102 protein-coding genes and 3 rRNA genes (1 of these 105 only partly in view) are annotated in these 115,343 nt (G+C 37.6%); 71 read left to right on the forward strand and 34 right to left on the reverse strand.

The window, feature by feature from the left end:
• Nucleotides 1-939: the 3' portion of a PLP-dependent aminotransferase family protein gene (locus tag MHH70_RS11320; RefSeq protein ID WP_342471533.1), read on the forward strand. The gene continues 456 nt to the left of window position 1, outside the view; the window shows 939 of its 1,395 coding nt (coding positions 457-1,395); its start codon lies beyond the left edge, outside the window; its stop codon occupies nt 937-939.
• A gap of 107 nt (nt 940-1,046) precedes the next feature.
• On the opposite strand, the gene asnB is transcribed toward MHH70_RS11320, so the two are convergent.
• The 3 genes from asnB to guaB form a co-directional block, all read right to left on the reverse strand.
• Nucleotides 1,047-2,858 (reverse strand): asparagine synthase (glutamine-hydrolyzing), encoded by a 1,812-nt coding sequence (gene asnB / locus MHH70_RS11325; protein WP_342471534.1) that lies wholly within the window; start codon nt 2,856-2,858, stop codon nt 1,047-1,049.
• 304 nt (nt 2,859-3,162) lie between these two features.
• Nucleotides 3,163-4,467 carry a D-alanyl-D-alanine carboxypeptidase family protein gene (locus MHH70_RS11330; RefSeq protein ID WP_201261980.1) on the reverse strand — a complete coding sequence of 435 codons (1,305 nt, stop codon included), beginning with the start codon at nt 4,465-4,467 and terminating at the stop codon, nt 3,163-3,165.
• Between the two features lie 430 nt (nt 4,468-4,897).
• Nucleotides 4,898-6,364 carry an IMP dehydrogenase gene (gene guaB, locus MHH70_RS11335; RefSeq protein ID WP_342471535.1) on the reverse strand — a complete coding sequence of 489 codons (1,467 nt, stop codon included), beginning with the start codon at nt 6,362-6,364 and terminating at the stop codon, nt 4,898-4,900.
• Between the two features lie 271 nt (nt 6,365-6,635).
• On the opposite strand from guaB, the gene MHH70_RS11340 reads away from it, so the two are divergent.
• Nucleotides 6,636-7,070 (forward strand): ASCH domain-containing protein, encoded by a 435-nt coding sequence (locus tag MHH70_RS11340; protein WP_342471536.1) that lies wholly within the window; start codon nt 6,636-6,638, stop codon nt 7,068-7,070.
• Between the two features lie 901 nt (nt 7,071-7,971).
• Here the strand turns inward: MHH70_RS11340 and rrf are convergent.
• From rrf to dnaA, 10 genes are all read right to left on the reverse strand, one after another.
• A 5S ribosomal RNA gene (rrf, locus tag MHH70_RS11345) occupies nt 7,972-8,087 on the reverse strand.
• 120 nt (nt 8,088-8,207) lie between these two features.
• Nucleotides 8,208-11,135, reverse strand: a 23S ribosomal RNA gene (locus MHH70_RS11350).
• Nucleotides 11,136-11,439: 304 nt separating this feature from the next.
• Nucleotides 11,440-12,994: ribosomal RNA gene (locus tag MHH70_RS11355) — 16S ribosomal RNA — on the reverse strand.
• The 16S, 23S and 5S rRNA genes sit together here, the layout of an rRNA operon.
• A 538-nt stretch (nt 12,995-13,532) precedes the next feature.
• Nucleotides 13,533-14,627, reverse strand: a complete 1,095-nt coding sequence (locus MHH70_RS11360; RefSeq protein WP_066168480.1) for an HD-GYP domain-containing protein — start codon at nt 14,625-14,627, stop codon at nt 13,533-13,535.
• Between the two features lie 146 nt (nt 14,628-14,773).
• Entirely contained in the window at nt 14,774-17,248 is a 2,475-nt protein-coding gene (gene gyrA / locus MHH70_RS11365; protein WP_107943575.1) for a DNA gyrase subunit A, read from the reverse strand.
• Nucleotides 17,249-17,272: 24 nt separating this feature from the next.
• A complete protein-coding gene (gene gyrB, locus MHH70_RS11370; RefSeq protein ID WP_235616090.1) occupies nt 17,273-19,198 on the reverse strand; it encodes a DNA topoisomerase (ATP-hydrolyzing) subunit B in 1,926 nt (641 codons plus the stop codon).
• A 57-nt stretch (nt 19,199-19,255) separates the two neighbouring features.
• Nucleotides 19,256-20,368: a DNA replication/repair protein RecF gene (gene recF / locus MHH70_RS11375; protein ID WP_107943573.1), complete on the reverse strand. Its 1,113-nt coding sequence runs from the start codon at nt 20,366-20,368 to the stop codon at nt 19,256-19,258.
• Nucleotides 20,365-20,592 (reverse strand): S4 domain-containing protein YaaA, encoded by a 228-nt coding sequence (gene yaaA, locus MHH70_RS11380; protein ID WP_066168491.1) that lies wholly within the window; start codon nt 20,590-20,592, stop codon nt 20,365-20,367. The genes recF and yaaA overlap by 4 nt, the downstream gene beginning before the upstream one ends.
• 354 nt (nt 20,593-20,946) lie before the next feature.
• Nucleotides 20,947-22,083 (reverse strand): DNA polymerase III subunit beta, encoded by a 1,137-nt coding sequence (gene dnaN, locus MHH70_RS11385; protein WP_066168493.1) that lies wholly within the window; start codon nt 22,081-22,083, stop codon nt 20,947-20,949.
• A gap of 189 nt (nt 22,084-22,272) precedes the next feature.
• A complete protein-coding gene (gene dnaA / locus MHH70_RS11390) occupies nt 22,273-23,616 on the reverse strand; it encodes a chromosomal replication initiator protein DnaA (RefSeq protein ID WP_066168495.1) in 1,344 nt (447 codons plus the stop codon).
• A gap of 767 nt (nt 23,617-24,383) precedes the next feature.
• On the opposite strand from dnaA, the gene rpmH reads away from it, so the two are divergent.
• From rpmH to MHH70_RS11415, 5 genes are all read left to right on the forward strand, one after another.
• Nucleotides 24,384-24,518 (forward strand): 50S ribosomal protein L34, encoded by a 135-nt coding sequence (gene rpmH, locus MHH70_RS11395; RefSeq protein ID WP_004233310.1) that lies wholly within the window; start codon nt 24,384-24,386, stop codon nt 24,516-24,518.
• Nucleotides 24,519-24,591: 73 nt separating this feature from the next.
• Nucleotides 24,592-24,930, forward strand: coding sequence for a ribonuclease P protein component (rnpA, locus tag MHH70_RS11400; protein ID WP_066168499.1), 339 nt, complete (start codon nt 24,592-24,594; stop codon nt 24,928-24,930).
• Nucleotides 24,931-25,033: 103 nt separating this feature from the next.
• A complete protein-coding gene (yidC, locus tag MHH70_RS11405) occupies nt 25,034-25,801 on the forward strand; it encodes a membrane protein insertase YidC (protein ID WP_066168502.1) in 768 nt (255 codons plus the stop codon).
• On the forward strand, nt 25,798-26,565 hold the full coding sequence (gene jag, locus MHH70_RS11410) for an RNA-binding cell elongation regulator Jag/EloR (protein WP_342471537.1): 768 nt from the start codon (nt 25,798-25,800) through the stop codon (nt 26,563-26,565). Before yidC ends, jag begins: the two co-directional genes overlap by 4 nt.
• A gap of 300 nt (nt 26,566-26,865) precedes the next feature.
• Complete coding sequence (locus tag MHH70_RS11415) at nt 26,866-27,291, forward strand: hypothetical protein (protein WP_342471538.1); 426 nt, start codon at nt 26,866-26,868, stop codon at nt 27,289-27,291.
• 410 nt (nt 27,292-27,701) lie between these two features.
• Here the strand turns inward: MHH70_RS11415 and MHH70_RS11420 are convergent, their stop codons facing one another.
• The gene (locus tag MHH70_RS11420) at nt 27,702-28,241 is read right to left on the reverse strand and encodes a GNAT family N-acetyltransferase (protein ID WP_066169055.1); all 540 of its coding nucleotides are present in this window, start codon (nt 28,239-28,241) and stop codon (nt 27,702-27,704) included.
• Nucleotides 28,242-28,638: 397 nt separating this feature from the next.
• On the opposite strand from MHH70_RS11420, the gene mnmE reads away from it, so the two are divergent.
• The 7 genes from mnmE to MHH70_RS11455 all read left to right on the forward strand — a co-directional run bounded on the left by mnmE (nt 28,639) and on the right by MHH70_RS11455 (nt 36,653).
• Nucleotides 28,639-30,024 (forward strand): tRNA uridine-5-carboxymethylaminomethyl(34) synthesis GTPase MnmE, encoded by a 1,386-nt coding sequence (gene mnmE, locus MHH70_RS11425; RefSeq protein ID WP_066168510.1) that lies wholly within the window; start codon nt 28,639-28,641, stop codon nt 30,022-30,024.
• 21 nt (nt 30,025-30,045) lie between these two features.
• Nucleotides 30,046-31,941: a tRNA uridine-5-carboxymethylaminomethyl(34) synthesis enzyme MnmG gene (mnmG, locus tag MHH70_RS11430; RefSeq protein WP_107943569.1), complete on the forward strand. Its 1,896-nt coding sequence runs from the start codon at nt 30,046-30,048 to the stop codon at nt 31,939-31,941.
• A 177-nt stretch (nt 31,942-32,118) separates the two neighbouring features.
• A complete protein-coding gene (gene rsmG / locus MHH70_RS11435) occupies nt 32,119-32,835 on the forward strand; it encodes a 16S rRNA (guanine(527)-N(7))-methyltransferase RsmG (RefSeq protein WP_107943568.1) in 717 nt (238 codons plus the stop codon).
• Nucleotides 32,836-33,083: 248 nt separating this feature from the next.
• Nucleotides 33,084-33,965 carry a nucleoid occlusion protein gene (gene noc / locus MHH70_RS11440; RefSeq protein ID WP_066168518.1) on the forward strand — a complete coding sequence of 294 codons (882 nt, stop codon included), beginning with the start codon at nt 33,084-33,086 and terminating at the stop codon, nt 33,963-33,965.
• Nucleotides 33,966-34,332: 367 nt separating this feature from the next.
• On the forward strand, nt 34,333-35,094 hold the full coding sequence (locus MHH70_RS11445; RefSeq protein ID WP_066168520.1) for an AAA family ATPase: 762 nt from the start codon (nt 34,333-34,335) through the stop codon (nt 35,092-35,094).
• A complete protein-coding gene (locus tag MHH70_RS11450) occupies nt 35,087-35,935 on the forward strand; it encodes a ParB/RepB/Spo0J family partition protein (protein WP_066168522.1) in 849 nt (282 codons plus the stop codon). The genes MHH70_RS11445 and MHH70_RS11450 overlap by 8 nt, the downstream gene beginning before the upstream one ends.
• A gap of 13 nt (nt 35,936-35,948) precedes the next feature.
• On the forward strand, nt 35,949-36,653 hold the full coding sequence (locus MHH70_RS11455; protein WP_342471539.1) for a DUF554 domain-containing protein: 705 nt from the start codon (nt 35,949-35,951) through the stop codon (nt 36,651-36,653).
• On the opposite strand, the gene yyaC is transcribed toward MHH70_RS11455, so the two are convergent.
• Nucleotides 36,570-37,181, reverse strand: a complete 612-nt coding sequence (gene yyaC, locus MHH70_RS11460; protein WP_082799071.1) for a spore protease YyaC — start codon at nt 37,179-37,181, stop codon at nt 36,570-36,572. The genes MHH70_RS11455 and yyaC overlap by 84 nt on opposite strands.
• A gap of 90 nt (nt 37,182-37,271) precedes the next feature.
• Here yyaC and MHH70_RS11465 point away from each other — a divergent pair, with 90 nt between their 5' ends.
• From MHH70_RS11465 to ychF, 3 genes are all read left to right on the forward strand, one after another.
• Complete coding sequence (locus MHH70_RS11465) at nt 37,272-38,192, forward strand: mechanosensitive ion channel family protein (RefSeq protein ID WP_107943567.1); 921 nt, start codon at nt 37,272-37,274, stop codon at nt 38,190-38,192.
• Nucleotides 38,193-38,194: 2 nt separating this feature from the next.
• Nucleotides 38,195-38,395 carry a DUF951 domain-containing protein gene (locus MHH70_RS11470; RefSeq protein WP_066168531.1) on the forward strand — a complete coding sequence of 67 codons (201 nt, stop codon included), beginning with the start codon at nt 38,195-38,197 and terminating at the stop codon, nt 38,393-38,395.
• Between the two features lie 91 nt (nt 38,396-38,486).
• Nucleotides 38,487-39,587 (forward strand): redox-regulated ATPase YchF, encoded by a 1,101-nt coding sequence (ychF, locus tag MHH70_RS11475; RefSeq protein ID WP_107943566.1) that lies wholly within the window; start codon nt 38,487-38,489, stop codon nt 39,585-39,587.
• 413 nt (nt 39,588-40,000) lie between these two features.
• On the opposite strand, the gene MHH70_RS11480 is transcribed toward ychF, so the two are convergent.
• From MHH70_RS11480 to MHH70_RS11490, 3 genes are read right to left on the reverse strand one after another with little or no spacing between them, the layout of a single operon-like run.
• Nucleotides 40,001-40,225: a hypothetical protein gene (locus MHH70_RS11480; protein WP_107943565.1), complete on the reverse strand. Its 225-nt coding sequence runs from the start codon at nt 40,223-40,225 to the stop codon at nt 40,001-40,003.
• 13 nt (nt 40,226-40,238) lie between these two features.
• Nucleotides 40,239-40,778, reverse strand: coding sequence for a DUF3267 domain-containing protein (locus tag MHH70_RS11485; protein WP_342471540.1), 540 nt, complete (start codon nt 40,776-40,778; stop codon nt 40,239-40,241).
• A gap of 33 nt (nt 40,779-40,811) precedes the next feature.
• On the reverse strand, nt 40,812-41,294 hold the full coding sequence (locus tag MHH70_RS11490; RefSeq protein ID WP_066168541.1) for a hypothetical protein: 483 nt from the start codon (nt 41,292-41,294) through the stop codon (nt 40,812-40,814).
• 101 nt (nt 41,295-41,395) lie between these two features.
• Between MHH70_RS11490 and MHH70_RS11495 the strand changes: the two genes are divergently transcribed.
• The 5 genes from MHH70_RS11495 (at nt 41,396) to rpsR (ending at nt 44,275) form a co-directional block, all read left to right on the forward strand.
• Entirely contained in the window at nt 41,396-41,623 is a 228-nt protein-coding gene (locus tag MHH70_RS11495; protein ID WP_342471541.1) for a hypothetical protein, read from the forward strand.
• Between the two features lie 132 nt (nt 41,624-41,755).
• Nucleotides 41,756-42,388, forward strand: a complete 633-nt coding sequence (locus MHH70_RS11500; RefSeq protein ID WP_342471542.1) for a hypothetical protein — start codon at nt 41,756-41,758, stop codon at nt 42,386-42,388.
• Nucleotides 42,389-43,107: 719 nt separating this feature from the next.
• Nucleotides 43,108-43,398 carry a 30S ribosomal protein S6 gene (rpsF, locus tag MHH70_RS11505; RefSeq protein WP_066168544.1) on the forward strand — a complete coding sequence of 97 codons (291 nt, stop codon included), beginning with the start codon at nt 43,108-43,110 and terminating at the stop codon, nt 43,396-43,398.
• Nucleotides 43,399-43,435: 37 nt separating this feature from the next.
• Nucleotides 43,436-43,990, forward strand: coding sequence for a single-stranded DNA-binding protein (gene ssb, locus MHH70_RS11510; RefSeq protein WP_066168546.1), 555 nt, complete (start codon nt 43,436-43,438; stop codon nt 43,988-43,990).
• Nucleotides 43,991-44,035: 45 nt separating this feature from the next.
• A complete protein-coding gene (gene rpsR / locus MHH70_RS11515) occupies nt 44,036-44,275 on the forward strand; it encodes a 30S ribosomal protein S18 (RefSeq protein WP_066168550.1) in 240 nt (79 codons plus the stop codon).
• A 208-nt stretch (nt 44,276-44,483) separates the two neighbouring features.
• On the opposite strand, the gene MHH70_RS11520 is transcribed toward rpsR, so the two are convergent.
• The 5 genes from MHH70_RS11520 to MHH70_RS11540 form a co-directional block, all read right to left on the reverse strand.
• Nucleotides 44,484-46,430, reverse strand: a complete 1,947-nt coding sequence (locus tag MHH70_RS11520; RefSeq protein WP_342471543.1) for a DNA-binding protein — start codon at nt 46,428-46,430, stop codon at nt 44,484-44,486.
• 59 nt (nt 46,431-46,489) lie between these two features.
• Nucleotides 46,490-47,296, reverse strand: a complete 807-nt coding sequence (phnE, locus tag MHH70_RS11525) for a phosphonate ABC transporter, permease protein PhnE (protein ID WP_107943561.1) — start codon at nt 47,294-47,296, stop codon at nt 46,490-46,492.
• Between the two features lie 12 nt (nt 47,297-47,308).
• Nucleotides 47,309-48,094, reverse strand: a complete 786-nt coding sequence (phnE, locus tag MHH70_RS11530) for a phosphonate ABC transporter, permease protein PhnE (RefSeq protein WP_342473197.1) — start codon at nt 48,092-48,094, stop codon at nt 47,309-47,311.
• A gap of 20 nt (nt 48,095-48,114) precedes the next feature.
• Nucleotides 48,115-48,876 carry a phosphonate ABC transporter ATP-binding protein gene (gene phnC, locus MHH70_RS11535; protein ID WP_107943560.1) on the reverse strand — a complete coding sequence of 254 codons (762 nt, stop codon included), beginning with the start codon at nt 48,874-48,876 and terminating at the stop codon, nt 48,115-48,117.
• Between the two features lie 246 nt (nt 48,877-49,122).
• Nucleotides 49,123-50,217: a PhnD/SsuA/transferrin family substrate-binding protein gene (locus tag MHH70_RS11540; RefSeq protein ID WP_342471544.1), complete on the reverse strand. Its 1,095-nt coding sequence runs from the start codon at nt 50,215-50,217 to the stop codon at nt 49,123-49,125.
• Between the two features lie 141 nt (nt 50,218-50,358).
• Between MHH70_RS11540 and MHH70_RS11545 the strand changes: the two genes are divergently transcribed.
• The 14 genes from MHH70_RS11545 to rlmH all read left to right on the forward strand — a co-directional run bounded on the left by MHH70_RS11545 (nt 50,359) and on the right by rlmH (nt 68,325).
• Complete coding sequence (locus MHH70_RS11545; protein ID WP_342471545.1) at nt 50,359-51,906, forward strand: bifunctional UDP-sugar hydrolase/5'-nucleotidase; 1,548 nt, start codon at nt 50,359-50,361, stop codon at nt 51,904-51,906.
• Nucleotides 51,907-52,682: 776 nt separating this feature from the next.
• The gene (locus tag MHH70_RS11550; protein WP_342471546.1) at nt 52,683-53,627 is read left to right on the forward strand and encodes a DUF2232 domain-containing protein; all 945 of its coding nucleotides are present in this window, start codon (nt 52,683-52,685) and stop codon (nt 53,625-53,627) included.
• Nucleotides 53,628-53,640: 13 nt separating this feature from the next.
• Complete coding sequence (locus MHH70_RS11555; protein WP_066168561.1) at nt 53,641-55,611, forward strand: DHH family phosphoesterase; 1,971 nt, start codon at nt 53,641-53,643, stop codon at nt 55,609-55,611.
• On the forward strand, nt 55,611-56,057 hold the full coding sequence (rplI, locus tag MHH70_RS11560; protein WP_107943556.1) for a 50S ribosomal protein L9: 447 nt from the start codon (nt 55,611-55,613) through the stop codon (nt 56,055-56,057). Before MHH70_RS11555 ends, rplI begins: the two co-directional genes overlap by 1 nt.
• A gap of 13 nt (nt 56,058-56,070) precedes the next feature.
• Entirely contained in the window at nt 56,071-57,429 is a 1,359-nt protein-coding gene (dnaB, locus tag MHH70_RS11565) for a replicative DNA helicase (RefSeq protein WP_107943555.1), read from the forward strand.
• A 1,017-nt stretch (nt 57,430-58,446) separates the two neighbouring features.
• Nucleotides 58,447-59,919, forward strand: a complete 1,473-nt coding sequence (locus tag MHH70_RS11570) for a M23 family metallopeptidase (RefSeq protein WP_107943554.1) — start codon at nt 58,447-58,449, stop codon at nt 59,917-59,919.
• 408 nt (nt 59,920-60,327) lie between these two features.
• Nucleotides 60,328-61,038: a response regulator YycF gene (gene yycF / locus MHH70_RS11575; protein ID WP_342471547.1), complete on the forward strand. Its 711-nt coding sequence runs from the start codon at nt 60,328-60,330 to the stop codon at nt 61,036-61,038.
• A 5-nt stretch (nt 61,039-61,043) separates the two neighbouring features.
• Nucleotides 61,044-62,894, forward strand: a complete 1,851-nt coding sequence (gene walK, locus MHH70_RS11580) for a cell wall metabolism sensor histidine kinase WalK (RefSeq protein ID WP_066168574.1) — start codon at nt 61,044-61,046, stop codon at nt 62,892-62,894.
• On the forward strand, nt 62,891-64,222 hold the full coding sequence (gene yycH / locus MHH70_RS11585) for a two-component system activity regulator YycH (RefSeq protein WP_066168577.1): 1,332 nt from the start codon (nt 62,891-62,893) through the stop codon (nt 64,220-64,222). Before walK ends, yycH begins: the two co-directional genes overlap by 4 nt.
• On the forward strand, nt 64,209-65,021 hold the full coding sequence (yycI, locus tag MHH70_RS11590; RefSeq protein WP_066168580.1) for a two-component system regulatory protein YycI: 813 nt from the start codon (nt 64,209-64,211) through the stop codon (nt 65,019-65,021). The genes yycH and yycI overlap by 14 nt, the downstream gene beginning before the upstream one ends.
• Before the next feature lie 12 nt (nt 65,022-65,033).
• Nucleotides 65,034-65,822, forward strand: coding sequence for an MBL fold metallo-hydrolase (locus MHH70_RS11595; RefSeq protein ID WP_066168582.1), 789 nt, complete (start codon nt 65,034-65,036; stop codon nt 65,820-65,822).
• Between the two features lie 341 nt (nt 65,823-66,163).
• Nucleotides 66,164-67,435 (forward strand): trypsin-like peptidase domain-containing protein, encoded by a 1,272-nt coding sequence (locus MHH70_RS11600; RefSeq protein WP_107943551.1) that lies wholly within the window; start codon nt 66,164-66,166, stop codon nt 67,433-67,435.
• Nucleotides 67,436-67,590: 155 nt separating this feature from the next.
• Nucleotides 67,591-67,755, forward strand: a complete 165-nt coding sequence (locus tag MHH70_RS11605) for a CxxH/CxxC protein (protein WP_107943550.1) — start codon at nt 67,591-67,593, stop codon at nt 67,753-67,755.
• A 90-nt stretch (nt 67,756-67,845) separates the two neighbouring features.
• Nucleotides 67,846-68,325: a 23S rRNA (pseudouridine(1915)-N(3))-methyltransferase RlmH gene (gene rlmH / locus MHH70_RS11610; RefSeq protein WP_066168588.1), complete on the forward strand. Its 480-nt coding sequence runs from the start codon at nt 67,846-67,848 to the stop codon at nt 68,323-68,325.
• A gap of 261 nt (nt 68,326-68,586) precedes the next feature.
• Here rlmH and MHH70_RS11615 read toward each other — a convergent pair whose 3' ends face one another.
• Nucleotides 68,587-69,294, reverse strand: a complete 708-nt coding sequence (locus MHH70_RS11615; protein ID WP_342471548.1) for a class I SAM-dependent methyltransferase — start codon at nt 69,292-69,294, stop codon at nt 68,587-68,589.
• Between the two features lie 204 nt (nt 69,295-69,498).
• Here MHH70_RS11615 and MHH70_RS11620 point away from each other — a divergent pair, with 204 nt between their 5' ends.
• Together MHH70_RS11620 and MHH70_RS11625 are read left to right on the forward strand one after the other, a co-directional pair.
• On the forward strand, nt 69,499-69,654 hold the full coding sequence (locus tag MHH70_RS11620) for a hypothetical protein (RefSeq protein ID WP_342471549.1): 156 nt from the start codon (nt 69,499-69,501) through the stop codon (nt 69,652-69,654).
• A gap of 35 nt (nt 69,655-69,689) precedes the next feature.
• Complete coding sequence (locus MHH70_RS11625; RefSeq protein WP_342471550.1) at nt 69,690-69,959, forward strand: hypothetical protein; 270 nt, start codon at nt 69,690-69,692, stop codon at nt 69,957-69,959.
• Nucleotides 69,960-70,081: 122 nt separating this feature from the next.
• Here the strand turns inward: MHH70_RS11625 and MHH70_RS11630 are convergent, their stop codons facing one another.
• A complete protein-coding gene (locus MHH70_RS11630; RefSeq protein WP_342473236.1) occupies nt 70,082-70,228 on the reverse strand; it encodes a hypothetical protein in 147 nt (48 codons plus the stop codon).
• Nucleotides 70,229-70,394: 166 nt separating this feature from the next.
• Between MHH70_RS11630 and MHH70_RS11635 the strand changes: the two genes are divergently transcribed.
• The 5 genes from MHH70_RS11635 (at nt 70,395) to MHH70_RS11655 (ending at nt 75,748) form a co-directional block, all read left to right on the forward strand.
• The gene (locus tag MHH70_RS11635; RefSeq protein WP_107943534.1) at nt 70,395-70,874 is read left to right on the forward strand and encodes an RNA polymerase sigma factor; all 480 of its coding nucleotides are present in this window, start codon (nt 70,395-70,397) and stop codon (nt 70,872-70,874) included.
• A complete protein-coding gene (locus tag MHH70_RS11640; protein ID WP_235616086.1) occupies nt 70,874-71,389 on the forward strand; it encodes a hypothetical protein in 516 nt (171 codons plus the stop codon). The genes MHH70_RS11635 and MHH70_RS11640 overlap by 1 nt, the downstream gene beginning before the upstream one ends.
• Nucleotides 71,390-71,590: 201 nt before the next feature.
• Nucleotides 71,591-73,684 (forward strand): MMPL family transporter, encoded by a 2,094-nt coding sequence (locus MHH70_RS11645; RefSeq protein WP_342471551.1) that lies wholly within the window; start codon nt 71,591-71,593, stop codon nt 73,682-73,684.
• A 22-nt stretch (nt 73,685-73,706) separates the two neighbouring features.
• Entirely contained in the window at nt 73,707-74,378 is a 672-nt protein-coding gene (locus MHH70_RS11650) for a response regulator transcription factor (protein ID WP_342471552.1), read from the forward strand.
• Nucleotides 74,375-75,748, forward strand: a complete 1,374-nt coding sequence (locus MHH70_RS11655; protein WP_107943530.1) for a HAMP domain-containing sensor histidine kinase — start codon at nt 74,375-74,377, stop codon at nt 75,746-75,748. The genes MHH70_RS11650 and MHH70_RS11655 overlap by 4 nt, the downstream gene beginning before the upstream one ends.
• A 158-nt stretch (nt 75,749-75,906) precedes the next feature.
• Here the strand turns inward: MHH70_RS11655 and MHH70_RS11660 are convergent, their stop codons facing one another.
• A complete protein-coding gene (locus tag MHH70_RS11660) occupies nt 75,907-76,386 on the reverse strand; it encodes a GyrI-like domain-containing protein (protein ID WP_066168609.1) in 480 nt (159 codons plus the stop codon).
• Between the two features lie 109 nt (nt 76,387-76,495).
• On the opposite strand from MHH70_RS11660, the gene MHH70_RS11665 reads away from it, so the two are divergent.
• The 4 genes from MHH70_RS11665 to MHH70_RS11680 all read left to right on the forward strand — a co-directional run bounded on the left by MHH70_RS11665 (nt 76,496) and on the right by MHH70_RS11680 (nt 79,666).
• Nucleotides 76,496-77,482, forward strand: coding sequence for an HTH domain-containing protein (locus MHH70_RS11665; RefSeq protein ID WP_107943528.1), 987 nt, complete (start codon nt 76,496-76,498; stop codon nt 77,480-77,482).
• Nucleotides 77,483-77,747: 265 nt separating this feature from the next.
• Entirely contained in the window at nt 77,748-78,320 is a 573-nt protein-coding gene (locus tag MHH70_RS11670) for an Ada metal-binding domain-containing protein (RefSeq protein ID WP_066168615.1), read from the forward strand.
• Complete coding sequence (locus MHH70_RS11675) at nt 78,307-79,203, forward strand: DNA-3-methyladenine glycosylase (protein ID WP_342471553.1); 897 nt, start codon at nt 78,307-78,309, stop codon at nt 79,201-79,203. The genes MHH70_RS11670 and MHH70_RS11675 overlap by 14 nt, the downstream gene beginning before the upstream one ends.
• Nucleotides 79,187-79,666: a methylated-DNA--[protein]-cysteine S-methyltransferase gene (locus MHH70_RS11680; RefSeq protein WP_066168622.1), complete on the forward strand. Its 480-nt coding sequence runs from the start codon at nt 79,187-79,189 to the stop codon at nt 79,664-79,666. The genes MHH70_RS11675 and MHH70_RS11680 overlap by 17 nt, the downstream gene beginning before the upstream one ends.
• A gap of 429 nt (nt 79,667-80,095) precedes the next feature.
• Here MHH70_RS11680 and MHH70_RS11685 read toward each other — a convergent pair whose 3' ends face one another.
• Together MHH70_RS11685 and MHH70_RS11690 are read right to left on the reverse strand one after the other, a co-directional pair.
• Nucleotides 80,096-81,067: a tRNA-dihydrouridine synthase gene (locus MHH70_RS11685; protein WP_066168625.1), complete on the reverse strand. Its 972-nt coding sequence runs from the start codon at nt 81,065-81,067 to the stop codon at nt 80,096-80,098.
• Nucleotides 81,068-81,661: 594 nt separating this feature from the next.
• On the reverse strand, nt 81,662-82,396 hold the full coding sequence (locus MHH70_RS11690; protein WP_066168627.1) for a glucose 1-dehydrogenase: 735 nt from the start codon (nt 82,394-82,396) through the stop codon (nt 81,662-81,664).
• Between the two features lie 233 nt (nt 82,397-82,629).
• Between MHH70_RS11690 and MHH70_RS11695 the strand changes: the two genes are divergently transcribed.
• Complete coding sequence (locus tag MHH70_RS11695) at nt 82,630-83,223, forward strand: TetR/AcrR family transcriptional regulator (RefSeq protein WP_342471554.1); 594 nt, start codon at nt 82,630-82,632, stop codon at nt 83,221-83,223.
• 93 nt (nt 83,224-83,316) lie between these two features.
• Here MHH70_RS11695 and MHH70_RS11700 read toward each other — a convergent pair whose 3' ends face one another.
• Nucleotides 83,317-84,552: a helix-turn-helix transcriptional regulator gene (locus tag MHH70_RS11700; RefSeq protein WP_342471555.1), complete on the reverse strand. Its 1,236-nt coding sequence runs from the start codon at nt 84,550-84,552 to the stop codon at nt 83,317-83,319.
• Between the two features lie 95 nt (nt 84,553-84,647).
• Between MHH70_RS11700 and MHH70_RS11705 the strand changes: the two genes are divergently transcribed.
• The gene (locus MHH70_RS11705; protein ID WP_342471556.1) at nt 84,648-85,973 is read left to right on the forward strand and encodes an amidohydrolase family protein; all 1,326 of its coding nucleotides are present in this window, start codon (nt 84,648-84,650) and stop codon (nt 85,971-85,973) included.
• A gap of 147 nt (nt 85,974-86,120) precedes the next feature.
• Nucleotides 86,121-86,858, forward strand: coding sequence for a class I SAM-dependent methyltransferase (locus MHH70_RS11710; protein WP_107943524.1), 738 nt, complete (start codon nt 86,121-86,123; stop codon nt 86,856-86,858).
• A gap of 80 nt (nt 86,859-86,938) precedes the next feature.
• Here MHH70_RS11710 and MHH70_RS11715 read toward each other — a convergent pair whose 3' ends face one another.
• Nucleotides 86,939-87,805 carry a sugar phosphate isomerase/epimerase gene (locus MHH70_RS11715; RefSeq protein WP_342471557.1) on the reverse strand — a complete coding sequence of 289 codons (867 nt, stop codon included), beginning with the start codon at nt 87,803-87,805 and terminating at the stop codon, nt 86,939-86,941.
• A 620-nt stretch (nt 87,806-88,425) separates the two neighbouring features.
• Between MHH70_RS11715 and MHH70_RS11720 the strand changes: the two genes are divergently transcribed.
• The 17 genes from MHH70_RS11720 (at nt 88,426) to MHH70_RS11800 (ending at nt 107,076) form a co-directional block, all read left to right on the forward strand.
• On the forward strand, nt 88,426-89,166 hold the full coding sequence (locus MHH70_RS11720; RefSeq protein WP_066168634.1) for a GntR family transcriptional regulator: 741 nt from the start codon (nt 88,426-88,428) through the stop codon (nt 89,164-89,166).
• 19 nt (nt 89,167-89,185) lie between these two features.
• Nucleotides 89,186-90,712 carry a xylulokinase gene (xylB, locus tag MHH70_RS11725; RefSeq protein ID WP_066168636.1) on the forward strand — a complete coding sequence of 509 codons (1,527 nt, stop codon included), beginning with the start codon at nt 89,186-89,188 and terminating at the stop codon, nt 90,710-90,712.
• Nucleotides 90,713-91,152: 440 nt separating this feature from the next.
• Nucleotides 91,153-92,652 (forward strand): FGGY-family carbohydrate kinase, encoded by a 1,500-nt coding sequence (locus MHH70_RS11730; protein WP_342471559.1) that lies wholly within the window; start codon nt 91,153-91,155, stop codon nt 92,650-92,652.
• 262 nt (nt 92,653-92,914) lie between these two features.
• Complete coding sequence (locus tag MHH70_RS11735) at nt 92,915-93,853, forward strand: 1-phosphofructokinase family hexose kinase (protein WP_342471560.1); 939 nt, start codon at nt 92,915-92,917, stop codon at nt 93,851-93,853.
• A 2-nt stretch (nt 93,854-93,855) separates the two neighbouring features.
• Nucleotides 93,856-94,632: a glucose 1-dehydrogenase gene (locus MHH70_RS11740; protein WP_342471561.1), complete on the forward strand. Its 777-nt coding sequence runs from the start codon at nt 93,856-93,858 to the stop codon at nt 94,630-94,632.
• Between the two features lie 148 nt (nt 94,633-94,780).
• Nucleotides 94,781-95,848, forward strand: a complete 1,068-nt coding sequence (locus tag MHH70_RS11745) for a substrate-binding domain-containing protein (RefSeq protein WP_066168645.1) — start codon at nt 94,781-94,783, stop codon at nt 95,846-95,848.
• Between the two features lie 317 nt (nt 95,849-96,165).
• A complete protein-coding gene (locus MHH70_RS11750) occupies nt 96,166-97,686 on the forward strand; it encodes a sugar ABC transporter ATP-binding protein (RefSeq protein WP_342471562.1) in 1,521 nt (506 codons plus the stop codon).
• Nucleotides 97,687-98,649, forward strand: a complete 963-nt coding sequence (locus tag MHH70_RS11755) for an ABC transporter permease (protein WP_342471563.1) — start codon at nt 97,687-97,689, stop codon at nt 98,647-98,649.
• Between the two features lie 20 nt (nt 98,650-98,669).
• Nucleotides 98,670-99,710 (forward strand): zinc-binding dehydrogenase, encoded by a 1,041-nt coding sequence (locus MHH70_RS11760; protein WP_342471564.1) that lies wholly within the window; start codon nt 98,670-98,672, stop codon nt 99,708-99,710.
• A gap of 13 nt (nt 99,711-99,723) precedes the next feature.
• A complete protein-coding gene (locus MHH70_RS11765) occupies nt 99,724-100,749 on the forward strand; it encodes an alcohol dehydrogenase catalytic domain-containing protein (protein ID WP_342471565.1) in 1,026 nt (341 codons plus the stop codon).
• Between the two features lie 36 nt (nt 100,750-100,785).
• Nucleotides 100,786-101,730 carry a phosphoglycerate dehydrogenase gene (locus MHH70_RS11770; protein WP_342471566.1) on the forward strand — a complete coding sequence of 315 codons (945 nt, stop codon included), beginning with the start codon at nt 100,786-100,788 and terminating at the stop codon, nt 101,728-101,730.
• Between the two features lie 8 nt (nt 101,731-101,738).
• Nucleotides 101,739-102,695, forward strand: a complete 957-nt coding sequence (locus MHH70_RS11775) for a hypothetical protein (protein ID WP_342471567.1) — start codon at nt 101,739-101,741, stop codon at nt 102,693-102,695.
• Between the two features lie 19 nt (nt 102,696-102,714).
• Nucleotides 102,715-103,659 (forward strand): shikimate dehydrogenase, encoded by a 945-nt coding sequence (locus tag MHH70_RS11780; protein WP_066168653.1) that lies wholly within the window; start codon nt 102,715-102,717, stop codon nt 103,657-103,659.
• Nucleotides 103,660-103,676: 17 nt separating this feature from the next.
• Entirely contained in the window at nt 103,677-104,252 is a 576-nt protein-coding gene (locus tag MHH70_RS11785) for a glucose-6-phosphate isomerase (RefSeq protein ID WP_342471568.1), read from the forward strand.
• An 11-nt stretch (nt 104,253-104,263) separates the two neighbouring features.
• Complete coding sequence (locus tag MHH70_RS11790; protein ID WP_342471569.1) at nt 104,264-104,911, forward strand: bifunctional 2-keto-4-hydroxyglutarate aldolase/2-keto-3-deoxy-6-phosphogluconate aldolase; 648 nt, start codon at nt 104,264-104,266, stop codon at nt 104,909-104,911.
• Between the two features lie 273 nt (nt 104,912-105,184).
• Nucleotides 105,185-105,808 (forward strand): HAD family hydrolase, encoded by a 624-nt coding sequence (locus MHH70_RS11795; protein ID WP_342471570.1) that lies wholly within the window; start codon nt 105,185-105,187, stop codon nt 105,806-105,808.
• Between the two features lie 491 nt (nt 105,809-106,299).
• Nucleotides 106,300-107,076: a DeoR/GlpR family DNA-binding transcription regulator gene (locus MHH70_RS11800; protein ID WP_342471571.1), complete on the forward strand. Its 777-nt coding sequence runs from the start codon at nt 106,300-106,302 to the stop codon at nt 107,074-107,076.
• A gap of 304 nt (nt 107,077-107,380) precedes the next feature.
• On the opposite strand, the gene MHH70_RS11805 is transcribed toward MHH70_RS11800, so the two are convergent.
• Nucleotides 107,381-108,373 (reverse strand): tagatose 1,6-diphosphate aldolase, encoded by a 993-nt coding sequence (locus MHH70_RS11805; protein WP_342471572.1) that lies wholly within the window; start codon nt 108,371-108,373, stop codon nt 107,381-107,383.
• Nucleotides 108,374-108,585: 212 nt separating this feature from the next.
• On the opposite strand from MHH70_RS11805, the gene MHH70_RS11810 reads away from it, so the two are divergent.
• Complete coding sequence (locus MHH70_RS11810; protein WP_342471573.1) at nt 108,586-109,317, forward strand: DeoR/GlpR family DNA-binding transcription regulator; 732 nt, start codon at nt 108,586-108,588, stop codon at nt 109,315-109,317.
• 33 nt (nt 109,318-109,350) lie between these two features.
• Nucleotides 109,351-110,391, forward strand: coding sequence for a galactitol-1-phosphate 5-dehydrogenase (locus tag MHH70_RS11815; protein WP_066168667.1), 1,041 nt, complete (start codon nt 109,351-109,353; stop codon nt 110,389-110,391).
• A 169-nt stretch (nt 110,392-110,560) separates the two neighbouring features.
• Here the strand turns inward: MHH70_RS11815 and MHH70_RS11820 are convergent, their stop codons facing one another.
• Nucleotides 110,561-111,250 (reverse strand): HAD family hydrolase, encoded by a 690-nt coding sequence (locus tag MHH70_RS11820; protein WP_342471574.1) that lies wholly within the window; start codon nt 111,248-111,250, stop codon nt 110,561-110,563.
• A gap of 189 nt (nt 111,251-111,439) precedes the next feature.
• On the opposite strand from MHH70_RS11820, the gene MHH70_RS11825 reads away from it, so the two are divergent.
• Nucleotides 111,440-112,093 carry a peptidylprolyl isomerase gene (locus MHH70_RS11825; RefSeq protein WP_342471575.1) on the forward strand — a complete coding sequence of 218 codons (654 nt, stop codon included), beginning with the start codon at nt 111,440-111,442 and terminating at the stop codon, nt 112,091-112,093.
• 78 nt (nt 112,094-112,171) lie between these two features.
• Here MHH70_RS11825 and MHH70_RS11830 read toward each other — a convergent pair whose 3' ends face one another.
• Nucleotides 112,172-112,489 carry an antibiotic biosynthesis monooxygenase gene (locus MHH70_RS11830; protein WP_342471576.1) on the reverse strand — a complete coding sequence of 106 codons (318 nt, stop codon included), beginning with the start codon at nt 112,487-112,489 and terminating at the stop codon, nt 112,172-112,174.
• A gap of 295 nt (nt 112,490-112,784) precedes the next feature.
• On the opposite strand from MHH70_RS11830, the gene MHH70_RS11835 reads away from it, so the two are divergent.
• The gene (locus tag MHH70_RS11835) at nt 112,785-113,699 is read left to right on the forward strand and encodes a ferrochelatase (RefSeq protein WP_342471577.1); all 915 of its coding nucleotides are present in this window, start codon (nt 112,785-112,787) and stop codon (nt 113,697-113,699) included.
• Between the two features lie 366 nt (nt 113,700-114,065).
• Here MHH70_RS11835 and MHH70_RS11840 read toward each other — a convergent pair whose 3' ends face one another.
• Nucleotides 114,066-115,076 carry a putative sulfate exporter family transporter gene (locus MHH70_RS11840; RefSeq protein WP_342471578.1) on the reverse strand — a complete coding sequence of 337 codons (1,011 nt, stop codon included), beginning with the start codon at nt 115,074-115,076 and terminating at the stop codon, nt 114,066-114,068.
• Nucleotides 115,077-115,343: the final 267 nt, after the last annotated feature.

Below are 115,343 nucleotides of genomic sequence, written 5' to 3' on the forward strand. Positions count from 1 at the left end.
CAAATCGCCAGCTATTTATATCAATCGCGTGGCATCAATTGCACAGCAGAGCAAATCGTTATTGGCTCTGGTACAGAGCAGCTCATGCCCTTTATTTTACGCTTATTCGATGATACAAATATTGCGTTAGAAAACCCCGGCTATTCGGCAATTCCTCGCAATCATTTAGAGCATGTGGCGATTCCTGTTGATGTCGATGCAGATGGCTTGCTCGTTGACCAGCTAGAAAAAACAGAGGCGAATTTAGTATATATTACGCCCTCACATCAATTCCCAACAGGCGCTGTTTTATCTGCTGCGCGCCGGGCTCAATTATTAAAATGGGCTGCCCAAAAAGAATCACGATATATTATTGAAGATGATTATGATAGCGAATTTCGTTATATTGGAAAACCAATCCCTGCACTTCATAGTCTGGACCAAAATGATAAAGTTATTTATATGAGTACATTTACAAAATCGTTGATGCCTTCGTTACGTGTTGCATATTTTGTGCTTCCACCAACTTTACTGTCTCGTTATAATGAAGTATTCGGCTATTATTCTGCGACTGTTCCACGCTTTGATCAGCATATTTTAGCCCACTTTATGAAGGATGGGCATTTTTCAAAGCATCTCAATCGCATGCGTAAAATTTATCGTAAAAAGCACGATAAGCTATTATCCATACTCACGAGGCATTATCCAGCAATTAAAGTATCAGGAGATGTCGCTGGCATGCACGTATTAATACAAGTTCCACACGAAAAACAGGAACATGAATTACAACAAATTGCTATCGAAAATGATATCTCCATATTACCTATTTCGAATTATTTATTAACTCCAATACAGCTCAAGCGCCCAACATTTCTATTAGGTTTCGGCGGCATCCCAATCGATAAAATCGAGCCCCATCTTGACGCACTTATGGCAGTATGGAGCATTGACAAACATTAATACAAAAATGAATGTAAGGAAATAAAGATTGTCCTAATAGATAATTATCATTTTACGTACTAAAGTACAATCAATACTTTAATAAAAGCATGGAGCATTAGTAAACACTAATGCTCCACCAGCTCAATAGCATATTCCTCAAACCACATATCTATCTGAATTAAAAATGCTAGCAGCTGTGGTCCTGCCATTAGCTGGCCAAACCAAGGCACTCGGAAAGATGAACCTCCCGATTGCATCAGCTCATTGATTTTTTCATGATTGAACAGCTCGTATAAAATTGAATTTTCATTTTCTAGTCGCTGCTGCAATATTTTCTGAACCCCATTTGTATATTTAGGGTGGTAGGTTTTAGGATATGGATTCTTTTTCCGATATACTACTTCTTTAGGTAAAATGCCCTCAAAGGATTTTCTTAATATACCTTTTTCCAAGCCGCCAATTGTTTTCATTTCCCAGGGAATATTCCAAGCATATTCAACAAGGCGATGGTCTGCAAAAGGGACGCGAACTTCTAAGCCTGCTGCCATCGTCATACGATCTTTACGCTCCAATAAGGTTTGCATAAAGTATTGGCGATTCAAATAAAAGAGCTGCTGTCTCTTATCATTTGTAGGTATCTGTGTAATTTCATCTTGATAAGCTTGCTGTAAATAATCCTTTAATGGTAGTCTTTGCTGCCAGCTACCTTGAAGTAATTGCGCTCGTTCGTCGATAGAGCGAATCCAAGGAAAGAATGGTGTTTCATTATAAAACCAAGGGTAGCCACCAAATAATTCATCTGCGCATTCACCCGATAAGGCAACAGTGAAATTTTTCTTAATTTCTTGGCCAAATAATATAAGGGAACTATCAATATCCACCATACTCGGATAATCCTTCCCCCGTAGTGCCTGTTTTAAATACGCAACGAGCTGCTCCTGCTCTATAATAATTTCATGATGCACTGTATTAAATTGCTTGCTCATTATGTCTATCCAATAACCATCCCGTGTCGTTTGAAAATCATTTTTTTTAAAAAATTGGGCATTATCTTCATAATCTATTGAATAAGTGTGAAGCTTTTCACCATGCTCTTTTAATGTGTTCGCGGCAATTGCAGTAATAATGCTTGAATCAAGCCCTCCAGATAGTAATGTACAAAGCGGCACATCGCTAACTAATTGACGTTGAATTGCATCGATTGTCAATTCTCGTACATGCTCAATCGTTTGCTCTAATGAATCTTTATGCTCCTTGCTCTCCACATCCCAATAACACCAAGTCGTCATCTTATTTTGATTGAATTGTAAAGCGTGTGCAGGTGGTAATTCAAAAATATTTTTGAAAACTGTTGTGCCTGGTTTTCTAGAAGGGCCGATGCTTAACAATGCTGTTAATCCTTCATAGGTAACAATTGGACGGATTGTATGATGTGCTAATAAGGCCTTTATTTCAGAAGCAAATAATAGTCCCTCAGCGTTTTGTGTGTAAAATAGAGGCTTTACACCTAATCGGTCGCGGAATAAATAAATTGATTGCTGGCTATCATCCCATACAGCAAAGGCAAAAATGCCGTTTATACGCTCTACACAGTGCTCTTTCCATTCTATAAATGCATACAGTAAAACTTCCGTATCTGATGTTGTTGTAAATGTATAGCCTTGTGTGATTAACGCCTGACGCAATTCCTCAGTATTATAAAGCTCACCGTTATACACAATGGTATAAAGTTTATCTCGATGAGTTCTTGTCATTGGCTGCGCCCCGCCTACCACATCAATTACCGCCAATCTGCGATGACCAAGCTGTACATGCTGTTCAGTCCAAATAGCCTGTGCATCAGGGCCTCTATGCGCTAAAATATCCGTCATCTGCTGTATTTGCTGCGTATCAGTTAATACTTTAGCAAAGCTCACGATACCCGCAATTCCACACATTTTTTCACGCTCCTTCACGTATTATGTATATGCACCTCTCCATTTTAGTAGAACAGCAATAATCGAGCTTTTACAGACAGTTAATACATGTTAAAAGGAGATTTTAAAATCCGTGTTTTTAATCTCAATAAAATATGGAGCTACACATAGTCCAAAAAACTGTGGTTGCTTTACTATAATTAAAATCACTTTTTACTTATTCAAAGAGAAGCCGCTAAATTGACTGTTTACAACCTTCTAAAACACAAAGAGTTGTCTGAAAGCGATGTACTAATGTGCTTTCGGACAACTTCATTTTAAATTATTAGCTAAATAAGCCTGTTACACTTCCCCATAAGTTACTGAAAAATTTGCCGATACCTTGGAAAAATAATGAGATGCCGCTAGCACGCTCTACAGACGCTGTTGTTATAATATCTACTGTTAGTTGCTTGCCGTCAATAAAGCCGTAATCTGTGCCTTCTGAGCGCTCTAATGAGGCTTGTCCCACTACGACACCTTCCTCAACTGCAGCCTCTAATTCCTCGTTCGATAAATTCAAAACAGGCTTATATAAATCTTTTTCATTTGTTTTAATCATGACAGAGATAGGTTCTTTCGTTGCAATTGCAACATTATCTTCCTTCCCTTTCGTCACTTTCACTGACTTTTGCTCTTCAAATACATAGTTAGTAGGTAATAACTCTTGTTTTGTGAATTGACCAAACCCATAATCAAATAGCTTTGCTGTTGCATCAAAACGCGCTTCATAAGAGCCTACACCATTTGCATCAACAGCCTTCATTACCACTGCAATAAGTCGTGTTCCATTACGCTCAGCCGTTCCTGTGAAGCAATACCCTGCAAATGTTGTTGTACCCGTTTTTAAGCCATCTACCCCCTCATAGGAGTAAACAAGTTCTGGTAACATGAAGTTCCAGTTTTCCATCTTAATTGCATCGCTTGTCCCTTCTCGGAAAGTCTTTTTAGCAATTTTAGATGTTTCCAAAACCTCTGGGTGCTGCTTTAGTAGAAGATAGGCTAATTTCGCTGTCGATTTAGCCGACATCACATTTTCATCCTCTGCGCCAGTGCCTGATGGATGCATACCGAATAAATCAATATTGTTTAAACCTGTTGAGTTAACAAATTTATACCCCTCAAGTCCAAGCTCTTCCGCCTTTGCGTTCATTAACTTTAAAAATTCTGTTTCCGTCCCTGCAATTGTTTCTGCAATCGCAACTGTCGCAGCATTTGCTGAATAAATTGCCATCGCTTCATACAATTCTCGTATTGTATAAACACCATCTGCTCGTAATGGTACATTACTTAATGCACGATTTTGAGACATTTTATACGTATAGTCTGTTACACGATATTCCTGTTCCCAAGTAATTGTTCCCGCTTTTATTGCATCAAGCAATAAATATTCTGTCATCATTTTTGTCATACTTGCAATACCTAATGGTGTATCTGCATTTTGTTCATACAAAATTTTCCCTGAATCTGCGTCAATTAAAATCGCTGCGTCTACTGTCAAACCTAAATCAGTTTCTGCATTTGCCACCGGTGCTGTTACTAGCATGCTTAGTAATAAAATCGGAAGCATTAGCAAACTGATCATTTTCATACTTGCCTTTTTCACAAAGCTACCTCCACTAAATAGTTTCTCCTTCGCCATTTTATCATAGAACGTCAATAAATGTAGGATTTATCTCGATGCTACAAAAAATTACCTTTTATAGATTGTATGTAGTTCAATTATTAGAAAAATCAAGATAAAGCTCCGACGAATGTCATAGTTATTTCAAGCTTAATTAATAAAAAACACTCTGTTAACAATAGTATTGACGTTAACAGAGTGGATTAGTTGCATTTTTTTATTCAGCAAACGCCACATCTTTAGGCGATAAGATGAATGATTTATTTTACTTTAACCCAGATGGTGTAACACACTTGCTCAAAAAGAGATAGACCATTGACGGATGTCATAGGACTTGACACTTTTATCAATTAGCTCGAATAAAATCTAGACACAATTACACTAAAGTGTAATTGATTTATTGATAAGAATAGTTTGGTGCCTCTTTTGTAATTTGTACATTATGTGGGTGTGATTCACGAAGACCAGCCCCCGTCATACGAACAAATTGCGCTTCTTCACGTAAAGCTTGTAAATTGGCTGAACCACAGTAACCCATACCTGCACGAATACCGCCAATTAATTGGTGAATCGTATCAGCAAGTGGTCCTTTGTATGGAAGTCGTCCCTCAATTCCTTCTGGCACTAATTTTTTCGCATCTTCTTGGAAATAGCGGTCTTTCGAACCTTTTTCCATCGCACCAAGTGATCCCATTCCACGATATACTTTAAAGCGACGTCCTTGGAAAATTTCCGTTTCCCCTGGTGATTCCGAGGTACCTGCTAATAATGAGCCTAGCATAACTACATTTCCACCAGCCGCTAATGCTTTAACAATATCACCAGAATATTTAATACCACCATCTGCAATAATCGTTTTACCATACTCACGTGCTACTGAAGCAGCATCATATACAGCTGTAATTTGTGGTACGCCTACCCCAGCGACAACACGAGTCGTACAAATTGAACCTGGTCCAATACCTACTTTTACTACATCTGCACCAGCATCAAATAATGCGCGTGTACCTTCCCCTGTAGCTACATTTCCCGCGATAATTTCTAATTCTGGATAAGCAGCACGGATTGATTTAATGGTATTTAAAACACCTTGTGAATGACCATGTGCTGTATCAATAACAATAATGTCAACTTGTGCTTCTACAAGCTTGGCAATACGCGTCATTGTATCACTTGAAACACCAACTGCTGCCCCTACTAATAAACGACCATGAACATCTTTTGCCGCATTTGGGAACTCAATTACCTTTTCTATATCTTTAATTGTAATTAAGCCCGTTAACTTACCGTTCTCGTCAACAATCGGTAATTTTTCGATTTTATATTGTTGTAAAATTTTCCCAGCATCTTCTAATGTTGTACCTTCAGGTGCTGTGATTAAATCTTCCTTCGTCATTACATCATCAATTTTTAATGAGTAGTCTGAAATAAAACGTAAATCACGATTTGTAATAATACCTACTAGTTTTTGGTCGTCCATATTGTTTACAATCGGAACGCCCGAAATGCGGTATTTCCCCATCAAGTGCTCAGCATCAAACACTTGGTGCTCTGGTGTTAAGAAGAATGGGTTTGTAATAACGCCATTTTCAGAGCGTTTTACTTTTTCTACTTCCTCAGCTTGCTCATCAATCGTCATGTTTTTATGAATAATACCAATTCCACCTTGACGTGCCATTGCAATTGCCATTTTCGCTTCTGTTACTGTATCCATACCAGCGCTTATTAAAGGGATATTTAATTTGATTTTCGGTGTTAATTGTACTGATAAATCCACGTCTTTTGGTAATACTTCTGAATGAGCTGGGACTAGTAGTACATCATCAAATGTTAATCCTTCTTTAGCAAATTTTGTTTCCCACATTTCGAAAATTCCTCCTAGGTAAAAGAATATTATTGTAAGGTTATCAACGTGCTCCTGCGGTGTCAAGATATTATAAAAAGAAAAATAATTCCGACTATTGATTATCCAATTTTAAATATAAAGAAAAGAGCTTTGTTCATTCCTATCATAACACTTTTATATTTTATTTATATTTTTCTTGCTTACAAATCTTCAAAATAGATGCTCTGTACTTCTTGAACTATAAAAAATTGATACACTTAGAAAGAATACTATTAGAGGATGATTATATATGAATAAGATTCAACAATTTTGGCATGATTTTTGCAGAGCAAATGGTAAAGAAGAAATTCAATATAAAGATGCATTTCAATTTGGAGTTTCAGCTGATTGGTTAGCTAATTTAGTTGTTGAAGGAAAGAAAACAGCAACAACTTCAGGTTATATGTTTTATGAGTTAGAAAATGAGGCTCTACCTCAAAGTGGTGAGTATTATATCGTTCTAAATGGACAGGAAGAGCCAGTAGCAGTCATTCAAATTCAATCCGTTGAAGTTGTTCCAATGAATGAGGTAACAGTAGACTTTGCTTTAGCAGAAGGTGAGGGTGATTATCAGTTTTGGTGGGATGCCCATGAAAAATTTTTTACCGAATTATTGAAGACTTATAATAAAAAATTTTCGCCAAATATGTTAGTTGTATGTGAACGCTTTAGAAAAGTACCGTAGAAAGTGATTTTAATGTAGTAGGCTTATTTATAAATACAAACAAACCATATGTTAAACTTTTTTTATCTGATTCATCAGAGGTGTGTAATTGTGAAGTAATGTCTTGCTTTCATGGAGGGTCTCAAACGCGTACTGACATATTTTAAGAGGGTCTACTTGATAGAAATCGAAGGTGATACCTAATAAACTAAAAGAGGCAGGATTCAACAAAGTTATTTCTATCAATAACTTTTCGAGTTCTATCAGTAAGTGGCTAAAAATAACGTTCGAAAAGCCGTACAGTTCCCGGCATTTTAGGAGTTAATGATAGAGATTTGCCTAACTAGAGGTCTGATAAAGCAGCAGTTCCCCTAAATGAAAGTAAAATGCTAAAACTTTTCTTGCCATATTTTCAACGAGCCTTTCTTAATAAAAAAATGACAGTAGATAATTTATATTTATTTACAATATGTATCTGACGGGGCTAGTTATTCCATGTTTATCGACGTTTATTCCACGTTTTTTTGAGTTTATTCCACGTTTTCTGAGTTTTATTCCATGTTCATGTTTTTTTACACATGTGATATGGAATCTCTTTTTAGACAACTATCTTGCTACAAAGCAATGTCCTACTCTCACAGGGGATGCCCCCAACTACCATCGGCACTTCAACGCAGTACAGCTAAGCGGCGGATTCCTTCGTTGCCCGCGACGCTTGCGGTGCTCATGTGCCATGCACATTCCGCTCCGCACTCCTTGGCGCCTCGGACTCCTTGCTCTTCTGCACTGCTTCAGCTTGTATTCGATTAAAAGTGTTTGCAATTGTTTGCCTCCGATTACGCGCCGAGCTGACCTTCGGTCTTTGGTAGTTGGGGGCTTCTTTTCCATATAAAAAACCACTGATTCCTCAGTGGTTTTGATTGCGAAGCAATGTCCTACTCTCACAGGGGGAAGCCCCCAACTACCATCGGCGCTAAAGAGCTTAACTTCCGTGTTCGGTATGGGAACGGGTGTGACCTCTTTGCCATCATTACTTCACTTGCACATGGATGTGCTGGCGTCTACGTTACCACAGGATGTGGTGCTTTTAGTAGACGTTCCTTGAAAGAGTTTGTTCTTTCAAAACTGGATAAACGAACATTGAAACAAGTTTTAATTGTGGTTAAGTCCTCGATCGATTAGTATTCGTCAGCTCCATGTGTCGCCACACTTCCACCTCGAACCTATCTACCTCATCGTCTTTGAGGGATCTTACTTACTTGCGTAATGGGAAATCTCATCTTGAGGGGGGCTTCATGCTTAGATGCTTTCAGCACTTATCCCGTCCATACATAGCTACCCAGCGATGCCGTTGGCACGACAACTGGTACACCAGCGGTATGTCCATCCCGGTCCTCTCGTACTAAGGACAGCTCCTCTCAAATTTCCTACGCCCACGACGGATAGGGACCGAACTGTCTCACGACGTTCTGAACCCAGCTCGCGTACCGCTTTAATGGGCGAACAGCCCAACCCTTGGGACCGACTACAGCCCCAGGATGCGATGAGCCGACATCGAGGTGCCAAACCTCCCCGTCGATGTGGACTCTTGGGGGAGATAAGCCTGTTATCCCCGGGGTAGCTTTTATCCGTTGAGCGATGGCCCTTCCATGCGGAACCACCGGATCACTAAGCCCGTCTTTCGACCCTGCTCGACTTGTAGGTCTCGCAGTCAAGCTCCCTTGTGCCTTTACACTCTACGAATGATTTCCAACCATTCTGAGGGAACCTTTGGGCGCCTCCGTTACCTTTTAGGAGGCGACCGCCCCAGTCAAACTGTCCGCCTGACACTGTCTCCTACCCCGCTAAGGGGCACGGGTTAGAATTTCAATACAACCAGGGTAGTATCCCACCGACGCCTCCTTCGAAGCTGGCGCTCCGAGATCTCTGGCTCCTACCTATCCTGTACAAGTTGTACCAAAATTCAATATCAAGCTACAGTAAAGCTCCACGGGGTCTTTCCGTCCTGTCGCGGGTAACCTGCATCTTCACAGGTACTATAATTTCACCGAGTCTCTCGTTGAGACAGTGCCCAGATCGTTACGCCTTTCGTGCGGGTCGGAACTTACCCGACAAGGAATTTCGCTACCTTAGGACCGTTATAGTTACGGCCGCCGTTTACTGGGGCTTCAATTCATAGCTTCGCTTGCGCTAACCACTCCTCTTAACCTTCCAGCACCGGGCAGGCGTCAGCCCCTATACGTCACCTTACGGTTTTGCAGAGACCTGTGTTTTTGCTAAACAGTCGCCTGGGCCTATTCACTGCGGCTCTCATGCGCTTGCACGCTCAAGAGCACCCCTTCTCCCGAAGTTACGGGGTCATTTTGCCGAGTTCCTTAACGAGAGTTCTCTCGCACACCTTAGGATTCTCTCCTCGACTACCTGTGTCGGTTTGCGGTACGGGTACCTCCCACCTCGCTAGAGGCTTTTCTTGGCAGTGTGAGATCAGGAACTTCGTCCATACGGACTCGTCATCACAGCTTGGCGTTAGAGTGTGCGGATTTGCCTACACACACGCCTTACTGCTTGAACAGAGACAACCAACGCTCTGCTTACCCTACCCTCCTGCGTCCCCCCATTGCTCAAACGGTGGGGAGGTAGTACAGGAATATCAACCTGTTATCCATCGCCTACGCCTATCGGCCTCGGCTTAGGTCCCGACTAACCCTGAGCGGACGAGCCTTCCTCAGGAAACCTTAGTCATACGGTGGACAGGATTCTCACCTATCTTTCGCTACTCATACCGGCATTCTCACTTCTAAGCGCTCCACCAGTCCTTCCGGTCTGACTTCAACGCACTTAGAACGCTCTCCTACCACTGACATCGTAGATGTCAATCCACAGCTTCGGTGAATCGTTTAGCCCCGATACATTTTCGGCGCAGTGTCACTCGACCAGTGAGCTATTACGCACTCTTTAAATGATGGCTGCTTCTAAGCCAACATCCTGGTTGTCTAAGCAACGCCACATCCTTTTCCACTTAACGATTACTTTGGGACCTTAGCTGGTGGTCTGGGCTGTTTCCCTCTTGACTACGGATCTTATCACTCGCAGTCTGACTCCCGTGTATAAATATCCGGCATTCGGAGTTTGTCTGAATTCGGTAAAGCGAGATGCCCCCCTAGTCCAAACAGTGCTCTACCTCCGGTATTCTCAATCACGAGGCTAGCCCTAAAGCTATTTCGGAGAGAACCAGCTATCTCCAGGTTCGATTGGAATTTCTCCGCTACCCACAGCTCATCCCCGCACTTTTCAACGTACGTGGGTTCGGGCCTCCAGTAAGTGTTACCTTACCTTCACCCTGGCCATGGGTAGATCACCTGGTTTCGGGTCTACGACAACGTACTCCTTCGCCCTATTCAGACTCGCTTTCGCTGCGGCTCCGCTTTCTCAGCTTAACCTTGCACGTTATCGTAACTCGCCGGTTCATTCTACAAAAGGCACGCTATCACCCATTAACGGGCTCTAACTACTTGTAGGCACACGGTTTCAGGTTCTCTTTCACTCCCCTCCCGGGGTGCTTTTCACCTTTCCCTCACGGTACTGGTTCACTATCGGTCACTAGGGAGTATTTAGCCTTGGGAGATGGTCCTCCCGGATTCCGACGGAATTTCACGTGTTCCGCCGTACTCAGGATCCACTCTGGAGGGAATGAACTTTCGACTACAGGGCTTTTACCTGCTCTGGCGGACCTTTCCAAGTCGCTTCATCTACTTCATTCCTTTGTAACTCCGTATAGAGTGTCCTACAACCCCAAAGAGCAAGCTCTTTGGTTTGGGCTTTTCCCGTTTCGCTCGCCGCTACTCAGGGAATCGAATTTTCTTTCTCTTCCTGCAGGTACTTAGATGTTTCAGTTCCCTGCGTCTGTCTTCCATACGCTATGAATTCACGTATGGATACTATGCTATTAAACATAGTGGGTTTCCCCATTCGGAAATCCCCGGATCAAAGCTTACTTACAGCTCCCCGAGGCATATCGGTGTTAGTGCCGTCCTTCATCGACTCCTAGTGCCAAGGCATCCACCGTGCGCCCTTAATAACTTAACCTTCAGCTTTCAATACGTATTGTATTTTCAAGCAAGTTTGTTAGTTACAACTTATCTCATAAAAGAAATAAGATTTAAGAACTTACACGATCAATTACTTGATCTATTTAAAACTTGTTACTTTCAATGTCGTTTTATCCAGTTTTCAAAGAACAAATAGGCTACCTGTATTTGCTTCCTCGCGTATTTGCGACGAGTAACCGCAGGAGCACAATAAGAAGTATTCATCCATTGATGAACCTTCAAAACTGAACAGCAATCCGTGAATGTTATCTCCGTAGGAGATATTCCGAAAATATCCTTAGAAAGGAGGTGATCCAGCCGCACCTTCCGATACGGCTACCTTGTTACGACTTCACCCCAATCATCTATCCCACCTTCGGCGGCTGGCTCCAAAAGGTTACCTCACCGACTTCGGGTGTTACAAACTCTCGTGGTGTGACGGGCGGTGTGTACAAGGCCCGGGAACGTATTCACCGCGGCATGCTGATCCGCGATTACTAGCGATTCCGGCTTCATGTAGGCGAGTTGCAGCCTACAATCCGAACTGAGAACGGTTTTATCGGATTAGCTCCCCCTCGCGGGTTGGCAACCGGTTGTACCGTCCATTGTAGCACGTGTGTAGCCCAGGTCATAAGGGGCATGATGATTTGACGTCATCCCCACCTTCCTCCGGTTTGTCACCGGCAGTCACCTTAGAGTGCCCAACTGAATGATGGCAACTAAGATCAAGGGTTGCGCTCGTTGCGGGACTTAACCCAACATCTCACGACACGAGCTGACGACAACCATGCACCACCTGTCACCGTTGTCCCCGAAGGGAAAACCATGTCTCCATAGTGGGCAACGGGATGTCAAGACCTGGTAAGGTTCTTCGCGTTGCTTCGAATTAAACCACATGCTCCACCGCTTGTGCGGGCCCCCGTCAATTCCTTTGAGTTTCAGTCTTGCGACCGTACTCCCCAGGCGGAGTGCTTAATGCGTTAGCTGCAGCACTAAGGGGCGGAAACCCCCTAACACTTAGCACTCATCGTTTACGGCGTGGACTACCAGGGTATCTAATCCTGTTTGCTCCCCACGCTTTCGCGCCTCAGCGTCAGTTACAGACCAGAAAGTCGCCTTCGCCACTGGTGTTCCTCCAAATCTCTACGCATTTCACCGCTACACTTGGAATTCCACTTTCCTCTTCTGCACTCAAGTTCCCCAGTTTCCAATGACCTTCCCCGGTTGAGCCGGGGGCTTTCACATCAGACTTAAAAAACCGCCTGCGCGCGCTTTACGCCCAATAATTCCGGACAACGCTTGCCACCTACGTATTACCGCGGCTGCTGGCACGTAGTTAGCCGTGGCTTTCTAATAAGGTACCGTCAAGGTGCCGCCAGTTACTACGGCACTTGTTCTTCCCTTACAACAGAGTTTTACGATCCGAAAACCTTCTTCACTCACGCGGCGTTGCTCCATCAGGCTTTCGCCCATTGTGGAAGATTCCCTACTGCTGCCTCCCGTAGGAGTCTGGGCCGTGTCTCAGTCCCAGTGTGGCCGATCACCCTCTCAGGTCGGCTACGCATCGTTGCCTTGGTGAGCCATTACCTCACCAACTAGCTAATGCGCCGCGGGCCCATCCTGTAGCGATAGCAGAACCATCTTTCAACTTTAAAACATGTGTCTCAAAGTATCATTCGGTATTAGCCCCGGTTTCCCGGAGTTATCCCCATCTACAGGGCAGGTTGCCCACGTGTTACTCACCCGTCCGCCGCTAGCGTTACTTCGGTGCAAGCACCAAAGTAACACTCGCTCGACTTGCATGTATTAGGCACGCCGCCAGCGTTCGTCCTGAGCCAGGATCAAACTCTCCATAAAAAGAATTTGAGTAAGCTCAAATTTGTATCTGTCGCTTCGCTTTCGATACATTAAAACATTTGCTGGCATCTTCATTCGATGTCCAAAATTGTGTTTCATCTATTCAATGAAACTTTATTCATTCACGTCTTGCTTGTTCAGTTTTCAAGGTTCATGTTATTGTTGCATCTGTCAGACGCAACTTTTATATAATAGCACGCTATGTTTTTTAAGTCAACTACTTTTCTAAAAAAACTTTTTCTTGAAAATATTGCTCATACATCATAGCGACTTTTTAAATATTATCAGATATCTAATCTAAGGTCAATACTTTTTAAAAATAATTTTTATTTAAAATTAGTGAGTATTTATATGCCTTAAATATTGAATGAAGTATTTAAAAATAGGCGTTTTTTTCTGCTGCTTCATTTTCGGTACAAAGGATCCGCCTCAAAATGACTTTTCAGACGAATCCTTTGCTGAATCTAAATAAAAATAAAACGAATGAGGCTATAGGGGCTCTCCTACTTTCCCATCCTTCAGCTTTATTAATGAGCAATTAATCATCACTCTTTGTAATAACTCGTGATATATAGAAGGAACGCACTGTTGCTAAATCGATAATTTCGCCAGTTCTCGTTATTTTCACTAGCGGTCTTGTTGGTGCATATTTATTAATAAACATAACTTCTGCCCGCTCTTTATTTGATAGCTCGACTTTAGTGCCGATTGGCAAATCAGCGACAATAGCGATTAAAGCATTCACAACTTTAATATCAAACTTTCCAAACTCCGACTCCTTAATCATCTCTATTACTTGGAAAGTTGCTTTTTGTTCACTGTATAGTCGTTCGCTTGTCATAGCATGATAAACGTCTGCTACAGCAATAATTTGAGAGAAAATTAAAATGTCCTCACTTTTTATTCCTTTTGGATACCCACTGCCATTTAATCGTTCATGGTGTTGGAATATGGCTTTCTTCATTTCACTTTTTAATGCTGCTAAATCTTTTACCATTACATAGCTATGAACAGGGTGTTGCCGTATTTCAGCAAACTCTTGTGCAGTTAACTTACTCGTCTTGTCACGGATTTTTGCAGGAATTTTTGCCATTCCAGAGTCTGCCAATGCACCGGCAATTGCCATTTGGATACAAATACCTTTTTCATAGCCAAGCTTCTGCGCCATAATAGAGGAAATTAATCCTGTTGCTATACAATGATGGTATAAATAGTCTTGCGGGTTTGAATAGCTGTTTAAATCAAATATATAAGAGCGATTTTCAAGTACTTGTTCGATTAGCGGAATAGCCATCCCACGTATTTTTGTCATATCAATTTTTGCGCCAGATTCCCAATTGAAAAATTCCTTTTTGAATTGTTGGATTGCACTAGCATAGGATTTTTCGAATGAAACAGCTTGCTCAATATGCTGAACAGGCTTACTTTCAACAACATCTACCGTTTTATTACTTCCTGCCAACTGCTGATAAATTGGAATAGCTTTAATATTAAAGACATTTAGTAAATGTATATGCTCATAAGTGATTTTCGTATCTTTATAAATAATAGGATATTGTGTATTTGCAAATATATGGTCTGCTATAGTCTGTCCAACCTTTATTTCCTTAACATTTATGTGAGTAGCCTCCAATTTAAAAACCACCTTTGTGTACGTACTTTTCTTCCATTGTATCGTAACAATTTGTATAAATATAGTAGTATTTATAAAAGAAAGGAGCTATAGAAAAGCAAATATTCCTCTGCTTTTCTATAGCTCCGTGTAAAAGATTTTTTCTTTTACTCTAGATTTTCATCGTCCTCATCATCTGTCACTTCATCTGCATTGTCTTTTTCAACCTTCGCTACAGTTGCCACATATTCTTCTTCCGCTAAACGAATTAAGCGGACACCTTGCGTGCTACGGCCGATAATGGAGATATCCTGTACGTCCATTCGAATAAGCATTCCGTTAATTGTAATGAGCATAATATCCTCAGTACCATCAACTGCTTTTACCGCACACATCTTACCGTTTTTCTCAGTAATTTGCATTGTTTTTAAACCAACACCACCACGACTTTGTAAACGGTATTCGTGCTCAGGCGTACGTTTTCCATAGCCTTTTTCTGTAACAACTAAAATTTCCTGACCTTGTTCGATAATTTCCATACCGACTACATAGTCACCTTCACGCAGTTTAATTCCTCGGACTCCGGCAGCCGAACGTCCCATTGAGCGAATATCTTCTTCTTTGAACCGGACTAGCATACCGTCCTGTGTTCCAATAATAATTTGCTTCTGTCCATCTGTTAAACGGACAGAAATTAAATCATCATCCTCACGTAAGCTAATCGCAATTAAGCCGTTTGTCCGTATATTGGAAAATTGCGATACTGGTGTACGTTTTGTAATACCTGTTTTCGTTGTAAAGATAAAGTACGCATCCTCGTCAAAAGATTCTACGCGAATCATCGCTGTTACTTTCTCATCTTTTTCGATGTTTAATAAGTTTACAATCGGTAAACCTTTTGCTGTACGACCGAATTCAGGTATTTCATAGCCTTTCGCTCGGAACACTTTCCCTTTAGATGTGAAAAATAAAATCGTATCATGAGTCGATGTAAATAATAAATGCTCTACAAAATCGTCCTCATTTGTGCCCATACCTTGCACGCCACGACCACCTCGTTTTTGTGAACGATATGTATTCGCAGCTAAACGCTTAATATAACCATTATGCGTTAATGTTAATACCGAGTTTTCACGCGGAATTAAATCCTCGTCCTCAATCATTTCTAAACCGCCAGCAGTAATTTCTGTACGGCGTATATCATTATAACGCTCCTTAATTTCAAGCATTTCCTTACGAATAATCTCAAGCACTTTTGCTTCATCTGCTAAAATTGCTTTTAAATCAGCGATTAATCTTTGTAGCTCCTGATATTCCGCTTCAATTTTTTCACGCTCTAAGCCGCTTAAACGAACAAGACGCATATCAAGAATTGCTTGCGCTTGTCGCTCACTCAATGTAAAGCGCTCCATTAATACTGGCTTCGCCTCATCACCGCTACGAGAGCCGCGAATAATCGAAATAATTTCATCAATATGATCAAGTGCAATACGTAAACCTTCTAAAATATGCGCACGCTCTTCTGCCTTGCGTAACTCAAATTTTGTACGACGTGTAATTACTACTTTTTGATGCTCTAAATAATGGTGTAACGCTTCTTTTAAACTTAAAATTTTCGGTTGTCCATCTACTAACGCAAGCATATTTACACCAAAGCTGGATTGCATAGCTGTTTGTTTATATAAATTGTTCAGAACGACATTGGCATTTGCATCACGACGTACTTCAATAACAACACGCATACCACGACGGTCTGATTCGTCACGTAAATTCGTAATACCATCGATTTTTTTATCGCGTACAAGCTCGGCGATTTTTTCAATGAGCTTCGCTTTATTTACTTGATATGGTAGCTCATGAATTAAAATTGTTTCCTTGCCATTGCTACTTTGCTCAATTTCTACTTTAGCCCGAATAATAATTGAGCCTCTACCTGTTTCATAAGCACGGCGAATACCAGAGCGACCAATAATTAAACCCCCTGTTGGAAAGTCCGGTCCTGGTATAATCTCCATTAGCTCTTCTGTCGTAATAGCTGGGTTTTCAGACAAAGCAAGCACTGCATCAATCGTTTCACCAAGCTGATGTGGTGGGATGTTTGTCGCCATACCTACAGCGATACCAGAAGCACCATTGACAAGTAAGTTTGGATAGCGAGATGGTAATACCCTTGGCTCTTGCTCACTACCATCATAGTTTGGATCATAATCAATTGTGTCTTTATTAATATCACGTAGCATTTCCATTGCAATTTTTGACATACGCGATTCCGTATATCGCATCGCTGCTGCACCATCACCATCAACTGAGCCGAAGTTTCCATGCCCATCCACCAGCATGTAGCGATAGCTGAAGTCCTGTGCCATACGAACCATTGCATCGTAAATAGATGAGTCTCCATGTGGGTGATATTTACCCATTACATCCCCTACGATACGGGCACTTTTCTTATATGGCTTATCTGACGTATTTCCTAGCTCTTGCATCCCATATAAAATTCGGCGATGCACCGGCTTTAAACCATCTCGTACGTCAGGTAAAGCACGTGCCACGATAACACTCATAGCATAGCTTAAAAATGATGTTTTAATTTCAGTCGTAATATTTCTTCCTTGAATATTCCCATGTTCGATCTCAGACAAAATATAGACCTCCCTTCCAAACGATTAAATATCTAAATCTGCATAAACAGCATTTTCTTCAATGAAATGACGGCGTGGTTCAACGTCATCACCCATCAATTGATCAAAAATTCGATCCGCCTCAATCGCATCATCCAATTCAACACGAATTAATGTACGATGCTCTGGGTCCATTGTCGTTTCCCATAATTGCTCCGCATTCATTTCACCTAAACCTTTATAACGCTGTACGTTTGGTTTTGGTACACTTGATAATCGATTTAAAATTTCTTCTAGCTCTGCATCTGAATAGCAATACTCTACATGCTTCCCTTGCTTCACCTGATATAGTGGTGGCTTAGCTGCATAGACATAACCAGCCTCAATCAGCGGGCGCATAAAGCGGAAGAAAAATGTTAATAACAGTACACGGATATGTGCGCCATCAACATCGGCATCTGTCATAATAATAATTTTATGATAACGCGCTTTTTCTAAATTAAATTCTTCTCCGATTCCTGTACCAAAGGCAGTAATCATTGCGCGAATTTCAGCGTTCGAAAGAATTCGGTCCAAGCGTGCTTTTTCTACGTTTAAAATTTTCCCGCGCAAAGGCAATATCGCTTGGAAATGACGGTCGCGACCACTTTTCGCTGAACCACCAGCAGAATCACCCTCAACGATATAAATTTCACATTCAGCAGGATTTGTAGAAGAACAGTCTGCCAGTTTCCCGGGCAAGCTGGATACTTCTAAAGCTGATTTACGACGTGTAAATTCACGGGCTTTCTTCGCTGCAACACGAGCACGAGCTGCCATTAAGCCTTTTTCAACAATTTGACGTGCAACAGTTGGATTTTCTAGCATAAAGCGCTCAAAACCATCTGAGAATAAAGCATTCGTAATTTGGCTTACTTCTGAGTTACCTAATTTTGTTTTCGTTTGTCCTTCAAACTGAGGATCTGGGTGCTTAATAGATACGATGGCCGTTAAACCTTCTCTCACATCCTCACCTGTTAAATTAGTGTCAGCCTCTTTTAGTAGACCGTTTTTACGTGCATAATCATTAATAACTCGCGTCAAAGCCATTTTAAAGCCGGATTCATGTGTACCGCCCTCATACGTATTAATATTATTGGCGAACGACATAATCGTAGAAGAGAAGCCTGCATTATATTGCATAGCAATTTCAACGGCAATTCCGTCCTTTTCTCCATGTACATCAATCGGCTCATGAAGTGGCTCTTTATTGGCATTTAGATGCTCAACATATGAGCGTATACCACCTTCATAGTGATATGTAGTTGAACGTACTTCATCCTCACGCTCATCCGCAATTGTTAAACGAATTCCACGATTTAAGTACGCTAATTCACGCACACGTGTAGCTAAAATATCAAATTCATAAACAGTCGTTTCAGTAAAAATATCGGCGTCCGCCTTGAAGCGTGTCATTGTTCCTGTTTCAGTCGTATCACCGACAACCGTTAGTGGCTGCACAGTACGTCCACGAGAAAATTTAATGCTGTGTATATGACCGTCACGCTTTACATAAACCTCAGTTTCAATAGATAATGCGTTCACAACAGAAGCACCTACACCGTGTAGACCACCTGATACTTTATAACCGCCACCGCCAAATTTCCCTCCAGCATGTAGCACAGTCATAATAACTTCAACAGCTGGTAAACCCATTTTCTCCTGAATGCTTACAGGAATACCACGGCCATTATCTTCTACGCGAATCCAGTTATCCTTCTCAATTGCTACTGTAATATCCGTACAAAAACCAGCAAGCGCCTCGTCAATACTATTATCAACGATTTCCCATACTAAATGATGTAGCCCCTTTGAACTTGTAGAACCGATATACATACCAGGGCGTTTACGAACTGCTTCCAAGCCCTCTAATACTTGTATTTGGTCAGCATCATATGTCTGCTGCTGAACGTCTTTTTCTTCTAAAGACACTATGTTCACCCACTCTTTCTTCACACTGTGTACAACCATTATTCCCTAAAGGTCTTGCTATTTTACAATAGACCCTTGTTTCACATGGAACAAACTGGCCTGTTCAATCGTTTCATGATGAATTCCTTCAACACTTGTCGTTGTAACAAATGTTTGAACCTCACCTTGAATTGTATTTAATAAATGTGATTGTCTATAATCATCTAGCTCTGATAACACATCATCTAACAATAAGATGGGTGTTTCTTTCGTTTCTTGTTTAATTAATTCAATTTCAGCAAGCTTTAAAGATAAAGCTGTCGTGCGCTGTTGCCCTTGCGAACCATATGTTTGAACATCATAGTCATTGACAAAAAACTGCAAATCATCACGATGTGGTCCTACTAATGTAACACCGCGCTCTAGCTCCCTTTTTCGTGCCTCTAAAAGCTTTTGCTCTAAATGAGCAGCCATTTGCTCAGCACTTTGATCTGCCACTAGCCCTGAAATTGGTCGATATTTTATAACTAGCTTTTCCAAGCCACGCGAAATACCGGCATGTATTGGTTCAGCCCATGCCTGTAAAAGCTCCATGAATTGAAATCTTTTGCGAATAATTTGAACAGCAGCCTGTATGTACTGCTCTGTATAAACATCAAACATGACATCGTTTAATGTATGGCGACCTTGATTGCTTTTCAAAATATGGTTACGTTGCTTTAGTATTTTTTGGAATGTTAATAAATCATGTAAATAAACAGGAGATATTTGCCCAATTTCCATATCAATAAAGCGTCGCCGTAGTTGAGGGCTTCCTTTGACAACATATAAATCCTCTGGTGCAAACATCACGACATTCATTTGCCCGATGTAATCGCTAAGACGTGTTTGTTCAAGATGATTTATTTTTCCCTTTTTGCCTTTTTTTGAGATTGTCAGCTCAATAGGAAAACCGCCATAACGCTTTTGCACAACACCTTCTATTTTACCATAGTCTGCATCCCAGCGTATCAATTCTTTATCATTCGATGTACGGTGGGACTTAGCCATAGCCAAAACATAGATGGATTCCATCACATTTGTTTTACCCTGTGCATTCTCCCCGATAAAAACATTGATTTTAGGAGAAAAATCCAGCGTTAACGACTCATAATTTCGATAATTTATCAGCTTTAATTGCTCAATATTCATTCACTTGCACCGTTCTCCACAATACGGAAGCGACCGACGCCTGGGATATTGATTACATCACCGTTACGTAATTTGCGCCCGCGACGATCATCGACCTCGCCATTGACATAAACAACGTGCTCACTTAAAAACCATTTTGCCATTCCACCGGAGCTAATTGCATCCGTCATTTTTAACACTTGCCCTAACGTTACAAACTCTGTATCAATAAAAATATCTTGCACGATTGTCATCCTCCGCTAAACGAAATCTATCTTTCTATCATACCAAAAAATCGGCTTGTGCGTAAGTGAAGCAAATTTTTCTAGATGAATAGCAAATTAAAACACTTGTATTTCTTATCAATTACGCAGAAGCGTAATTGTATCCAGATTTCTTCAAGTTAGTTAACCTAAAATCGTCACGTCCTGTAACAACGGTTAACTGACCTACATTATGCAAGCCTCGTTTTAAAAAATATGCCATTTGCGAAAGACTTTAACTACATTCAAATTTGACAGAAAAATTCATTTAAACATGAAAAGCTGTCTGGAAAGACATGCAGCAGCATGCTTTTCAGACAGCTTTTTCGAAAAAAACTAGTAAGTACGAACCGGTAAAATAAGCTGTAAAATGGCGTCGTCATGTATTGAACGTAAAATAAACGGGCGCATCGTACCAGTAAATTGAATCACTACATCTTGTCCATCGATTGCTCGTAGTGCTTCCATCATATATTTAGCACTGAAGGAAATTTTAAGTGACTCGCCCTCAAGGTTTTCTACCGTAATTTGTTCCTCTACTTTCCCGATTTCTGGTGAGTTTGAGGAAATTTCTACTGTATTATTTTCTAATGTTTCAAAACGTACAACATTATTGCGGTCTTCACGTGCTAATAAGGATGCACGGTCAATCGCTTGTAGTAACGCCTTCCCATTAATCGTTACATTTGTTTTATAGTCCTCTGGAATTAAACGTGATGTATCAGGGTAGTTGCCTTCTAATAAACGAGAGAAGAATAATACATCCTCCGTTTTAAATAATACATGATAATTTGTTAATGCAATTTGTACAGGGTCTGTTGAATCTTCTAAAATTTTGTTTAATTCATTTAAGCTTTTTCCAGGAATAACAACACTATTAATTTCAGCAGGTAATTGCTCAAGCTGAATTTTGCGACGTGCTAAACGATGACTATCCGTTGCGACGCATATTAATTCATTTTCTAGTATTCTCCAGTTTACACCTGTCAACACAGGCCTGCTTTCAGACGTTGCAACAGCAAATACTGTTTCACGTATAACAGATTTTAATAAATCTGCAGGCATTGAGAACTGGCGGTCTTCAGCGACTTCAGGTAGCAATGGATATTCTGAAGCATCTAGGCCAATTAAATGGAATTCAGATTTACCTGAGCGAATATTTGTTGCAAAGCCTGCTGATACTTCAATTTCTACATCATTTGTAGGAAGCTTTCTTACAATTTCGTTAAACATACGCGCTTGTAAAACGATTGAGCCCGTTGTACTAACATTTATTAATTGTTCTCCATCTTCTTCAACCGGAATAAATGTTTGGATTGTAATATCTGCATCACTGCCTGTTAAATGTAAACCTTCGTGTGTTACGTCAATTTTAATACCAGTTAAAATTGGAATCGTTGTTTTTGAACTAACTGCTTTCATGACATCATTTAATCCTGCTAAAAGCCGGTCACGCATAATATCAAATTTCATGTCGTACCCCCATATATAATATTATTAAAATAATAAAAGAATAAATAGATATAGTAATAGGCGCTGTGGATTTGTGGATAAGTGCCTTTTAACAAGTAAAATCAGTCTATCCACATGTAGATAGACTGTGTATAAATTTGTACGGAAATTAATAAGTTATCCACATCCATGCTGAACAAAAAAGAAGGCTTACTTGCCTAGCATGCTACGAATTTGTTTAATATCTTGTTGAAGTCCTTGATCATTTTTAAGCTGATTTGAAATTTTTTCGTGTGCATGAATAACGGTTGTATGGTCTCTTCCACCAAATTCCTCACCAATTTTCGGCAGTGAGAAGTCGGTCAGTTCACGCGATAAATACATGGCAACTTGTCTTGGAAACGCAATTGATTTTGTACGCTTTTTAGCAGAAAAGTCCTCCAAGCGAATATTAAAATGCTCTCCAACTGCATTTTGAATATCTAAAATTGAAATCATGCGTGGCTTCGCATTTGGAATAATATCTTTTAATGCGGCTGCTGCAAGCTCTGGTGTTACATCCTCTTTAACAAGAGAGGAGTAGGCTACAACACGAATTAAAGCGCCCTCTAATTCACGAATATTGGAATCAATTTGATTGGCAATATAAAGCATTACCTCATTAGGAATATCCAAATGATCAGCCTTCGCTTTTTTGCGTAAAATTGCAATTCTTGTTTCTAAATCAGGTGGTGCAATATCGGTAATTAAGCCCCATTCAAAACGCGAGCGTAAGCGATCTTCCAGTGTTGGAATTTCCTTAGGCGGCCTGTCACTCGAAATCACAATTTGCTTTGATTCCTCATGTAATGTGTTAAATGTATGGAAGAATTCCTCTTGTGTAGACTCTTTTCCAGCTAAAAACTGAATATCGTCGATTAATAAAACATCTACATTTCGATATTTATTGCGAAAATCAATGGCTTTATTATCGCGAATGGAGTTAATAAATTCATTTGTGAATTTTTCAGATGATAAGTATACAACCTTTGCCGAAGGGTTATGCTCTAACACATAGTGACCAATTGCATGCATTAAATGTGTTTTGCCAAGCCCTACGCCTCCATAGATGAAAAATGGGTTGTATGCTTTCGCTGGTGCTTCTGCGACTGCAAGCGAGGCAGCATGTGCAAAGCGGTTACCAGAGCCAATAACGAATGTATCGAATGTGTATTTTGGATTTAACATTCCGGGTGAAATTTCTTGGTGATCTTGATTATGCCCATTAATTCTAGGTGCTGGTAGCTCAAAATCATCCTCATCCTGCTCATTTTGAACTTCAAATTTAATGACTAAATCTTGTCCTACTAATTCGTTTAAACTACCTGTTAAAAGATGCATATAATGCTTTTCTAGCCATTCACTTGCAAAAGTATTTGGCGCAGCAATTGTTATCGTCGAGCCATCAAAAGTTAAAATTTTCGTAGGTTTTAGCCATGTATCGAAGCTTGGCTTTGCAATCTTTCGTTCTACTTGAGCAAGGACATTATTCCATAATTCTTCTAAATGCTCCAAGCGGACTCGTCCTTTCGTTCGAAATTTAATTTTATTTAAAGTGGCATTCACTTTCCTGCTCTATTTTAAGATGAATGCTTTTTGTTCAGCCGGTAACTAATTATTTTGCTGAATTAAAGATAATACCTCTATTTTTTTATTTCATTTACGTAAATATGAAATAGACATACACATAATCACAGCCTGTGGATAAATGATATCCTAAGCCTATGTATAATATTGTCCACAGATTATCAACAACTGTGGATAAAATATTTCCCAAGAAAATCGTCCACAAAAGAAAACACATTTATCGTATCAAAAAAAGCGAGCAATTACAATACTCTAACAAACTTATCCACATAGTGCAAACTGTTCACAAAGCAGTTGTCCACATGCTATTAGTTTGTGAAAAAGCTGTCAATAACGTATGTGGATAATTTTGAAAGTGAAAAAAATTATGCACATAGTTATTTTTGCTAAAGCTGCTTATCTTGTGGATAACTAAGAGAGAAATAAAAGAGGACATATTTAAAAAATAAGAAGTATAAGTTTTTGGTTTTTAAACAGCGTCTAGGTTAAACATGCGCTGCTCATTTATTTTGAGAAGTGGTGAAGCGTTTATTTTTGCACTTGTGCACTCCAATGTCTGTCAGAGCTAAACAGCTTCTTTAGCGCTTTTCTCATTAAAGGATTGACAAATAGTACGGTTTATATATATAATATCCAAGTCTGTATGTCGAAATAGATAAATAGCAAACTCTCATTCTTATAGGAGGTGTAATATAATGAAACGCACATATCAACCAAAAAAACGTAAGCACAGCAAAGTACACGGTTTCCGCGCACGTATGAGCACGAAAAACGGTCGTAAAGTATTAGCTGCTCGTCGTCGTAAAGGAAGAAAAGTATTATCAGCATAAGTCCACTGAGCCACATCAGTGGTCTTTTTTTTCTATATAATTGATGAAATGAGTAGATGGAGATGGTGAAGGAATGAATAAACGCCAAAGAATTAAAAAAAATGAAGACTTTCAAAAGGTGTTTAAGAAAGGAAGATCCTTTGCAAATCGCCAATTTGTCGTTTACTGCTTGACAAAAGAGGCACAAGAGGAGTTTCGTATAGGCTTATCAGTGAGCAAAAAAGTAGGAAAAGCCGTAACACGTAACCAAATAAAGCGCTATATCCGTCAAACATTTCTTGAATTAAAGGATGAAGTTAGGCAGGATATGGATTATGTTATTATCGCCCGGCATCAGGCGGCCATTTTAAATTTTCATGAAACAAAAAAAAGTTTGCAGCATGTCTTAAAAATTGCGAAAGTATTGAAGTAATCGAAATGACACTACAAAATAGTGGAGTGCAAATGCCTTCACATGATAGAATATCTTCAAACACAAATGAATAAATAGAGGAATTCATCTAGGGGGAAGAAAGTTGAAAAAAAGACTTTGGATCGTTCTGACACTGGTTGCTACTACATTATTGCTATCAGGTTGTTCAGAATTTAACCAACCGATCTCAGCTGAAAGTAAAGGCTTTTGGAATGAGTTCATTGTTTGGCCGTTAGTTTCAGTTATTCAATATTTTGCAGAATTGCTTGGTACATATGGCTTAGGTATTATCGTTGTAACGATTATTATTCGAACTGCTATTTTACCATTGACAATCAAGCAAATTAAAAGCTCTAAAAAGATGCAAGAATTACAGCCGAAGCTAAAGGAGCTACAACAAAAGTACAGCTCTAAAGATGCGGCAACACAGCAGCAATATCAGCAAGAAATGATGGCATTAATGCAATCATCAGGTGCAAATCCTTTAATGGGCTGCTTACCTGTGTTAATTCAAATGCCAATTTTAATCGGTTTCTACCATGCGATTAGCCGTATGAATGCAACACCGACAATTGATTTAGGTACATTTCTAATTTTCCCATTAGCTGAACCTAGCGTGGTATTAGCAATTATTGCAGGGTTATTCCAGTTTGTCGTATTAATGACAGGTCCTGCAATTGACAACCCGCAAATGAAAATGATGATGTACATTATGCCAGTAATGATTATGGGCTTTGGTATGTTTTTACCAGCGGCACTATCATTATATTGGGTAATCGGGAACATTTTCTCTGTGTCTCAAAACCTTGTGATTTATAAGCCTTGGAATAAAAATAAACAAGAAGCTACTACAGGAGGAGCGAAAAAGTGAAGCAAATTACGCAAATAGGCGCAACGGTACAAGAAGCGATCTCATTAGCGTTACAACAGCTTGGCAAAACCCGCGAACAAGTAGATGTTGAAGTTTTACAAGAAGGTAAAAAAGGATTTTTAGGCTTTGGTGCACGTCCTGCTGAGGTGCGTGTAACAATGAAAGAAGAAGTTGATCAAGTAGCTGTAGAAGAAGTACAAGTTCAAGAACTGCTAGTGGAGACGCTAGTAGAGGAAGTTTTCGGGGAACAAGTTCAAACTGATGACGTGAATGAAGAGCTGATTCAACCAGCAGAAGGGCAACTAAATGTAGACCCTATACAAGAGGCGAAAGCTTATATTGAAAGTGTAGCTGAGAGTATGGGAATTAACGATTTACAGATAGAGTACGAAACAGAAGGCAAGTATACAACATTTAAGTTAGAAAGCGAGAAGGCTGCACTTTTAATAGGAAAACGTGGACAAACATTAAACGCTTTACAGCAATTAACACAGCTTGTGTTAAACAAAAGTGCAAAATCTTTTATGCTCGTTAAGCTTGATGTTGAGGATTATCGTGAGCGTCGTCGCATTGCTTTAGAGCAATTAGCAGAGCGTATGGCAGACAAAGCAGTTCGCACTGGCAAGCAAGTGATGTTAGAGCCAATGCCATCATATGAACGAAAAATTATCCACCACGCTTTAACAAATCGATTAGATATTGAAACGTATTCTGAAGGTGTAGAGCCAAATCGCTATTTAGTAATCGAGTCGACAAATGGATAGAGAGCGTCAATCAAACCGTGCAGTTGCCGGCTTGATTGACGCTTTATTTGTTGCTATTTATAAATATTATCTTGTAGAGGATAGTAGGTGTCCTTTTTTGAAAATATGTTGAACATTGGGGGAAGTTTTTGGTTTAAATTACTGGAAATTCCTTATTGAAGTTTGATAAACTTATATTATAAGTAAAGATTGGTAGTGTTAAAACTTCTGTAAAAAAGAACTGAGGTTAGGAGCATTTTTGAGGTAAGGGAATTTCTTCGAACAGGTACGAAAGTGCTCAAAACTAGGGAGGGGAATATTATGGTAAAAAAGAGGATTGTAATAATCGCTTTTTTAGCTTTAGTTATTATTATTGTTGGTGGTAATTTTATGATGAAAAAAACTATTTATTCTGTGACTGATATACTTGAAGGTGTCGATTTTGATGTAGAAGAGCAATCTTTAAGTGTTGAAAGTATTGATATAAAAACAGAGGACATGTTCAAAGTAATTGAAATTTCAGAAGTTCAACAAAAAAAGTTAATAGATACTTTTTCAAAAGCAAAATTTCAAAAAACAAATTATTCTTCTGAATGGGATTATCGTATTAATATTACTTTGAATAAGGGATATGTTCTTTATCTTGATTCTAATAAGAAAATAATAGTTCCTGAAAATAAGAGAGTAGCTTATGTTATTAAAGGGGACAATGACTTTTTTAGTGTTTTGAATGAGCTTGTAAAATAGTAAAAGAGGCTGGGACATAACTCTATTATTTCGAAAAATGATGAAAAAAGATAATTATTTTTTCGTTTCAAGGGGTTGAATATTCCTTCTTAAATCAAAAAAATGTTAGACTAATTAGATTGCGGTCTAACATTTTTTCTTTTTTCAATTGTCATAAATTTCACCTTCCGCGCTAACTAAGTGATTGAACAATCTGACTTGCTATAGACAGTTATGCTACAACTGCGCCCTATTACGGCAAATAATGTTGGCAACACACTTTGTCAACATTAGAGCAGTAGGGAGATGATAATTTGATAACTCTGAAAACATCGAAACATGGAAAAAGTCCAGTGGCAGGATAGAATCAGGGAACAAAGTGCGAGTGATTTATCAAAGAAGTCCAGAGCCAGACACCTAACTTATTAGCTTTATAATCCGAGTCTGGCACCAACTTCTGCGTACTCTATATCTTTTCTTTCTGCATTCCAATTGTCCCCTGTTTGTCCGTCCCATATCGCTCCTGTTTCAACGAAACCGACAGACGCAAACAACTTCCGAACGGCTTCGTTTACCATCCAATATGATGTTGCAACTGCATCGGCTTTTCCTTGTGGAAACGACTTTATGTAATCAATAACTTTCATCATTGCTTGTTTACCAAATCCTTTGCCTTGATGCTTTTTATCAATCATAAAACGATTAAGTCCATAAGTAGACTTATCTCCATATTTTTCACATAAAATTGAGCTTTCCGCCAGTTCGTAAAATCCAATATCGACATATCCTATGACTTCATCATTGTTGCATATAGCGAAGATCATGGGAGGTTTTTCGTCGTTAAGTATCTTTACATAGGCTTTAGCCAAACAATATATGCTGGAATCCACATTTCCTTTCTGCTCATCTGTTATGCTTAACTTCAACACTGCCTCAAAATTATCGTGGGTAATCTTTCTTAATTCAATCATTTTTCTTCCCTGCTTTCGAAAATATAAATTTAAGTCCGTTAACGACACTTCCACAGGAGTGCCATGTACCAAATAAATCTAAATAAAGTATATACGAAATCCCCATCTAATTCACTTTCACCAAAAGTACGTAAGAACCAGTTTGTTTTAACGTTTACATTCTTGTATAAACATTTTGCCAAAACATCATCGCTAATATTAAACAAGCCGGCAGCTGCATGGCTTGTTTAACAACAATTACTTTAGATTTTGCTGAAAATATGTTAATCTAAGTTGTTAGGAAATATCGTTCGGTTACGTTATCCACATGTGGATAAATTGATTTTGAAGAAAATCTAGTCGCAATTATGCTGAGGCGTAATTGATTTTTATAAACATGAAGTCAGGAGGCTTTTTGATGGATTTTGATACAATTGCTGCGATATCCACACCAATGGGAGAGGGAGCTATTGCAATCGTTCGTTTGAGTGGTGATGAAGCAATAGCGATAGCAGATAAAATATTTCAAGCGCCAAATAGAAAAAAATTAGCCGAGCAAGTGACACATACGATTCACTACGGGCATTTAATTGATCCGAAGACAGAGGAAGTAGTGGAAGAGGTTATGCTATCGTTGATGCGTGGGCCGAAAACATTTACACGCGAGGATGTTGTAGAAATTAACTGTCACGGTGGGCTAGTTTCTGTTAATCGCGTATTACAGCTTGTGTTACGCTATGGAGCTCGATTGGCGGAGCCGGGGGAATTTACGAAGCGTGCCTTTTTAAATGGACGAATCGACTTATCACAGGCCGAGGCTGTAATGGATTTGATTCGTGCCAAAACAGACCGTGCCATGAATATGGCATTAACACAAATGGACGGTAAGCTGTCACGCTTAATTGGCGAATTAAGACAAGCACTACTCGAAACATTAGCACAAGTGGAGGTCAATATCGATTATCCAGAATACGATGATGTAGAAGAAATGACAGTACCTGTCTTGCTTGAAAAATGTAGCTGGGTACGTGACGAAATAGATAAATTACTAACGACATCTGCGCAAGGGAAAATTTTGCGTGAAGGTTTATCGACGGTTATTTTAGGAAGACCAAACGTAGGAAAGTCTTCTTTATTGAATAGTTTAGTGCATGAAAACAAGGCGATTGTAACAAATATTGCTGGGACAACGCGTGATATTATAGAGGAGTATGTTAATGTGCGCGGCGTACCACTACGTTTAGTAGATACAGCGGGTATTCGTGAAACAGAAGATATCGTTGAGCGCATAGGGGTAGAAAGGTCGAGAGAGGCTTTAAAAGGAGCAGACTTAATTTTACTCGTATTAAATGGGGCAGAAAGCTTATCAGTTGAAGATGAGCGCCTATTTGAAACAATTGAACATATGGATTACATCGTTGTTGTTAATAAAACGGATTTACAACAACAAATTGACTTGCAGCGTGTCAAAGAATTAGCTGGCGAGCGTCGCATCGTTACAACTTCATTATTAAAGGAAGAAGGAGTAGCTGAGCTTGAAGAGGCGATTGCTGCAATTTTCTTTGCGGGACAAGTTGAAGGTGGAGATATGACATATGTTTCAAATGCACGTCATATTGCATTATTACATCAAGCAAGGCAAACAGTCGAAGATGCACTGAACGCCGCAGAGATGGGTGTGCCTGTTGATATGGTACAAATAGATGTTACACGTACATGGGAGATTCTTGGTGAAATTGTCGGTGATACAGTACAGGAAAGTTTAATCAATCAATTATTTTCACAGTTTTGTTTAGGAAAATAAAAAACGAAAGGAAGTTACAGCATGCCTACACAATATGAAGCAGGTACATTTGACGTCATTGTTATCGGTGCTGGACACGCAGGAGCTGAAGCAGCTTATGCTGCCGCAAAATTAGGCGCTAAAACGCTAATGCTGACAATTAATCTTGATATGATTGCCTTTATGCCATGCAACCCATCAATTGGTGGACCAGCAAAGGGAATTGTTGTACGTGAAATTGATGCATTAGGCGGATTAATGGGAAAAGTAATCGATAAAACGCATATTCAAATGCGTATGTTAAATACAGGTAAAGGGCCGGCTGTTCGTGCATTGCGTGCACAGGCAGATAAAGTGCTTTACCAGCAAGAAATGAAACGCTTATTAGAGGAACAAGAAAATCTCCAAATTCACCAAGCGATGGTGGAAGAATTAATCGTAGAAGATGATGAAGTGAAGGGTGTCATCACACAAATCGGCGGGATTTATCGTGCGAAAACAGTCATTATTACGACAGGGACATTCCTGCGCGGTGAAATTATTCTTGGCGATTTAAAATATTCAAGTGGCCCAAACAATCAGCAGCCGTCTATTAAGCTAGCTGACAATTTGAAGGAGCTTGGCTTTGATATTATTCGCTTTAAAACGGGGACACCACCTCGAGTAAATAATCGTACAATCGATTATTCAAAAACGGAAATTCAGCCAGGGGATGATGTGCCACGTGCATTTAGCTTTGAAACGACAGAGTTTATTTTGGATCAGCTACCATGCTGGCTAACATATACAAGCCCGTTGACACACCAAATCATCGAAGAGAATTTGCATTTATCTCCGATGTACTCTGGTATGATTAAAGGAACAGGTCCGCGTTATTGTCCATCGATTGAGGACAAGGTAGTGCGCTTTAACGATAAGCCACGCCATCAAATCTTCTTAGAGCCAGAAGGACGTAATACGCGTGAGGTTTATGTTCAAGGCTTATCAACAAGCCTACCTGAGCATGTGCAAAAAAGATTAATCGCATCTGTGCCGGGATTGGAAAATGCAGAAATGATGCGTGCTGGCTATGCGATTGAATATGATGCGGTTATTCCAACGCAATTATGGCCAACGCTAGAAACGAAGCGTATTAAAAATCTATATACAGCAGGTCAAATTAACGGTACATCAGGTTATGAGGAAGCAGCGGCACAGGGATTAATGGCAGGTATTAATGCTGCCTCTAGAATTTTTGGTAAAGAAGAAACGATTTTAAGCCGTTCAGAAGCGTATATTGGTGTACTAATCGACGATTTAGTAACGAAGGGCACAAGCGAGCCATATCGTTTATTAACGTCACGCGCTGAATATCGTTTATTATTGCGTCACGATAATGCAGATATGCGCTTAATTGATGTCGGTTATAAAGTGGGAATGGTTTCTGAGGAACGTTATGCTAAATTCACAGCGAAGCGTGAGCAAATTGAACAAGAAATTGCGCGTTTACGCGAAGTGATCGTTAAGCCTAATGCAGAGACACAGGCGGCTATTCGCTCTGTAGGTGGAACTGAATTAAAAGACGGTATTCGGGGAGCAGATTTATTAAAGCGTCCTGAAATGCATTATGACTTAGTTGCAACTTTAACACCTCCCGAAAAGGAATTTTCAGAGGAAGTAAAAGAGCAAATTGAAATCCAATTAAAATATGAAGGCTATATTCAAAAGGCGTTACAGCAGGTTGAGCGTTTACGCAAAATGGAAGATAAAAAAATTCCAGATAACATCGATTATGATGCTATTTCGGGCTTAGCGACTGAGGCGCGTCAAAAATTAAAATCTGTTTGCCCGTTATCAATTGCACAAGCCTCTCGTATTTCTGGGGTAAATCCAGCAGATATTTCAATTTTACTCGTTTATATTGAGCAGGGGAAAATTGCCCGTGTAGCCAATGATTAATTAATAGCATATCGACGCATCGAGATTATAAGAGCCGTCTGAAAAGGGAGCGTAGTGCATTGCCTACTTTTAGACACTTTCGGTGATGTTTTATCAAATGAATAAGTAGATAAAGAGCTGAGGCTGTCCGGAAAATATATCCTTTTCGGACAGCCCCTTAATTAAAGGAGGATTGTAGTGAACGAGCAACAATTTATTGAAGCATTAAAGGCGAAGGGCATTGAGCTGACAGCTGCCCAAATTGCCCAATTTAAAAAATATTTTGAGCTACTTGTAGAGTGGAATGAAAAAATGAATTTAACGGCTATTACTGACCTAGAAGGTGTTTATTTAAAGCATTTTTATGATTCCATTAGCGCTAGCTTTTATTTCGATTTTACAAAGATAACATCTGTTTGTGATGTTGGCGCAGGAGCAGGCTTCCCAAGTTTACCAATTAAAATCTGCTTCCCTCATTTAAAAATAACGATTGTCGACTCATTAAATAAGCGAATTACATTTTTAAATCATTTAAGCGAGGAGCTACATTTAGAAAATGTAGAATTTGTTCATGCAAGAGCAGAGGAATTTGGTCAAAATGCTAAATATCGTGAGAAATTCGATGTTGTAACAGCTCGAGCAGTAGCTAGACTCTCTGTTCTATCAGAGCTATGTGTGCCACTTGTCAAAGAAGGTGGTCAGTTTGTGGCATTAAAAGCAGCGGCTGGAAAGCAGGAATTAGCAGATGCGAAAAAAGCAATTACAACACTTGGTATAACACTGAAAGAGGAATTTTTATTTGAATTGCCAGTAGAGGAAAGTGAGCGTACTTTATATATATTTAATAAAGTAAAGCCAACACCTAAGAAATACCCACGTAAACCTGGTGTTCCAAACAAAACACCTATTCAATAAAAGCAGGTCAAGAGCTAGTTAGTAATAATTGGTTGGTATGTTCTACTGAAATCTCACAAGTAATTTGTATGTTTGATAGATATTTTATCGTTTTCAAGCATACATAATGATAGTAGGCATTAATTAATGATAGAATACGTAGATGCTAAGTTTCATAATTGATTGATTCCAAACTATGTACATTTCTGCTTGAATAATCAATAATATTTATAGTGAGTAAGAAGTTTCTTAAAGGTGGTGCCACTCGGATGAAAAGTCCTTTTTCACGTTTTTTCGGAGGCGGAAAAGAGTCTGAAGTAAAAAGTGAAGTAGCAGCTATAGAAGAAAAAAAGGCTACAGAAGAAGTAGTGAAAATTCCTATTGAAAAAATCATACCGAATCGTTTTCAACCGCGTACTATATTTGACGATGAAAAAATTGAAGAATTATCTAGAACGATTCATATACATGGTGTCATTCAGCCAATCGTCGTGCGTAGGAGTAGCAGCGATGATGGCTATGAAATCATTGCAGGTGAGCGACGCTATCGTGCGATGAAAAAGCTACAATGGGCGGAAGTGCCGGCGATTGTACGACAGCTAAGTGATAAAGAAACAGCATCAATTGCATTAATTGAAAACCTACAACGTGAAGAATTGACGGCAATTGAAGAAGCACTTGCCTATCAGCAATTACTTGAATTACATTCATTAACGCAAGAGGCGCTTGCACAGCGTCTTGGAAAAAGCCAATCAACTGTAGCAAATAAGCTACGTTTATTGAAATTGCCTCAATTTATACAAGAGGCCATTTTAAAGCGCGAAATTACTGAGCGACATGCACGTGCGCTGATCGCTGTGAAAGATGAGCAATTACAATTACAGCTAATTACAGCAGCTAAAGAATACGACTGGAACGTACGTCAGCTTGAAGAGCAAATTCAACAGTTGCTATCACCATCTACCGAGGAAGAGCCTGTAAAGAAAGAAAAACCAAAGCGCAAAGCAATTAGCAAAGATGTGCGCATCGCCCTAAATACAATTAAGCACTCGTTAACAATGGTAACGAAAAGCGGTATTCAATTGAAAACAGAGGAAGAGGATACAGAGGAATATTACCAAATCACTGTTAAAATACCGAAGAAGAAGTAAACCATTTAATATATAGAGCTATTTAAAAAATTTATATAAAGCTTGATATTGAAGAACAGGAGCTGTCGCCTCGCTTTAGGTATAGGAAAGGTAGTTATAATAAAGTGTTAACTATTCTTGTCGTAAAGGTCATATCTAAAAAAGCCCTTCAGACACGCCCTTTTCAAAGAAAGCTTTCATTTTTTATGGTCAATACTTCAAAAAAATAACAATGCTGTCTGGAAAGTGGTACGATAACCAACTTTTTAGACAGCTTTTTTTATTAGAATAGTAGGATAACTTTAGGAACTACGCGTAAATTTTGATAGAATACCTTTAAAGCGTATTTACGATATAAGATAATGAATTGTAGGAAGTAGGTGGGATTATGGGGAAAGTTATCGCAATTGCTAATCAAAAGGGGGGAGTCGGCAAAACGACAACCTCTGTAAATTTAAGCGCCTGTTTAGCTTATTTAGGGAAAAAGGTACTGTTAATTGATATTGATCCACAAGGCAATGCAACAAGTGGTACTGGGATAAATAAAGCAGATGTACATGGCTGTATTTATGATGTCATTATTGACGACGAGGATATTACAACAACAATTTTACCAGCAAAAATAGAAAATTTATTTGTTGTGCCTGCAACAATTTCGTTAGCTGGTGCAGAAATAGAGCTCGTGTCAGCTATTTCACGTGAAGGAAAATTAAAAAATGCACTACAACCAATAAGACAAGATTATGATTACATAATTATTGATTGTCCACCATCACTCGGTTTATTAACAATTAATGCATTAACGGCGGCAGATTCAATTATTATTCCTGTACAATGCGAATATTACGCATTAGAGGGCTTAAGTCAGTTACTATCGACAGTTCGACTTGTGCAAAAGCATTTAAACCCACAGCTAATGATAGAAGGTGTTCTTTTAACAATGCTTGATGCGCGGACAAATTTAGGTTTACAAGTAATAGAGGAAGTAAAAAAGTATTTTCAGGATAAAGTATATAAAACGATTATTCCTCGCAATATTCGCCTAGGAGAAGCACCGAGCCATGGTAAGCCAATTATTTTATATGATGCAAAATCAAGAGGTGCAGAAATGTATGTAGAGCTAGCAAGGGAAGTGATTAAAAATGGTTAAAGGTTTGGGAAAAGGTATTGGCGCACTATTTCCAGAGGAGGCAGTACAGCAGGAGGGCAATGTGCAGCAGGTGGCAATTGACAAATTTGTAGCAAACCCATTTCAGCCACGCAAGCTTTTTCAAGATGAAGCGTTAGATGAGCTTGCACAATCGATTAAAGAGCATGGCATTATTCAGCCTATACTTGCACGTAAAAAGGGACGTAAGTTTGAAATTATCGCTGGAGAACGTCGCTGGCGTGCTGCAAAATTAGCTGGTTTAGATGAAATACCTGTGCTTGTCAAAGAAATGACAGAGCAGCAAATGATGGAAGTAGCTATTTTGGAAAACCTACAGCGCGAGGATTTAACACCAATTGAAGAAGCAGAGGCATATAGTAGTTTAATTGAACAATTGAATTTCACACAGGAAGACTTAGCAAATCGTCTTGGAAAAAGTAGACCACATATCGCCAACCATATTCGCCTACTACAGCTACCCGAGGAAGTGCGTGCATTAGTAAACGACGGCTCATTAACAATGGGACATGGTCGTACATTACTCGGTTTGAAAAATAAAAGACAAATTGCAGAAGTAGCAAAAAAGGTAATTGCACAGCAATTGAATGTACGTCAATTAGAAGCGCTCGTTCAATCATTAAATGAAAATGTTTCACGTGAAACAAAAACACCCGCACGTGATATTTTTGTACAGGCTACAGAGGCGCAGCTCCGAGATTATTTTGGAACGAGCGTACAAATTAAAAAACAGAAAGATAAAGGGAAAATAGAAATCGAATTTTACTCAGATGAGGATTTAGAGCGTATTTTAGAAATTTTACAATTAGAGCGCACTGAATAGAGAGAAGGTAAATATGATTTTATTAGGTTCATTAATAAATGCCGCGCTAATAATAGCTGGTGCGTTTATTGGTAGACTGTTTCGTAATATTCCAGATAAAATGAAAGAAACAGTTATGTCTATTATCGGGTTAGCCGTGGCTGTCCTAGGAATTTCAATGGGCTTTGAGAGTGGTAATTTCATTATCGTCATAGTTAGCCTCGTTGTTGGTACGATGATTGGTGAATGGCTCGATTTAGACAAATGGTTTAACCGCTTGGGAAAATGGGTAGAATCATTATTCGGTAAAAATAGTAGTGGCTCGATTGCTGAAGGCTTTGTGACGGCAACGCTGATATTTGTTATTGGCTCTATGGCGATACTTGGTGCACTTGATAGTGGTCTGCGTAATGATCATAATATTTTAATTACAAAAGGTATTATTGATGGCTTTACGTCCATTATTTTAGCATCTACTTTAGGTATTGGAGTTTTATTATCGGCTATACCCGTTTTTATCTATCAGGGACTTATCGCCATTTGTTCAGGGGCAATTAGCAAATATATTCCGCAGGAAGCGCTCGATTTATTTATTCAAGAAATGACAGCTACAGGTGGTATTATGATATTAGCAATTGGTTTGAATATTACCGGTTTAACGAAAATTCGAGTAGCCAATTTGCTGCCAAGTATTTTGTGTGTGGCGATTATTGTAGCTATTATGTTTATTGTTCAATAGATGGCGTTGCCAAGCTAGCTGTAAGGAACGAGCAATTTTTTCACTCATATTATATGTCAAATGAAGACGAGTGTTTTGCAATACTTGTGCTTCCATAAAACCTCCAATATTGACGATTCCTTTAATGGAAATGTCACCAATTGGGGGTAGTTGTTTTTTTACAGCCTTGCCAGGGAACAGTGGACCATTCTCTACTATAATGTTTCCTATGCGGTTTTTCTCACTCAAGCAGGCATCGATTGCAACAATAAATGGTGGCTCGGCTTGTGCTTGTAAATTATTAAATGTTTCTAGTAAATTTAATGCATGTAACGGCTCCTCTAACGTCCCGATAACATCAAAGGGAAATGCATAGCTTTTCAATAGCTGGCTACCGATTAATGGACCGAGTGCATCGCCTGTTGAGCGGTCTGTACCAATACAACAAAAGACTAGCTGGCTATGCTCAAAGGGAATCATTTGTAAAAAAATATCGCTTAGTTTCCATACTGCACTTGATGCTTCATAATGAATAGAATGATTATTCATTTGTTTCACTCACTTTCTAAAAATAGTAAAAGTACGTTATATTTGTGCAGTATACTCAATTTGTTAATTTCTTATACAGGGAGTGAAAAAATGGAATTATATTATTCGGCAGCAGCAACAGTCAATCTAAGGGGGCTCACACGAATTAGTCAAAAAACTTGGGATTATCTTACGAGTGAAGCGTTATGGGATTTTATTTTAATAGCCTCTATAAAAGTGATTGCAATTTTGGCTGCTTCCTATATTGCTGTTCGTGTTGGAAGGAAGATTATTGAGAAAATTTTTGTTGTACGCATGCGTTCTCCATTAAATCACTCCGAACGTCGTCAAAAAACAATATTAAAATTATTGCAAAGTGTTTTATCTTATTTAGTGTACTTTTCTGCCATTATGGGCGTTTTATCTGCCCTTGATATTCAAATTGCAGGGCTACTTGCGGGGGCTGGTATTGCAGGCTTAGCAATTGGCTTTGGTGCCCAAAGCTTAGTAAAAGATGTGATTACAGGATTTTTTATTATTTTTGAGGATCAGTTTGGTGTAGGCGATTATATAAAAATAAACGGGGCAGAGGGAACTGTCCTGGAAATTGGTTTACGTACAACGAAGGTAAAGGGCAATACAGGTGAGCAATTTATTATTCCAAACGGTTCTATTACGAATGTAACGAACTATTCCATCAATCACTCGAAGTTTATGATTGACATGGAGTTAAATATAGATGCTGATATTGAAAAGGCAGAAAAACTCATTACTGCCTATTTAGAAAAGCTACCACAACAGCATCCAGCATTAACAAATATACCTGCCTTTTTAGGCGTTCAAAATGCGACCGATAATGAAGTAACTGTGCGCATTATAGCTGAAACATTACCATTACAGCAATGGACAATTGCTCGAACAATTCGTCAAGACGTGAAGGAGCTACTAGAGCAAAATGGTATAGTCACTCCATTCCCAAAAATGATGCTGTATGACCGTGTAATGGGACGAGAAATTGAAGGGAGAGAATAAAATTGGAAGGTAAGGCATTTGAATTAAATGATATTGTAGAAATGAAAAAGCAGCATCCATGTGGAACAAATGCATGGAAAATTATTCGCTTAGGTGCAGATATTCGCATTAAATGTGAAGGTTGTGGGCATAGCGTTATGATTCCTAGACGTGAATTTGAAAAGAAGATGAAAAAAGTAATTAAAAAAGTCGATGAACAATAATGCAGTTAGACTTTTAGGCGTATTATCAATATAATAGAAAAGGCTATTAACATAAGTAAAATGAACTGAGCATAGAAAGGTTGTGTCCTATATGGCATTAACGGCTGGAATTGTCGGTTTACCAAACGTCGGCAAATCAACATTATTTAATGCGATTACGAAGGCTGGCGCACTTGCTGCTAACTACCCATTCGCAACAATTGACCCAAACGTAGGAATCGTGGAAGTACCAGACGCACGTTTAAATAAATTAACAGAATTAGTAGAGCCTAAAAAAACTGTACCAACAGCATTTGAATTTACGGACATTGCAGGGATCGTAAAAGGTGCTTCAAAAGGTGAAGGGCTTGGTAACAAATTTTTAGCACATATTCGTGAAGTAGATGCAATTTGCCAAGTGGTACGCTGCTTTGAGGACGAAAACATTACGCACGTAGCAGGTACAGTTAATCCAATCGATGATATCGAAGTTATCAATTTAGAGCTTATTTTAGCTGATATGGAATCTGTTGAAAAACGCTTGCAGCGCGTTGCAAAAATGGCGAAGCAAAAAGATAAAGAAGCACTTATTGAAGAGCCAATCTTAGTGAAGATAAAAGAGGCGCTAGAAGCTGAAAAGCCCGCACGTGCAGCAGAGCTTTCAGACGATGAGCTAAAGGTTATTAAAGGGCTTCACTTATTAACAATCAAGCCGATGCTTTATGTTGCTAACGTATCTGAGGACGAAGTAGCAGATGCAGATAGCAATAAATATGTGCAGATGGTACGCGAATTCGCCGCAGCAGAAGGTGCTCAGGTCATTACAATTTGTGCGAAAATTGAAGAAGAAATTTCGGGCTTTGACGACGAGGAAAAAGCAATGTTTTTAGAAGAACTAGGCATTAAAGAGTCGGGCTTAGACCAATTAATCCGTGCTTCATATGACTTATTAGGACTTGCTACATATTTTACGGCTGGCGTACAAGAAGTACGTGCGTGGACGTTCCGCAAAGGCATGAAAGCACCGCAATGTGCGGGTGTGATTCACACCGACTTCGAGCGCGGCTTCATCCGTGCCGAGACGGTTGCCTACGACGACTTAGTTGAGCTAGGCTCAATGACAGCAGCAAAAGAAGCAGGCAAAGTACGTTTAGAAGGTAAGGAATATATCGTACAAGATGGCGATATTATGTTGTTCCGTTTTAATGTTTAATTGAGAGAAGCGTTCAAAAGGCCGTGCAGCTACCGGCTTTTTAAACGCTTTTTTGACTTTGATAATGAATAAAATTAGAAGGGAGATTGAAAAAAATGCAGTATGGAACACTTCCTAATTGGTTTTGGATAATTTATTACCTATTCTTATTTATAACAATAATAACTGCTCGACTATGTATTAAACAAAGAAAACTTATAGTTTTATCTGTCTTAACAATATTTTTTGCGATAACTGTTCCAATAATATCTTTTATTCATAGTATCGAACGTAAATTAGGTGAAGATGAACTTCATTATTTTATTAGTAGACTACAACAAGGTGATATTTGGACTGTATATGTTATTTTAGGGTATCTGTATATTTTAATATGGTGGGGCTGTTATTTTTATAAAAAGCAATCCAAATGATAGTTAAATTTGATTGAGAAAAAGGAAAAAGAACAGAAAGGTAATAAATATGATGCCAATTAATGCAGCTATTCTTGAATATTTAACAGCCGCCTCACTGACTTCATTTTGCTCTTTATACATCCATCTTCTTCCCCATAAAATGGCTTCTTTCGGATTTTTATATTGCCAAATTAAAATAATATATATCGGAATAAATAATATAAAGCAAAAGACAACAGCAGTCATTCACAGCCCTCCATTATACTCTCGTTTCATACACATATAGCTTTGGTAACTCGGGGTCATCCTTGACAAGTGCATCGTTTGGAAATGGACGTAACTCTTTGTACATGGCGAAATCGCCAACAGCTCCCGCGATTAATAATGCACCAGTTATCACGAGTGTGAAGCTTCCTATATAAAGACCAGCAACAGTCGGCAAAATGCCCGTTGTCCAAAAAGGGAGGAGCAAAGCCTTTTTCATTGCACTATTTGTCATTGGCTTAATTGTTGTCGCATAGGCAATACCAAGCTTTAAATTAATACCGTAATCAAGTTCCTTAAACTTTGCTCCGCCAAAAATCATAAAGCCTATTAAATGAAATACCTCGTGTAAAACGATAAAAATAATATATAAAACAGCCATTGCCAGCATTGCTAAAAGTGAAAAATTCGTTTGTCCATAAATTAATTTATATATAATAGTAAAGAAAACGATAAAGCCAATCGTTAGCCAAAAGTTAAGCCTCGCAATTTTCTTCATATTTAATTCAATTATTACAGGTTGCTTCTCTGTCACAGGACCACTCCTATATTGATAATTATTTAGAATTTAATTGGTGATAAATGAATTTAATAAATACTCCCCATTTTTTTGTGAAAAATCAAAATAAATGGCGGCATTATTTTGGCCAAAACCGACTGTTATAATATTATTTTCTAAATGATGGAATCGGTATTCTAAAATGTTGTAATCAATAGACTGCAAAAAATTTTGTTCATGCCCATTTTCGAATATAAAAATTTTTTTCTCAAAATCAATTGTCACATTAGAATCTATAATTGTTTCAAGATAACTATAATCTGAATTCACCATCGCTCGAATGATTTTCAAAGAAAGATTCATCGTTTCTCTTAATTGGTCGGAAGTAAGATTCGGTCTTTCTTCAAGCTGCTTTTTTAGCTCTTCATTTTGTTTAGTTAATACATTCAATTTATCCTCATTGTCACTGCTTGATTGTTGACTAGTGTTCTCTTTATTTGAACACCCTACTAAAATAAATAATATAATAAAAGTAATCAGTATTTTTTTCATGTTACGCCCCCTTTCGTTTTATCAAATTCTAACATATAGCCGCGCTTGGTATACATATAACTTAGGCAATTCTGGGAAGCAGATTATAAGGAGGGAACTAATTGCCCAATACAAAAGTTAATAACACATCATTCCAACAAGAGATTTTAGACATGTTACAACCTAAAATTCATGCCGTTTTACGTCATACTCGTCCACAAGAACGTGATGACCTCAAACAAGAAATTTGCTTAATGATTATTCAAACCATCCAAACAAAAAAATTCAAAGAAGCACCTTCGTTCTTTGAATTAGTAGAAACTGAAAAACTAGCTCAAAACGAGCTTTAAATCAAACATAAAAATATTTTTCACTAAGGTTGTCAAAACAATTATTTATCTCCCTTTAGATTATAGAAAGCAATCATCCTAGGTAATTTAATTGCTTTTGAAAATAAATAAAAAAGACAAGAGGAATATAAAATGGCAAACTACGGTTTAACAGCAATACAAGTAGGGTTTGGAACAGCGACTCGTAAATTACAAATTCAGTGGTCAGCTACTCTACCTTACGAGGCAACATTAACAGTGACTCGTGGTGGTGACGGTCAAAGAGTATTTAGTAAGAGTTATAATCGAAGTGTGAAAAGTGATAATATTACAATTGATGTACCATGGTATGGTGAATTTAAAGTAGATTTAACATTAGCATCACCAGCTATTGGTTCACATGTGATTTACCCAACTGTGAAAATGTATGGTTCACATAATAACCCTACATTTGTTCATGATGCGGCATCCGTACAAAAAGCGAAAAACGGAGAAGCAATCGTTCTTCTTGTTGCAGTTCTTGCGGGAAGTCTCAAATTTATTGGAAGTACTATTTCTGTTTTCTTTGGTTCACAAGTATGGGATACGAGTACAGTAACATTCCCATTCCCAAAAATCGGAGATAAAATAGATGTCAATGTATCGGCTGATTCATCAGGTGGTGCAATCATCAAAACTACGTATACTGAAATTGGTTTTACTGATAAAAATGGTAATTACCAGTCCGAAAGAAAGTTAACAAAATTTTCTTATGTTGCATATGTACCTTGGAATTTTGCTAAATAAAAATAAAACTCCACGAGTTTATAAACTCGTGGAGTTTGCCTTTTTATACAAAAAATAATTATATATGAAATCGAATATTGAAACGAAATAAGCAAAACTAACAAATAATAATATCGGCGAATCATAACTGTAATAAATAAAGTCTTGTGAATGTAGATAAAAGAACCAAATTGTTGTAATAACGAAAAGAGAAATATCGTAAACAATACTTAGAGGGCGTTTAATCGTTTTTAAAGCGAAATTAAAAACGACAACTCTAAAGAAAACAAATAGGCATAAAAAAATAAAATAAGCAAATGTAACATAAAAAATTGATGGCTGTATTGAATCTGGTATCATCATCAGCATAAACCCCTTTAAATAGTTTGTAGTCGAACTTCAGTCAGCGTCTTACCTAGTAATCTGACTTTTGGTAATACTCGGTTGCCACTGACACGCTTGTCATATCAAACTCTGCATAAATCGTACAAACAATTTCCACCCCTCTTATTATAAGTCACTTTTATTTTTTTGAAAATAAAAGAGCAGCTATACGCTACTCTCAGTTTATTGTATATTCTAGTAGCTCATCTAATACTTGACTCAATCGTTGTTTGAAAATATATTGCACATAAATTTAAAACATGCTATAATTCAAAGATGTGAGTAATACAAGTTACTTGCTCCTTGCTCCCTATTTAGTAGGAGAGCCCAAGTCCATAAGGAGGTGCAAAACAAAGATGAGAAAGTATGAATTAATGTACATCGTACGCCCAAACATTGAAGAAGAAGCGAAGAAAGCTTTAGTAGAGCGTTTCAACGAAATCTTAACTTCAAACGGTGCTGAAATCATCGAAGCAAAAGACTGGGGTAAACGCCGTCTTGCTTACGAAATCAACGACTTCCGCGAAGGTTTCTACCAAATCGTGAAAGTAAACGCTGGTTCTCAAGCAATCGATGAGTACACTCGTTTAGCTAACATTAGCGAAGACATTATCCGTCATATCGCTGTTCGCGAAGAAGATAAATAATTTTTAACCATAATGCTGAAAAGGAGGCTGTGTACCGATGATTAACCGTGTCGTACTAGTAGGCAGACTGACAAAAGATCCAGAGCTTCGTTATACGCCAAGTGGAGTTCCTATGGCTCGCTTTACAGTCGCTGTAAACCGAACATTTTCGAACCAACAAGGTGAGCGTGAAGCTGACTTCATTGGCTGTATTGCGTGGCGTAAACAAGCCGAAAATTTAGCAAACTTTATGCGTAAAGGGAGCTTAATTGGCGTTGAAGGTCGCATTCAAACAGGTAGCTATGAAGGACAAGACGGAAAACGTGTTTATACAACAGATGTTGTAGCAGATGCAGTACAGTTCTTAGAACCACGTAGCGGTGGCGCATCACAAGGTATGCAAAATCAGCCATATGGCGGTAACAATTATGGTGGAGGGCAACAAAACTATAATAACCAGCAATATGGCGGTGCTCCTGCACAAGATCCATTTGGTTCTTATCAACAGCAGCAGCCACCACAAAATCAGCAAAATTATACACGTATGGATGAGGACCCATTTGCAAATAGCAAAGGGCCAATCGAAGTTTCAGAGGACGATTTACCGTTCTAATGCTTCACGTCCAATAGAAAAATAAACTAAAGGAGGACAACGCTAATGGCAGCACAACGTCGCGGAGGCCGCAAACGCCGTAAAGTTTGTTACTTCACTGCTAATAATATTACGCACATCGACTATAAAGATGTTGATCTTTTAAAGAAATTCATCTCTGAGCGCGGTAAAATTTTACCACGTCGCGTAACTGGTACAAGCGCGAAGTATCAACGTAAATTGACTTCAGCTATCAAAGTATCACGTATTATGGCTTTACTTCCATTCGTAGCAGAAGATAAATAAGATTATGAAAAGTACAGCATTGGTTGCAAAGCCTTTGTTGTACTTTTTTTATGCTTCCAAAGTTGGAAGAAGTGGATTGAACTTCATTTCATATATAATTCTAGAAGGTCTTTTGGAATAATTCAAAAAGACCCCTGCGGAAATTCACAGGGATTTCATTGGTAGAAGTGTTTTCAACAATGTAGAAAACTTGTGCTTCTGATAGTGATTAAGGGAGCTGGATAGTTGCTGTTAACACATTATTGCCTGAACCTAAACGTAATCTGATATTTGCTGTTGAGGCTGTGACAGTTGGATTAATCCGCATCATTATTTTTTTAGTAGCTGTCCCACTGCTATCAGCCGTTAAATTAGCTACATTAAAGTAGCCATAGGAAGATGGCCAAGAACCATCGGCATTTTGAATTTGAGAAATGCCTGTCCCATTGCTCAAATAAAATTGAACTTGTGCGTTTGTAATTGTAGTATTAGCTGCCAATTTCTGTATCACTACTTGTACTGGAAATGCTTCACCATTTTTCGGAAGTATGGCTGGCAAAATGAATTTATAGTTACCATTTGTCAGTGTTTGTGTTTCACCAGTTGATGGCTCAGGTTCTACAGGTGTTTCAGGTGTGCCAAGTAATACAGATTGTGTAATTAAATTCGTTCCATCTGTTGCTCGTAAACGAATAGTTGCATTTGTTTCTGTAACATTTGGATTGAGACGCATATGGACAGTTGTAGTTGCGATGCCATTATGATTAGCCGTAATCGTTCCAATCTCCTGATAGCCGTAGCCTGAAGGCCAAGAACCATTTTGATTTTGAATTTGAGAAATAGCTGTCCCGCCTGCTAGATACACTTGCATTCTTAAACCTGTTACTGTTTCATTAGGTGCTAAGCCGCTGATAGCCACCGTTACATCAAATGGATTGCCAGTAGTATCTAATACAGTAGGTGTAACTAAAGTATATGTTAAAGTTGCTGGTGGACTAATCGATGAGCCGTACGAACCAGCAGCAAATGTTGATTGGTCGTACCATAGATAACCCGATGTTGGTAAGCGCCAAGGCTCAAAAGCCGGTTCTATAGAATTTGCTGGCAATTCCATTGGTAATAATGGTGTGACAGCATCAAGCGTAACAGTTGTATTTGCTAATGTGTGATAGCTTTCTTGGGTAGCAAGCCAATGAATAATATTAACAAGTAATGTAGCATTATCGTCTGCGATAAAACCGTCATATGTTCTTTTCAGAGCGCCTGTTTCTTCATTGCGATATTTAGGTGTAATATCTTCCACAGGTGAAGAATCACCAATAAATGCAGCTTTACCATTTAATTTTTTACTGATGGCAACAAATGGTCCTTCTGCAATGCCTCCGTTGGCATAAACGCCTTGGTCAATCGCGTTATTCCATCTATTTGCTGTTGGTGTTAAGCCAGTAGGTAAATAAACGATACCTTTGGCAAGCGATGGATTGGTAATCGCTAATGTAGAGCCAGCATGAATTGATACGGCCGATACACCTGTCGTAATATCGAATGATTCATATGACGGAACAACTACATTAGCTTTTGTATGGTCTAACGCGTTATAGCGAAACTCTACACCGAACTCATTGCTTAGCCATTGTGAACTTGTGACACCAGCCATTGCACTAATCTCAGATGCAGACATATTTAATGTAGGGGTATTATATGCACCACGGCGCCAACCATTCATAATTTCACTTGAATCCCAACGATTTAAATTGCGGTCAGCATTATAGTGATCGGAGATAAAGAATACGCCACCACCTGCTTCAACAAAATCGACAATCGCTTGTTGTTCTGCTGCTTTAAATGGAATTTGTGCCTCTGGTATAACGAAGACATCGTAATCATCTAAATCAGCCAATGTTAATGGCGACGTGCTTCTATGCTCTTTTACAACATACCCTTCATTCGCTAGCGCATTCGCAAAATCTGAAAAAGCGCCGTCAATTACCCAATCCGATTGCCCAGCCGTTTGTCCGTGACTGTTGTCAAATAGCACTTTCATGCCATTTGGATTTGCTGGGTAAATAATGGGAGCGGGGTCATTTGGTCCCTCTGCTGTTACATAGCTCAAATCTGCGTAAAGAAAGACAATCAATCCAGTAAAAATGAGTAAAGACTTTACAAAATTTTTCATTTTTCTCCTCCTTGTTAGCTATAGATGGATACTGCGAAAAAGCTATAGTAAGTACGGCATCACCCCCTTACAAGCTTGTTGCGAATTTTATTTGATAAAAACTCAATAAATAAGATGAGTATCATCAAACCAATTAAAATCGAACCAACTTCTGACCATTTATAGCCATTCATAGCGAAAATAAGCGGCGCTCCAATGCCACCAGCACCAACTAATCCTAAAACGGCAGCATCTCGTAAATTCATATCAAATCGATAAATGACAATGGATATAAACATAGCGGATAGCTGCGGAATAATACCATAACGAATTTTTTCATAAGTAGTGCAGCCCATTGATTCCAGCGATTCTAAAATACTAGTTTCTAAATTCTCGATAACATCGACATATAACTTAGACAGCATACCAACTGATACCAAAGCCATTGTCAGCACACCTGCGAAAGGACCAGGCCCTGTTACACGAATAAACATTAAACCATAAACAATTGCAGGGACTGTTCGGATAACAATTAGTATTAATCGAACAAGAAAAGCAATTGGCTTTGCTACGATGTTGGATGCTGATAAAAAAGCAAGCGGTATAGCTAAAATCGCACCGACAATTGTTCCTAGAAAGGCAATCGCCACTGTTTCTAATAGCAAGTACGGTATGCCGTTTGTGCTCCATGTAAATAATAGCTCGGTATTCGGTGATAAAATCCCAAGCATAATATTTTTGGCAATCGAGAATCCGTTTTCTGTCATATTTGAAAGGTTAATAGCGGATAAAGACCATAGTAGAAACGCGGCTAAAATCATAATAGAGATGATGCTTTTCGTTGTATATTTTGGTTCATTGATGAGCTGTTTTTCAATTGCATGCAAAGCAGTCACCTCCTACATTAATTTCTTTCTGAAATGTTCACTAAGTGTTTCAATACAAAAGACTGTTACCGCAAGCAGCAGCAAAATCATTCCGACATTTGCATAGTTGCGCCAGCCTAAGCTTTCATTTAGCAGTAAGCCGATACCACCAGCCCCAACATAACCTAAAATGGCAGCGTAGCGTACATTTCCTTCAAAGCAAAACAGCGCGGTTGAAATATAGTTAGGCAAAATTTGAGGTAATATTGCATAACGGAATGCTGAAAACGTAGAGTGCCCCATTGAATGCATTGCTTCAAAAGCCTTTAAATCTGTATTTTCAATTTGTTCATATAAAAGTTTGCCAACATAAGCGACGGTGAATAAAAAAATCGCGACCGTACCTGCCATCGTACCAATACCAAAAATGAATGTGGCGATTAAAGCGGCTACTAATGTAGGTAGGGTGCGTAATAGACTTAAGAATAACTTGCTGGCTACGACAAGCCATTTGCTTTTTATCATATTGGAAGAGGCTAAAAAAGCGATTGGTAATGCACAGACTGCTCCGAGAAGTGAGCCAAGCAAGGACATTTTAATGGTGTCAAATAACGGTTGCCATAATCGGTCTAAATAAGACCAGTTCGGTGGTATCATCTCCCCAACAATTTTCCAAAATTGATAGATACGTTCAATCAGAACAATAATACTAAAGCCTGTAATTTGGATTGAAAAATACAAGGAAAAAAGCAATAGAAGCACAATCCATGGCGCTTTGGAGCGTTTAAATGTGACTGTTTTCCCATTGCCTAATGTCATTGATTTTGTCTTTATGATGTTCAAACCATCGTCAGCTCCTCTTTCAATTTGCCGTTATAAATGAGGTTCAATACGTTTTCTGTTACAGCGCTTGCAGGGCCGTCATAGACAATTTCTCCATTGCGAATACCAATAACTCTTGTTGCATATTCGAGTGCTAACTCTACATGATGAATGTTCATAATTATCGTCATATTCAGTTCTTCATTAATTCGTTGAAAATCAGACATCACTTGTTGCGCTGTGACTGGGTCAAGTGAGGCAACAGGTTCATCTGCCAAAATAATCTGTGGTTTCTGTGCAAGCGTACGTGCTAAGGCGACACGCTGCTGCTGTCCACCTGATAATTGATCAACACGCGTAAATGACTTATCTAAAATCTTCATTTGATCAAGTGCTTCAAGTGCTTCTATTTTTTGCTGCTTTGTAAATATGCCAAGCGCTTTTCGCCAGAATGGCATGTCGGGCACAAATGATACGAGGACATTGTTTAGTGCCGACATGCGCGATACGAGATTAAAAGATTGAAAAATCATGCCGATGCCTCTGCGCAATGTACGTATTTCTTGTCCTTTCAATGTGGATACTTCTACACCATTGACTTGTAATGAACCATCCGTAATGTCGTGCATTCGATTAATGCAGCGAATCAGTGTCGATTTACCAGCACCAGATAAGCCAATGACAGCTACGTATTCTCCTTGCTCAATTTTAAGATTAATATCTTTTAATGCGACAAATCCGTTATTATAACTTTTATGTACACATTGAAATTCAATCATTGTGTTACACCTACCTTTATATAAAAATGGGGCTGTCCAAAAAGCCGTGCATAGCCAGCATTTTGGACAGTAGCGATGATGTTTCGCAAAATATTCATATAAACAGAGAACGCCTCTTTTAAAAATGGGATGAACATTGGCTTTAGCAGCGTTATCCTTCAGTAAAAGGGAAGCGATAAAAATATTTATTTCAATGCGGTGTCAAAAAAAATAGACTTTTCGGACAACTCCGCTATTGTGACATCATTAATTGCTTAATTGTTGGACTAATTGCTGTGCTTTACGTTCATTATCATAGTCAGTGTCTTTTGCGATTTGATAGCCTTCATGACTGTAAATAGAGATAACTTCTTTACCAGCATCTGAGTTAGCAATATTAATAAATGCTTGTTGCAACGCAGCCTTTAATTTGTCATCCATAATTTTGGAATGTTTACTCACGCTAATCGTATCGTTATAAATTGCCGGCATAACACCCAGTACATCTGTCTCATCCCAAATGCTTGTAGAACGTTCAAAGTCCGTTGTCCATACATCCTCAAAATCACGACGGGCATCTGCATATGTGACAAGTACATCTGTTTGACCAGCAGCTAGACGACCAAAGGCATTACCATAAGAATCCGCTTGTACAACTTTGGATAAATCCGTAATGGTCTTTTCAAACTTTTCATTTAACCATAGCGCTGGATAGATATAGCCAGCAGGTGATGAGGAAGACATGACATTCCAATTTGCACCATTTAAGTCCTCGAATGTTAAGTCCTCGCCATTGTTGACTTTAGTAGCTAGCTCTCGACCTTTAGCTGATGGACCAGCTATTAATAATGCGCGATAAGATGTTGCTTGATCGGCTGTTGCTGTTGTTGGCTTATTATTGTTCCACTCTGTTGGATCGTCCGAATTATTGTTTAAGCCAGAGCGTGTTGCAGTTAAAATGACTTCAGCGCCATCATCATACAGCACATATGTACCACCAGGAATTAAGCCAATATCTGTTGTACCTGCAGATAATGCCTCTCCGACAGCTTCATAATTTGTACCTACTGTAATGTCTACCTTATCAACGTCATAGCCTAATGTAGCAAGCTCTGCTGTTAACAATTCTTTTAACGGCTCTGTAGCAGTAATAATTTCTTGTGGGTCACGTGATGGTACGAAAGCAATTGATAGCTTTTCCAATTTTGTTGCAGTTGCTTCTGTTGCCTGTGTATTATCTGTTGAAGAAGCATTTGTATTGGCATCATCTGTTGTAGACGATTCATCCCCTTCATTGCCATTACAAGCAACAAGTATCATACTGATTGCGAGCAAACATACCAACCAAAACATTTTTTTCATAAATTTTCCTCCTAAAATTGTTGTGCCACTCGATTATAAAAGATGAATGTAAATAAGATATTAAGGAATTACAAAGATTTAAATTTTCAAAAAGTGGAAGATAAGATTAAAATGTAGCTAATTAAGAAATGAGGTGTTTGTATGAAAAAGATTTCTGTTTTGGTGACAAGCGATATTCATGGTTATGTGATGCCGACAGACTTTTCAAACAAGTCGGTGTTACCAATGGGACTAGGGAAGCTCATGACAATTATCGAAGAGGAGCGTAAACGGAGTGCGGTATTATTAATTGATAACGGTGATTTTATACAAGGCAGTCCAATGACTTATTATGAACAAAAAGTTGATCCACATTACCATAACCAAATGATAAAAGTAGCAAATGCAATGCAATATGATGCCGCAATTTTTGGCAATCATGAATTTAATTATGGTTTACATACGGTTAAGACCATCGTCGAGCAATCCCAATTTCCGTGGCTTGCAGCAAATATTAAAGATGAGAGGGGACATTACTTTACACAGCCTTCTATGATTAAGGAGATTGAAGGGATAAAGATTGCTGTTGTTGGGATTACGACACAATTTGTGCCTTATTGGGAAGCACCAGCACATATTGCAGGGCTTATTTTTGAGGATGCTTTTACGTCGGCTCAACAGGAGATAGCTAATCTACGTGAAAAATTTGCAATAGATGTGATGATTGTCGCGTATCATGGTGGCTTTGAAGCAGATTTACAGACAGGTGAACGGTTAGAGGAATCACGAGAAAATATTGGCTATCAGCTTTGTCAAGAAATAGAAGGAGTAGATGTTGTCATTACTGGACACCAGCACAGGGAGTTAGCGTTACATTTATTTGGAAAAGCTGTTGTACAATCAGGAACGAAAGGGATTTGCCTTGGCAAAGTGGAGTTGCTATTCAATAATGAAGGCATTTTACAGCGCACATCATCTAGCCTAATTTATTTGGATGAAACGATTCCATTAAATGTAGAGATTGAAAATATCATTACCCCTTTATATGAAAAAACGGAGAAATGGCTGGATCAGCGCATTGGCAAAATCACAGGGAGTTTAGCTATCCATGACACATTTGAAGCGCGTCTTAAGGGACACTCTTATGTGGAATTGGTTAATCGGGTGCAAATGGAAGTAACGGGTGCTTCGATTTCTTGCGCCTCGATTTTTAATGATACATGTGCAGGCTTTCAAAATGATGTAACGATGCGCGATATTGTCACAAACTATATTTATCCAAATACATTGAAGGTATTATCCGTTGAAGGCAGGTATATCGTCGCAGCATTAGAGCAATCCGCTACTTATTTTACAATGGAAAATGACAAGCCTACTATTAGTGAAGCATTTAAATATCCTAAGGAGCAGCCATATAATTATGATTTGTGGAGTGGCATCGACTACACAATTGATTTAACAAAGCCTGCTGGTCAACGTGTTGTTTCTGTGTTTTTCCAAGGTCAGCCACTGCAATTGAGTCAACACTATCATGTTGTGATGAATAGTTACCGAGCGACAGGTGCAGGAAATTTTGATTATTTTAAAACGTGTCCGGTTGTCAAAGATATCCAAACGGATATGACGGAGTTACTTGCGGACTATTTTACAAAGCACGGCACGGTGGAAGCGAAGCCGATGACGAATATGCGTATGATTTATCGTAATTAACCATGAAGGAGGCTTTACAGATGCTTCAAAAATGAACAACAAAAAGAGAGAAAAGGCTATCCGCAGCAATAGGTGTTGGAAGTGGGCTGTGTTTTTTCATCATGATAGAAGCAATGGCTACATTGTATGCATGTCGCCATTGAGAGGTAACATTTTGCTAAAAGGCAAAGCATTGAAAGTATACAGACGTTATAAAAAACTAATGTCTGTAAATAAAAATGGGTGGATTACTTGTACACAATTTGCATAGAATACTTGGCTTATCGCTGTTAACATAGCTGATATTTAATAAAGTAAATTTTCCTATTTTGTACATATTCTTTTCGACTTTCATTTGATTAAATCTCCCTATGTAAAAATTAAAAAACTTCGCCTCAAAAAGAGACGGAGTTTTTTGGTTCAACTCTACTTGTTAATCCACTTTATATTAGAATGGCAGCTGCTGTTTATACCTGCTTTTGATTCTTTATAAAATCTTCTAGATAACTTCAAATCGCTGCTTGTATTGCTTCATAACAACCAACAAATCTCTGGAATAATTAACTATTTTATTACTTCTAATTACGGAATTTCACATCTCTATTTAGTGTGTAAAAATTAGAATATTCCATTAATATTTCTTTTTAAACCAATCACACGTTCGTTTTCGTACTTTGTTTGTAGCATAAAAAAATGATACAATAGAATAATGAGAAAGTGGAACGCTAATAGTTAGCGTCTTTACTTACATACTTATTTAATATGCAAAAGTTTTGATGATAGAAGGAAGGTTCTTCATGCCGAATAATCAAACGAAAAAATTAGTGCAAGGTAGCATTGCAATTGTTCTATTTACAATTATTATGCTGATTGCCTTTTATGTACCGATTGTCAGTATAGTAGCAATGGGGTTTGCACCTCTGCCAATTGCATGGCTTGCTGCAACGCATAATAGGGCAAATGCAATTACTATCGCTATTATTGCCAGCGCTATTACATTTATTTACGGTGGCATTATTATGTTGTTGACATCGGTCATTTTTGCAGTGGTAGGTGTAGTAGTTGGTGATGCAATACGAACGAATAAAAGTAAACTATTCCTATTTATGTCAACTGGTATAGCACTCTTATTTACATTTGCCTTTTTATATGTAGCACTTGTTAATTTTTTTAATCTAGATTTTGTGAAGCTTGGCTTAGACATTGCAAAAACAAGTTATGAACAATCACTTAAAGTTGCTGAGCAATTTCCAATGCAGGAGGCATTTACACGTGAAAGTTTAGATGAAATGTTCCGCATGATGGAGGTGGCTATGCCATCTACGATTACCATTTCTGTTTTTGCTTTAACTTTTGTACTCATTTCCATCAACCTGCCGCTATTAAAGCGCTTTGGGATTGATGTACCGAAATTTGCATCCTTTAAAATGATGCGTTTGCCAAGAGCTGTGCTGTGGTATTACTTAATCGTTCTTTCTATTAATTTATTTGTGCAACCAGAAGTAGGAACATTTTTATATGTTGCTGTACTTAATGCCTCTGTTGTACTGTGGTTACTATTAACGCTGCAAGGTTTATCGTTTATCTTTTTCCTATTAGATGAATACAAATCGCCGGGCTTTTTAAAAGGTCTAGTTGTGCTGATTGCATTGCCGCTCTATTCATTTATTATTTTGCTCGGTATTATCGATTTGGGCTTTAATATACGTGAGTATATGAAGGACAAAATCCAGAAAAAATAAGGAGCTGTTGACAATGGATATGTTTAGAAAACGATTAATTCGCTATCCGCTTTTTCTTATATCTTTGTTAGTGCTAGTGGCAGCTATCTTATTATTTTTATGGAATGTGTGGGTAGCGCTTGCCTATATTTTAGTAGCACTAGGCGGACTATTTTACGTTTGGAAAATGGAAAAGACAGCGTATATTGAGACAGAAAAGCATATTGAAAAGCTTTCCTTTCGAATGAAAAAGGTGGGAGAGGAAGCCTTTTTGGAATTGCCGATAGGGATTGTACTTATCAATAAGGATTACAATATCGAATGGGCAAATCCATTTATGCTAAATATTTTGAACAGAGATTCATTAATTGGGGAAGAGCTGTTTACGATTTCTGAGGAGCTGTATAGCATTATGCAGCCAGAGGAGAAGCGAGAGCTGACGGTGACAATTGATGAACGTAAATATCGAACCTACTATAAAGAAACAGAAAAACTATTGTATTTCTTTGATGTGACAGAGCAAGTAGAGATTGAAACACAATATTTTGCGGATCGCACAGTTATTGCTGTTTTATTTATCGACAACTATGATGAGCTAACACAGGCAATGGATGACCAAACGCGTAGCTTAACAAATACAATGGTTACATCGATTGTTAATGAATGGGCAGCAAACTATGGAATTTATGTGAAACGGGTATCTTCTGATCGTTTTTTAGCCGTGCTAAATGAATCTATTTTATCTGAGCTTGAAGTAAAGAAATTTGCGATTTTAGATACGATTAGAGAGCGTACCTTGCAAAAAAACATGTCGCTAACACTTAGTATTGGTGTTGGTGCAGGTTCCTCCTCATTGGTCGAATTAGGAGAGCTAGCACAATCTAGCTTAGACTTAGTATTAGGGCGAGGTGGCGACCAAGTAGCAATCAAACAGCCAAGTGGAAAATTGCGTTTCTATGGAGGGAAAACGAACCCTGTTGAAAAGCGCACACGTGTAAGAGCTCGTGTTATTTCACATGCGCTAAGGGATTTAATCCAAGAAAGTGACCAAGTCTTCATTATGGGACATAAGCAACCTGATATGGATGCAATTGGTGCGGCAATTGGTGTACGTAAAATGGCGCAAATGAATAAAATTGATGGCTATATTGTCGTTAATTTTGATGATTTATATGGCAGTGTGCAGCGACTCATGACGGAAATCGCTGATAAGTCTGATTTTTATCAACATTTTATTTCGCCAGAGGAAGCATTAGCTAAAATGACCCCAAAATCATTATTAGTTATTGTTGACACACATAAGCCGAGCTTAACTATTGATGAACGCCTATTTAATAAAGTAGATAAAGTCATTGTCATAGACCATCACCGTCGAGGAGAGGAGTTTGTGACGAATCCGACACTTGTTTACATGGAGCCATATGCATCTTCGACAGCCGAGCTTGTAACAGAGCTGCTAGAGTACCAGCCAAAAAACGAGAAGATTACCCCATTAGAGGCAACGGCGTTATTATCTGGCATTATTGTTGATACGAAAAGCTTTACGCTACGAACGGGTGCACGAACATTTGAGGCGGCCTCTTATTTAAGGACACATGGAGCCGATACTATTTTAGTGCAGCAGCTATTAAAAGAGGACGTCGATACGTATATCGAACGCTCAAAAATCGTGCAAACAGTTAAATTCGCCTTTCCAGGCATTGCAATTGCTAACGGGGAAGATGGGCGTGTTTATGATTCGGTAATTATCGCTCAAACAGCAGATATTTTATTGACAATGAAAGATGTATCAGCTTCCTTTGTGATTGCACACCGAGCAGATGGCTTAATCGGAATAAGCGCTAGGTCATTAGGTGAAACGAATGTCCAACTCGTTATGGAAAAGCTTGGTGGCGGAGGACATTTAACGAATGCGGCAGCGCAAGTGGAGGCACATTCAATAGATGAAGTAAGAAATTATTTAATGGATGCTATTGCAGAAGTAATGGAAGGGAGTAATGAATAATGAAAGTTGTATTTTTAAAGGATGTAAAAGGTAAAGGAAAAAAAGGTGAAATTAAAAATGTAGCAGATGGCTATGCACAAAACTTTTTAATTAAAAATGGTTATGCAGTAGAGGCTAACAATCAAGCATTAAGCCAATTAGAAGGTCAAAAAAGATTGGAAGAAAAAAATGCAGCTGCGGAGCTACAAGCAGCAAAAGATTTGAAAGATAAAATCGAAGCATTGGAAGTAGTAATTAAAGCGAAGTCAGGAGAAGGCGGACGCCTTTTCGGTTCTGTATCAACAAAGCAAATTGCAGATGAATTGCAGAAAGCACATAATATTAAAATTGATAAACGAAAAATGGAGTGCAACGACGGTATTCGCTCTTTAGGTTATACGAATATACCAGTAAAGCTTCACCAAGAAGTAAAGGCTACATTGAAAGTACATGTTATTGCTGAATAAGGAGAGCAGTTAGATGAACGAATCTATGATAGACCGTGTACCGCCGCATAATCATGAGGCAGAGCAATCGGTTATTGGTGCGATATTTCTCGAGCCGCAAGCACTGATTACAGCATCCGAAATTTTAATACCGGAAGATTTTTATCGTCGTGCACATCAAATTATTTTCCAAACAATGCTGACATTAAGCGATCAAGGAAAGGCGATAGATGTCGTTACTGTTACAGAGGAGCTTTCCGTAAAAAAAGAGCTAGAGGATGTCGGTGGTCTATCGTATATTTCTGAGCTAGCGAATGCCGTACCAACTGCTGCGAATATCGCACATTATGCAAAAATCGTAGAAGAGAAGGCATTGTTGCGTCGTTTAATTAGTGTGGCAACGAAAATCGTGCAGGATGGCTATACGCGTGAAGATGAGGTAGAAGCATTATTAGCTGAAGCTGAGAAAAAAATGATGGAAGTAGCCAACCGAAAAAATGCGGGTGACTTTAAACATGTAAAGGACGTTCTTGTCGACACATTTGATAATATAGAGAAATTGCAGTCAAGACAAGGCGATGTAACAGGTATCCCAACAGGCTTCCGTGATTTAGATAATATTACAGCCGGATTCCAACGTAATGACTTAATTATCGTAGCGGCACGTCCATCTGTAGGGAAAACTGCCTTTGCATTAAATGTCGCACAAAGTGTCGCGGTACAGGCACGCGAAAATGTAGCAATCTTCTCCTTAGAGATGGGGGCAGATCAGCTCGTTATGCGTATGCTTTGTGCAGAGGGAAATATCGATGCACAGGCATTGCGTACAGGTGCACTTTCAGCAGAGGATTGGGGTAAGCTTACAATGGCGATGGGTAGCCTTTCAAGCTCTGGTATTTTTATTGATGATACACCGGGTGTACGCATTAATGAAATTCGTGCGAAATGTCGCCGTTTAGCTCAGGAGCATGGGCTTGGTATGATTTTAATCGACTATTTACAGCTTATCCAAGGTAGTGGGCGTCCAGGAGAAAACCGTCAACAGGAAGTATCGGAGATATCACGTTCTTTAAAGGGGCTTGCGCGTGAATTAAAGGTTCCTGTCATTGCATTATCACAGCTATCTCGTGGTGTAGAGCAACGTCAAGATAAGCGACCAATGATGAGTGACTTACGTGAATCTGGTTCGATTGAGCAAGACGCTGATATTGTCGCATTCCTTTATCGTGACGACTACTATGACCGAGAATCTGAAAGTAAAAATATGATTGAAATTATTATCGCAAAGCAACGTAACGGTCCAACCGGAACGGTGACACTAGCATTTAAAAAGGAATTCAATAAATTCCTCAATGTGGACTGGTCGCAATATGAAGCACCTCCAGAATACTAATTTATCAGGCGTGTTGATTATGAAAATATTGAATATTAATGCGTGTGTTTTAAGGTAGAGAATGCACTGTTAATAAAGGATTTACTTGTTGATTGGAGTGCAGAGGGCGAGTGCTCCTGCGATTACTCGTCGCAAAGCAAAGCCTTCCAGCAGGACAAAGTATAGGGAGGCTAAAACCGCCTCGTCCTGCGGCAACGCCTCCATGACCAACATCCTGTTGGCCTCACGCTGAAAATCCATTTATTTTGGTGACAACCGAAATAAATTAGTTGAAGCCGTGCCTACAGAAAGCGTCCCCCACAACGGAAATCAACAAATTTCCTAGGTTGTTTTTGTAAAATAAAGGATAATCAATACACCTGCTAATTTATATTATGAAACTCCTACTTTTTTATAAAGTTTAGCAATTTAAAAAGTCGATTTGTATCACAAAAGTTTTGTAGCAAATCGGCTTTTTTCTGTGCCCTATTCCAAAAGCAACCTCGCTCTACAAGTGCATTGAAAATTTGATTTTCACTTCTTATTTTAACTTCAAATAAAGTCTGCTAAAGTCAATGGGGCTGTCCAAAAAGCCGTGTATAGCCCGCATTTTGGACAGTAGCGATGATGTTTCACAAAATGTTGATTCATATAAACAGAAAACGCCTCTTTTAAAAATGGGATAAACATTGGTTTTATCAGTGTTATCCCTCTGTAAAAGGGAAGCGATGAAAACATTTATTTCAATGCGGTGTCAAAACAAAATGGACTTTTCGGACAACTCCTTCCTCTTATTTTATCTAATGATATCTTTGCTCGAACATTATTAATAATGTCCCCAAAAAATAGGTAAAGCCCTGATTTTGGGGCAACTCCGTATAATTGGAATGTAACAAAGTTTTCGAAATAATACAGTTTCATTACAAAATAACTAAACAGTTCAAATGGACTAAAAAGTATGTTAAAGTGTAAAAGTGTGATTTTACACTGAAAATAGTCCTATATGTATTTAGGAGAGATTTTGGAAGGGGCTTTACAATGAGTTCGAAATGGAATACAGCAAAAGACGCTCATAGACAGCTAAATAGCCTAGTAAAAAAACCATCTACAAAAATTAAAAAAGTAGCAGTAACCGCTTTATTGCTTTCTACATTAGTGATACCCTTTGGTTTTATTAAAGAAGCAGAGGCAAATGCTACATTTAGTAAGATATATCATATATATGCAAATAAAGATTACATAGGCGCTGTCTCAAATCCTCAAGCAGTTGAAGAGCTGCTTGCTAAAAAAGAACAGCAAGCAAGTAGACAATATGTTGGAATAGCGATTGATGCACATTCCAATATTGAAATCATCCCAGAGCAGGTGTTTGAAGCAAATGCTAATGATGGAGAAACATTAGCAAAGCTAGAGGCTGCTTTAGTTGTAGAAGCAGACGCTCATTCATTGGTTGTTGATGGAGAAACAATCGCTTACGTAGAAAGTGCAGAAGCTCTTGAACAAGTACAGAAGCAATTAAAGCTTCAATATGTATCTGAAGGGGAGCTAGAAGCACTTAATCAGCCTACTACTGCTCAATTACCCGCTTTACAGGATGATGAAACACGTATAGTAGAAATTTCTTTATCTGCTGAAATAAATGGTGAGGAAACGAAAGTAACACCAAATGAAATTTTAAATGTTGATGAAGCAGTTCAGCTTTTACAAACAGGAATGCTTGAACAACAAAAATATGTCATTGAGTCGGGTGATGTATTAGGCTCTATTGCAAAGGAGCACAGCCTAACAATTGCTGAGCTAATGGAGCTTAATCCAGGAATTGATACATCGACTGTTTTACAAATTGGTCAAGAATTAAATGTGACGGTTAATAAGCCATTTGTTACAGTAAAAATTGTTGAAGAAAAATTCAAAGTAGAAGCAATCGACCATGCTAAAATTGTTGAAGAAGATGAAACAATGCTTAAAGGTGAAAAAGTAGTGAAGCAAGAAGGTGCAGATGGTAAAAAAGAGGTAACCTACTTAATTACTACGGAAAATGGTAGACGCACAGAGCGCGCTGTTAAAGATGAAAACGTTATTTCGGAGCCTTCGAGTCGCGTTGTAGTTGTAGGTACAAAGGTAATCCCATCACGCGGTACAGGCACATTTGCATGGCCTACAAACGGCGGCTATATTTCAAGTCATATGGGCAGTCGTTGGGGGGAATTCCACCGTGGTATTGATATCGCACGCCCATCTAACTATACAATAAAAGCATCTGATAATGGTGTTGTAACATTTACAGGCTGGGACGGCACATATGGCAATAAAATTGTGATTAATCATAATAATGGCTATGAAACAGTTTATGCACATCTTTCACAAATTGATGTAACAGTTGGACAAGTTGTTGCACAAGGCTCATCAATTGGTATTATGGGCTCAACAGGTAACTCAACAGGCACACATTTGCATTTTGAAGTGCATCAAAATGGCTCAGTAGTCAATCCATTATCATATTTAAAATAATAAAAACTGTAGGAAATCAAATTCCTACAGTTTTTTTATTATAGTTACAATGCTATTATTTTTCGACAAAATCAATTATTTCTCGGGAAATAATTTTGGGCAATTTTCAAAATGAAATATCTGTTTAATGCGCGAAATCGCAAAGCATGGTACAGTAAAATGAAGGAGTTTTTTTAGAAACCTTCCTATATACTATTTTGAATATTAGAATCGTAAATATAGATAAAGTGAGTCTTCAATCAGTGGGGGCCTTATCCCCACTGATTGGTAGTTTCACCAGTCGGGTTTTTACAGGCTGTTGGATTCCCCACTTTAACACCTTGGTTTTACCTGCTGTTTTGAAGTGGGGGTCTTACAGCCTGTTAATACGGGATAAATGAACATTCCAAAAGTGAAAGGACGATATAGATGGAAAAGACAATTTTAGTTGTAGATGATGAAAAGCCGATTGCAGATATTTTGCAATTTAACTTAATTAAAGAGGGGTACCGCGTTATTTGTGCCTATGATGGTGATGAGGCGCTGCAAAAGGTCGAGGAAGAGCAGCCGGATTTAATGCTTTTAGATATTATGCTACCAAAGCGTGATGGGATGGAAGTTTGCCGAGAGGTGCGAAAGAAATATAATTTCCCTATCATTATGTTAACAGCAAAAGGCTCGGAAATTGATAAAGTGCTTGGTCTTGAGATGGGTGCGGATGATTATGTGACGAAGCCATTTAGCACAAGAGAGCTAATTGCACGTGTAAAAGCGAATATGCGACGTCTAAATGTAATTGCACAAGCGGAGGAAGCTGTAGAGGAAACGAACAACATCGTTGTAGGTTCTTTAACGATTCAGCCAGATGCTTACTTAGTATTGAAGCGCGATGAAGCAATTGAGTTAACACATCGTGAATTTGAATTGCTTCACTATTTAGCGAAGCATATTGGGCAAGTAATGACACGTGAGCATTTATTGCAAACGGTATGGGGCTATGATTATTTTGGAGATGTGCGAACAGTGGATGTAACGATTCGCCGACTACGTGAGAAAATTGAGGACAATCCTAGCCATCCTACATGGATTGTGACACGTCGAGGGGTAGGCTATTATTTACGAAATCCTGAACAGGAGTAAAAAAAATGCAAAAAGTAGGTTTTTTTAAATCTATTCACGTAAAGCTTGTTTTAATTTATATTTTATTAATTATTATTGCTTTGCAAATTATCGGGCTGTACTTTTCAAGAGAGCTAGAGCAAAACTTAAAAACAAGCTTTCAGGAATCGATTTTTCAGCGTATTGACCTTGTTCAATATAGCATTCGTGAAGAAATTTTACGTGAACGCAATGATACATCACCACAATTAGAGGAAAGCTTAAGCTCCTTATTGCGTGAATTTTCCACTGGTGATATTTCATCACGCGATATTAAGGAAATTCGCGTAATTGACCATCGCAATCGAATATTAGCAACATCAGAAAGCAATAACCAATCGATTGTTGGGCAACCCTCCACTGACGAGCTTGTACGTAAAGCAATGGCTGCTGAAACATTGATAGATATGATTTACTACGATAACAAAACAAGTAAGCGTATTTGGGTGTTAGCCAAGCCTGTTTTAGATACGGTAGGACCTGATGGCGAAGTAATCGGTATGATTTATATTGAATCAAATATTGAAAAAGTGTTTGAACAAATGAGTGATATTAATCGTATTTTTGCAGCGGGAACGGCAATGTCCCTTATTATTACAGTTATATTGGGAATTTTAATTGCTCGTACAATTACGCGCCCGATTTCTGATATGCGTAAGCAGGCACAGGCGATGGCGAAGGGGAATTTCTCGCGCAAAGTTCGTGTTTACGGTACGGATGAAATTGGTCAGCTCGCTATTGCCTTCAATCACTTAACGAATCGCTTGCAGGAGGCGCAATCTACAACTGAGGCAGAACGTCGTAAGCTTGCAACCGTACTTAGTAATATGACAGATGGTGTTATTGCCACAGATCGTAAGGGGAAAGTAATTTTAATTAATGAACCGGCATTGAATTTATTACATGTTACGAGTGAGGCGATGTTGAATCGACCAATTGCGTCAGTGCTGGGCTTAGACCAAAATTACAGCTTTGAAGATTTAATTCATATGAAGGAGCCGCTGAATCTAAATTTTAGCACACAGGAGGCACCTTATATTTTGCGTGCTAATTTCTCGGTTATTCAAAAGGAAACGGGCTTTGTCAACGGGTTAATTACCGTATTACACGATATTACGGAGCAAGAAAAAATAGATATGGAGCGACGCGAATTTGTATCGAATGTTTCGCATGAACTACGCACGCCATTGACGACGATGCGAAGCTATTTAGAGGCGCTTGCAGACGGTGCATGGCGCGATGAAAATATCGCACCAACATTTTTAAATGTAACGCAAACGGAAACAGAGCGTATGATTCGTTTAGTCAATGATTTATTGCAGCTTTCTAGAATGGATAGTCAAGACTATGATTTAAAAAAGGAATTTGTAGAGTTTAATAAGTTTTTACATCGCATTATCGATCGTTTTGAAATGTCAAAATCTCAAAACGTTACATTTGTGCGCCTATTGCCGAAAACAAGCTATTTTGTAGAAATTGACACCGATAAATTAACACAAGTAATTGATAATATTATTTCCAATGCTTTGAAGTATTCTCCAGATGGTGGAAATATTCGTTTTGGTTTTACCGTGCATGATAATATACTTACAGTTATGGTTTCCGACGATGGAATGGGTATTCCCAAAGAAAATTTAACGCGCATTTTTGAACGCTTCTATCGTGTAGACCGTGCACGTGCTCGCTCAATGGGGGGCACAGGCTTGGGGCTTGCTATTGCGAAGGATATGATAGCGGCACACGGCGGGAGAATTTGGGCAGAGAGCGAGGAAGGCAAGGGTACAACTATTTTCTTCACACTACCATGTGAATTAAATGAAGAGGAGGAATGGGAGTGAAATATATTGAGCATATAAAATCAGTTATCCTATTCCTACTCATCGCACTTAGTATGACATTAACTTTTTTAACATGGAGCTATAAACCGAAGTATCAAACAATAGAGGATATACAGGTTGAGCATGTAACTCTTGGAGAACAAAAAGCACTTAATAAAGTAGTAAAGCCATATCGTTTACTATTTAAAGGTGAGGAAAATTTCACAGGAACTACATCGAGTGCAGTGATTGATACGTTGATGAGTGAGCTTTCTCAGATGGAAGCAAATGATTTAACGTTAATTAATCATAATTTAGCAGAAGAAAAACTAAATGAAATGCTAAGAGCTCCAAATCGCATGACATTATTTTTCCAAGCGGATATACCTATGCCTACATTCGCTTCTATTTTGCCATTCCATGATAAAGAAGACATACCTGAAATGACCTTTGACCGTGTCATTATTGATTGGAGCAGTCTTGCGATAACAGATCAATTGCAGTTTTTATTTATCAACACAGACAATCGTACATTGCATCGCTCTTTTGTGAGGGTACCTGATAAAATAAACTTTAAGAGAAATATTATTGATCGTGCAGTAATATTGGACAGCTATATGGAAATAGAGCGCCCTGGCGCAACATCATTATATGTTTTAATGAATCCGACAGAGATTGTTCCATACACGTATTTGGTAGAATCAATTTCATCCGAGCGATTAAAAAAGATATTATTTACAGACCCAAATATCGTGCAACGCAATATAGAAAGTGCATACTCTGAAAAATATACGGATGCCATGTCACTTATGACATTAGATACACTAACGCAATCAGTTCACTATGTTTATCCTGCAGCTGAAAGCATCTCACCAATTGCAGCATCTGTTTTACTAAAGGACAGCTTAGATTTTCTAAATGAGCATGGTGGAATTACTGCCGATTACCGTTTTGCAGCAATGAATTATCAAAAGCATATAATCGACTATCAAATGTTTTTCAAAGACCTTCCTGTTTATAGTGATACGACTACAACACGTATTTCTACAACATGGGGAGATAATCGTATTTTCCGTTATCGCAGACCTTATTATGTGCTTGATATGATTATTCCTGATGACAAAGCTGCAAAAGAATTAGCATCGGGACCACGGACGATTGAACATATTCAAACCAATTTAAAAAAGGATTTGAAGGAAATAGAGGATTTAGTAATTGGTTATTATTTAGTGCATGATGCAGGCGCGCAACTATTTACGTTAGAACCAAGCTGGTTTATGCTGACGACAAATGGCTGGGGACGTCTCACGTTGGAGCGAGTAGGAGGTAGTGAATATGGATTGGAATAAAACAAAATCTATATTCATCTTTGTCTTTTTAATTTTGAATATTTTCCTCTATTCGCAGTATGTAAAGAACTACAAGGAAAATCAAAATGTAGAGGTACTCGGGGAAAAAAATATAGAGGCTAAATTAAAGGATGACAATATTACGTATGCAGCTTTGCCTAATAACGTCGAAAAAGCGGCCTATATATCTGGCAAAGTAAAGCTTTTTAACACCTCAGATGCACTGCAAGGAATAAATGAAATGTACCGAGTAGAAGATGAGGATACGCTCATTGTGACGTTCCAAAAGCCTATTAAGCTACGTAATATGGAACAATCAGGATTTCAAGAGTTTATCCAACAGTATATAAATGCAGGTGCTTCCTATACCTTGTGGGATATTAATCGTGAGGAAGGAACTGCAATTTACTTTCAACGTATGAATGACCGGACCCTTTACTATTCATTAAAAGGTCTTGTGAAAGTTTATTTCACCGAGCAAGGCGAGGTTTATAAATATGAGCAAACAATGCTTGAGCAGCTAGGAGAATTAGAGCAACAAAAAAATTTGCTGCCACCAATTCAAATTATTCAAGTATTGTATGCGCGCAATTTTATTAAGCCGAATTCACATATTACGAGCATGAAGCTAGGCTATTCAACATTGTTCCAATTTACGCAAACACAAGTATTCGCACCGACATGGGAAGTACGTGTTCAAACGCAGGAAGGAACAAGTGAAGAATTTTTCGTCAATGCGGTTGAAGGAAAAGTGGTTGATATGCAGCTCGATGTAAAAGCAGTAGAGGAAGAAGAATAAGGGGTTTTGACGATGCGATTTAGTGTTTTAGCTAGCGGCAGTACAGGTAATGCTATTTATGTAGAAAATGATGAGCATGCCTTTTTAGTAGATGTCGGCCTAAGCGGCAAAAAAATGGAGCAGCTTTTCGCTAAAATTGACCGTGATATGAAAAAGCTATCAGGTATTTTAGTAACTCATGAGCATAGCGACCATATTAAAGGTTTGGGGGTTGTCGCACGAAAATATAATGTTCCGATTTATGCCAATGAAAAAACATGGGCAGCAATGGATATGAGCATAGGCAATATTCCAACCGATTTACGCTTCCAATTTGATATGGAGACGATGAAATCATTCGGCACACTGGATATTCAGTCATTTGCTGTGTCTCATGATGCCGCTGACCCGATGTTTTATGTCTTCCATGAGGAAGGGCGCAAGCTAGCTGTTATGACAGATACAGGCTATGTGAGCGACCGTATGAAAGGCCATATTCGCGGAGCAGATGCTTTCGTTTTTGAAAGCAATCATGATATCGGTATGCTTCAAATGGGACGTTATCCATGGAGCATTAAACGGCGGATTTTAAGCGATGTGGGACATGTTTCAAATGAGGATGCAGCTGTTGCAATGAGCGAGGTTGTTTTCGAAAAGCCAACGCAAATTTATTTATCTCATTTAAGTAAAGACAATAATATGAAGGATTTAGCGCGCATGAGCGTTTCACAAACATTGCAATCATGTGGCATTATTACAGGTGAATTCGTCCACTTACATGACACCGATGCAGAGGAGCCAACGAAATTAGTAACTGTATAAAGAGAAGCGTCAAAAAGCCGTGCAGTAGCGGACCTTTTTGACGTTTTTGTTTGGTGTAAGAGGGAAAGGATGCCGCCGAATTCAATGTTTTGAACTTTCGAAAAACTCCATTTGCTGAAAGATAATACTGCTAAAGTCAATGTTTCAAACTATAAAAAAATCCTCTAACCCTTCTCCACAAAGTAAAATTTTAAAAAAACACCACCGAAAGTGTATAAAATGCCGGCCACTGCACGACATTTGATACGCAACATTTTTATTGCAGTTTTAATTAATTTTCATCTAATTTTAATGTTTCATGTGTATGCTAATAATAACAAATGAACGAAAGGAAGATTTCGATGACGAATTTCGATGAGCATAACACGGAACAAGAACAACTAACACCGCTACAAGAGCGTTTACGTCGAGAAGAATTAGAGGCGCAGAAAAAGCGCAATAAAAAGAACAATGGGGGAAGCAAAGTAGGCTATTTTATGAGTGGACTATCCGGTATTATTGTCGGGGCGCTACTCGTATGGCTTATGTTGCCCTCACTTGTAGGGCAACTGCCTGGCACAGAATCAGCAAATCAAACAGCTGATTCAAGTAACACAAAGATTCAGCAAACTGTAACGGAAGTATCATCGGATGTGACGACCGCAGTAGAGCAAGTATCTGAAGCAGTTGTCGGTATAACAAACATCCAAGAAGTATCTAGTTTTTGGAACCAATCCGTTTCTTCACAAGAAGCAGGAAGTGGCTCTGGTGTTATTTATAAAATTGCTGAAGATAAAGCCTTTATTGTAACGAATTATCATGTCATTGAGGGCGCTCAGCAATTAGAAGTAACTTTAGCGGACGGTACTAAAGAGGAGGCACAACTTGTCGGTAGCGATATTTGGACAGATTTAGCAGTTGTTGCGATTGATAGCAAAAATGTTACTGCTACTGCTAAATTCGGCGACTCTGACGCATTAAAGCAAGGTGAAACAGTTATCGCAATCGGCAATCCACTAGGCTTAGAATTTTACGGCTCTGTAACGAGAGGAATCGTATCCGGAAAAGACCGCTCGGTACCAGTTGATTTAAACAACGACGGTCAGGAAGACTGGCAAACGGAAGTATTGCAAACAGACGCAGCTATCAATCCCGGTAATAGTGGTGGTGCTCTAATTAATATTGCGGGTGAGTTAGTCGGCATTAACTCAATGAAAATTGCGCAATCTTCTGTCGAAGGCTTAGGCTTTTCAATTCCGATTAATTCAGCCATTCCAATTATCGAAGAATTAGAGCAACATGGCGAAGTAAAGCGTCCAGCGATGGGGGTATCACTTCTTGATTTAACGGAAGTGCCAGCCTTCTATCAACAACAAACATTAAAAATACCAGAAGAAATCACAACTGGTGTAGTTGTAACAGACGTAGTGCGCGGCTCAGCAGCAGAAACAGCAGGTGTGCAACAATATGATGTCATCGTAGAAATGGACGGCAAAAAAATTGAAAATGCGATCGAGCTACGCAAGCATTTATATAATGAAAAAGAAGTTGGCGATACATTACAGCTAAAGGTATATCGCCAAGGAGAAATTGTAGAATTACAATTAACATTAAACAACAGTGCAACGCTATAACTGTGGATAACTACAAGCATCGTCATACACAACAAGTAGGAAAGAAAGTGCGTTCTTTCCTACTTGTTTTTTCTTTGCTACAATAGATTGTGGATAACATTGTGGAGAATGTGTATAAGTTTGTGGAAATTTCAGATTATTGGAGGCGACAAAAAATGAAAAAATTTAGCTGTGAAACTCATATAGATCATGCCTTAGACATGTTTGTAGCAGAGTGTGAAGATTTTCCCATTATGGATAAACTAAATAATAACGAAAAGTTATCCACAAAATGTGACTACTGTGAAGAGCAAGCTATATATATTGTATCAAGTAAATAACTTTACACAATATATTGAAATTACTTGTTGATATGTGGATAACTTTTGTGGATAAGATGTTTGTAAATGAATTGTAAAGGTGGATAAGCTGTGAATATAACAATCATTTCTGTAGGCAAGCTAAAAGAAAAATACTTAAAAATGGGCATAGACGAATACGCTAAACGCCTAAGCAGCTACGCAAAAATCGACTTCATCGAAGTACCTGACGAAAAAGCCCCCGAACAGCTATCAGACGCCGAAATGGAGCTCGTCAAAAAAAAGGAAGGCGAACGCATCCTCTCAAAAATTCAAGACGGCACTCACGTAATCGCCCTCGCCCTCGACGGCAAAATGAAAACAAGCGAAGAAATGGCCACCGACCTCGACGCATTGATGACATACGGCAAAAGCAAGGTCGCTTTTGTAATTGGCGGGTCACTCGGCTTGCACACAGATGTGCTAAAGCGCGCAGACGAAAAGCTCTGCTTCGGCAAAATGACCCTACCCCACCAGCTAATGAAGCTCGTACTAGTTGAGCAGATTTATCGGAGTTTTAGGATTATTAAGGGTGAACCTTACCATAAGTAAGTGCGGTTTATGAAAACAACCACTAGAGCAAATCTCAGTGGTTGTTTTATAATTCCATTAAAAAATGCCATTCATAATACGGTGAACTCCACCACGATTAAGGTTTGTAAAAAAGCCACTTAGAACGCTGATATATCAGCACTTTAAGTGGCCTTTGTGATGTTAGTTTTAAAAAAGCTATTTTGATTTCTTTTCGGATAAGCCTTTCATAAGGCTAAGAACAAAGTGAAATGGTTAAATTGCTTTCAGGAAAATTCCGACTTATTTTGTACATGAATAAATTCTATAGCTTAATTTTCCTTCATATTTGGAAAGGATATTAAAATGTTTTCGCATAATGTCATAAAATTCAGGTTCAATATCATTGAAATAATGGATATTAAGCATTGAATCGATGGATGTGTTTTTTTGTATACGAATATGTTCGAAACCTGCCAATTTCATCAATGCCACCCAATCTTTTTTCATAGTAAGGGAATCAAATCCATAAAATTGTTTGATTTCGTTTTCCTCTTCTTTCTTTAGTCGCTCGTTAATCGTATGTTCAATTGCAATGAAACGACCGCCAATTTTTAATAACCGAAAGATTTCTTTAAGAGCTTTTGGTTTATTTACAAAAGAAAGGACAGATTCAGAAATAATAAAATCAAAAAGATTATCTGGTAATGGAATTTTCTCAGCGGAGCCTTGAATTATTTTTATAGGTAAATGATTTTTTTTCATTCTCCTCCTGGCCTTTGCAACCATTGTTGGATTAATATCTATACCAGTTACTTTTGCTCCATATTTGTAAGCTAAATAGGCTGCAGTTTGACCGGTGCCACACCCTACATCTAAAATGTAAGATTTTCTGTTAATGTTCTCCCTTTTGAATATTTCCTTTGTCAGATTAATACCACCGGGGTGTGCACCCTCAATACCTAGTTTAGATAAAATATCTAGATACTTGGAATTCTGAATTATAAACACCTTCTTTTTTTGTTTTCGAAAGATAAGAAGTATAAAAGCCGTTGCTCGAGAGCAGTTAAACGAGTACAAATATGCTTTCTTGTATAATATGAATTTCGAAAAATATGGTTCTTGTAAGTGGTTTTGATGAGAACCAATAAAAGTAGTTATAAACCTCGGTTAGTACTATGACGAAGAACCTTACGATAAGTAAAGGAGTATTAAATGGATATAAAGCTTTTGTATTATAAGAAATTAGAAGGCAACATTTTGCCAGTGGATTATGTAGAATGGGCTTATAAAATGTTAGATAATGAATTTTCTTCACCGGCCGTAAATTTCCTCGCTGCTTTGGAAGAACCATTAAATATTTTGAAGTAGAACAATTTTTCAAAAGGGCATTAAATGAGTTAAAGTTGACGGAACCATCTTATGAAGAAAGTGTGGAATTTTACGTACAGCATTTGTTACAACAAATAATACTAGATGCCAATAATGCGATAAATATTGGATATGAGATTTATCAAGTGATACGTGACCATTTTGCTAACGAAAAAGTAGGTATCTGGTATGAAATAAGTGAAATGATAGATGACTTTCAATATGGCGATAATGTCAAAAGCATTACGCAAGATTTTTTAATTAGGTTTATTGTACAAGAGGCGAAAAACCAACTAGAAAAATAAGTATTTATACAAGAAAGCGCAGCTAAAGCACTTACAGGTAGTATTGAATTCAAACATCGTCTTAATTCAACGAAAAAACTCCCCCCTGCTCATTTCCTAATTGTAGTCGATTTCTATATTTATTACGTAAACTTGCTCAAATATGGATAACCAGAGATTACCCAGACGCCATCAACTAATAGACTTGCCCCATTTACATAGGAAGCGTCGTCACTAATTAGGAATAAAGCAGGTCCTACCATTCCATCTAGGTCGGCAGCACGTCTCATAGAAAACCGTTCCACATAAGCATCGTTAATAGCATCTACGCTAGTTTCCTAATCTCGTCCTATATGAATAGTTTATCAATTTACTTATATTAAGAAAAATAAAATAATTTATCTATTGCACGAATAAACGAATATGAATCGTATTATGAGGTGAAGGAGGTTAGGTATGAGAACGTTCGCCGGCTTACGTATTCACGACATTGTTCAAACATATAGCGATACTCTAATACGAATTGCTGTGCAGCAGACCAAAAGTATGTCTGAGGCGGAGGATATTGTTCAAGAGGTCTATATGACACTAATGAGACAGACAAAATCTTTCAATCATGAAGGGCATTTAAAGGCATGGCTCATAAAAGTGACATTTAATAAATGCAAGGATTATTTTAAGTCTTCTCGCGTTAAGAAGACGGTACCGATAACAGAAGAAATGACGTTTATCGCAAAAGAGGAGCAGATGGTACTCCCTGAAATTTTTGAGCTTGACCCAAAGGATAGGGTCATTGTTTATTTACATTATTATGAAGGATACACGACTACTGAAATTGCCGATTTATTAGAGATGAAAGCAAATACTGTAGGTTCAAAGCTGAGAAGGGCACGATTGAAGTTAAAAATGATTTTGGACGAAGGGAGTAAAGTGTGATGAATGCTTATAAGAATGTGATGAAGCAGATTCATGCTTCCGAAGAATTTAAAAGCAAAATGCAAAAAGAGATGATGGAATATGAGCAAAAAGAAAAGAGGGGTTTTATGAAAAACTTAAAATTGATAGTTGGAAGTGTAGCATCCTGCGCAGTAATTGCTATAGCTGCTTTAACAAATATAAATCACGATAAAGCGTTAGATTTGACGGAAAGAATTGTAGTGGACCATACAGCGCCCGCCGCTAGCGTATTGCTAAATATTGAAGGCTTTATCACAGAGGTCGGAGCAGATGGTCTAAGCTTTACATTGGATAACGGAATGATAGTAGTTGTGACAGATGAAACAGAGTTAGGGATAGATGGACCAACAGCAGCACCTAAAGAGGAGCAATTATTTGAGCCTACATTTAGAGTAGGGAATCTAATCGGTGGCTTTACAGAAGATACGTCCGCAAATCCAGTTACTGCAGCAGTCATATATACGAACTGGAACTTTGAAAACCCTATTCGATGAGTTGCTCTAGTTAAGCAGTAGTAATTGAATATTACTTTAAATCCCTTTGTTGCATTTCTTTGCTAAAGGGATTTTTGTTATTATTGTTTTTGGATAAGCTAACTACAAATTATTAGAGAGCTATATAGGCCTCCTTTGAAATTTATATAAAGTTTATATAAAGGTTTTATACTTAAAAAAGTTATGCAAAGGAGGACAACAATGAATTTCATAAAATCATTAACAGATAGAGTAGCTACAAAAAAGGGCGCATGGATAACTGTTATACTTTGGTTAGTATTAATGATAGGCATTAGTGCAGGACCGAAATTAGGAGATTATAAAGTAACTAATTTTCAATCGCTACCAAGTGACGCTCAATCTATGGTTGCACAAATTAAATTAGATGAGTATTTCCCGAAAGATCAGGGGACACCTGGGATATATGTATTCCATAATCCACAAGGAGAACTACAAATACAAGATGCTGTTACAATTATTGATGGAATTAAACAGGAAAACTTTGAGGGCATAGAAAGTATTGTTGATATTTCAAAATTACCACCACAAGCATTATCAGCATTTTTATCAGAAGATAAAACGACATTGATTGTTCCTATGAATCTTAAAGCAGGTTTAGGAAACGCAGAATATGCAGAAATTAATGATAAAACTACAGAATTAGGCATTAAAATTGCTCAAAGATTAAATATAAACTTCTATATTACTGGTCCAGCAGGTATTGCGGGTGATACAGTAAAGTTATTTGAATCAGCAGACTTAAAGCTATTATTTGCAACAATCGCAATCATTTTGGCTTTATTAATTATCATTTATCGCTCTCCGTTATTGGCAATAATTCCACTATTTGCAACGGTAGTAGTATATCAAATTGTTAACCAAACAGTGGCTTTACTAGGTATGGGAGGACTTGAAATCAATAATGCTACAACATCAATAATGAGCATTTTATTGTTTGCAGCAGTTATTGATTACTCATTATTTGTTTTCTCTCGTTATCGTGAAGAGTTAAATTATTATGAAGATAAATATGAAGCAATGAGAGTAGCGATGCGTGCAACTGCAACACCAGTATTATTCGCAGGTGGTACTGTATTTGCAGCGATGATTATTTTGTACTTTGCTAATTTCCGGGATTACCAAAACTTCGCACCGGTATTTGGTGCGGCGATGATTATTATAATGATTGCTTCTGTGACACTCATACCTGCACTATTTGCATTGTTTGGACGAAAAGCATTTTGGCCTAAAGTACCTATATATGGTGAGGAAAAGGAAGTTAAACATGGAATTTGGGGACCGATTGCTAAATTTGTTGTAACAAAGCCAGGTTTAGTTGGTGGTACAGTATTGCTATTTTTGGTAGTAACCGCAATAAATGTATTTAATTTAGATTATGAATTTAACTCTGTAAAAAACTTCCCTGAAAATTTACCGTCTCGTGTAGCATTTGAAATAGTTGAAGAAAAGTTTAATAAAGGTGATTTAGCTCAAACAACAGTACTTGTTACTGGGGAAGGACTAACTCAAGAACAACTACAAGAAATTACAACCAATTTCTTAGAAAAAGAAGATATTAGCTCGGCTAGACCTTCAGGGTTATCGGATAATGGAAAATATGGTAAAATAACAGTATCATTAAAGGAAAATCCTTATAGTATTGAAGCAATTGAATTTTTAGGAGAACTTCGAGATGAATATGCGACTTACCGCTTATCAAATAATAAAGAAGTTGAGTTATCTTATGCTGGTACAACAGCAAAACTAGTTGATGAACAACAAGTAAATAATCAAGATATTATTAAAATTGTGATTTTAGAAACACTGCTCATACTTTTGCTTTTACTAGTCCTTACACGTTCAATTAAAATGCCTATTTATATGATGGCAACGATTTTAATCTCCTTTGTATCGGCGTTAGGATTAGGAATTTTCTTAGTAGATGCGTTATTCGGTTTTGATGCTATTTCAACTCGTGCACCAGTTTATGCTTTTATATTTTTAGTAGCATTAGGAATTGACTACAATATTATTCTTGTCAGCCGTTTCCTAGAAGAACGCAAATATCAAAACGTGAAGGATGCCTTAGAAATAGCTATACGTAATACAGGTGGAGTAATATCGTCAGCAGGTATTATACTTGCAGCAACATTTGCTGCATTAATGACAATGCCGATTACAGATTTATTTATTTTTGGATTTATCGTCGCAATTGGTATTATCATTGATACATTCTTAGTTCGAGGAATGTTATTACCCTCACTCATTTTATTCTTCGAAAAAGATAGTAAATAAGCTCATGGAGGAGGAACAGTAATTGCCATTATTAGTCGTGGACGATGATGAAGCGATTCTGCAATTAGTTTCTATCCATTTAGAACAGGCTGGATATAATGTGAAAAAAGCAAGCAATGCCGAGGCAGCGCTTGCTTTTTTTAAAAAATATTCATTTGATTTAGCAATCATTGATGTGATGATGCCTGGAATGGATGGCTTTCAATTAGCGAATATAGTTACTAAACAATATGAAATTCCCGTTATTTTGTTAACAGCAAAAGGGCAAATTGAAGATAAGGAAAAAGGTTTTGAACAAGGGATTGATGATTATATTGTTAAACCGTTTGAAACAAAGGAGCTGCTTTTCCGCATAAATGCTATTTTACGTCGTTATAGAAAAGTAAATCAATCACAAAGTGTTGCGGGAAATGTCAAAATGGATCAGAACAATTGGGAGCTTAAAATTGGGGACAAGCAATATATTTGGCCAATGAAAGAATTAGAGGTGTTATTCTATTTATTACAAAGGACAGGGCGAAATGTGAATCGTTGGGATTTAATTGATGAAATATGGGGTGAAACCTTAGAGCAACCAGAATTTACACTAAATACTCATATTAATCGAATAAGAGAGCGATTAAAAAGAGCTGAAGCTACAATTGAAATTGTTACAATTCGAGGCTTTGGCTATCAACTCGAGGTAAGAGGATGAAATTACTACAGCGCTTTATTTTATATACATTCATGATTATTTGTATGAGTATCTTCATAGGCTTTATTAGTTCAAATATACTTTATGTTGCTTTTGTAAAAGAACAAATGAATAATCGTTATTTAGATATTGCCGAACAATTGGCTGAACAAATGGAAAAGCATGAAACAACCCTGCAGGCATCTTCGGATTTTCTACAAACAATGAGTTACTTAGGTTACCAAATTGCATTAGTTAAGGAAGATGGACAACAGATTATCTTTGGAGAACCATTTCATAATAGTGAGTTAAACGAGCAAATGCATTCAATATTTAAAGAAGAAGATGCGTACCATGGAATCAAATCCTTCAAAAATTCATACTTGATGATGAGTCATTTTGCAAATGATATACAAAATACTGTTGGGACACAGCTAGAGCTTGAAGGTGAAGAATATGCATTATTTTTACGTTCAAATAATACAAGTTTCTTTACAGAGTTTCATTTAATTATTCTTGGCTTTATATTTGCAGTCTTTATTTGTAGCATTATAGGCATTTTACTTGTGTCTCGAAAATTGACTCGGTCACTGTCAGAATTAACAAGTGCAACGCAAGAAATTGCTAATCATAACTTTAATTATCCTTTAATGATCAATAGAAAAGACGAAATTGGAAAGCTTGCTGATAGCTTCCGAATGATGCAACAGAAGTTAGCGAATACAGAGGAAGCACGCAAGAAATTTGTCAATAATGTTTCTCATGATTTTCAATCACCGCTATTAAATATACAAGGATATTCAGAGCTGCTTGATAAGGAAATTTCCTCAGTTGAAGGGAAGAATTATAATAAAACCATTCAAATAGAGGCAAAACGCTTATCAAATTTAACGAAACAATTACTAATACTGACCTCAATTGATCAAAGAACTTACCCAATTAATAAAAAGCTAGTACGTGTAGATGAACAGCTTCATCAAGTTGTGCATTCTATGTTGTGGCGTATAGAAGATAAAGGACTTGAAATTAAAATAGATTTATATCCTGTAACGATTTTTGGAGATCGATCGTTGCTGATGAATGCTTGGGAAAATTTAATTGGAAATGCAATTAAGTATAACAGGCAATATGGAGAAATAAGTATTCAAAGTTTTGAAGAGAATTCTCAAGTTGTCGTGAAGATTAAGGATACTGGTATTGGTATGGAAGAACAAGCAATGGAAAAAATATTTGAACGTTTTTATCGAGTAGATAAAGCTCGAAATAAAGATGGGATGGGATTAGGTTTGTCTATTGTTCAAGAAGTACTTGCTTATCACGATGCTGTCATCGAAATAGAAAGTGAAATAAATAAAGGCGCAACTTTTACTATTATCTTTCCTAAAAGATAGCTTTGTTGCTTCAAAATGCATAATTAAATACAATAAATTCGTAAAAGCTTATAAAACCAGTGTTTATTCCATTTCCAAAATTTTATCTAGCTATTCCTTTGATGAAAGAGTCCCTTAAGCAGGCAATGTACTGCTTAAGGGACACACATTACAGTATTTCACTTTCTCACAACAGGAATCCACATTTCACCGTATACTAAGCCGTCTTTTTCTCCCATTTCAACCGTTGTATTTGGTCCACCAACATAGGCAACATCCTCTGCTGCTGGTAAAGCTTGACCGAAGGCAATGCCGGTAAGCTGATTGCTTAATTCCTCTGATGTGTTTGCTTCTCCCTTCACGACCAAATATTCGCCTTTTGGGAATTGGATAATTCTTGTTGCTTCTGGTAATGTTTCCTTTGTCAAAACGCCAGCGTAGTGCATCATCTTGTTATTTACAGCCTCATTTACAGCAAAGATATAATCATTTGTTGCTAGGTTTTTTAAAGTATTAAGCCTGCCATCTTCTTGGATTGCCTGCCAAAAATCTGACTTTTCCTTGTTAATGCCAATATAATCTGTGTAATCGCTTTTCAGCTCAACTCCTATGCCTAAAACAGTGAAGCCATCTTTTTCTTCAAGCGTATAGTTTCCCATGTTTATAACCTGCCTTTTTTGAATTTTATCAAATGACTTGAGCTTTCATTTGATATACTTATAATAGCGTTTAATCATATCAAAAAATGATACTGTTTAGGAGGGCATAATGAAAAAAGTAGAACGGATTAATGTCATTATGCGGTATATCAACAATCGCTCCCATTTTACAATTTCTGAAATTATGCGGGAATTTAATATTTCTCGTGCGACAGCTATTCGCGATATTCGAGAAATTGAGGCAATGGGTATGCCACTTGATGCTGAGGTGGGAAGAGCGGGCGGCTATTTTGTAATGAATAATTCTATTTTACCCAATGTTCGCTTTACTGATAACGAAATTAAAGCACTTTTTATTGCTTTTATGGCAACGAGAAATCAACAGCTCCCTTATTTAAAAAGCCGACAATCCTTAGCTGAAAAATTACTAGGGCTTATATCGGAAACACAGCAAGATGACCTTGTACTATTAAATCAAATTTTGCTTTTTGAAGGAACGAATCCAAACAATCCCGATTTACTAGAGCTATCTGATTTGCCACATCCAATATTAGAAAAGCTGATTCAAATCATTCTTTTAGATAGCTGTTTACAGCTCACTGTCAAAGAGGGGCAATATACCATTTATCTTTTGCATCTTTATCATGAAAAGGGGTTATGGTTTATCGAAGGCTTTGATTTAAAGGAGGAAAAGAGAAGAATTTTTTCGGTGGATAAGCTGATAGATGTAGAGCCAGCCTCTATGAAAAAACAGTTAAATAAGAAAAAAATTTTAGAAAAGTTAAGTAAGCAGGAGGAAGAAATTAATCTTATTTTAGAGCTAGGTCCAAGGGCAATTGCTCAATTTAAAAAATACCATCCTCTAAAATTTTCCCTTACCTATACGAATCCCTTCCAAACGACAGCGATGCTGGAAACCTACATCGATATAAACAATGCAGATGAATTAGAAGAGCTAACAAATTGGCTCCTTTTTTTGGGGAAAGATATAACGATAAAAGAAGTGCCACAAGCAGTTTTAACTAGTTTACGAGAGGCATTTCACCGGGGCGTCCAAAAAGCCGTACATAGCCGGCATTTTGGACAGTGGCGATGATAATTGACAAAATATTGACTCAACTATATAGAGAAGACATCTTTAAAAACGTGATGAACATTAGCTTTAGCAGTGTCTATCTTCGATAAAAATGGAGCAATGAAAACCTGCGGTATCAAAATAAAATAGGCTTTTCAGACAACCTCATCGTTTGAAAAGGAATTCCTTTTTGGCGACCATAATAGCAAGAATAAGGATGAAATGAAGAGCGGTTTCCTGATAAAATGAATGCAATTAACTTGATGCGGAAGGAGCGGTAGATTATATGGTGACCAATATTGACCTAACATTTGAAGAAATGTGGGAAAAAATTATGGCTTGTGACCGAAAATATGATGGTTTATTTTTCACTGCAGTAAAAACGACGAAAATATACTGTCGCCCTTCCTGCAGGTCAAGGAAGCCTAAAAAGATAAATGTGGAGTTTTATGATGATAAAAGGGCTGTTGAAGAAGCAGGCTATCGTCCATGTAAACGATGTCAGCCTGAAATCGAGCATTCACCGCATATTGAGGTTGTAAAAAATATTATCACATTTCTAGTTAATCATTATAAGCAAAATTTAAGCTTGAAGGATATAGCAAGGCAGATTGGCTTAAGTCCTTATTATTTAGAGCGTTTATTTAAACAAGAAACTTCTGAGACACCACGCACATATTTGGAGAAAATACGCATTGATAAAGCTGCCTATCTTCTTAAAAGTAGCAAATTAACGAATTTGGAGATTTGCTATGAGGTTGGCTTTCAAAGCCCTTCTAATTTTTATAAAGTGTTCCGAAGCTTAAAAAGCTGTTCGCCGAGCGAATATAGAAAGGAATTCCAAAATGCAATGGATTGATTCCGAATCTTATTTCGAAGTCTTGCCTCCTAAACAATTTAATTTTGATGCGTGTTTAGTTTATTTAGATAGATCAAATTTAGAGGTGCTCCACCAAATAACAGATAGTTCCATATATAAAGTAATAAGTGAAACTTTATGTAAAGTGACATCAGTAAATCATCGCATAAAGATTGAATTTCCGATGGGGGTTCCACCCGCAGCTGAACGTAAAAAAGTAGCACAGTATATTTGGGAGTGGTTTGATTTGGAACAAAATTTAGAGGGTTTTTATCAATTGGCTAGCCAAGATAAAATACTCAAGCCACTTGTTGAAAAATATTACGGTTTAAGGATTGTGTGTATTCCAGATTTATTTGAGGCATTTGTTTGGGCAATTACAGGTCAACAAATTAATTTAACATTTGCTTACACATTAAAGAAACGATTGATTGAAAAATTTGGAGAGTATGTGGTTTTTGAGGGGAAACAGTTTTGGAAATTTCCTACAGCTGGAAAAATAGCAGACTTGACTGTAGAGGACTTGAAGCAGCTTCAATTCACTACAAGAAAGGCTGAATATATTATTAACATTGCGCGGGAAATAGTGAATGGCAATCTTTCGAAAGAAAAATTATTAGAAATGAAGGATATAGAAAAATCGTTAACATCAATAAGGGGTATTGGCGCATGGTCGGCAAATTATGTGATGATGCGATGCCTACATCAAAGCGCTGCTTTTCCAATTACAGATGTGGGTCTTCATAATGCATTAAAAGCTCTTTTACATCTTGAAGAAAAACCAACAATAAATCAAATAGAGGCGTATGCGGCTAATTGGCAAGGCTGGCAGGGATATGCAACCTTTTATTTGTGGAGGTCATTATATGGAGAAAAAATATAAATTATACTATGAATCACCTCTTGGCACAATTGAAATAATGGGAACAGATGCAGCGATTATTTCTATACTCTTTTCCGAAAAGGATGATGCAGAACAAACTGAGGCATCGCCGATTTTAACAGCATGCTACAATCAGCTTGATGAGTATTTTAAGGGGCTACGCCAAGACTTTACATTCCCATATCAATTTGAAGGAACTGAGTTTCAAAAAAGAGTGTGGTGTGCTTTAACAGCAATACCGTATGCTGAAACGGCATCTTATAAGGATATTGCGGTTGCTATTGAAAATGAAAAAGCTATTAGAGCTGTAGGGAGTGCAAATGGCAAAAATAAGCTTAGCATTGTTGTGCCCTGTCACCGGATTATCGGCTCTAATGGAAAGCTAACAGGCTATGCGGGCGGTTTGTGGAGGAAGGAATGGCTGCTTCAGCATGAACAATCTATGAAAAGGGACGAGTCTTAAAAGGCTTGTTCCTTTTTGTTTTAATTTCTTTCAGGAATGTTTTCTGTACCGATAGCAAGTCGACAGGTACGGAGCTCTCCTACCTCTATAGATGGCGAGATGAATACAAGCATTATTTTAGCTAGTGTCCTAACACTCACTGATAAGGAGGAACTTAGTCTAAAAACATCGCATACTGAGGTAACGACTGAGTGACCAACATCGTGTTGGGATAAAACTTATGGTGGATGTCACAGCGGTTAACTTCTACTGATTAGCTAGAAAAATCGGGGCGTAATTTATATAAATGTATTTTTTAAAATTTAGCCTTTGTGCATTGCATTTAGATTAAAGACATATCAAATGAAGTGACTAAAAGACAGAGATAAGGGTATTCAGAAATCAGCAATGCAATTTTCTGAATACCCCCTTCCATTTACGATAAATTTTCTATTTCTCTTCACTTGCAAATGCTTTTAGTAACTCACGTACTTCCTCAAGGGAATTAGCGTTCATTAGTTGATTTCTTAGTTGGCTTGCTCCTTTGAAGTCGCGTACATATATTTTAAAGAAGCGTTGCAATGCTTTAAATGAGCGTGTCTCAAATTGCTTTGAGTAATGCTCGTATAAGTCGAGATGTAAGTGCAGTAAACGAAGATATTCTGACGTGTTATGCTCCTTTAGTTCCTTTTCAAAGGCAAAAGGGTTTGTAAAGACACCACGTCCAATCATAACGCCATCAATACCGTATTGCTGAGCTAGTTCAAGTCCTTTAGCGCGATTAGGAATGTCACCATTAATCGTTAGCAATGTGTCAGGTGCTATTTCATCACGCAATTTTTTAATGTCTGCAATTAGCTCCCAATGCGCGGCCACTTTGCTCATCTCTTTTCGCGTACGAAGATGAATAGAAAGGTTGGCGATATTTTGTTTGAAAAGGTGCGTAAGCCATTCGCGCCATTCTTCTATTTCCGTAAAGCCTAGTCTTGTTTTGACGCTAACAGGCAATCCACCCGCTTTGGCAGCTTGAATAATTTCGGCAGCAAGCTCAGGGCGAAGAATTAAGCCTGCTCCTTTTCCTTTTTCTGCTACATTATCAACGGGACAGCCCATATTAATGTCGACGCCTTTAAAGCCGAGCTCCTTCATACCAATGCTCATCTGCCTGAAATGTTCTGGAGTGTCACCCCAAATATGAGCTACAATCGGCTGCTCATCATCTGTAAAAGCTAAACGACTTTGTAAACTGTCGACGCCATTTGGATGACAGTAGCTCGCTGTATTAGTGAATTCCGTAAAAAATACATCTGGGCGACCTGCCTCCGCAATAACATGTCGAAATACAACGTCCGTTACTTCCTCCATTGGTGCTAATATAAAAAATGGTCGGGGTAAATCAAGCCAAAAATTACTTTGCTTCATTGATAAAATCCTCTCTTTTAAAACTCTATCTTGCAAAAAGATACCATACTTATTTTCTTTCTGCACAGTTAATTGACTTGAATCTTTCCATTACCTTTAATTGACCCTGCTATATAACCAACGAAGTGCATTAATAAAGTATGTGCTAAAGAAACAAACATCGTGTGTTCCTTCTGGATGTAATTCAAATAATAAATTACTTTCTAAATAGCCTTCCTTCGCAAATTGCTCATAGGCTTTTTTTGTATGGTTGACCATGTTTTTTGAATATTACTTTTATGAACTCCTTTTTCTTAATTTAGGAAGTAATAACTTTTAACTTCTTTCAGTGGGTGTTACCGTTTTTGAAGATGAAATTTCGAGCAAGCCCCAAAAAATCTGGACTAAAGTTAGCTAAGAAGTAATTGACAAAAGCTATTACAGAGGGCTTATTTTTTATGTAGCAAATCTAAAAAGTCGATTCGAAAAAACATATGCTTTTTCGAATCGACATGATAGCCCTATATTCCATTTATCTTAATTCAGTCGGTGTCCCAAATACACTGAATCAAAATCCCGATGCAATTTCGCCGAGATGTAATTGATAGTTAGCTACTAGCGTGCAGAAATACCACCATCAATGATGAACTCAGAGCCTGTAGAGTAGCTTGATTCATCAGAGGCTAAAAATAGTACCATTTTTGAAACCTCCTCAGGCTGTGCAACACGTTGTAGTGGGATATGCTTTGCAAATTCTTCTACGGCTGCCTTCGTATCCTCTTGCACAACCATTGGTGTAGCAATTACACCTGGGTGTACAGAATTTACACGTATATTGTAATGAGCGCCTTCGATTGCTGCTGCTTTTGTCATGCCACGCACAGCAAATTTTGTATCTGTGTAGCCAATTGCACCAGCAACTAAGCCATTTAAGGAAGAAATATTAACAATTGAGCCACTACCAGATTTTTGCATTGAAGGGATGACTGCCTTTGTACCTAAAAATACAGATACTTGGTTAATTTCTACGATGCGACGATATTCTTCAGCAGTAGTTTCCAGTATTGACTTTGCCATTGTGATACCCGCATTGTTTACTAAAACATTTACCGGACCAAAAGCGTCCTCTGCTTTCGCAACAACTGCTGCCCAGTCCTCTTCACTTGCTACGTTTTGTTTAACAAAAACTGCATTTTCACCTAATTCAGCAGCTAATGCTTGTCCCTTTTCTTCGTTTAAGTCAGTGATAACAACCTTTGCACCTTCTTCAACAAATAATTTTGCATGTGAAGCGCCCATACCTTGTGCAGCACCAGTAATAATTGCAACTTTACCTTCTAAACGAGCCATAGTAAAACTCCTCCTAAGTGTAATAATAAAATTAAAATCATTCTTGCAAATGGTAAGTATAAATAAACTACAATTGTAAATTAACAGAATTGAGTGGGGAATGTCAATTTAAAGTCCCTCGTTTTAAAAAGACAATCATTTCTTAATATTCGATATCTTTGTTGTCAATCGAAATGCAATTGAATCATGTTATAATTTGTACAAAGCTTGTATGAAATTAGGTGATTTTAGCAATGACAATAGAAGACCGACGAATAGTAAGGACACGTAAAAAATTAAAGGATGCTATGTTATTTTTATTAAAGGAAAAAGATTTTAAAGATATTTCTATTACGGAAATTGCAAAAGTAGCAGGATGTAATCGCGTCACATTTTATTCACATTATGAAGATAGCATGCAGCTACTAGCAGATATTTTTAAGGACTATTTAGACGAGCTGGCACAATATTATCGTGATAGCTACAAAGGGAAAAAATCGTTTACATTAGCTGACCCTACACCAACCATTCCCATTTTTGAATTTGTCTATAACAATCAATTTATCTTTTCACTTATGCTGATGGGGGAAGTTATTCCAGGCTCTCAAAACATCTTTTGTGAAACAATTGGCAGCATTAGCCGCAAAGATTTGAGCTTGCCAGAGAAAGTGTGGTTTGATGTAGAGGCAATCAATTCGTATGAAACATATGCATTTTTAGGTTTATTCATTTATTGGATTAAGCAGGGCTTCAAAAGTACCCCTAAAGAAATGGCAGAAAGATTAGCATTTTTACACACGATGTCTCTTGGGGAAGTTAAGGTTGTTTCGGGGGAAGGGCAGGGATAGATAAACTATTAAGCGGATAAAATAGTTAAAAGTTAGGGTTTATTCTACTCATTAAAGCCTATTCAAGATTATCAAGTCTTGAATAGGCTATTTCTATGCTTTCTTAAATATAGAATAATAAATATGGTTAATTAAACTTTTGTAAGTTGAATTTGGCATATGTTTAATTTGCTTTTTACTACGGACGATATCCTCAAAAGCCTGTTCTTTATTACCTAAATGATAATAACAATCTGCCCGTATAGCTAAGATTTCATAGCAGGCAGCTTGTTCAAGAGGATGAATAACATATGAAGGAATCTCGTATGCTTCCACTTGTTGTAATGCTTCTGTATAAAGCTGCTGTTTCCATAATGAATATGCTAGTTCTTGATTATATAAGATGCTAAGCGACAAATCCTCCTGTTTTGAAAATTGAGTAATAAACTGCTGTATTTCATTTGATAAATGATCATTTAACTCTAAACGGTTTTCAAAGTGGAACTTGCTATATGCATAATAAACTGAGTGATAAAGATTACCTGTGAATTGAGCATATTCATGAAGTTTTTGTAAGTTTATTTCCCCTTCGGATTTCTTATCTAATTGAATATAAAGTAACAGCTGTAATCGATAGATAGCATCAATTTTGTAGTATAAATTTGTTCGATTCATTGTTTCGAGACATTTGGTTGTATATGTAGAAGCTAACATATAGTTTCCTAATGCAGCTTCAATGATGGATTTGTAATAAAAGCTATCAATTAACACTGTCGGCTCAAATAAATATTCATCAACCTCAGTTTGTTGCAAAATTACTTGAATGATTGCTTCACATTCATTATATTTTTTGTGATTAATAAGGCTTTTACAAATGAATAATTGAGCTTGTATTATTTTATTGTTGAGCCCGGTATGTTCATAATAGGCAATACTTTGATTGAGTAATTCTATCTTTAATTCGTCATGAAGATAAAAATAAGAAATAACATATAGCTCCACAACTCTTGCCTCTTCAAAGCTATTAAATTGTATGTTTTCTAATAGTGGCTCAATTGCATCGGTTATTTTTTTATCTATTGCTGGATTTCGCTCGAAAGGCATAACTATTAACTTTTCAAATTCAACTAGTAAATTGCGATATCGATCTATTTCAATAGGATTGATTAATTCATTTACTGGTAAGGATAGTTTTTCTGCAATTTTCTGTAAAGTAGCCATTGACGGCGTTGCTTTATCGTTTTCAATTTGACTGAGCAAGCTGTATGAAAAATCCTCCCCCGCTAATTCCTTCAAGGTGAGTTTAAGCTGCTTCCTTCTTTTTTTAACTTTTTCTCCTAATGAGATCATCTATTTCACCTCTTTCAAATTATAGCATCATATTTAAAATAGACAAAATATTTTAATTGTATTAAAATATTAAGTAAAAATAAAAGGTGATTAAAATGTATTTGATATTAAGGAATGGAAATGTATTAAATGTAGAAACAGGAATCTTCACAAAGCAAGATATTCTAATAGAGGATTCACGTATTATCCAAATAGAAGACGATATAGAATCGAAGGATTCATATAAAGAAATTAATTGTAAGGGTAAATGGATAATTCCTGGTCTGATTGATATGCATGTACATATTAAGTATCCTTTCGCCCCTTTATTCACGGCAGCAGGTATAACAACTGTTCGTAATACAGCGGGAAGTGTTATCGAACTAGAGGATTTAATGATTGAAAATCCGCAACGTATTAATCCGCGCGTTATTTCGGCAGATCGAATGATTGATGGTCCTCCAGGTCTCTGGGGTGAAACAAGCCCTTACAATTTAAATACAGATATTGAAGAGGAGGCTCGTCAAGAGGTAAGGAGACAGGTTGAACTTGGGGCAGATTTTATTAAAGTGTATGGATGGCTAAATAAACAAACCATGGAAGCCGTTGTTGACGAGGCGAAAAAGTATAATAAAGAAGTTAGTTGTGATTTAATTCATTCTAATTCTGTAACGGCTATTGATGCAGCAAATATTGGTATCAAGTGGAATGAGCATTGTTCAGGTATTTTACAGGCGCTATTTCCAGAGTGGACAATGAAGGCTCCCCAAAATATTTGGGATACAATTGACTGGGAATATCCTGAAGAGGAACGGGTTACAGAGATCTGTAGAAAATTAGTAAGTAAAAATATTATTTTGTGTCCAACGATGATTATTTTTGACCAAGCAAATTTGTTAGATCATTATTGGACAATAAATCATCCTATTATTGATAGAATTGAAGGAAATGAGGGTCTAATGAATCAGTGGAATCGTCTATTGGATTATCCATCTTCATTAAAATCAATTGGCATCCAGAATCAGTACATAAAGCAAATTGCTTATATTTATCATAAATTAGGTGGGTTAGTTGTAGCAGGAACAGATACGCCAGCAGGAATTTTCACATTCCCAGGACTAGCATTACATAGGGAGTTGATGCTATTTGTAGAAAGTGGTTTCACTGAAGTAGAGGCTATTCGAGCGGCAACGGTAAATGCGGCTAGAGCCTTGGGACGCAATGATTTAGGGAGCATTCAAGAAAAGACAATTGCAGATATAGTTATTTTGAATGCCAATCCACTTATGGATATTCAAAATACAATGGATATTCATCTAGTTATAAAAGGGGGGGTACCGCTGGAGAATCAAGATATATTTCAACATATCCCGTCGCAAGAACAACAAGACATGTTTTTTGATGAACTGATTGCCAAATTTAAAGCACATCAATTGCTGTAAGATGAACAAAATATTTACTTAAAGAAGACATGCCTCTATCTACATCCTACCAAAAATGAAATTATAAGTCTATTAATAATTTCGGTGGCATGTGATAATAATTTTGCGCAAATACCTTATAACGTTATGATGAATTGAGAGGCAAGGATGAAGCAAAATATATATGATAACAATAAATTTTTTCAGCAGTATAAAGCATTAAGAGCTAGGGAAAATAACTATAATAATTTGTTGGAGCAGCCCTATTTTATCTCACTTGTACCAGAGGTAAGAGGTAAGGTTGTACTAGATATTGGTTGTGGGATGGGGGACTTTGCAGCAACTTGTGTTCAACAAGGTGCAAAGCATGTCACAGGTATTGATATTTCGGCTAATATGATTGCTACTGCTAAAAGTAATTATACTTATGAAAACTTAATTTTTAAGCAAACAGCATTTGAGGATTTAACAGTGCCTGCTGCATCAATTGATTTTATTAGTAGCTCATTAGTATTCCACTATATGGCGGATTTCCAGCAACTTATAAAAGAGATTAGTCTAGCATTAAAAAGTGATGGAATATTGCTATTTTCTATCGAGCACCCGATTGTTACAGCGAATAAGGGGAATGATAGTTGGATTACCAATCAAGCGGGGGATATATTCCATTTTGCTTTAGATAACTATCAAGATGAGAGTTTGCGTACACAGCATTGGTTCGTTGATAATGTCATGACCTACCATCGTACAATGTCAACGGTTTTGAATACGCTAATTGATTATGGTTTACAAATTGAAAAAATAGTGGAGCCAAAGCCGACTGATGATGCCATCGACAAATTACCTAGTATACAAAAGGAGCTACGCCGTCCGTCATTTTTAATTGTAAGAGCGAGAAAGGGCTAGAATTTAAAATAAAGAGGCTGTGAGATGCAGATGTTCTTTTTGCTCTTCTCACAGCTCTATTTTTTAAAAATGCATGAAATTTATCCAAACATAGATTTTACAAATTGTAACGATTCTTTGATTTCTTTATCTAGTTGTTCTTCTGTAGCGTTGTTACTTAAGTCTCGCCATACTTTAATATCTTGTCCAACTTGCCCACCCATTTTAACGAATGGCTCCATAACAACATAGCGGTCGTATTGAATATAAGCTAAAGCTTCACCTATTTCTCTCCAATTCAAGCTGCCTTGTCCTGGAACTTTCCGATTTCCTTCTCCGATATGAAGATGACCTAAATATTTCCCTGCTTTTCGAATAGCATCTGGTATAGAATCTTCTTCAATATTCATATGGAAGGTATCTAACATAATCTGAACGTTTTCTCTATTAACCTCTTTCACGAAAGAAAGTGCTTCCTCCACATCGTTAATAAGAAATTGTTCAAAACGATTTAAAGTTTCTATTAAGAGCGTAACGCCTTTTTCTTTAGCATAGTCAGCAAGCTCTATCACGCTGGCAATCGAATGTTGACGGACAACATTTTTATCGAATGGCTGAGAATAATCTACAGGCCAATAGGAATATACAGTGCCTCCAATGCGGTCAATTCCTGCTATTTCTAGCTTGTCAATTAAGCCTTTCATGAATTGAAGCCCTGTTTCCCTCGTTTCTTTATTTGGAGAGCTTATATCATATTGTTTTGGAATCCCTATTCCAGCAGTCAAGGATATTTGTTGTTTTTCTGCTAAATATTTAAGATTTTTTAGTTGTTCATCAGATAAGCTCACTAACCCAAGTGCCGCTATTTCTAAAATATCAAAACCAAGATTTTTAGCCTTTTCAATATATTTTTCAAAAGACGTATCCCACTCTTTTTCCCAATAAGCATAGTAAACACCGTATTTCATAAATAAAATCTCCCCTTTAAATCATTATGTCACTACATAATAACATTGATATATTTCAACTTAGTGATATAATAAACTATAAGTAAGCGTTTACTATTTAGTCAAGTCAGAATATTTTAAACATAAAAATGATAGGATTTTGATAAAATTAGGGAATTTTGGGTCATTCTTTATAAAAAGATATAAATCTATCGTTTATCATGATAAGCTTCCAGCAGATGTCATAGGACGTGACGGCTTCTAACAGCAAGCTTGTAAAAATCTGTGCTAGGGTTAGCTGAGGCGTAATTGATATCAGTTTGAAAAGTCCAATTTTATATTGTACTAAAATCATTGGAGAATGTTCGATACTAAATAATTAGATTTGCCAATAAACATAATTAAAAATGCTATAATACTGTGCTTTTTAATTAGAATATATATTAAAATATCTTCATAGGAAGTAATTTTATCTAGATTCACTAAAAGTACCAATCTAATCCTTATAGTCAGATAGGGAGGGCTCGCCTAGTCTATTTAGTAGTATCTGAATGTTGATTTGAGAAAGATAAGCGCCAAGTACAGTAGTTAAAGAAAATTAAAAACGGACTTATTCATTTGAACAATGTAGGAGGATTAAAATGACTCATCAATTAGATAAATCAGTACCGATACCATTATATTACCAATTGAAAGAATTAATTTTAAGTGAAATTAAAGATGGAAAATTACAGGTAGGGGATGCAATACCTGTAGAAAAAGAATTGAGCGCTATATATGGTATAAGCCGCACTACTGTTCGACAAGCTATATCTGAGCTTGTTCAAGAAGGCTGGCTGTATAGAGTAAAAAGTAAAGGTACATTTGTAAAAGCACCAAAAATCGAACAAAGCTTTATTCAAGCACTTGGCTCATTTAATGACCAAATAAGAGACCTTGGCATGACACCGAGAACGGAAGTATTAGAATTAGAAGTAATAGAAGTACCTGGATTTGTATCAGATAAATTAAATATTCCTTTAGGCTCTAAAGTGATTTATTTGCATAGAAGAAGATTTGCAAACGATGAACCAGTGGTGATGGTTAAAACATATCTTCCATATGATAAATGTAAGTTTGTATTAGAAAAGGATTTTGTAAAGGAATCATTATATCCTATTCTAGGAAATTCTTTAGACACAGAAATACGTAAAATAAGGCGATATATCGAGGCTGTCGAATCTGAAAAATATGATTTTGATTACTTAAATATGGAAAAAGGCAAAGCGGTTCAAAAATTTATTTCGATTGGGTTTAATTATCGAGATGAACCGATTGAGTATTCTATTGCCCGTTATCGGGGGGATAAAAACAGTTTCGAAATTATAATTACTGCTACTTAACATAGAGGTGGATAGAAAAATGGATAAATATATTTTAGCGCATGATCTTGGAACTTCAGGTAATAAAGCTACACTATTCCACGAATCTGGGAAATTGATAGATAGTTATATTTCTAGTTATTCGACTAATTATTTCAATGAAATTTGGGTTGAACAAAATCCTAATGATTGGTGGGAAGCTGTTTGCTCATCTACCTTAAATATCCTAAAAAACTCGAATATAGACCCAAAGCAAATTGAGGTAGTAAGTTTTAGTGGACAAATGATGGGCTGCTTAGTTGTGGATGAGAATGGTGCACCTTTACGTCCATCAATCATATGGGCTGACCAACGCGCAGTTAAGCAGTCTGCTGAACTTGCAGAAAGTATTTCTCAAACAGAGTTCTACCATATCGTAGGACATCGTAATACTCCATCTTATGGTATACAAAAGTTAATGTGGATTCGCGATAATGAACCAGAAATTTACGAAAAAACTTATAAAGTATTAAACGCGAAAGATTATATTGTTTATAAGCTTACAGGTGAATTCGTTACGGACTATTCGGACGGAAACGGAATGGGTTGCTTTGATTTAGAAACATTAACGTGGTCGAACCGAATTGTTGAGGCAAGTAAAATTGATATCGCAAAATTACCTGACTTAAAGCCTTCTACATATCAAGCAGGAGTTGTTACACCTAATGCTGCCAAAGCGACAGGTCTTGCTGAAGGGACAAAGGTTGTCATTGGCGCAGGAGATGGTGTAACAGCTAATATTGGTGCTGGCTCCGTTAAGGAAGGGAAAACATATTGCTCTCTCGGTACGTCTGCTTGGGTTACAACAACTTCTAAAAAGCCTATTTTTGATGCAGATATGAGAATTGTGACATGGGCCCATGCGATACCGGGGTATTATGCACCGAATGGTACGATGCAATATGCAGGGGGCTCATATAATTGGATGAAGGAGGCCCTTTGTCAGGCTGAATTACAGCAGGCTAAGCAGGAGGGTGACTCCCCCTATGAGCGGATTAATAATAAAATTGAAAAAGCAGCAGCCGGCTCAAATGGCGTTCTATTTTTACCCTATCTTTTAGGAGAGCGTGCCCCGCGTTGGGATACTGTTTCTAAAGGGAGCTTTGTAGGGATTAAATCGGATACAACTCACGAAGAAATGCTAAGAAGTGTTGTGGAAGGCGTCACATATAACCTTGGTATTATTTACGACATCTTAAAGGAACATATTGAGATTGACGATTTAATGGTAATTGGCGGAGGAGCAAAAAGTGAGATTTGGCGTCAAATAATAGCGGATGTTTTCCAACTGCCAGTCCATATTCCTGATTATTTAGATGAGGCTGGTTCAATGGGTGCAGCAATTATTGGAGGAGTTGGTGCAGGTCTTTACGATAGCTTTGATGTTATTGAAAACTTCTTGCATATCCAAAACTCTCAACAGCCGAACCCGCAAAACGCTGAAATCTATCAGCTAGCTAAAAAGCAATTTGACGATTTTTATTTTGCATTACAAAAAGTATATGAGAAGCATAAAAATCAATATTAATTAACTAGTAAATTTTCGGTTATAGAAATTAAGCAATAGAAGCTGAGGAATCTAATTTAAGTGGCATCATACTATCGGCATTTAATGTCTTTTAGCAATGTTTACTGCGGCGAGTAACCGCAGGAGCACATATTTTTTTGTACCGAAAGTGTAGAGACAGGTACAAAAGTCTCCCACCTCTATAGTTGGTGAGATGAATGCAAGCGTTAGACCGATTTCAATGGGTGTCCAAACACTCGTTAAATCATAGGAACCCAGTCTAAGAACATCGCATACTAAGATAACGACTGAGTGACCAACATCATGTTGGCTATAAGCCTCCGGCGGATGTCACAGGACGTGACGATTTAGGTTAACTTCCACCAAAAAGCTTGAAAAATCTAGACACAATTATGCCGAGGCATAATTAATTATCAAGTATAGATTAAGGCGTGATAAAAGTGAAAAAATATTTATTGGGAATCGATATTGGAACTTCCTCATGTAAGGTTACTTTATTTCACTTAAATGGGCGTGTTGTAGCGCAGGAAAGTGAGATATATGCTCTCCATTATCCAAACGATGGCTGGGTAGAACAAGACCCAGATGAATGGTGGGAAAAGGTAACATTATGCATAAAGAAAATTTTGAGTATTGGGACTTTTCAAGCGGATGAGATTGCTGGTATAGGAATAGCTGGTCAAGGGTGGGCAGCTATTCCCGTTGATAAGGAAGGCAACTGCTTGCGTAAAACGCCTATTTGGCTTGATACAAGAGCGAGGAATGTATGGCAGGATATCGAGGAGGAAGTAGAAAAAGAGGAAATCTTTCATATTTCCAAAAATGCATGGTCTCCGTCTTATACGACGCCTAAATTAATGTGGTTTAAGAAGCACGAGCCTGAAATTTTTGAAAATACATATCAATTTTTACAAAGTAATAGTTATATTGCTTTGAAACTAACAGGTGTATTTTCATCAGACCGTTGTCAAAATTACGGTTTACACATTTATGACCCTATTAAATATGAATATAATCCAAAATTAGCTATGAAATTGGGAATTCCCTTGGATAAATTGCCACCAATCTATGCATCGCATGAAATTATTGGTTATGTACATGAGAAAGCTTACGAACAAACAGGCTTAACGATTGGAACGCCTGTTGTAGCAGGTGGATTAGATGCTGCTTGTGGAACTTTGGGGGCAGGTGTACTTCAACCATACGAAACCCAACTTCAAGGTGGACAAGCGGGAGGAATAAGCATTTGTTTAGATGAAGTGAAAGCTCATCCAGATTTAATATTTTCGCCTCATGTTGTTCCTAATAGATGGCTGTTGCAAGGAGGGACTGTTGGAGGTGGCGGAGCCTTACGTTGGTTTAAACAGGAGTTTGGTGCGCAGCAATCATTCCAAGATTTCACAATGAACGTAGATACAATTCCACCGGGGTCTGAAGGTGTTTTATTTCTACCTTATTTATCTGGTGAAAGAAGCCCTTTATGGAATCCACATGCGAAAGGGGTCTTTTACGGCTTAGGCTTTGATAAAACAAAAGACCATATGATTCGGGCCGTACTTGAAGGAGTAGCATTGTCTGTAAAACATAATTTGCTAGTCGCTAAAGATGCGGGGGTAGATTTAGATAAGCTATCTCTATATGCAATGGGTGGTGCAGCAAATAGTGAGCTTTGGATTCAAATTTACTCAGATGTGACAAACTGTAAAATATACGTACCAAGCTCTGATACAGCAACAACTTTGGGAGCGGCTTTATTAGCAGGTGTCGGTGTCGGCGTTTATTCATCGTTTGAAGAAGCTGTAGAAAAAACGGTTCAACTACAAAGAGAACATACTCCGAATAGTGAGAATATTGGGATTTATGGGCAATCAATGGATAAGTATTTACAATTATCTAAATTGCTTACTGACGGGATGTATAACGAGCAAGGAACCATCTGAAAAGCAAGTTTAAGATAGCTCCCTGTACTTAGGACAGTGACAAATCATTGTTACTACAGCAGAAGCACATATTTTTGTGCCGAAAGCGTAGCGACAAATTTTATTTGTACCGATAGCAAATTACGCCTAGAAGTAATTGATTGTAGAAGCTAAGGCTGTCCAAAAAGGCTGATATTTGCGTATGGCTATTAGGAAATGTAGATGATAATCTGCTATTTCCAATAGTCACTACTCTTACTAAAGTTTTGTGGAGGTGTTGGAAGTGATTCTTGCTGTGACATTAAATATCGCGCTTGACCATTATTATTATGTTCCTCAATTTAGGGCAGGAAATGTACATCGTGTAGCTAGACAAGTAGTTACTGCGGGAGGCAAGGGGCTGAATGTAGCTAGAGTGGTCAAACAATTACAGGTAGATGTTAAAGCGACAGGTATTATTGGTGGCTTTAACGGTCAAAGAATATTGAAATTGGCGCAAGAGGATGGATTAGCACATCATTTTATTAATTTGCCTATTGAAACAAGAAAATGTATCAACATAGTTGATGAAACAGGATTATCAACAGAATTATTAGAATCAGGTGATCGATTAGAGGAGGCTTATTTGGCTGACTTTATAAAGGAATTTCCATCTATGTTAAAAGGAATAAAGTTAGTTACCTTTTCTGGAAGTGCCATGGTAGGTATGCCTAAAACCATCTATAAACAACTTATAGCAATATGTAGGGAGCAAAATATACCAGCTATTTTAGATACAAGTGGTGATTTACTTAAGCATGGTATTGAAGCTGAGCCAATTTTAATTAAGCCAAATCAAGAAGAATTAGGGCAATTAATTGGGAAGGATATTGCCTCTATAGAAGATGTGATAGTGGCTAGTAAAAAATTAGTAAACGATAATATTAAATATGTTGTAGTTTCCTTAGGGGAGGCTGGGGCTTTATTGACGATGAAGAATCAAGTCATTAGAGCTATTCCACCTAAATTAGAAATTGTTAATGTTGTTGGCTCAGGAGATTCTATGGTTGCTGCTTTAGCAGCTTCAATAATGGAACAAAAATCACCTGAAGAAATGCTGCGTTATAGTGTTGCTGTTTCCGCTACAAATACATTGTCGGAAAAAACTGGTGATGTTGATTTGGATAAAATGAAGGATATATTGCCGAAAATAGAAATTTACGTGGAGAAACTGGAGGGATAAATATGCAAGTATTAACAGATTTATTTTCATTAGAAGGAAAGACTGTTTTAATCACTGGTGGAGCTAGAGGTATTGGAAAGACAGTTGGAGAGAGCTTAGCTAAAGCCGGCGCAAATGTAGTTATCTTTGATATTAATGGCGAGCAGGCTGAAGATACAGCAAAGGAAATTGCAAATAATACAGGGCGTAAAACATTCTCACAGGAAGTAGATGTTACAGATTATGAAGCAATTCAAAAGGCATTAAATAATTCAATAAAAGAAATGGGGAGCATTGAGCTGCTTTTTAATAATGCAGGGATTGTTATTCAAAAGCCTGTAATCGAGGCAACACCAGAAGAATGGAAGCGTGTTATAGACGTAAACTTAAATGGCGTTTACTATGTTGCTCAATTATTCGGTAAGTATTTAATTGAAAATAACTTAAAAGGCTCCATCGTAAATACAGCATCAATGTCAGGCTTAATTGTTAACTACCCACAATTGCAAGCATCTTATAATACATCAAAGGCGGGAGTTACCCATTTAACAAAATCATTAGCCTATGAGTGGGCAGAGCATGGTATTAGAGTAAATTGTATTAGCCCCGGTTATATGTTTACAGAGCTTACATCGTTTGTTAGAGAAGATTGGAGAGCTCAATGGGCTACATTAACACCGATGAAGCGATTAGGTGACCCTGCAGAATTGGTAGGAGCAGTTATTTATTTATTATCAGATGCAGCGTCCTTTACTACAGGAAGCGAGCTTGTGATAGATGGTGGGTTTACAATTATTTAGAATTTTAGGTTCCAATTCACTGAATAATTAAAAAAATATAGTTGTAAACGCTTCCTTAAATATAGTATAGTATAAATTATTAAGTTGTAATGTCATGACATTAGGATGTAATGATATTATGATTGTTAAATTAAAGGGGGAAAAAACAATGAAAGCAAGAAAGATTATGTTGGTTTTAGCACTAGTTGCAGTAATGCTTGTTACAGCAGCATGTAGTGGAGATTCAAATTCTTCAGGGGATGGCAAAGGTGGCGATACTTTTAAAGTAGGTTTCGCTATTAAAACACAGGATTCACCTTACTTTGCTTCATTAGTAGAAGCAGTTAAAGACTATGCTGGAAAAGAAGGTTGGAAAGTAACTGTACTTGACGCAAATGGCAATACGACAAAAGAAGCTGAAAACATGGAAACATTTATTGCCCAAGGAATGGATTTAATTTTCCTTGATGCGATAGAGCCAGATTCTATTGTACCAAGCATTAATAAAGCAGCTGAGGCTGGTATTCCAGTTATTAACTTAGATAGCGGCGTAGCAGAAGAGGCGAATGATGTAACAACTGTTTATTCTGATAACAAGCAAAATGGTAGATTAGTTGGTTTAGCATATGCGAAGAAAATGGGCGATGAAGAAATCATTTCAATTGTTTTAAGTGGAGCAAAAGGAAATGTAGCGGGTACAGAACGCAGAACAGGTTTATTTGCTGGAATTTTAGAAGGCAAGTTAGGGGTTTCTGAGGACGAGGCTTGGGACTTAGCAAATGATTTGGACAAGCAGCTTGCTTCAACTGGTAAAGCTTCAAATGCAGACGCGAAATTTTCTGTAGTTGGCCAAGGCTGGGGAGCATGGACTCGTGAAGAGGGTTTAAATGCCGCAGAAGATTTAATTACGGCAAATCCTAACCTTACAACAGTATTAGGAGAAAACGACCAAATGTTATTCGGTGCTATGACTGCTCTTGAAAATGCTAATTTATCAAACATTGATATTGTTGCAGCTGCTGACGGTGCTATCGAGGCCTACGATTTAATTAAAGAAGGTAAATACTTTGCTACAGGTGAAAATAGTCCATTTAAAGTAGCTAAATTAGGTGTAGAGATTGCTAAAGAGATTTTAGTAGATGGAAAAGACCCAGAAAGCTATGAAGAGATAACGATGACACAGCCTGCGGCAGTTACACAAGATAATGTAGACGAATATTACGATTTTGGTTTCTAAAATCTATTGAGTCAATAAGGGGTCGTCTAAAAAATTACTTTGAGACGACTCCTTGTGCCGATAGAAAGGCGACCGCCTCCTTGGATGGCGAGACTTGCGCTAATAAAGAGAAGCTCAGTCTAAGAACATCGCATACCAAGATAACAACTAGGGTGACCAACGCAATGTTGGCCAAGGATGGTACAGATTTAAAATAGGACTTCGAGTAAGCTCGAAAATATCTGGACGAGAGTTAGTCGAGGCGTAATTGATTATAGAAGCTAAGGCTGTCCGAAAAGGTACGCTCTTTTTGGATAGCCCCTTCTAAATAGTTGAACGTGTCAGCAGATAAAGAATACAGAAGGAGTGTAGGCAAAATGGATTCTAAATACATCATCGAAATGAATCATATATCAAAACACTTTGGTGGTATTCAGGCATTGAAAGATGTGCAGTTAAAAGTGGAAAAAGGCGAGATACATGCTCTTATCGGAGAAAACGGGGCAGGAAAATCTACTTTGATGAAAATATTAGCAGGTGCCTACGCTAAAGATGAGGGTACGATCATTATTGATGGTCAGGAAGCTAAGGTAGCAACACCGAAAGCAATGATTGATATGGGTGTCTCAGTAATATATCAAGAATTTATGCTAGCTCCAGATTTAACAGTTGCGGAAAATATTTATATTGATAAATTGAGCAACAGCGGTATTTTTATAAACTGGAGAAAACTAAAAAAAGACGCCCAAAAAGAGTTAGACAAAATCGGATTTGGTCATATTGACCCTAATAAAAAAGTTGGAGAGCTTAGCGTAGCTTATCAACAAATAGTAGAAATTTGTAAGTGTCTGGCGAAAAATTCTAAAGTGCTTGTATTCGATGAGCCTACAGCGGTACTTACTTATTCAGAAACACAAAAATTATTAGAATTGATTAAAAAGTTAAAAGAGCAAGGCGTAACGATTGTTTATATTTCTCACCGCCTTGAAGAGCTATTTGCTATTAGCGATAAAATTACTGTCTTAAAAGACGGGAAATATGTAAACACAGTAGAAACAAAATCAATTACAAAAGAGCAGCTTGTGACAATGATGGTTGGACGAGAAATTCAAACATTATTCCCGACAAGACAAGCTAAAATCGGAGAAGAAGTTTTGCGTGTTGAAAATTTATCTACAGAGGAACTTATAAAGGATGTAAGCTTTTCTGTTCAAGCTGGTGAAGTAGTTGGATTTAGCGGTTTAGTTGGCTCAGGTAGAACAGAAACGATGAGCGTTATTTTTGGAGCTGCTTCAAAAAAAGATGGGAAAATTATTTATCTTGGAAATGAAATTAATGTAAAAAGTCCTAAGCAGGCTATTAAATTAGGAATTGGTTTATTACCTGAAGATCGAAAAAAACATGGATTGTTACTAAAACAATCTATTCGTATAAATACTACAATGGTTTCTAATCAATCTAATGGATGGATAATGCATTCGAAAGAAAAACGAGAAGTTGAAGATTTATTGGCTCGCATTAATACGAAGTATGGCTCTACAGAGGACCTTGCAGATAGTTTAAGTGGTGGTAATCAGCAAAAGATTGCCCTTGCAAAATGGTTGGCAATTGATACGAAACTAATTATTTTGGATGAACCTACTCGTGGTGTAGATGTTGGGGCAAAGACGGAAATTTATAGGCTTATTAATGATTTAGCTGAAAAGGGCGTAGCTGTTATCGTTATTTCTTCAGAAATGCCAGAGATTATAGGGCTCTGTGACCGAGCGATTGTAATGCGCGAGGGGCAGATAACAGGAAGCCTAGATAAAGAATTGTTAACGGAAAATAATTTAATTAAATTAGCGATGGGGGTTTAAATGATGACATCTACAGCTAAGAAGTTCAACTGGAAAGATTTTTTAATAAATAATAATACATTTATTATTTTACTGCTGCTCATCATTATTAGTGCAATGCTGTCTGATACATTTTTAACGACAATGAATATCCGTAATATTTTATTACAACAAGCAGGTCCAATTCTTGTTGCAATAGGCTTACTATACGTTATTTTAGCAGGTGGTATTGATTTATCAGTAGGTTCTATTATGGCTTTAGGTGCGACAATTTCTGCACTGTTAATAACTGATATAGGCTTACATTTTTCAGTATCAATTGTAGTTGCGATTATTGTCGGTTTATTATTTGGAGTTTTCTCTGGTGCACTTGTTGCTTATACAGGAATTCAAGGATTTGTTGCAACTTTAGCAACTATGACAATTGCCAGAGGGGTAGCCTTTGTGTTGACAGAAGGTCGACCAGTAAAGGTGCCGGCTGGAACAATTGATGTTTTAAGCAGCAAAGGCTTTTTCTATCCACTTATTTGGATAGCAGTATTATTAGTTGTAATGTTTACGATTGTTCAACGTTATACGGGCTTTGGGCGTAAAATTGTCGCAATAGGAAGCAATGAAACAGCCGTTCAATTAGCTGGTGTGCGAACAAAAGCATATATTATGTCTACATATGCAATTTCCGGTGCACTTGCAGCACTAGCGGGAGTTTTTGTAGCTTCTCGTACATCTACTGGTAGTGCAACTATTGGGATGGGACAAGAGCTTGATGCGATTGCGGCAGTTGTTATCGGTGGAGCGAGTTTAATGGGTGGAAGAGGCTTCGTATTAAATACAGTAGCGGGAGCACTTATCCTAGGGCTTATTGGGAATATTATGAATTTGATGGCTGTACCTTCCTACCCGCAAGATATTATTAAAGGGATTATTATTATTGCGGCTGTACTCCTACAAATAATGACAAGTAAAAAGGAAAGAACAATCTAGGTGAAAGAGGGCTTATACGTATGATGAAGGCATTAGTTGTTAATACCAAAAGCGAATTGCTCCTTAAAGAAATTCCAATCCCAACTATCACGGCAAAGCAGGCACTTGTAAAAACATTAGCATGTGGTATTTGCGGAACGGACGCCACAATTATTAAAGGTGGATTTAAAAGCTTTAAGTCATCAGCCTATCCAATTATGCTAGGGCACGAGGCGATAGGACGTGTAGAAAAGGTAGGCACGGAGGTTGTTTCTTATAAAGAGGGAGACATTGTCATATTGCCTTTTGCTCCAACCGTTCAAACAGAGGACGGTACAACGTTTACTTCGGGCTGGGGAGCCTTTAGTGAATATGGAGTAATTGATGACAGAAAAGCTTATAGTGACAATGAATTCCCAGAGACCGCATACGCTCAGCAAGTGCTTCCTTCTGATTGTTTAATAGAAGAAGCCCCTATATTAATAACTTTGCGGGAAGTATATAGCACGATTAAATATTTCCAAATTAAAGAAGATGCAACGGTATTAGTTTATGGAAGCGGTCCGGTGGCATTAGCATTTATTAAGCTTATGCAATTAAGCGGTATCAAATCAGTTGCAGTAGTTGTTAGGAATAGTGCTAAGGAAGAGCTAATGCGCAAGTTTGGTGTACCAGTCGTTATTAATACTAAAAATGGGACAGTGCAGGAGCAGGTTTCAAAAATTTATCCCAACGGTGTTGAATATGTATTAGACGCTGTAGGGAATGAGCGAATTTTGAATGAAGCTTTGACTCTCTTAAAAGACCGTGGAGAATTACTTTGCTATGGTGTTCCGAAAGGTAATCAATTGCGCTTAGATTATGAGAATGCACCTGATAACTGGAAAATAAATTTTCAACAAATGCCTTATAAAAAAGAAGAAGGCGACTACCATGAAAAAATTCTTCAATGGGTTAAAGAAGGAAAGTTAGTGCTACGTGATTTTTTATCAGATGTCTATTCATTTGAAAATATTATTCAAGCATTTGAAGATTATTTGTCTGGTAAAACAGAGCGCAAAGTAGTCATTGTTTACGAGTAAAGGAGGAAATGGCATGAAAATGAAACAAGCTCTTATGACGAAGCCTGCCACAATTGTATTTCAAGAGGTAGATGTGCCAACGGTAGGGGAAAACCAAGTTAAATTAGCCATTAAAAAGATTGGGGTTTGCGGCTCAGATATCCATGTTTACCATGGTGAACACCCTTACACACAATTTCCTGTAGTACAAGGTCATGAAATAGCTGCTGAAGTTATTGAAATAGGTGCAAATGTATCTTCTGTGCAAGTTGGTACAAAAGTAACCGTACAGCCTCAAGTTGTTTGTGGTAAGTGCTTCCCATGTCAAAATGGCATGTACCATGTTTGTGAGGAGTTAAAAGTAATGGGCTTCCAAACAACAGGTCTTGCCTCTGAGTATTTTGTTGTTGATGCAGATAAACTGACAGTGCTCCCTACTAATCTATCATTTGATGAAGGAGCTATGGTTGAGCCATTAGCCGTTGCTGTACATGCTGTGGAGAGAGTTCCGCATATTGAGAATAAAAACGTATTGGTAATCGGTGGGGGACCAATTGGTAACCTAGTTGCTCAAACTGCTAAAGCATTTGGGGCAAATAAAGTAGTTGTCTCTGAGCTAAGTGAGGCAAGATTAGAATTCGCTAAAAAAGTCGGGTTAGAGGTTATTGATAGTAAAAGTGAGGACTTACAAGAGGGCATTATTAGGCATTTCGGTATGCAAAAGGCTGATGTTATTTTTGAATGTGTCGGTTCTTCCTTTACTGTAGCTAATTCAATTAATATCGCTAGAAAAGGGAGCACGGTAGTTATAGTAGGAGTTGTTTCAAATCTAACGGAAGTAAACATGGGCTATGTTCAAGACCATGAATTGCAAATTTTAGGTACTGCAATGTATCAATCTCAGGATTTTGATAAGGCTGTAGACTTATTAACAAACAAAGAAGTAGAAGTGGAATTATTAATCACAAATCATGTGAAGTTCGAAGATTATTTAGAGGCATATCACATTATTGAGGAAAATAAAGACAAAGTAATGAAAGTCATTATTGATATGAATTAATTTGATTTATAGCTTCATGTAAAAGGAGAGAAGCAAATGCCGAAAATATTAATTACGCCAAAATCATTTCAAAAATATAAGGAAAGACCAATAGAAATGCTCACGGCTATGGGCTATGACGTAATCGAAAATAATACAGGAAAAACATTTACAGAAGAGCAATTATTGAGTTTTGAAAATCAAGACATTGCAGGAATTATTGTCGGTGTAGACCCTTTAACAGAAAATGTATTAAAAAATCTCCCGAATTTGAAAGCCATCTCGAAATATGGTGTGGGGATGGATAATATCGATTTAGATGCGGCTGCATCGCTAGGAATTAAGGTTGATAATGCAAGAGATACGAATAATATTTCAGTCTGTGAGTTGGCGATAGCATTGATGTTTGAATGTGCAAGAAAGCTGTCTTCTACAATTAAAGGTGTAAAAGATTTCGGATGGAATCGTTCTATCGGAATAGAATTAACAGGAAAACATTTAGTTATTGTAGGTGGAGGGAAAATTGGTAAAGAAGTTGCAAAACGAGCGAAAGGTTTAGCAATGGAAGTAACTATTTATGACCCATATATGCAAGATGAACAATTCCTTCAAGAATATCAAATTGGTTATGCGACTGATTTTGCTGAAATTATTCAACAAGCGGATATTGTATCTTTACACTTACCAGCTACACCTGAAACAAAACATCTTATGAATGCAACGATTTTTGAAAAAATGAAACCTTCCGCAATATTAATTAATACAGCTCGCGGTGAATTAGTAGATGAGCAAGCATTGCTAAACGCGCTAGTACAAGGAGAAATCGCAGTTGCGGCTCAAGATGTTTATTCTGTAGAACCACCAGAAGTTGGAGATGCTCTTGTCCAACTTAATAACTTCATATTAACACCTCACATTGGTGCTTACACAGAGGAAGCAGTAGAGCGAATGGCCATTGTTTCAACGCAAAATATATTAAACCTGTTAAATGAGCAGGAGTGAATTGTAAAGTGAAAACTACTGTAACTACTATAACTGGCGAAAAAGAAATAGATGAACTTGGCATTATTCACCCCCATGAACATCTTTTTTTAAAAAAAGGCGTTCCAATGCAGCTAGATGCGTCACTTGTTCTTGATAATTATGAAAAAACAAAGAATGAAGTGATATTGGCAATGGCATATGGTGTGCAAACAATTGTAGATGCACAGCCAATTGGTGCGGGAAGAAATGCAGCATTGTTAAAAAAGGTATCTGAGGAGATTGGAATTAATATCGTCGCTTGTACAGGTTTCCATAAGCTTGTATTTTATAAAAATGACCATTGGATTCATAGAGCCTCATTAGAAGAATTGGCGGAACTATTTGTCAATGAAATAACGAGTCATCTTTATCAGGATGGTGAGGATGGTTGGCCATCCATAGTTATTGATGGAAAAGCAGGGTTAATCAAAACAGCAGCTGATATGCAAGGTGTAGCAGGGCGATATTTTACATTATTTAAAGCAGCAGCAGCAGCCTCGAAAATCACAAATACAGCAATTATGTCTCACACAGAACTGGGCTACCATGCTTTAGAGCAAATAGCTTTTTATGAAAATCAAGGTATACCACCCGAGAAATTAATTATTTGTCATTTAGACCGCAAGACAGAAAACTTGGAATATATGCTGCACGTAGCTGAAAGTGGTGTCTATATCGAGCTAGATACAATCGGTCGCTATAAATATCACTCAGATGAAGATGAGGTAGATATGATTTTGAGGCTTTTAGATAAAGGGCATGAAAATCGTATTTTACTTAGTCTTGATACAACAAATAAAAGGATGCGTCACTACGATGGTGGCAGTTTAGGCTTAGATTATTTACAAGTAACTTTTTTACCAATGCTTAAAAAAGCAGGTGTGAGTGATAGCATTATACGAAAAATTACTATAGACAATGCAGCTCGCGCATTAGTGAAGTAAGAGGAAAGGATGACTAAACATGTTTAGCATACCGCAAGCGGCAACTGTGCCAACTATGTATTTTATAGGTGTCACAACAACGAAGTCTTCTATCATGAAGATTTTCCCAGAATGGGTGAAGGTTCTAGGATTTCCAGAAGCAAAATTAGTCGGAATTGACTTACCTATTCATGCAGCACAAGAGGACTACAGAGCAGTTGTCAAATTTATTAAAAATGACCCACTATCTTTAGGCGCTCTTGTTACAACACACAAAATTGATATTTATGCTGCGGCTAAAGATTTATTTGACGAACTAGATGAGTATGCTCAAATGTTTGGTGAATTATCATGTATATCTAAACGTAATGGAATGCTGGTAGGTCATGCGAAAGACCCGATTTCTAGTGGACTAGCATTACAGCGCTTTATTCCTGAAGGGTACTGGCAAAAGCATAATGGAGAAGTAATGCTATTGGGTGCTGGTGGTAGCGCTATAGCCATATCATCTTATTTATTGAATAAAGAAAAAGGAAATGAGATTCCGAAACGTATGATTATTACAGATTTAGATAATAAACGTTTGGAAGAAATTAAGCATATTTTACAAGATGTAAATAGTGCAGCAAATGTTGCGTATCACTTAACTACCTCACATGAGCAAACAGATGAATTATTATCTTCATTACCAGCAAATTCACTAGTCATTAATGCAACTGGATTAGGAAAAGACCGAAAAGGCTCACCGATTAGTGATAAAGCTAATTTTCCGCAAAACAGTTTTGTTTGGGAATTAAATTATAGGGGAGAGCTGGATTTCCTTCATCAGGCAGAGAACCAAAAACAAAGCAATCACCTTCATGTGGAGGACGGCTGGATTTATTTCATACATGGCTGGACACAAGTAATTGCTGAGGTTTTTGATATTCAATTGACAAATAAAATAATGAATGAAATAGAGCTTACCTCAAACGATTTAAGGTAAGAGATGGAGGGATTAATATGGCACAGCCAGTAAAAGCATTTACTACTGATTTTGATTTAAAAACAGGTTTATCTAAAAAAACACCTTCAACTAAGCGACAGTTATCAAGTATGAAGGGGATGTATGCTAATCAGGAGGCGTACAATCAGAAGCTGGAAAATGAAAATGACCCGTTAATTTATGAATTTTATGAGTTAGATATACCGCAAACAAGTGGGGATGTATTATTTGGTACAAGCATTGTATATCCAGGGAAAGTCGGAAATGAGTATCATATGACGAAAGGGCATTTCCATACAATTTTAGAAACTGGAGAAGTATATTATTGTTTAAGCGGGGAAGGAATTATGTTAATGGAAAACCCTGAGGGCGATTGGCAAATCGAAAAATTCAGCAAAGGTCAAGCGGTTTATGTGCCACCACGTTATGCACATCGAAGCATCAATACAGGTAATGAGCCACTAATTACTTTTTATGCATTTCGTGCAGATGCAGGTCATGATTATGGAACAATCGAGACAAAAGGATACCGCAAATTAGTCGTTGAAAAAGATGGGCAACCTGAGCTTATTGATAATCCTAAATGGAGTTAAGGGGAATCACTATGATTACAAAACACAATATATTAAAGCAGATTACAGATTCTGGACTTGTGGCAGTAGTACGCGCGGATAATATCGAACAAGCTAAAAAAATTACTGAAGCTGCCATAAATGGTGGCGTTGCTGCAATTGAGATTACATACACAATTCCAGGTGCAACAAAGGTAATTGAAGAGCTTGCTAGTACTTTTCAATCAGCTATTATTTTAGGAGCAGGAACGGTATTGGATGCTGAAACAGCCCGTATAGCAATTCTTGCAGGAGCAAAATATATCGTTAGTCCAAGCTTTAATATTGAAACAGCTAAGCTATGTAATAGATATCAAATCCCATATATGCCTGGAATAATGACGATTGAGGCAGCCGTCCAAGCAATGGAATACGGAGCTGATGTACTGAAGGTCTTTCCGGGTGAATTAATGGGGCCAAAAGTGATTAAAGCAATAAAAGGGCCTTTACCACATGCCAACTTAATGCCTACTGGTGGAGTCAATGTTAATAATGTAGGTGAATGGATTCGTGCAGGTGCAGTAGCTGTTGGGGCAGGTGGAAGTCTAATTGGAAATCCAGAGGTTGATGGATATAATAAGATTACCGAGACAGCAAAGGTATTTATACAAGAAATCCAGCAAGCACGAAGTAATAAATAGACTATTTCAATATAAAAGTTATATTATTAAGCTAAAACGGGGCTATCCAACAAGCCGTGCATAGCCGGCATTTTGGACAGTAGCGATGATGTTTCGTAAAATGTTGATTCCTATAAACAGAAAACGCCTCTTTTAAAAATGTGATGAACATGGGCTTTAGCAGCGTTATCCTTCAGTAAAAGGGAAGCGATGAAAACATTTATTTCAATGCTGTGTCAAAATAAAATGGACTTTTCGGAACAACTCCATTTTATATAAAGTAGGAGGTTACACATGAATATAGATAGCATTATTTTTGATTTAGATGGGACACTATGGGATTCAAGGAGAACAGTGGCGCAATCATGGACAAAGGCAATCCAAGAATCCTCCTTTGGAAGAGGAGAGGTGACAGAAGAAGATTTATCGAAGACAATGGGGCTACAAATTAAAGAAATTGCTGCAATGCTATTTGATTACCTAGAGGAAGAAAAGCAGATGGAGCTTATTTTGGCATGCTGTGAGCAAGAGAAAATTGATTTGTTGCGTAGCGGGGGGATTTTATATCCGCAACTCGAGGAAACTTTGGAAACCCTTTCGAAGAAATATCGCTTATTTATTGTGAGTAATTGTCAAGAGGGCTATATTGAAACGTTTTATGAATATCATAAGCTAGAAAAATATTTTATAGACCTCGAAAATCCGGGGCGAACAGGCTTATCAAAGGGAGAAAACATTCAATTAATTATGGAAAGAAATAATATAAAAAATGCCGTGTATGTAGGAGATACACAGGGAGATATGGTCGCTTCGGAGTTTGCAAAAATTCCTTTTGTTTTTGCATCATATGGCTTTGGAAAGCCAGAGCAATTTGATTATATTATTGAAAAGCCAGCAGACTTATTAAAAATATTTTAACTTCTTTTAGCGAGTGTCCAGACACTCGCTGATAAAGAGGAACTCAGTCTAAAACAAGTGCATTCTAAGATAACAACTGAGTGACCAACATCGTGTTGGCCTAAAGCCTCCGGCGGATATCATAGATGAGGCATGCATGATGCAGGTCAGTAAACCGTGGTCACTGGATGGGGCGGTTTTTAGGCTAACTTCCCCCAAACAGCTTGAAAAAAATCTGGCGTAGTTGATAATGAAATTTGGGCTATTCAAAAAGGAAATCCTTTTGAGTAGTCCAATTTTTTTGCGTAGGCACTGTGTGAGCTTGAATAAGTTAATTAAGAGCTGACTGAGGTATAATACATAGATAATGAGTGTTCGTGCAAGGAGATTTCAACATCAAACTTATTTGTTGTAAAATAAGCTTAACGTCCAATCTGAATGTAGAAAGCCCTTACTGATTGAAAATTAGTCTTATTATATAGTTGAACATTATTAAAAGAGGAGGTAGAGAGATGCTCCCCCAAGATAGACATAGAGAAATTATGAAACAACTGTATGAGTTCCAAACCGTTAAAATTTCAAGCCTCAGTAAAACACTAAATGTAACGAGAGAAACAATTCGTAAAGATTTATATGAGATGGAAGAAATGGGGCTTGTGCGCAAAGTGCATGGCGGAGCTATTTTAAATAAAGCTAATTTGGAAACGAATTATGCTGACCGTAAAAGTGCGAATGAAGCGGAAAAAAGGGCGATTGCAAAACGAGCTGCCCAGTTTGTAGAGGATGGGGATACGTTATACGTGGATTATGGCACAACAGCTTTACTATTTATTCGCGAAATTTTAAATAAGCGCAATTTAACTATTGTTACAAACTCCTTGCCAATTGCGAATGAAGCGATTGATTTTTCGGATTTCGAGGTTATTATAATTGGCGGTCAGGTGAGAAAAAATGAAAAGTCTTTATTTGGTCCTTTAGCATACCGTGGCATTGAAAAAATATTTGTGGATAAAGGCTTTTTTGGTGTGAGTGGAGTCGATATTCAGGCTGGTTTTACTAATATCCACATGGGTGAATCTGAGGTATCCAGATTAATGATGGGGCATAGTAAGAAAAATATTATTATGGCTGATTCGTCAAAATTTAATATTGTATCCATGAATCAAATTGCGTCAATTGAACAAGTAGATATTTTAGTGACAGACAAGAGCGCCGACATGGATTTATTAAAGCAAATAAAAGAAAAGAATGTGGAAATTATTATCGAAACAATTGAACAAGACAATTAATTGGAATGAAATGAATGGTTTTATGAAAGCTAGGGGCTATCTGAAAAGTGTCGTCCAGTGATTATTGACACCACTTTTCAGACTGCTATTGTCATTTAGAGAAGACATGTATTTTTTGAAAGGCTGAAATAAAGCCTTTTTCACGCGGGGGAGCGTTTATCCCGCATTAACGGGCAGTGGGTTCCCTACTTCAAAATTTGAATGAAAATCTGCTTAAGAAGTAAGTAGGAGAGCAACTGCCCGTAAAAGCCCGATTGGTTCAACTAACAATCAGTGGAGGATGCTTACTGATTGAAGTTTCACTTTAGCGATTAAAGCTGCTCCAAGGTGTTGCTGTCGCAGTCACAGCTTCTTTTACTTTATTTAAGTTTTCAATACCTTGCGTTTGAAGCCAGTTGTAGTAAGCCTCTTTACCTTCTTTGGCGAACGTTTCAATGCCATCCTTCCAAGTAGCACGTCCACATAAAATACCACAGAATTCAGCACCCGCCTTTTTGGCAAAATGTAGCGTTTCGATAAATTGTTCATTTGTCACTCCACCACTTAAGTAGATAAATGGTAAGCGGCTTTTGTCAGAGCAATTTTTATAGTGTTGTGCTGCTTCCTCTTGAGAAAATACTGCCTGATAATTTGAGTACTGGCTATAGCCCTCAATATTATAAATAGAAACAGGTACTTCCACCTTTAGTAAATCAATACCATACTCCTCTTTCGAGAATTCAGTCATGAAATATTCAATGATTTCTGGTTTAATTTTAGCGAATTCAGGGCTTTTTTCAGAAAGACCTGCTGCGCTATAGGAAACTGGTTCTAAAATAAATAATAAATCATTTTGTTTACATTCATCGCCGACACGTTTAATGAATGCTTTTTTAATGCGGTTATATTGTTCTTCCTCATTATGGTCATAGTACACTAATAATTTTAGCGCACTTGCTCCTTCTTTTACCAAATCCTGTACAGCATAATCATCAACCAAATTTGGTAAGCGTCCCTTTTCAGTTGCATCATAGCCTGTTTTTTCATAAGCCATAATTAAGCCGATGTCTGCATCTAATTTTTTGGCAGCACTCCAACCATACTCGGGGTCTAATAAAAGAGAGGATGAATGATTGCCAAGCACTTCGCTAACTCCTTCTTTAAACTTAGTTAATCCTTCCTCATAAGAAAGTGAGCCATTATAGGATTGAATCATTTTGCCAAGTGACCCCCGTTGGTCCATCGCCGTAGCTAAAATAATATTATTTTTATCTGAAATTAGCTGTAAACCTTGCTTTTTCCCTTTTGTTAAAATCATAACTGAATCCTCCTTAAGTAATTTGTTGTTTTTATCTAAAAAATGCTGGCCAAATATTAAAATATAGTATTTATACTTTCATAATAAGCTGATATGCAAAAAAAAGCAAAGGAAATTAGTTGTATTACAAATAAATATTTTGCATTATTTTGCTTTTTGCTTTATATTCAAAGTAAATAGGAAATAAATAATGAGTATATGGGGATGAGTCAATGCTTCCACAAAATCGCCAAAATGAAATTATGGAGCATCTGCAAAAAGGGCGAATAGTAAAAATCGCTGATATGAGTAAGCTTTTAAAAGTATCACGTGAGACAGTTCGAAAGGATTTATATGAACTACAGGCTAAGGGGCTAGTCCAAAAAATTCATGGTGGAGCAATTATTAATGAAGGAAGCAGCGCTATAAATTATGCTCACTATAAAATAGAGAATGAAGCTGAAAAACGTAAAATTGCCAAGAGAGCAGCTAGATTTGTCGAGGATGGTGACATAATTTTTATTGACCACGGGATAACAAGTTTATTTTTAGCACAAGAAATTTTAAATAAAGAAAGATTAACAGTTATCACAAATTCTTTATTGGTTGTCAATCAGTTAGCAGATTATACAACATTTGATATTGTTTTAATTGGTGGCAGGCTGCGAAAAAATGAAAAATCCTTAGATGGTGCTATAGCCTATAAAAATATAGAAAAAATATATGTTGATAAAGGCTTTTTTAATGGCGATACGATAGAGCAGGATTTTCTACAAGCTATGATAAATCATTGTCAGATTAAATTATTAATGGTCGATTCATCACTTTTTAAGATAATTTCAAGTACGAGCATGGTACCTATTAATAAAATAAATATATTAATTACAGATATAAATATAGACAAAGAAATATTAAGGAAAATGAAAGATAAAAATATATTAATTGCTGTTTCTACGGAAAAGTAAACATATTTAATTGCATATGAGAGGAAGAATAAAATGAAAGCACTAGTGTTAGAAAGTAAAGCAACCTTCGGATTAAATGATATTGAAAAACCAACAATAGCCAATAAGCAGGTTTTGGTGAAAGTTGCATATGTAGGAGTTTGCGGCTCAGATTTGGCGAGATTTTTTGAAGGAAAGGTACACAATTATCCAATTGTTCTTGGGCACGAATTTTCCGGTGTCGTGGAGCAGGTAGGTGATGAGGTAACGGCTATAAAAGTGGGAAACCGAGTAGCTGTTGCACCATTAGTTCCTTGTGGTAATTGTGACAATTGCGAACAAGGGAAATTTGCATTATGTGAGCACTATAGCTTTATCGGTTCAAGGCAGCAAGGGGCTATGGCAGAGTATGTAGCTGTTGACGAGAGAAATATTTTAGTTTTGCCAGAAGAAGTGAGTACACAGGAGGCGGCATTGATTGAGCCCTTAACAGTAGCTATCCATGGAATTGAAAGAATCCAATTTAATGCGGGTGCTAATGTAGTAGTTTTTGGTGCTGGGACAATTGGTATTATGACATTGTTAGCTTTGAAAGCAAGAGGGGCAGGCGATGTTACTGTCATAGATATTAATGATGATAAGTTAAAGATTGCTAAGGAGCTTGGTGCATCGTATGTAATCAATTCCTTAAAAGTAGACTTGATTAATTATTTTACAACACACGAAAAGCCAAAGGTTGTGATTGAGACGGCTGGGGTTCCTCAAACACAGGTACAAAGTGTTGAGATAGTTGCGAAGTTAGGGAAAATTGTCTACGTTGGAACGGCTGTAAAAGAAGTAACATTTCCACCGCATGTATTTGAAAAGATTCTTAGAGGAGAAGTAGAAATTACAGGCTCTTGGATGTCTTACACTGCACCATTTCCGGGGTTTGAATGGAAGGCAGCTCTCCAATATTTAAGAGACGGTATGATTGATGTGAAGCCTCTTATTAATGAAATTTATAGATTGGAAGACAAGGATTTACCGTTTGTAAAAATGAAAGACCCTAAAAATCATGCTATTAAATATTTATATCAGGTTAGTGAATCATAATAATTAATTATGTCTCGCCGGGAGACCTGTCGCCTTGCTTTAGATACAAAAAGAATCTAGTTTGCAGCTAAGCGTCGCAAAAAATGTTACTAAAAGAAGTTAAATAAGCGCATTCAAATATAATTGTCTCAATTTTACTAGAGGGCAATTAAATTCGAATGTGCTTTTGTTATTCATTTTCATTGAGGTGTTTAAGTAGTGCAGCGGGGGAAGTAATTATTTGGTCGGCTAGATACGGTACATTTGGCTGTTTTTTATTACGATGATTAAACCAAACTGCTTGCCAACCTACTTGCTTAGCCCCAATAATATCATTTTCATAGGAATCACCAATATACACTGTCCGTTGCTTTTGTAGGCATAGCTTTTGCTCTACAAACTGAAAGGCAAGAGGTGATGGCTTTACATGACCAATGCCACCAGAAATGAAAATGTTGTTTTCGGGTATCCATCTAGTTAGTTGTAGCTGCTGGACTTTTTTCATTTGATGTTCAAATGGACCATTTGTTAATACAGCTAGCTGTTTATTTTTTTGTAATAGTTTTTCGAGAAGGAGGTGAATTTCAGGAAATAAAATAATTTTTTGTTGCTCATCTTCATACGTTTTTTGAAATTGGATAGCGATATCTTTTGAGATAGAAATTCCAAAATCCCGACAGGCACTAGTTATTCGATATATTTGTTGCTCGTGCTGCGACATTGGGCTATTGAATACTTTATCGCTATATTTTCTACTTGCTATATAAAGTTGCTCAATTGGGAAAGAGTGCAAGTGGTTAAAATATTTATTGAATGCTTTTTGGAAAGGTTGAAGTTGGTCATATAAGGTATCGTCTACATCAAATATAATTGTTTCCATTTATTACGCTTCATTCCTTTAGCTAAATTGATATTAAAGAATAATTGTTCATCTTGCTCCAGCAATATTTCGAGTAAAAGTTTAGATAAGTATGACTAGGGTAAAACTGTTTGATGATACGTTATTATAGCATGTTTTTTTGTTTAATTTTATAATAGTAAAAGAGTAATTCATAGGAGTTGAAACAAATTGACACGTTATAAAGGGTTGTATATTGTCGCTGCACTTTTTGCTCTAACTTTAGTGTTAGTAGGCTGTGGTGCAAAGAAAGTGGAGGATGATACAGTGACAGAGGAAACAGGCGATTATGCAGCGGAGGTTAAGGAAAATCCGATTGTAACGATTACGATGAGCAATGATGAAAAAATCGTTATCGAATTAGAGCCTTCTGTAGCACCAAATACAGTGGCAAACTTTATTTCTTTAGTAGAACAGGGCTTTTATGATGGGCTGATTTTCCATCGAGTGATTCCGGGCTTTATGGTTCAGGGGGGTGACCCGCTAGGCAATGGAACGGGTGGTCCTGACTATGGAATCGAAGGTGAGTTTTTAGCAAACGGATTTGAAAATGATTTGAAGCATGAGCGTGGCGTTATTTCAATGGCGCGTGCAGGTGACCCTAATTCAGCGGGTTCACAATTTTTCATTATGGTAGAGGATGCACCGCATCTTGATGGACAATATGCTGCTTTTGGAAAAGTAATTGAAGGCATTGAAGTAGCGGATGCTATTGTTAATGTAGAGCGTAATAGCGCGGATAAACCGCTAGAGGATCAACAAATGAAAAAGGTAGAAGTTGATACAAAAGGTTTTCAGTATCCAGCACCACAAGTAATTCAATAGACAAGCATGAAGAGCTGAGGCTGCGGGGAAGTAGATTTTCCCGACAGCTTCAGCTCTTATGCTTTATATGCGATGAAATTAAATAGATAATGTAGCGACGATTTCAGCAATTACGATTTGGTTTGAAATTATTGGTGATTCCCCATTGCTTTGAGCATCCCTCGCATGCAGTTTTTTAAAGGAATCGGAGGCTCTCCAAGTTTGGAAATTTTCTAAGGCTTGCCAATACATCATGACGTTCATTTCATCATGCTCGCGGTTTTGTGTACAAACGCTTACTTCAACTTTATGAAAGCCTTCAAAATCTAATAACTCCTTCTCGGAGGTAAATGCAGGAGCAATTTTATGCCCCATTCCTTTTTTAACTAAAAAGCGATTTGATACAGTATACATCATATAGCCTCCCAACTTATTTGAGAATGATAATCAATTAATAGTAAAGCATATTTATAGTAATAATACAATCTCGATTTTTCTCTTATGTCCTTAGCTTCTAAGTATTAAGAGGAATACTTCTATAAAATATTGGGTTCGAAGTTCTAATTGACAATGATTATCAATAAATATAGAATGATAGTCGTAAAGCTATAAAGTCTATATGAATTCTAAAAAACTTTATTTTAGTCTGGAAATTGGTGTGCTAGCCTATTTTCTAGACAAGCTAAAACTACTGCTATAAGGAGCTGTTTTCATGATTGCTGTAATTTATTATGCGTATGGTGCACCGAAATCAATTGATGATGTTCAAACATATTTCAGTAATATTTTAAAGGGGAAGCCCATACCAGCACAGATGCTTGGTGGTATTGAAGAGGCTTTTAAAAAATCAGGGTTGCCAGATTTTATTCGTTCCTCAACAGAACGTATCGCAAAAGCGCTGCAAACGACTTTAAATAATAGGTCAGAGGAAGAGGTACGTTTATACAATGCTTATAAGCATACGGCTCCGTTTGTGGAAGATGTATATAATGAGGCGGTACAAGCTGGTGCAGAGACAATCGTTACACTGTCAGTTAATCCAATTTTATCTGTTAGTGGTGGAGGGGCAGTGCATACGGAAGTGGCAGAGCTTGTAAAAGGAAGCGATATTCGTCATATAGCGATTGATAATTGGCACTTAGATGAAGGGATTGTTAACGTTTATGCAGAGCGTGTTCGACGTGCCTTTGATTGGCTACCTATTGAAGCACAGAAATCAGCTTATGTACTTTTTACTGCGCATAGTCAACCATTAGTTCCTGAGCGCAGTGAGCCTTACGCTAAACAATTCGAGGAGCTTTCAGCCGCGATTGCTAAAAAGGCTAATATTGAGCGATTCCAGTCTGTTTATCGTTCTGGTAAATCTGAAGGCTGGCTGTCCCCAAATGTGAAGGATGCGATGAAAAATTTACACGCTGCCGGGGCACAAGGCTTTGTTACATGTGAGTTATTAAGCGTTAGTGCCGATGTAGAATCATTTAGTGAAATCAATTCTGAATGTAGAGAGTTAGCTAAGGAGCTAGATGTCAGCTTTGCTACTTCAGAGTTTTTAGGTGATAGCTTCGATACAATATTGGCTTTAACTGCATTAATTGAAAAGCGTATTCAAGCAGTTGTTACAAATTAAATATTTACAACGAGGGGCTGTCCAAAAAGCCGTGCATAGCCGGCATTTTGGACAGTAGCGATGATGTTTCGCAAAATGTTGATTCATTTAAACAGAAAACGCTTCTTTTAAAAATGGGATGAACATTGGTTTTATCAGTGTTATCCCTCAAGTAAAAGGGAGGCGATGAAAACATTTATTTCAATGCGATGTCAAAACAAAATGGACTTTTCGGACAACTCCCTTGCTTCTACATTAAATATTTGCTAAAACTGCTTGTACCTATCGCTTCGCTTTCAGCACACAAAACATTTGCTCCTGCGGTTACTCTCAGCATAAGTGTCAAAAGTCCCCTTAACTAATCTGGTTCCCCTAATTTATAGCTAATTACACAATGAAATACGTAATGATAGATAGAAAAAGTGAGGTAATCAGCATAGCTAAAAGCGGTCGCAAAGCCTTTGTTCGAAGGTCTTTCAAATTAATATTTAAGCCTAGTCCAATCATAGCCATGGTCAAAATAAAAGAAGTGAAAAATGATATTCCATCCATGACACTTGCAGGGACTATAATGACACGATTAAGTATATAGCTTCCGAATAAGCTCATTATAATAAATCCTATAAGAAACCATGGAAATTCAATTTTTGTATTAGAATCAGCTTCTGTTTTTCTTTTGTGCTTCATCCAATAGATAAGTATAAAGCTTAATGGAACAAGTAGGAAGACACGGCCTAGTTTGGCTAGTAAAGCTATTGCAAGAGCATCCGAGCCCGCAGGTGTACCAGCTAGGGCAACATGTGCAATTTCATGTAAGCTAATCCCCGACCAAATACCATATTGTATATCCGTTAAAGGTATTAAAGGTCTTATAATAGTATAAGTAACGGCAAAAATCGTTCCTACAAGTGCAATGATACCAGCACCAATTGCGGTATCTTCATCTTTCGCTTTCAAAATAGGTGAAACAGCAGCAATAGCGGCTGCACCACATACCCCAGTTCCTATTCCAAGGAGTAAAGATAATGAGGTATCTGCTTTTAATAATTTAGCCAAAAACATGGTAAGAACTATTGAAAAAACTATAGTACCGACATCTTTAACAAGCAGACCTAATCCCTGATGAAAAACAATATCCATATTAAGCTTTAATCCAAAAAGAATAATTGCAAGCCTTAATAGCTTTTTAGAGGAAAATTGAATTCCTTCACGTAGTTTTTCAGGATATCCCCATATTTGACGAAAAATAATAGCAATGATAATGGCACATGCAAGCTGTCCTACATGATTCAGAACAGGTAATTTTGAAAGTCCGAAGCTAACCAATGCAATAATAAAAGTAAAACCAATTCCCGCAAGCCAATTTCTCGATGCAAATGATTTATGTGAATCTGTCATATAAAAATCTCCTTTAGTTAACATTTTGTTTTAATCATATGCCTCTAAAAATAATAAGTAAAATCAATTATAATAATGATAATGATAAGTAATAGGTTATCATTAGTGGATTGTTAAACCGCTTAAGGCTTACTATAAATGATTGAGAAAGAGGAACTCAGTCTAAGAACATCGCATGCTAAGATAGTGACTGAGTGACTATGTCAGACTTGCGGCGAATGTCACAGAATGTGACGCTCTTAGGTTAACTTTCAACTAGTTCGCTCA

The organism is Metasolibacillus sp. FSL H7-0170, assembly GCF_038593115.1.
In the GTDB taxonomy this organism is placed as follows: domain Bacteria; phylum Bacillota; class Bacilli; order Bacillales_A; family Planococcaceae; genus Metasolibacillus; species Metasolibacillus fluoroglycofenilyticus.

What these genes read in the sequence shown, in the direction of transcription:
- MHH70_RS11680 (WP_066168622.1), top strand. Translation starts at nt 79,187, where the DNA reads ATGGAGAAAAAATATAAATTATACTATGAATCACCTCTTGGCACAATT.
- MHH70_RS11685 (WP_066168625.1), bottom strand. Translation starts at nt 81,067, where the DNA reads ATGAAGCAAAGTAATTTTTGGCTTGATTTACCCCGACCATTTTTTATA.
- MHH70_RS11630 (WP_342473236.1), bottom strand. Translation starts at nt 70,228, where the DNA reads ATGAGACGTGCTGCCGACCTAGATGGAATGGTAGGACCTGCTTTATTC.
- MHH70_RS11545 (WP_342471545.1), top strand. Translation starts at nt 50,359, where the DNA reads ATGAAAAAGATTTCTGTTTTGGTGACAAGCGATATTCATGGTTATGTG.
- MHH70_RS11340 (WP_342471536.1), top strand. Translation starts at nt 6,636, where the DNA reads ATGAATAAGATTCAACAATTTTGGCATGATTTTTGCAGAGCAAATGGT.
- yycI (WP_066168580.1), top strand. Translation starts at nt 64,209, where the DNA reads ATGGATTGGAATAAAACAAAATCTATATTCATCTTTGTCTTTTTAATT.
- guaB (WP_342471535.1), bottom strand. Translation starts at nt 6,364, where the DNA reads ATGTGGGAAACAAAATTTGCTAAAGAAGGATTAACATTTGATGATGTA.
- noc (WP_066168518.1), top strand. Translation starts at nt 33,084, where the DNA reads ATGAAAAGTCCTTTTTCACGTTTTTTCGGAGGCGGAAAAGAGTCTGAA.
- xylB (WP_066168636.1), top strand. Translation starts at nt 89,186, where the DNA reads ATGGATAAATATATTTTAGCGCATGATCTTGGAACTTCAGGTAATAAA.
- MHH70_RS11550 (WP_342471546.1), top strand. Translation starts at nt 52,683, where the DNA reads ATGCCGAATAATCAAACGAAAAAATTAGTGCAAGGTAGCATTGCAATT.
- MHH70_RS11815 (WP_066168667.1), top strand. Translation starts at nt 109,351, where the DNA reads ATGAAAGCACTAGTGTTAGAAAGTAAAGCAACCTTCGGATTAAATGAT.
- MHH70_RS11690 (WP_066168627.1), bottom strand. Translation starts at nt 82,396, where the DNA reads ATGGCTCGTTTAGAAGGTAAAGTTGCAATTATTACTGGTGCTGCACAA.
- MHH70_RS11520 (WP_342471543.1), bottom strand. Translation starts at nt 46,430, where the DNA reads ATGAAAAATTTTGTAAAGTCTTTACTCATTTTTACTGGATTGATTGTC.
- rplI (WP_107943556.1), top strand. Translation starts at nt 55,611, where the DNA reads ATGAAAGTTGTATTTTTAAAGGATGTAAAAGGTAAAGGAAAAAAAGGT.
- MHH70_RS11600 (WP_107943551.1), top strand. Translation starts at nt 66,164, where the DNA reads ATGACGAATTTCGATGAGCATAACACGGAACAAGAACAACTAACACCG.
- dnaB (WP_107943555.1), top strand. Translation starts at nt 56,071, where the DNA reads ATGAACGAATCTATGATAGACCGTGTACCGCCGCATAATCATGAGGCA.
- MHH70_RS11835 (WP_342471577.1), top strand. Translation starts at nt 112,785, where the DNA reads ATGATTGCTGTAATTTATTATGCGTATGGTGCACCGAAATCAATTGAT.
- MHH70_RS11450 (WP_066168522.1), top strand. Translation starts at nt 35,087, where the DNA reads ATGGTTAAAGGTTTGGGAAAAGGTATTGGCGCACTATTTCCAGAGGAG.
- MHH70_RS11655 (WP_107943530.1), top strand. Translation starts at nt 74,375, where the DNA reads ATGAAATTACTACAGCGCTTTATTTTATATACATTCATGATTATTTGT.
- MHH70_RS11415 (WP_342471538.1), top strand. Translation starts at nt 26,866, where the DNA reads ATGGTAAAAAAGAGGATTGTAATAATCGCTTTTTTAGCTTTAGTTATT.
- MHH70_RS11660 (WP_066168609.1), bottom strand. Translation starts at nt 76,386, where the DNA reads ATGGGAAACTATACGCTTGAAGAAAAAGATGGCTTCACTGTTTTAGGC.
- MHH70_RS11555 (WP_066168561.1), top strand. Translation starts at nt 53,641, where the DNA reads ATGGATATGTTTAGAAAACGATTAATTCGCTATCCGCTTTTTCTTATA.
- MHH70_RS11670 (WP_066168615.1), top strand. Translation starts at nt 77,748, where the DNA reads ATGGTGACCAATATTGACCTAACATTTGAAGAAATGTGGGAAAAAATT.
- phnE (WP_342473197.1), bottom strand. Translation starts at nt 48,094, where the DNA reads ATGACATTAGGCAATGGGAAAACAGTCACATTTAAACGCTCCAAAGCG.
- MHH70_RS11790 (WP_342471569.1), top strand. Translation starts at nt 104,264, where the DNA reads ATGATTACAAAACACAATATATTAAAGCAGATTACAGATTCTGGACTT.
- MHH70_RS11645 (WP_342471551.1), top strand. Translation starts at nt 71,591, where the DNA reads ATGAATTTCATAAAATCATTAACAGATAGAGTAGCTACAAAAAAGGGC.
- MHH70_RS11570 (WP_107943554.1), top strand. Translation starts at nt 58,447, where the DNA reads ATGAGTTCGAAATGGAATACAGCAAAAGACGCTCATAGACAGCTAAAT.
- MHH70_RS11595 (WP_066168582.1), top strand. Translation starts at nt 65,034, where the DNA reads ATGCGATTTAGTGTTTTAGCTAGCGGCAGTACAGGTAATGCTATTTAT.
- MHH70_RS11820 (WP_342471574.1), bottom strand. Translation starts at nt 111,250, where the DNA reads ATGGAAACAATTATATTTGATGTAGACGATACCTTATATGACCAACTT.
- yycF (WP_342471547.1), top strand. Translation starts at nt 60,328, where the DNA reads ATGGAAAAGACAATTTTAGTTGTAGATGATGAAAAGCCGATTGCAGAT.
- MHH70_RS11635 (WP_107943534.1), top strand. Translation starts at nt 70,395, where the DNA reads ATGAGAACGTTCGCCGGCTTACGTATTCACGACATTGTTCAAACATAT.
- MHH70_RS11640 (WP_235616086.1), top strand. Translation starts at nt 70,874, where the DNA reads ATGAATGCTTATAAGAATGTGATGAAGCAGATTCATGCTTCCGAAGAA.
- MHH70_RS11420 (WP_066169055.1), bottom strand. Translation starts at nt 28,241, where the DNA reads ATGATTGAATTAAGAAAGATTACCCACGATAATTTTGAGGCAGTGTTG.
- yyaC (WP_082799071.1), bottom strand. Translation starts at nt 37,181, where the DNA reads ATGAATAATCATTCTATTCATTATGAAGCATCAAGTGCAGTATGGAAA.
- recF (WP_107943573.1), bottom strand. Translation starts at nt 20,368, where the DNA reads ATGAATATTGAGCAATTAAAGCTGATAAATTATCGAAATTATGAGTCG.
- MHH70_RS11740 (WP_342471561.1), top strand. Translation starts at nt 93,856, where the DNA reads ATGCAAGTATTAACAGATTTATTTTCATTAGAAGGAAAGACTGTTTTA.
- MHH70_RS11330 (WP_201261980.1), bottom strand. Translation starts at nt 4,467, where the DNA reads ATGAAAATGATCAGTTTGCTAATGCTTCCGATTTTATTACTAAGCATG.
- MHH70_RS11605 (WP_107943550.1), top strand. Translation starts at nt 67,591, where the DNA reads ATGAAAAAATTTAGCTGTGAAACTCATATAGATCATGCCTTAGACATG.
- mnmE (WP_066168510.1), top strand. Translation starts at nt 28,639, where the DNA reads ATGGATTTTGATACAATTGCTGCGATATCCACACCAATGGGAGAGGGA.
- MHH70_RS11800 (WP_342471571.1), top strand. Translation starts at nt 106,300, where the DNA reads ATGCTCCCCCAAGATAGACATAGAGAAATTATGAAACAACTGTATGAG.
- MHH70_RS11795 (WP_342471570.1), top strand. Translation starts at nt 105,185, where the DNA reads ATGAATATAGATAGCATTATTTTTGATTTAGATGGGACACTATGGGAT.
- MHH70_RS11700 (WP_342471555.1), bottom strand. Translation starts at nt 84,552, where the DNA reads ATGATCTCATTAGGAGAAAAAGTTAAAAAAAGAAGGAAGCAGCTTAAA.
- MHH70_RS11765 (WP_342471565.1), top strand. Translation starts at nt 99,724, where the DNA reads ATGAAAATGAAACAAGCTCTTATGACGAAGCCTGCCACAATTGTATTT.
- MHH70_RS11785 (WP_342471568.1), top strand. Translation starts at nt 103,677, where the DNA reads ATGGCACAGCCAGTAAAAGCATTTACTACTGATTTTGATTTAAAAACA.
- dnaN (WP_066168493.1), bottom strand. Translation starts at nt 22,083, where the DNA reads ATGAAATTTGATATTATGCGTGACCGGCTTTTAGCAGGATTAAATGAT.
- MHH70_RS11715 (WP_342471557.1), bottom strand. Translation starts at nt 87,805, where the DNA reads ATGAAATACGGTGTTTACTATGCTTATTGGGAAAAAGAGTGGGATACG.
- ychF (WP_107943566.1), top strand. Translation starts at nt 38,487, where the DNA reads ATGGCATTAACGGCTGGAATTGTCGGTTTACCAAACGTCGGCAAATCA.
- MHH70_RS11445 (WP_066168520.1), top strand. Translation starts at nt 34,333, where the DNA reads ATGGGGAAAGTTATCGCAATTGCTAATCAAAAGGGGGGAGTCGGCAAA.
- rpsR (WP_066168550.1), top strand. Translation starts at nt 44,036, where the DNA reads ATGGCAGCACAACGTCGCGGAGGCCGCAAACGCCGTAAAGTTTGTTAC.
- MHH70_RS11840 (WP_342471578.1), bottom strand. Translation starts at nt 115,076, where the DNA reads ATGACAGATTCACATAAATCATTTGCATCGAGAAATTGGCTTGCGGGA.
- MHH70_RS11830 (WP_342471576.1), bottom strand. Translation starts at nt 112,489, where the DNA reads ATGATGTATACTGTATCAAATCGCTTTTTAGTTAAAAAAGGAATGGGG.
- MHH70_RS11665 (WP_107943528.1), top strand. Translation starts at nt 76,496, where the DNA reads ATGAAAAAAGTAGAACGGATTAATGTCATTATGCGGTATATCAACAAT.
- MHH70_RS11480 (WP_107943565.1), bottom strand. Translation starts at nt 40,225, where the DNA reads ATGACTGCTGTTGTCTTTTGCTTTATATTATTTATTCCGATATATATT.
- rpmH (WP_004233310.1), top strand. Translation starts at nt 24,384, where the DNA reads ATGAAACGCACATATCAACCAAAAAAACGTAAGCACAGCAAAGTACAC.
- MHH70_RS11455 (WP_342471539.1), top strand. Translation starts at nt 35,949, where the DNA reads ATGATTTTATTAGGTTCATTAATAAATGCCGCGCTAATAATAGCTGGT.
- MHH70_RS11675 (WP_342471553.1), top strand. Translation starts at nt 78,307, where the DNA reads ATGCAATGGATTGATTCCGAATCTTATTTCGAAGTCTTGCCTCCTAAA.
- MHH70_RS11500 (WP_342471542.1), top strand. Translation starts at nt 41,756, where the DNA reads ATGGCAAACTACGGTTTAACAGCAATACAAGTAGGGTTTGGAACAGCG.
- MHH70_RS11760 (WP_342471564.1), top strand. Translation starts at nt 98,670, where the DNA reads ATGATGAAGGCATTAGTTGTTAATACCAAAAGCGAATTGCTCCTTAAA.
- ssb (WP_066168546.1), top strand. Translation starts at nt 43,436, where the DNA reads ATGATTAACCGTGTCGTACTAGTAGGCAGACTGACAAAAGATCCAGAG.
- asnB (WP_342471534.1), bottom strand. Translation starts at nt 2,858, where the DNA reads ATGTGTGGAATTGCGGGTATCGTGAGCTTTGCTAAAGTATTAACTGAT.
- MHH70_RS11540 (WP_342471544.1), bottom strand. Translation starts at nt 50,217, where the DNA reads ATGAAAAAAATGTTTTGGTTGGTATGTTTGCTCGCAATCAGTATGATA.
- MHH70_RS11755 (WP_342471563.1), top strand. Translation starts at nt 97,687, where the DNA reads ATGATGACATCTACAGCTAAGAAGTTCAACTGGAAAGATTTTTTAATA.
- phnC (WP_107943560.1), bottom strand. Translation starts at nt 48,876, where the DNA reads ATGATTGAATTTCAATGTGTACATAAAAGTTATAATAACGGATTTGTC.
- MHH70_RS11710 (WP_107943524.1), top strand. Translation starts at nt 86,121, where the DNA reads ATGAAGCAAAATATATATGATAACAATAAATTTTTTCAGCAGTATAAA.
- MHH70_RS11620 (WP_342471549.1), top strand. Translation starts at nt 69,499, where the DNA reads ATGGATATAAAGCTTTTGTATTATAAGAAATTAGAAGGCAACATTTTG.
- rpsF (WP_066168544.1), top strand. Translation starts at nt 43,108, where the DNA reads ATGAGAAAGTATGAATTAATGTACATCGTACGCCCAAACATTGAAGAA.
- MHH70_RS11810 (WP_342471573.1), top strand. Translation starts at nt 108,586, where the DNA reads ATGCTTCCACAAAATCGCCAAAATGAAATTATGGAGCATCTGCAAAAA.
- MHH70_RS11720 (WP_066168634.1), top strand. Translation starts at nt 88,426, where the DNA reads ATGACTCATCAATTAGATAAATCAGTACCGATACCATTATATTACCAA.
- mnmG (WP_107943569.1), top strand. Translation starts at nt 30,046, where the DNA reads ATGCCTACACAATATGAAGCAGGTACATTTGACGTCATTGTTATCGGT.
- MHH70_RS11780 (WP_066168653.1), top strand. Translation starts at nt 102,715, where the DNA reads ATGTTTAGCATACCGCAAGCGGCAACTGTGCCAACTATGTATTTTATA.
- MHH70_RS11490 (WP_066168541.1), bottom strand. Translation starts at nt 41,294, where the DNA reads ATGAAAAAAATACTGATTACTTTTATTATATTATTTATTTTAGTAGGG.
- MHH70_RS11705 (WP_342471556.1), top strand. Translation starts at nt 84,648, where the DNA reads ATGTATTTGATATTAAGGAATGGAAATGTATTAAATGTAGAAACAGGA.
- MHH70_RS11770 (WP_342471566.1), top strand. Translation starts at nt 100,786, where the DNA reads ATGCCGAAAATATTAATTACGCCAAAATCATTTCAAAAATATAAGGAA.
- walK (WP_066168574.1), top strand. Translation starts at nt 61,044, where the DNA reads ATGCAAAAAGTAGGTTTTTTTAAATCTATTCACGTAAAGCTTGTTTTA.
- MHH70_RS11695 (WP_342471554.1), top strand. Translation starts at nt 82,630, where the DNA reads ATGACAATAGAAGACCGACGAATAGTAAGGACACGTAAAAAATTAAAG.
- rnpA (WP_066168499.1), top strand. Translation starts at nt 24,592, where the DNA reads ATGAATAAACGCCAAAGAATTAAAAAAAATGAAGACTTTCAAAAGGTG.
- MHH70_RS11465 (WP_107943567.1), top strand. Translation starts at nt 37,272, where the DNA reads ATGGAATTATATTATTCGGCAGCAGCAACAGTCAATCTAAGGGGGCTC.
- MHH70_RS11745 (WP_066168645.1), top strand. Translation starts at nt 94,781, where the DNA reads ATGAAAGCAAGAAAGATTATGTTGGTTTTAGCACTAGTTGCAGTAATG.
- MHH70_RS11805 (WP_342471572.1), bottom strand. Translation starts at nt 108,373, where the DNA reads ATGATTTTAACAAAAGGGAAAAAGCAAGGTTTACAGCTAATTTCAGAT.